The sequence below is a fragment of the Pseudomonas sp. NFACC10-1 genome, assembly GCF_900119195.1.
Lineage (GTDB): Bacteria > Pseudomonadota > Gammaproteobacteria > Pseudomonadales > Pseudomonadaceae > Aquipseudomonas > Aquipseudomonas cerasi.
The window spans coordinates 115,344-224,930 of record NZ_FPJB01000004.1 but is presented as its reverse complement, the minus strand read 5'-3'; the positions used below and the strand labels follow the sequence as shown (position 1 = coordinate 224,930).

121 protein-coding genes, 2 tRNA genes and 2 pseudogenes (1 of these 125 cut by a window edge) are annotated in these 109,587 nt (G+C 59.1%); 89 read left to right on the top strand and 36 right to left on the bottom strand.

Features of this window, described 5'->3' with window-relative positions; genetic code table 11:
• From BT119_RS13325 to BT119_RS13305, 5 genes are all read left to right on the top strand, one after another.
• Window positions 1-602, top strand: partial view of an efflux RND transporter periplasmic adaptor subunit gene (locus tag BT119_RS13325; RefSeq protein ID WP_072365996.1) — the 3' portion only. It extends 601 nt beyond the left edge of the window; 602 of the gene's 1,203 nt are visible here — the last part of the coding sequence; the start codon falls outside the window, past its left edge; the stop codon is at window positions 600-602.
• Window positions 603-604: 2 nt separating this feature from the next.
• On the top strand, window positions 605-3,751 hold the full coding sequence (locus BT119_RS13320) for an efflux RND transporter permease subunit (protein ID WP_072365994.1): 3,147 nt from the start codon (window positions 605-607) through the stop codon (window positions 3,749-3,751).
• Window positions 3,751-5,157, top strand: a complete 1,407-nt coding sequence (locus BT119_RS13315) for an efflux transporter outer membrane subunit (protein ID WP_072365992.1) — start codon at window positions 3,751-3,753, stop codon at window positions 5,155-5,157. Before BT119_RS13320 ends, BT119_RS13315 begins: the two co-directional genes overlap by 1 nt.
• Window positions 5,158-5,274: 117 nt before the next feature.
• Window positions 5,275-7,014 (top strand): tannase/feruloyl esterase family alpha/beta hydrolase, encoded by a 1,740-nt coding sequence (locus BT119_RS13310; protein ID WP_072365990.1) that lies wholly within the window; start codon window positions 5,275-5,277, stop codon window positions 7,012-7,014.
• 200 nt (window positions 7,015-7,214) lie between these two features.
• Window positions 7,215-7,288: transfer RNA gene (locus BT119_RS13305), tRNA-Cys, on the top strand.
• Between the two features lie 99 nt (window positions 7,289-7,387).
• Here the strand turns inward: BT119_RS13305 and BT119_RS13300 are convergent.
• Both BT119_RS13300 and BT119_RS13295 read right to left on the bottom strand, forming a co-directional pair.
• Window positions 7,388-8,437 (bottom strand): phage integrase, encoded by a 1,050-nt coding sequence (locus BT119_RS13300; protein WP_072365988.1) that lies wholly within the window; start codon window positions 8,435-8,437, stop codon window positions 7,388-7,390.
• A gap of 1 nt (window position 8,438) precedes the next feature.
• Entirely contained in the window at window positions 8,439-8,681 is a 243-nt protein-coding gene (locus tag BT119_RS13295) for a DUF4224 domain-containing protein (protein ID WP_072365986.1), read from the bottom strand.
• A 113-nt stretch (window positions 8,682-8,794) separates the two neighbouring features.
• On the opposite strand from BT119_RS13295, the gene BT119_RS13290 reads away from it, so the two are divergent.
• The gene (locus tag BT119_RS13290) at window positions 8,795-9,007 is read left to right on the top strand and encodes a hypothetical protein (protein WP_054077488.1); all 213 of its coding nucleotides are present in this window, start codon (window positions 8,795-8,797) and stop codon (window positions 9,005-9,007) included.
• On the opposite strand, the gene BT119_RS13285 is transcribed toward BT119_RS13290, so the two are convergent.
• The 3 genes from BT119_RS13285 to BT119_RS13275 all read right to left on the bottom strand — a co-directional run bounded on the left by BT119_RS13285 (window position 8,994) and on the right by BT119_RS13275 (window position 11,017).
• Window positions 8,994-9,311 (bottom strand): hypothetical protein, encoded by a 318-nt coding sequence (locus BT119_RS13285; RefSeq protein WP_072365984.1) that lies wholly within the window; start codon window positions 9,309-9,311, stop codon window positions 8,994-8,996. The two genes, BT119_RS13290 and BT119_RS13285, sit on opposite strands and share 14 nt — an antisense overlap.
• Before the next feature lie 68 nt (window positions 9,312-9,379).
• Window positions 9,380-10,201 (bottom strand): hypothetical protein, encoded by an 822-nt coding sequence (locus BT119_RS27205; RefSeq protein WP_072365982.1) that lies wholly within the window; start codon window positions 10,199-10,201, stop codon window positions 9,380-9,382.
• Between the two features lie 33 nt (window positions 10,202-10,234).
• Window positions 10,235-11,017 carry a DUF2786 domain-containing protein gene (locus BT119_RS13275; protein ID WP_072365979.1) on the bottom strand — a complete coding sequence of 261 codons (783 nt, stop codon included), beginning with the start codon at window positions 11,015-11,017 and terminating at the stop codon, window positions 10,235-10,237.
• Between the two features lie 284 nt (window positions 11,018-11,301).
• On the opposite strand from BT119_RS13275, the pseudogene BT119_RS27840 reads away from it, so the two are divergent.
• The 5 genes and pseudogenes from BT119_RS27840 to BT119_RS13255 form a co-directional block, all read left to right on the top strand.
• Window positions 11,302-12,072, top strand: a pseudogene (locus BT119_RS27840) (MCP four helix bundle domain-containing protein); the annotation flags it as partial.
• Window positions 12,049-12,930: a methyl-accepting chemotaxis protein gene (locus BT119_RS27835; RefSeq protein ID WP_371857174.1), complete on the top strand. Its 882-nt coding sequence runs from the start codon at window positions 12,049-12,051 to the stop codon at window positions 12,928-12,930. The pseudogene BT119_RS27840 and the gene BT119_RS27835, both read left to right, overlap by 24 nt.
• Window positions 12,931-13,149: 219 nt before the next feature.
• Window positions 13,150-13,338 (top strand): hypothetical protein, encoded by a 189-nt coding sequence (locus BT119_RS13265; protein ID WP_046832831.1) that lies wholly within the window; start codon window positions 13,150-13,152, stop codon window positions 13,336-13,338.
• A 125-nt stretch (window positions 13,339-13,463) separates the two neighbouring features.
• Window positions 13,464-13,697 (top strand): PLD nuclease N-terminal domain-containing protein, encoded by a 234-nt coding sequence (locus BT119_RS13260; RefSeq protein ID WP_054077494.1) that lies wholly within the window; start codon window positions 13,464-13,466, stop codon window positions 13,695-13,697.
• Window positions 13,698-13,947: 250 nt separating this feature from the next.
• Entirely contained in the window at window positions 13,948-14,211 is a 264-nt protein-coding gene (locus tag BT119_RS13255) for a DUF1652 domain-containing protein (RefSeq protein WP_057405239.1), read from the top strand.
• Window positions 14,212-14,262: 51 nt separating this feature from the next.
• On the opposite strand, the gene BT119_RS13250 is transcribed toward BT119_RS13255, so the two are convergent.
• Entirely contained in the window at window positions 14,263-14,433 is a 171-nt protein-coding gene (locus BT119_RS13250) for a hypothetical protein (protein ID WP_371857172.1), read from the bottom strand.
• Between BT119_RS13250 and BT119_RS13245 the strand changes: the two genes are divergently transcribed.
• The gene (locus BT119_RS13245; RefSeq protein WP_072365975.1) at window positions 14,432-14,752 is read left to right on the top strand and encodes a hypothetical protein; all 321 of its coding nucleotides are present in this window, start codon (window positions 14,432-14,434) and stop codon (window positions 14,750-14,752) included. The two genes, BT119_RS13250 and BT119_RS13245, sit on opposite strands and share 2 nt — an antisense overlap.
• A 104-nt stretch (window positions 14,753-14,856) precedes the next feature.
• Here the strand turns inward: BT119_RS13245 and BT119_RS13240 are convergent, their stop codons facing one another.
• From BT119_RS13240 to BT119_RS13220, 5 genes are all read right to left on the bottom strand, one after another.
• Window positions 14,857-15,669, bottom strand: coding sequence for a YfdQ family protein (locus tag BT119_RS13240; protein WP_072365973.1), 813 nt, complete (start codon window positions 15,667-15,669; stop codon window positions 14,857-14,859).
• A 40-nt stretch (window positions 15,670-15,709) separates the two neighbouring features.
• Complete coding sequence (locus BT119_RS13235) at window positions 15,710-16,063, bottom strand: hypothetical protein (protein ID WP_016567829.1); 354 nt, start codon at window positions 16,061-16,063, stop codon at window positions 15,710-15,712.
• Between the two features lie 88 nt (window positions 16,064-16,151).
• Window positions 16,152-16,742, bottom strand: coding sequence for a hypothetical protein (locus BT119_RS13230; RefSeq protein WP_072365971.1), 591 nt, complete (start codon window positions 16,740-16,742; stop codon window positions 16,152-16,154).
• Complete coding sequence (locus BT119_RS13225) at window positions 16,742-17,080, bottom strand: hypothetical protein (protein WP_072365968.1); 339 nt, start codon at window positions 17,078-17,080, stop codon at window positions 16,742-16,744. The genes BT119_RS13230 and BT119_RS13225 overlap by 1 nt, the downstream gene beginning before the upstream one ends.
• 438 nt (window positions 17,081-17,518) lie before the next feature.
• Entirely contained in the window at window positions 17,519-17,920 is a 402-nt protein-coding gene (locus BT119_RS13220; protein ID WP_072365966.1) for a response regulator transcription factor, read from the bottom strand.
• 787 nt (window positions 17,921-18,707) lie between these two features.
• Here BT119_RS13220 and BT119_RS13215 point away from each other — a divergent pair.
• Complete coding sequence (locus BT119_RS13215; protein WP_072365963.1) at window positions 18,708-18,974, top strand: DUF1654 domain-containing protein; 267 nt, start codon at window positions 18,708-18,710, stop codon at window positions 18,972-18,974.
• 32 nt (window positions 18,975-19,006) lie between these two features.
• Here the strand turns inward: BT119_RS13215 and BT119_RS13210 are convergent, their stop codons facing one another.
• The 3 genes from BT119_RS13210 to BT119_RS13200 form a co-directional block, all read right to left on the bottom strand.
• On the bottom strand, window positions 19,007-19,885 hold the full coding sequence (locus BT119_RS13210) for a DNA adenine methylase (protein ID WP_072365961.1): 879 nt from the start codon (window positions 19,883-19,885) through the stop codon (window positions 19,007-19,009).
• Window positions 19,886-19,893: 8 nt separating this feature from the next.
• The gene (locus BT119_RS13205; RefSeq protein WP_139271360.1) at window positions 19,894-21,597 is read right to left on the bottom strand and encodes an AAA family ATPase; all 1,704 of its coding nucleotides are present in this window, start codon (window positions 21,595-21,597) and stop codon (window positions 19,894-19,896) included.
• A gap of 80 nt (window positions 21,598-21,677) precedes the next feature.
• Entirely contained in the window at window positions 21,678-22,538 is an 861-nt protein-coding gene (locus BT119_RS13200; RefSeq protein ID WP_072365957.1) for a S24 family peptidase, read from the bottom strand.
• A 97-nt stretch (window positions 22,539-22,635) separates the two neighbouring features.
• Between BT119_RS13200 and BT119_RS13195 the strand changes: the two genes are divergently transcribed.
• Entirely contained in the window at window positions 22,636-22,884 is a 249-nt protein-coding gene (locus BT119_RS13195; protein ID WP_072365955.1) for a transcriptional regulator, read from the top strand.
• Between the two features lie 360 nt (window positions 22,885-23,244).
• Here BT119_RS13195 and BT119_RS13190 read toward each other — a convergent pair whose 3' ends face one another.
• The gene (locus BT119_RS13190; RefSeq protein ID WP_072365953.1) at window positions 23,245-23,481 is read right to left on the bottom strand and encodes a hypothetical protein; all 237 of its coding nucleotides are present in this window, start codon (window positions 23,479-23,481) and stop codon (window positions 23,245-23,247) included.
• Window positions 23,482-23,680: 199 nt separating this feature from the next.
• Between BT119_RS13190 and BT119_RS13185 the strand changes: the two genes are divergently transcribed.
• The 11 genes from BT119_RS13185 to BT119_RS13135 all read left to right on the top strand — a co-directional run bounded on the left by BT119_RS13185 (window position 23,681) and on the right by BT119_RS13135 (window position 29,213).
• Window positions 23,681-24,454, top strand: coding sequence for a helix-turn-helix domain-containing protein (locus BT119_RS13185; protein WP_072365951.1), 774 nt, complete (start codon window positions 23,681-23,683; stop codon window positions 24,452-24,454).
• A complete protein-coding gene (locus BT119_RS13180) occupies window positions 24,451-25,122 on the top strand; it encodes a replication protein P (protein WP_072365949.1) in 672 nt (223 codons plus the stop codon). The genes BT119_RS13185 and BT119_RS13180 overlap by 4 nt, the downstream gene beginning before the upstream one ends.
• Complete coding sequence (locus tag BT119_RS13175; protein WP_072365947.1) at window positions 25,119-25,415, top strand: DUF1364 domain-containing protein; 297 nt, start codon at window positions 25,119-25,121, stop codon at window positions 25,413-25,415. The genes BT119_RS13180 and BT119_RS13175 overlap by 4 nt, the downstream gene beginning before the upstream one ends.
• Window positions 25,412-25,843 carry a VRR-NUC domain-containing protein gene (locus BT119_RS13170; protein ID WP_072365945.1) on the top strand — a complete coding sequence of 144 codons (432 nt, stop codon included), beginning with the start codon at window positions 25,412-25,414 and terminating at the stop codon, window positions 25,841-25,843. Before BT119_RS13175 ends, BT119_RS13170 begins: the two co-directional genes overlap by 4 nt.
• Complete coding sequence (locus BT119_RS13165; protein ID WP_072365943.1) at window positions 25,840-26,157, top strand: hypothetical protein; 318 nt, start codon at window positions 25,840-25,842, stop codon at window positions 26,155-26,157. The genes BT119_RS13170 and BT119_RS13165 overlap by 4 nt, the downstream gene beginning before the upstream one ends.
• The gene (locus BT119_RS13160; RefSeq protein WP_072365941.1) at window positions 26,154-27,431 is read left to right on the top strand and encodes a tyrosine-type recombinase/integrase; all 1,278 of its coding nucleotides are present in this window, start codon (window positions 26,154-26,156) and stop codon (window positions 27,429-27,431) included. The genes BT119_RS13165 and BT119_RS13160 overlap by 4 nt, the downstream gene beginning before the upstream one ends.
• 2 nt (window positions 27,432-27,433) lie before the next feature.
• Window positions 27,434-27,649: a hypothetical protein gene (locus BT119_RS13155; protein ID WP_033833054.1), complete on the top strand. Its 216-nt coding sequence runs from the start codon at window positions 27,434-27,436 to the stop codon at window positions 27,647-27,649.
• 56 nt (window positions 27,650-27,705) lie between these two features.
• Window positions 27,706-27,972, top strand: a complete 267-nt coding sequence (locus BT119_RS13150) for a hypothetical protein (RefSeq protein ID WP_371857171.1) — start codon at window positions 27,706-27,708, stop codon at window positions 27,970-27,972.
• A 2-nt stretch (window positions 27,973-27,974) separates the two neighbouring features.
• The gene (locus tag BT119_RS13145) at window positions 27,975-28,361 is read left to right on the top strand and encodes an antiterminator Q family protein (RefSeq protein ID WP_005753633.1); all 387 of its coding nucleotides are present in this window, start codon (window positions 27,975-27,977) and stop codon (window positions 28,359-28,361) included.
• 124 nt (window positions 28,362-28,485) lie between these two features.
• Complete coding sequence (locus tag BT119_RS13140) at window positions 28,486-28,857, top strand: DUF3450 domain-containing protein (RefSeq protein ID WP_046235173.1); 372 nt, start codon at window positions 28,486-28,488, stop codon at window positions 28,855-28,857.
• Window positions 28,857-29,213 carry a hypothetical protein gene (locus tag BT119_RS13135; protein WP_046832810.1) on the top strand — a complete coding sequence of 119 codons (357 nt, stop codon included), beginning with the start codon at window positions 28,857-28,859 and terminating at the stop codon, window positions 29,211-29,213. The genes BT119_RS13140 and BT119_RS13135 overlap by 1 nt, the downstream gene beginning before the upstream one ends.
• A gap of 22 nt (window positions 29,214-29,235) precedes the next feature.
• Here BT119_RS13135 and BT119_RS13130 read toward each other — a convergent pair whose 3' ends face one another.
• Window positions 29,236-29,577, bottom strand: coding sequence for a hypothetical protein (locus tag BT119_RS13130; protein WP_072365939.1), 342 nt, complete (start codon window positions 29,575-29,577; stop codon window positions 29,236-29,238).
• 224 nt (window positions 29,578-29,801) lie between these two features.
• On the opposite strand from BT119_RS13130, the gene BT119_RS13125 reads away from it, so the two are divergent.
• The 4 genes from BT119_RS13125 to BT119_RS13110 all read left to right on the top strand — a co-directional run bounded on the left by BT119_RS13125 (window position 29,802) and on the right by BT119_RS13110 (window position 32,754).
• The gene (locus tag BT119_RS13125) at window positions 29,802-29,981 is read left to right on the top strand and encodes a hypothetical protein (protein ID WP_072365937.1); all 180 of its coding nucleotides are present in this window, start codon (window positions 29,802-29,804) and stop codon (window positions 29,979-29,981) included.
• Window positions 29,972-30,367: an HNH endonuclease gene (locus tag BT119_RS13120; protein WP_072365935.1), complete on the top strand. Its 396-nt coding sequence runs from the start codon at window positions 29,972-29,974 to the stop codon at window positions 30,365-30,367. The genes BT119_RS13125 and BT119_RS13120 overlap by 10 nt, the downstream gene beginning before the upstream one ends.
• Window positions 30,368-30,534: 167 nt before the next feature.
• A complete protein-coding gene (locus BT119_RS13115; protein ID WP_053275509.1) occupies window positions 30,535-31,020 on the top strand; it encodes a phage terminase small subunit P27 family in 486 nt (161 codons plus the stop codon).
• Window positions 31,021-32,754: a terminase large subunit gene (locus BT119_RS13110; RefSeq protein ID WP_072365933.1), complete on the top strand. Its 1,734-nt coding sequence runs from the start codon at window positions 31,021-31,023 to the stop codon at window positions 32,752-32,754.
• Between the two features lie 47 nt (window positions 32,755-32,801).
• Here the strand turns inward: BT119_RS13110 and BT119_RS27505 are convergent, their stop codons facing one another.
• Window positions 32,802-33,074 (bottom strand): hypothetical protein, encoded by a 273-nt coding sequence (locus tag BT119_RS27505; RefSeq protein ID WP_256573023.1) that lies wholly within the window; start codon window positions 33,072-33,074, stop codon window positions 32,802-32,804.
• Between BT119_RS27505 and BT119_RS13105 the strand changes: the two genes are divergently transcribed.
• The 13 genes from BT119_RS13105 to BT119_RS13045 all read left to right on the top strand — a co-directional run bounded on the left by BT119_RS13105 (window position 33,073) and on the right by BT119_RS13045 (window position 42,221).
• Entirely contained in the window at window positions 33,073-34,218 is a 1,146-nt protein-coding gene (locus tag BT119_RS13105) for a phage portal protein (protein ID WP_083553792.1), read from the top strand. The two genes, BT119_RS27505 and BT119_RS13105, sit on opposite strands and share 2 nt — an antisense overlap.
• A 3-nt stretch (window positions 34,219-34,221) precedes the next feature.
• Window positions 34,222-35,085 (top strand): head maturation protease, ClpP-related, encoded by an 864-nt coding sequence (locus BT119_RS13100; RefSeq protein WP_003370668.1) that lies wholly within the window; start codon window positions 34,222-34,224, stop codon window positions 35,083-35,085.
• On the top strand, window positions 35,082-36,275 hold the full coding sequence (locus BT119_RS13095; protein WP_072365929.1) for a phage major capsid protein: 1,194 nt from the start codon (window positions 35,082-35,084) through the stop codon (window positions 36,273-36,275). Before BT119_RS13100 ends, BT119_RS13095 begins: the two co-directional genes overlap by 4 nt.
• 50 nt (window positions 36,276-36,325) lie before the next feature.
• Window positions 36,326-36,532 (top strand): hypothetical protein, encoded by a 207-nt coding sequence (locus BT119_RS13090; protein WP_072365927.1) that lies wholly within the window; start codon window positions 36,326-36,328, stop codon window positions 36,530-36,532.
• The gene (locus tag BT119_RS13085) at window positions 36,529-36,861 is read left to right on the top strand and encodes a head-tail connector protein (RefSeq protein ID WP_058417216.1); all 333 of its coding nucleotides are present in this window, start codon (window positions 36,529-36,531) and stop codon (window positions 36,859-36,861) included. Before BT119_RS13090 ends, BT119_RS13085 begins: the two co-directional genes overlap by 4 nt.
• Entirely contained in the window at window positions 36,858-37,196 is a 339-nt protein-coding gene (locus tag BT119_RS13080; protein WP_058417217.1) for a phage head closure protein, read from the top strand. Before BT119_RS13085 ends, BT119_RS13080 begins: the two co-directional genes overlap by 4 nt.
• Window positions 37,189-37,674, top strand: a complete 486-nt coding sequence (locus BT119_RS13075; RefSeq protein WP_072365924.1) for an HK97-gp10 family putative phage morphogenesis protein — start codon at window positions 37,189-37,191, stop codon at window positions 37,672-37,674. The genes BT119_RS13080 and BT119_RS13075 overlap by 8 nt, the downstream gene beginning before the upstream one ends.
• Complete coding sequence (locus BT119_RS13070) at window positions 37,674-38,042, top strand: DUF3168 domain-containing protein (protein ID WP_046832800.1); 369 nt, start codon at window positions 37,674-37,676, stop codon at window positions 38,040-38,042. The genes BT119_RS13075 and BT119_RS13070 overlap by 1 nt, the downstream gene beginning before the upstream one ends.
• A gap of 63 nt (window positions 38,043-38,105) precedes the next feature.
• Complete coding sequence (locus BT119_RS13065) at window positions 38,106-38,606, top strand: phage tail tube protein (protein WP_072365922.1); 501 nt, start codon at window positions 38,106-38,108, stop codon at window positions 38,604-38,606.
• Window positions 38,607-38,615: 9 nt separating this feature from the next.
• Entirely contained in the window at window positions 38,616-39,053 is a 438-nt protein-coding gene (locus tag BT119_RS13060) for a phage tail assembly chaperone family protein, TAC (protein ID WP_054986373.1), read from the top strand.
• 80 nt (window positions 39,054-39,133) lie between these two features.
• Complete coding sequence (locus BT119_RS27500) at window positions 39,134-39,256, top strand: hypothetical protein (RefSeq protein ID WP_256573022.1); 123 nt, start codon at window positions 39,134-39,136, stop codon at window positions 39,254-39,256.
• A 47-nt stretch (window positions 39,257-39,303) separates the two neighbouring features.
• Window positions 39,304-41,877 (top strand): phage tail tape measure protein, encoded by a 2,574-nt coding sequence (locus BT119_RS13050; protein ID WP_072365918.1) that lies wholly within the window; start codon window positions 39,304-39,306, stop codon window positions 41,875-41,877.
• A complete protein-coding gene (locus BT119_RS13045) occupies window positions 41,877-42,221 on the top strand; it encodes a phage tail protein (protein ID WP_072365916.1) in 345 nt (114 codons plus the stop codon). The genes BT119_RS13050 and BT119_RS13045 overlap by 1 nt, the downstream gene beginning before the upstream one ends.
• Window positions 42,222-42,355: 134 nt before the next feature.
• On the opposite strand, the gene BT119_RS13040 is transcribed toward BT119_RS13045, so the two are convergent.
• Window positions 42,356-42,586 (bottom strand): hypothetical protein, encoded by a 231-nt coding sequence (locus tag BT119_RS13040; RefSeq protein WP_005747036.1) that lies wholly within the window; start codon window positions 42,584-42,586, stop codon window positions 42,356-42,358.
• Window positions 42,587-42,667: 81 nt separating this feature from the next.
• Window positions 42,668-42,922 carry a protein L gene (locus BT119_RS13035; protein ID WP_072365915.1) on the bottom strand — a complete coding sequence of 85 codons (255 nt, stop codon included), beginning with the start codon at window positions 42,920-42,922 and terminating at the stop codon, window positions 42,668-42,670.
• Between the two features lie 157 nt (window positions 42,923-43,079).
• Between BT119_RS13035 and BT119_RS13030 the strand changes: the two genes are divergently transcribed.
• Genes BT119_RS13030 through BT119_RS12980 form a run of 11 tightly spaced genes read left to right on the top strand, consistent with a single transcriptional unit; the run spans window position 43,080 to window position 54,461 of the window.
• Window positions 43,080-43,778, top strand: a complete 699-nt coding sequence (locus BT119_RS13030) for a phage minor tail protein L (protein ID WP_072365913.1) — start codon at window positions 43,080-43,082, stop codon at window positions 43,776-43,778.
• 2 nt (window positions 43,779-43,780) lie between these two features.
• Entirely contained in the window at window positions 43,781-44,563 is a 783-nt protein-coding gene (locus tag BT119_RS13025) for a C40 family peptidase (protein WP_083553787.1), read from the top strand.
• Window positions 44,560-45,147 (top strand): tail assembly protein, encoded by a 588-nt coding sequence (locus tag BT119_RS13020; protein ID WP_072365911.1) that lies wholly within the window; start codon window positions 44,560-44,562, stop codon window positions 45,145-45,147. The genes BT119_RS13025 and BT119_RS13020 overlap by 4 nt, the downstream gene beginning before the upstream one ends.
• Before the next feature lie 55 nt (window positions 45,148-45,202).
• Window positions 45,203-50,566, top strand: coding sequence for a TipJ family phage tail tip protein (locus BT119_RS13015; protein ID WP_218190028.1), 5,364 nt, complete (start codon window positions 45,203-45,205; stop codon window positions 50,564-50,566).
• Window positions 50,566-50,910: a hypothetical protein gene (locus BT119_RS13010; protein WP_072365909.1), complete on the top strand. Its 345-nt coding sequence runs from the start codon at window positions 50,566-50,568 to the stop codon at window positions 50,908-50,910. The genes BT119_RS13015 and BT119_RS13010 overlap by 1 nt, the downstream gene beginning before the upstream one ends.
• Window positions 50,907-51,587, top strand: coding sequence for a hypothetical protein (locus BT119_RS13005; RefSeq protein ID WP_072365907.1), 681 nt, complete (start codon window positions 50,907-50,909; stop codon window positions 51,585-51,587). The genes BT119_RS13010 and BT119_RS13005 overlap by 4 nt, the downstream gene beginning before the upstream one ends.
• 35 nt (window positions 51,588-51,622) lie before the next feature.
• Window positions 51,623-51,853, top strand: a complete 231-nt coding sequence (locus tag BT119_RS13000; RefSeq protein WP_072365905.1) for a hypothetical protein — start codon at window positions 51,623-51,625, stop codon at window positions 51,851-51,853.
• 58 nt (window positions 51,854-51,911) lie between these two features.
• Window positions 51,912-52,457, top strand: coding sequence for a glycoside hydrolase family 19 protein (locus BT119_RS12995; protein ID WP_072365903.1), 546 nt, complete (start codon window positions 51,912-51,914; stop codon window positions 52,455-52,457).
• Window positions 52,454-52,984 (top strand): DUF2514 domain-containing protein, encoded by a 531-nt coding sequence (locus BT119_RS12990; RefSeq protein ID WP_072365901.1) that lies wholly within the window; start codon window positions 52,454-52,456, stop codon window positions 52,982-52,984. Before BT119_RS12995 ends, BT119_RS12990 begins: the two co-directional genes overlap by 4 nt.
• A 56-nt stretch (window positions 52,985-53,040) precedes the next feature.
• The gene (locus BT119_RS12985; RefSeq protein ID WP_019741277.1) at window positions 53,041-53,220 is read left to right on the top strand and encodes a hypothetical protein; all 180 of its coding nucleotides are present in this window, start codon (window positions 53,041-53,043) and stop codon (window positions 53,218-53,220) included.
• Entirely contained in the window at window positions 53,217-54,461 is a 1,245-nt protein-coding gene (locus BT119_RS12980) for an SGNH/GDSL hydrolase family protein (protein ID WP_072365899.1), read from the top strand. The genes BT119_RS12985 and BT119_RS12980 overlap by 4 nt, the downstream gene beginning before the upstream one ends.
• A gap of 84 nt (window positions 54,462-54,545) precedes the next feature.
• On the opposite strand, the gene BT119_RS12975 is transcribed toward BT119_RS12980, so the two are convergent.
• On the bottom strand, window positions 54,546-55,352 hold the full coding sequence (locus BT119_RS12975; RefSeq protein WP_072365897.1) for a c-type cytochrome: 807 nt from the start codon (window positions 55,350-55,352) through the stop codon (window positions 54,546-54,548).
• A 153-nt stretch (window positions 55,353-55,505) separates the two neighbouring features.
• Window positions 55,506-56,144 carry a hypothetical protein gene (locus BT119_RS12970; RefSeq protein ID WP_072365895.1) on the bottom strand — a complete coding sequence of 213 codons (639 nt, stop codon included), beginning with the start codon at window positions 56,142-56,144 and terminating at the stop codon, window positions 55,506-55,508.
• Window positions 56,145-56,762: 618 nt separating this feature from the next.
• Here BT119_RS12970 and BT119_RS12965 point away from each other — a divergent pair.
• The gene (locus tag BT119_RS12965) at window positions 56,763-57,053 is read left to right on the top strand and encodes a hypothetical protein (RefSeq protein ID WP_032609754.1); all 291 of its coding nucleotides are present in this window, start codon (window positions 56,763-56,765) and stop codon (window positions 57,051-57,053) included.
• A gap of 152 nt (window positions 57,054-57,205) precedes the next feature.
• Here the strand turns inward: BT119_RS12965 and BT119_RS26315 are convergent.
• Window positions 57,206-57,582 (bottom strand): annotated as a pseudogene (locus BT119_RS26315) (YceK/YidQ family lipoprotein).
• A 179-nt stretch (window positions 57,583-57,761) separates the two neighbouring features.
• Between BT119_RS26315 and BT119_RS12955 the strand changes: the two are divergent.
• The 5 genes from BT119_RS12955 to BT119_RS27830 all read left to right on the top strand — a co-directional run bounded on the left by BT119_RS12955 (window position 57,762) and on the right by BT119_RS27830 (window position 61,388).
• On the top strand, window positions 57,762-58,400 hold the full coding sequence (locus BT119_RS12955) for a cysteine hydrolase family protein (protein WP_003370729.1): 639 nt from the start codon (window positions 57,762-57,764) through the stop codon (window positions 58,398-58,400).
• 226 nt (window positions 58,401-58,626) lie between these two features.
• Complete coding sequence (locus BT119_RS12950) at window positions 58,627-59,640, top strand: isopenicillin N synthase family dioxygenase (RefSeq protein WP_044308000.1); 1,014 nt, start codon at window positions 58,627-58,629, stop codon at window positions 59,638-59,640.
• Window position 59,641: 1 nt separating this feature from the next.
• Complete coding sequence (locus BT119_RS12945; protein WP_003370733.1) at window positions 59,642-60,028, top strand: VOC family protein; 387 nt, start codon at window positions 59,642-59,644, stop codon at window positions 60,026-60,028.
• 149 nt (window positions 60,029-60,177) lie between these two features.
• Complete coding sequence (locus BT119_RS12940) at window positions 60,178-60,936, top strand: lytic polysaccharide monooxygenase auxiliary activity family 9 protein (protein WP_060707867.1); 759 nt, start codon at window positions 60,178-60,180, stop codon at window positions 60,934-60,936.
• A 263-nt stretch (window positions 60,937-61,199) separates the two neighbouring features.
• On the top strand, window positions 61,200-61,388 hold the full coding sequence (locus tag BT119_RS27830) for a hypothetical protein (protein ID WP_003370737.1): 189 nt from the start codon (window positions 61,200-61,202) through the stop codon (window positions 61,386-61,388).
• 290 nt (window positions 61,389-61,678) lie between these two features.
• On the opposite strand, the gene BT119_RS12930 is transcribed toward BT119_RS27830, so the two are convergent.
• From BT119_RS12930 to BT119_RS12905, 6 genes are all read right to left on the bottom strand, one after another.
• Window positions 61,679-61,764, bottom strand: a tRNA-Leu gene (locus tag BT119_RS12930).
• A 165-nt stretch (window positions 61,765-61,929) separates the two neighbouring features.
• Window positions 61,930-63,000: a DNA topoisomerase IB gene (locus BT119_RS12925; RefSeq protein ID WP_058396871.1), complete on the bottom strand. Its 1,071-nt coding sequence runs from the start codon at window positions 62,998-63,000 to the stop codon at window positions 61,930-61,932.
• Window positions 63,001-63,089: 89 nt separating this feature from the next.
• Complete coding sequence (gene modC, locus BT119_RS12920; RefSeq protein WP_058396872.1) at window positions 63,090-64,178, bottom strand: molybdenum ABC transporter ATP-binding protein; 1,089 nt, start codon at window positions 64,176-64,178, stop codon at window positions 63,090-63,092.
• A 3-nt stretch (window positions 64,179-64,181) separates the two neighbouring features.
• Window positions 64,182-64,862 carry a molybdate ABC transporter permease subunit gene (modB, locus tag BT119_RS12915; protein WP_003435467.1) on the bottom strand — a complete coding sequence of 227 codons (681 nt, stop codon included), beginning with the start codon at window positions 64,860-64,862 and terminating at the stop codon, window positions 64,182-64,184.
• On the bottom strand, window positions 64,863-65,630 hold the full coding sequence (gene modA, locus BT119_RS12910) for a molybdate ABC transporter substrate-binding protein (protein ID WP_072365894.1): 768 nt from the start codon (window positions 65,628-65,630) through the stop codon (window positions 64,863-64,865).
• 101 nt (window positions 65,631-65,731) lie between these two features.
• Window positions 65,732-66,811: an NAD(P)H-dependent flavin oxidoreductase gene (locus BT119_RS12905; RefSeq protein ID WP_058396874.1), complete on the bottom strand. Its 1,080-nt coding sequence runs from the start codon at window positions 66,809-66,811 to the stop codon at window positions 65,732-65,734.
• A 135-nt stretch (window positions 66,812-66,946) separates the two neighbouring features.
• Here BT119_RS12905 and BT119_RS12900 point away from each other — a divergent pair, with 135 nt between their 5' ends.
• Together BT119_RS12900 and BT119_RS12895 are read left to right on the top strand one after the other, a co-directional pair.
• Entirely contained in the window at window positions 66,947-67,606 is a 660-nt protein-coding gene (locus BT119_RS12900) for an acrylate utilization transcriptional regulator AcuR (RefSeq protein WP_044308005.1), read from the top strand.
• A 49-nt stretch (window positions 67,607-67,655) separates the two neighbouring features.
• Window positions 67,656-68,639 (top strand): acrylyl-CoA reductase (NADPH), encoded by a 984-nt coding sequence (locus BT119_RS12895; protein ID WP_072365892.1) that lies wholly within the window; start codon window positions 67,656-67,658, stop codon window positions 68,637-68,639.
• Between the two features lie 5 nt (window positions 68,640-68,644).
• Here the strand turns inward: BT119_RS12895 and BT119_RS12890 are convergent, their stop codons facing one another.
• A complete protein-coding gene (locus BT119_RS12890) occupies window positions 68,645-69,109 on the bottom strand; it encodes an antitoxin Xre/MbcA/ParS toxin-binding domain-containing protein (RefSeq protein ID WP_046719350.1) in 465 nt (154 codons plus the stop codon).
• 212 nt (window positions 69,110-69,321) lie between these two features.
• Here BT119_RS12890 and xerC point away from each other — a divergent pair, with 212 nt between their 5' ends.
• The 11 genes from xerC to BT119_RS12835 all read left to right on the top strand — a co-directional run bounded on the left by xerC (window position 69,322) and on the right by BT119_RS12835 (window position 82,984).
• On the top strand, window positions 69,322-70,287 hold the full coding sequence (gene xerC, locus BT119_RS12885; protein WP_046719351.1) for a site-specific integrase: 966 nt from the start codon (window positions 69,322-69,324) through the stop codon (window positions 70,285-70,287).
• 333 nt (window positions 70,288-70,620) lie between these two features.
• On the top strand, window positions 70,621-71,013 hold the full coding sequence (locus tag BT119_RS12880; RefSeq protein WP_046719352.1) for a cupin domain-containing protein: 393 nt from the start codon (window positions 70,621-70,623) through the stop codon (window positions 71,011-71,013).
• Window positions 71,006-72,505, top strand: a complete 1,500-nt coding sequence (locus BT119_RS12875; RefSeq protein WP_072365890.1) for a methionine--tRNA ligase — start codon at window positions 71,006-71,008, stop codon at window positions 72,503-72,505. Before BT119_RS12880 ends, BT119_RS12875 begins: the two co-directional genes overlap by 8 nt.
• Before the next feature lie 14 nt (window positions 72,506-72,519).
• Window positions 72,520-73,674, top strand: a complete 1,155-nt coding sequence (locus BT119_RS12870) for an NAD(P)/FAD-dependent oxidoreductase (RefSeq protein ID WP_003435440.1) — start codon at window positions 72,520-72,522, stop codon at window positions 73,672-73,674.
• Window positions 73,671-74,651 carry an ABC transporter substrate-binding protein gene (locus BT119_RS12865; protein WP_072365888.1) on the top strand — a complete coding sequence of 327 codons (981 nt, stop codon included), beginning with the start codon at window positions 73,671-73,673 and terminating at the stop codon, window positions 74,649-74,651. The genes BT119_RS12870 and BT119_RS12865 overlap by 4 nt, the downstream gene beginning before the upstream one ends.
• 44 nt (window positions 74,652-74,695) lie before the next feature.
• Window positions 74,696-76,015 carry a lysine N(6)-hydroxylase/L-ornithine N(5)-oxygenase family protein gene (locus BT119_RS12860; RefSeq protein WP_003370765.1) on the top strand — a complete coding sequence of 440 codons (1,320 nt, stop codon included), beginning with the start codon at window positions 74,696-74,698 and terminating at the stop codon, window positions 76,013-76,015.
• Between the two features lie 5 nt (window positions 76,016-76,020).
• Window positions 76,021-78,204, top strand: coding sequence for a 2,3-diaminopropionate biosynthesis protein SbnB (sbnB, locus tag BT119_RS12855; protein WP_072365886.1), 2,184 nt, complete (start codon window positions 76,021-76,023; stop codon window positions 78,202-78,204).
• Window positions 78,204-79,952, top strand: coding sequence for an FAD/NAD(P)-binding protein (locus BT119_RS12850; protein ID WP_175550576.1), 1,749 nt, complete (start codon window positions 78,204-78,206; stop codon window positions 79,950-79,952). The genes sbnB and BT119_RS12850 overlap by 1 nt, the downstream gene beginning before the upstream one ends.
• A 15-nt stretch (window positions 79,953-79,967) precedes the next feature.
• Window positions 79,968-80,612, top strand: a complete 645-nt coding sequence (locus BT119_RS12845; RefSeq protein WP_003346380.1) for a LysE family transporter — start codon at window positions 79,968-79,970, stop codon at window positions 80,610-80,612.
• 24 nt (window positions 80,613-80,636) lie between these two features.
• Window positions 80,637-81,791: an iron-containing alcohol dehydrogenase gene (locus tag BT119_RS12840; protein WP_072365884.1), complete on the top strand. Its 1,155-nt coding sequence runs from the start codon at window positions 80,637-80,639 to the stop codon at window positions 81,789-81,791.
• The gene (locus BT119_RS12835) at window positions 81,788-82,984 is read left to right on the top strand and encodes a serine hydrolase domain-containing protein (RefSeq protein WP_083553786.1); all 1,197 of its coding nucleotides are present in this window, start codon (window positions 81,788-81,790) and stop codon (window positions 82,982-82,984) included. Before BT119_RS12840 ends, BT119_RS12835 begins: the two co-directional genes overlap by 4 nt.
• On the opposite strand, the gene ftrA is transcribed toward BT119_RS12835, so the two are convergent.
• Window positions 82,944-83,897, bottom strand: a complete 954-nt coding sequence (gene ftrA / locus BT119_RS12830; RefSeq protein WP_003370777.1) for a transcriptional regulator FtrA — start codon at window positions 83,895-83,897, stop codon at window positions 82,944-82,946. The two genes, BT119_RS12835 and ftrA, sit on opposite strands and share 41 nt — an antisense overlap.
• Before the next feature lie 142 nt (window positions 83,898-84,039).
• On the opposite strand from ftrA, the gene BT119_RS12825 reads away from it, so the two are divergent.
• From BT119_RS12825 to treS, 4 genes are all read left to right on the top strand, one after another.
• Window positions 84,040-84,645, top strand: a complete 606-nt coding sequence (locus BT119_RS12825) for a DJ-1/PfpI family protein (RefSeq protein ID WP_072365882.1) — start codon at window positions 84,040-84,042, stop codon at window positions 84,643-84,645.
• 229 nt (window positions 84,646-84,874) lie between these two features.
• Window positions 84,875-85,174: a helix-turn-helix domain-containing protein gene (locus tag BT119_RS12820; protein ID WP_003370783.1), complete on the top strand. Its 300-nt coding sequence runs from the start codon at window positions 84,875-84,877 to the stop codon at window positions 85,172-85,174.
• Complete coding sequence (locus BT119_RS12815) at window positions 85,171-85,740, top strand: substrate-binding domain-containing protein (protein ID WP_231989862.1); 570 nt, start codon at window positions 85,171-85,173, stop codon at window positions 85,738-85,740. The genes BT119_RS12820 and BT119_RS12815 overlap by 4 nt, the downstream gene beginning before the upstream one ends.
• A 164-nt stretch (window positions 85,741-85,904) precedes the next feature.
• Window positions 85,905-87,968 carry a maltose alpha-D-glucosyltransferase gene (gene treS, locus BT119_RS12810; RefSeq protein WP_072365878.1) on the top strand — a complete coding sequence of 688 codons (2,064 nt, stop codon included), beginning with the start codon at window positions 85,905-85,907 and terminating at the stop codon, window positions 87,966-87,968.
• Between the two features lie 50 nt (window positions 87,969-88,018).
• Here the strand turns inward: treS and BT119_RS12805 are convergent, their stop codons facing one another.
• Window positions 88,019-89,782: a sigma-54-dependent Fis family transcriptional regulator gene (locus BT119_RS12805; RefSeq protein WP_072365876.1), complete on the bottom strand. Its 1,764-nt coding sequence runs from the start codon at window positions 89,780-89,782 to the stop codon at window positions 88,019-88,021.
• Window positions 89,783-90,062: 280 nt separating this feature from the next.
• On the opposite strand from BT119_RS12805, the gene BT119_RS12800 reads away from it, so the two are divergent.
• From BT119_RS12800 to BT119_RS12790, 3 genes are all read left to right on the top strand, one after another.
• A complete protein-coding gene (locus BT119_RS12800) occupies window positions 90,063-91,544 on the top strand; it encodes a benzaldehyde dehydrogenase (protein ID WP_003435421.1) in 1,482 nt (493 codons plus the stop codon).
• Between the two features lie 86 nt (window positions 91,545-91,630).
• On the top strand, window positions 91,631-92,398 hold the full coding sequence (locus BT119_RS12795; RefSeq protein WP_058416880.1) for a coniferyl-alcohol dehydrogenase: 768 nt from the start codon (window positions 91,631-91,633) through the stop codon (window positions 92,396-92,398).
• A gap of 85 nt (window positions 92,399-92,483) precedes the next feature.
• On the top strand, window positions 92,484-93,431 hold the full coding sequence (locus BT119_RS12790; protein WP_003435410.1) for a SphA family protein: 948 nt from the start codon (window positions 92,484-92,486) through the stop codon (window positions 93,429-93,431).
• Between the two features lie 512 nt (window positions 93,432-93,943).
• Here BT119_RS12790 and mhpT read toward each other — a convergent pair.
• Window positions 93,944-95,164 (bottom strand): 3-(3-hydroxy-phenyl)propionate transporter MhpT, encoded by a 1,221-nt coding sequence (gene mhpT / locus BT119_RS12775; RefSeq protein WP_058396885.1) that lies wholly within the window; start codon window positions 95,162-95,164, stop codon window positions 93,944-93,946.
• Between the two features lie 327 nt (window positions 95,165-95,491).
• Between mhpT and BT119_RS12770 the strand changes: the two genes are divergently transcribed.
• Entirely contained in the window at window positions 95,492-96,814 is a 1,323-nt protein-coding gene (locus BT119_RS12770) for an OprD family porin (RefSeq protein ID WP_058396886.1), read from the top strand.
• A gap of 41 nt (window positions 96,815-96,855) precedes the next feature.
• Here BT119_RS12770 and BT119_RS12765 read toward each other — a convergent pair whose 3' ends face one another.
• The gene (locus BT119_RS12765) at window positions 96,856-97,344 is read right to left on the bottom strand and encodes a MarR family winged helix-turn-helix transcriptional regulator (RefSeq protein ID WP_003370802.1); all 489 of its coding nucleotides are present in this window, start codon (window positions 97,342-97,344) and stop codon (window positions 96,856-96,858) included.
• Between the two features lie 211 nt (window positions 97,345-97,555).
• Between BT119_RS12765 and BT119_RS12760 the strand changes: the two genes are divergently transcribed.
• The 5 genes from BT119_RS12760 to BT119_RS12740 all read left to right on the top strand — a co-directional run bounded on the left by BT119_RS12760 (window position 97,556) and on the right by BT119_RS12740 (window position 103,677).
• On the top strand, window positions 97,556-98,386 hold the full coding sequence (locus BT119_RS12760; RefSeq protein ID WP_003401024.1) for a p-hydroxycinnamoyl CoA hydratase/lyase: 831 nt from the start codon (window positions 97,556-97,558) through the stop codon (window positions 98,384-98,386).
• A 65-nt stretch (window positions 98,387-98,451) separates the two neighbouring features.
• Window positions 98,452-99,900: an aldehyde dehydrogenase gene (locus BT119_RS12755; protein WP_044308021.1), complete on the top strand. Its 1,449-nt coding sequence runs from the start codon at window positions 98,452-98,454 to the stop codon at window positions 99,898-99,900.
• 169 nt (window positions 99,901-100,069) lie between these two features.
• Window positions 100,070-101,956: a feruloyl-CoA synthase gene (locus BT119_RS12750; protein WP_175550575.1), complete on the top strand. Its 1,887-nt coding sequence runs from the start codon at window positions 100,070-100,072 to the stop codon at window positions 101,954-101,956.
• On the top strand, window positions 101,953-103,203 hold the full coding sequence (locus BT119_RS12745) for a thiolase family protein (RefSeq protein WP_003435397.1): 1,251 nt from the start codon (window positions 101,953-101,955) through the stop codon (window positions 103,201-103,203). Before BT119_RS12750 ends, BT119_RS12745 begins: the two co-directional genes overlap by 4 nt.
• A gap of 132 nt (window positions 103,204-103,335) precedes the next feature.
• Window positions 103,336-103,677, top strand: a complete 342-nt coding sequence (locus BT119_RS12740) for a hypothetical protein (protein ID WP_003370812.1) — start codon at window positions 103,336-103,338, stop codon at window positions 103,675-103,677.
• Window positions 103,678-103,696: 19 nt separating this feature from the next.
• Here the strand turns inward: BT119_RS12740 and BT119_RS12735 are convergent, their stop codons facing one another.
• Window positions 103,697-104,101 (bottom strand): RidA family protein, encoded by a 405-nt coding sequence (locus tag BT119_RS12735; RefSeq protein WP_003370814.1) that lies wholly within the window; start codon window positions 104,099-104,101, stop codon window positions 103,697-103,699.
• A 156-nt stretch (window positions 104,102-104,257) separates the two neighbouring features.
• On the opposite strand from BT119_RS12735, the gene BT119_RS12730 reads away from it, so the two are divergent.
• Window positions 104,258-105,193: a LysR family transcriptional regulator gene (locus BT119_RS12730; RefSeq protein ID WP_072365870.1), complete on the top strand. Its 936-nt coding sequence runs from the start codon at window positions 104,258-104,260 to the stop codon at window positions 105,191-105,193.
• Between the two features lie 12 nt (window positions 105,194-105,205).
• Here the strand turns inward: BT119_RS12730 and BT119_RS12725 are convergent, their stop codons facing one another.
• Window positions 105,206-106,123: a LysR family transcriptional regulator gene (locus BT119_RS12725; RefSeq protein ID WP_003410683.1), complete on the bottom strand. Its 918-nt coding sequence runs from the start codon at window positions 106,121-106,123 to the stop codon at window positions 105,206-105,208.
• Window positions 106,124-106,279: 156 nt separating this feature from the next.
• On the opposite strand from BT119_RS12725, the gene BT119_RS12720 reads away from it, so the two are divergent.
• The 3 genes from BT119_RS12720 to BT119_RS12710 all read left to right on the top strand — a co-directional run bounded on the left by BT119_RS12720 (window position 106,280) and on the right by BT119_RS12710 (window position 108,965).
• Window positions 106,280-107,035 (top strand): 5-oxoprolinase subunit PxpA, encoded by a 756-nt coding sequence (locus tag BT119_RS12720; RefSeq protein ID WP_003370817.1) that lies wholly within the window; start codon window positions 106,280-106,282, stop codon window positions 107,033-107,035.
• Window positions 107,036-107,121: 86 nt separating this feature from the next.
• A complete protein-coding gene (locus BT119_RS12715) occupies window positions 107,122-107,994 on the top strand; it encodes a 5-oxoprolinase subunit B family protein (RefSeq protein WP_003435393.1) in 873 nt (290 codons plus the stop codon).
• A complete protein-coding gene (locus BT119_RS12710; protein ID WP_003435392.1) occupies window positions 107,991-108,965 on the top strand; it encodes a 5-oxoprolinase subunit C family protein in 975 nt (324 codons plus the stop codon). The genes BT119_RS12715 and BT119_RS12710 overlap by 4 nt, the downstream gene beginning before the upstream one ends.
• Window positions 108,966-108,970: 5 nt before the next feature.
• On the opposite strand, the gene BT119_RS12705 is transcribed toward BT119_RS12710, so the two are convergent.
• Window positions 108,971-109,552 (bottom strand): TetR/AcrR family transcriptional regulator, encoded by a 582-nt coding sequence (locus BT119_RS12705; RefSeq protein WP_072365868.1) that lies wholly within the window; start codon window positions 109,550-109,552, stop codon window positions 108,971-108,973.
• Between the last annotated feature and the right edge of the window lie 35 nt (window positions 109,553-109,587).

The following is a 109,587-nucleotide window of genomic DNA, read 5'->3' as shown; positions in this document are numbered from 1 at the left end:
AGGACACTGCGCTGACCACGGTTCAGCAACTGGACCCGATTTACGTCGACGTTACCCAGTCCACCACCGAGTTGCTGCGTCTCAAGCGCGACCTGGCCAGCGGCAAGCTGCAAACCAACAGCGACGGGGAAGCCCGAATCACCCTCAAGCTGGATGACGGCAGCACCTACAACCAGGAAGGCCGCCTGCAATTCAGCGGCGTAAGCGTCAATGAAGGCACCGGCACGGTGACGCTGCGTGCCAGCTTTGCCAATCCGGAGCGGCTGTTGCTGCCCGGCATGTACGTGGTGGCGGTGCTGGAGCAGGCGCAGGATCAGAATGCGATCCTGATTCCGCAGAAGGCCGTCACCCGCAGTGCCAGTGGCCAGACCACGGTGTTGCTGGTGGTTGACGGCAAGATCGAGCAGCGGGTGATCAGCGTCGACCGCACGGTGGGCAACCAGTGGTGGGTGAGCAGCGGGCTCAAGGCCAATGATCAGGTCGTGGTCGAAGGCGGACAGAAAACCCCGGTAGGCACCGAGGTTACCGTGCAGAGCGCTGACAACGCCGATTCGCCAGCGTCTGGTACTGCGGCCACTACCGCTGCCGTGAAGGAGGGCTGAATATGGCTCGTTTCTTCATCGATCGGCCCATCTTCGCCTGGGTCATTGCCATCTGCATCATGTTTGCAGGTGGGCTGTCCATCAGCCAGCTGCCACTTGAGCAATACCCCAATATCGCGCCGCCGACGGTAAAGATCTCCGCCACTTACACTGGTGCATCGGCCAAGACCGTCGAAGACTCTGTCACGCAGGTCATCGAGCAGCAGATGAAGGGGCTGGACCGGCTGACTTATATGTCCGCCTCCAGCAGCTCTGCGGGCAGTGCGAGCATCAGCCTGACCTTCGCCGCCGGCACCGACCCTGATGTGGCGCAGATGCAGGTGCAGAACAAGCTGCAGCAGGCTGAATCGCGCCTGCCGCAAAGCGTGCAGAGCGAAGGCTTGACGGTGACCAAGGGCAGTTCCGACTTCCTTATGCTGGTCGCCCTGGCCTCCGATAACGAAAGCGTCACCGGCACGCAGATCGGTGATTACATTTCCAGCACGCTGCTCGATCAACTGAGCCGTGTGGATGGCGTCGGCGACGTTCAGACCCTGGGGTCGGGGTACGCGATGCGGATCTGGCTGGACCCGGCGAAGATGGAAAAGTACTCACTGATGCCCTCGGACATCAGCTCGGCCCTGGAGGCGCAGAACACCGAGGTCTCGGCAGGCCAGTTGGGGGCCTTGCCCGCGGTGGAAGGTCAGCAACTGAATGCGACCATCAGTGCCCGCAGCAAGCTGCAGACGCCCGAGCAGTTCGAGAACGTGGTCGTCAAATCTTCCAGTGACGGCGCGGTCGTGCTCTTGCGCGATGTGGCGCGGGTGGAGCTGGGCAGCGAAAGCTATGACATCAACTCGGCGCTCAATGGCAGGCCTGCGGCGGCAATGGGTATTCAGCTGGCGTCAGGCGCAAACGCGCTGAGCGTTGGTGAAGCGATCAAGGCCAAACTCAAGGAGCTCGAACCGTTCTACCCCGCGCAAATGCAACTGAAAACAGTCATTGCCTATGACACCACGCCATTCGTGAGCCTGTCGATCAAGGAGGTGGTGAAGTCGCTGGGTGAGGCGATCGCGCTGGTGGTGCTGATCATGTTTCTGTTCATGCAGAACCTGCGTGCCACGCTGATTCCGGCGATTACCGTGCCGGTGGTGCTGCTGGGCACGTTCGGCGTGCTGGCGCTGTTCGGCTATTCGATCAACACGCTGACCATGTTTGCGATGGTCCTGGCCATCGGCCTGCTGGTAGACGATGCCATTGTGGTGGTGGAAAACGTCGAGCGGGTGATGGGCGAAGAGCACCTGAGCCCGCTGGAGGCGACCCGCAAATCAATGGATGAAATTACCAGCGCGCTGATCGGTATCGCGCTGGTGCTGAGCGCCGTGTTCATTCCGATGGCCTTTTTCAGCGGTTCCACCGGGATTATCTACCGGCAGTTTTCGGTGACCATCGTTTCGGCCATGCTGCTCTCGGTACTGGTTGCAATGACCCTGACGCCAGCGTTGTGCGCAACGATGCTCAAAGCCTCGGATGCGCAACTGCACGCACAGCGCGGTGGCTTTTTCGGCTGGTTCAACCGCATGTTCGACCGCAGCGCTGATCGCTATCAGCGAGGCGTGGGCGGAGTCATCGAACATCGCGGACGGGGCCTGCTGGTATATGCGCTGGTGCTGGTGGTCATGGCGGTGGGTTACGTCAGTCTGCCCACCTCGTTCCTGCCGGATGAAGACCAGGGCGCGCTGATGGCGCAGATCCAGCTGCCGGTGGGCGCTACCGACAGCCGTACGCAGGCGGTGATGCGGCAGTTCGAGGCTTACATGCTCAAACAGCCGGAAGTCGAGGCGTTGATCAGTATTTCCGGGCTGGGGATGGGCGGTAACAGTCAGAACACCGCCAGGGCGTTCATCAAGCTCAAGGACTGGAGCGAGCGTTCCGGCAAGGAGCAGGGCGCAGCGCAGGTGGCACAGCGCGCGACGCTGGCCCTGGCGAGCATCGGTGACGCCAGCGTGTTTGTCATGCAGCCGCCTGCGGTACGTGGCCTGGGGCAGAGTTCGGGGTTCGATGTGCAACTCAAGGACCTCGGCGGAGTGGGGCATGAGGCACTGGTGGCGGCACGCGAGCAGTTTATCGAGCTGGCGAGAAAGGACTCGAGCATGCTGGGCGTGCGCAGCAACGGCCTGGACGACACTCCGCAGCTGAAAGTGACCATCGACGATCGCAAGGCCGGAGCGCTGAGCCTGTCCACCAGCGACATCAACTCGACCCTGTCCACTGCGCTGGGCGGCAGCTACATCAATGACTTCCTCAATCAGGGGCGAGTGAAGAAAGTCTATGTGCAGGGCGAGGCTGCTTCGCGTATGCAATCAGCCGATCTGGACCATTGGTTCGTGCGCAACAGCAATGACGAAATGGTCCCGTTCTCGTCGTTCGCCAGCAGCAGCTGGAGTTATGGTTCGCCGTTGCTGGAGCGTTACAACGGCAGCTCGTCACTTGAATTGGTGGGCGATCCTGCGCCAGGTGTCAGCTCGGGTACCGCGATGGATGCGGTTGAGGCCATCATCAAGCAACTGCCCGAAGGCATCGGGTACGAGTGGACCGGGCAGTCCTATCAACTGCGCCTGTCCGGCTCCCAGGCGCCGATGCTCTATGCCATTTCAGTGCTGTTCGTGTTTCTCTGTCTGGCAGCCTTGTACGAGAGCTGGTCGGTGCCGTTCTCGGTCATGCTCGTGGTACCGCTGGGCGTGGTCGGCGCGGTACTGGCGACACGGATCAGTGGCTTGAGCAATGACGTGTACTTTCAGGTGGGCTTGCTGACCACCGTGGGCCTGGCGGCGAAAAACGCGATTCTGATCGTCGAGTTCGCCAAACATCTTCAGGAACAGGGCAAAAGCCTGCATGAAGCGACCCTTCTTGCCGCCCGGCAACGACTGCGTCCGATTCTGATGACTTCGCTGGCGTTCATGTTCGGTGTGCTGCCGCTGGCCCTCAGCAGCGGTGCCGGCTCGGCTGGGCGTAATGCGATCGGCACGGGCGTACTGGGCGGCATGTTCAGCGCCACCGTGCTGGGGATTTTCCTGGTGCCGCTGTTCTTCGTGGAAGTGCGTCGCCGCTTCAGTCGTTCGTCAGGCACTGCTCCGGCGGCTCAACCCACATCTACAGGTGAAGCATGATGCGTCTTTTCTGGCCTTCGCTGGCTGTCACGGCGCTGCTTGCGGGCTGCGTCAACCTGGCCCCGGATTACCAGCGCCCTGAAGCGCCGGTTTCAAGCCAATGGCTGCCAGCGACGGCTGCCCAACCGGCTGCGTCGGGCAGCGTGCCCACGGATATCGAATGGCAGAATTTTTTCATCGGTAACCGCCTGGTGCGCCTGCAGAACCTGGCGCTGGTGAATAACCGCGACCTGCGCCTGGCCAGCCTCAATGTCGAGAAAGCGCAGGCGCAATATCGCATCGAGCGGGCGGCGAGCCTGCCGACCATTGATGCCAGTGGCAGCGGCACGCATACACGCACGCCGTCATCCACCTCGATGACCGGCAAGTCGTCGATCAGCCACGAGTACAGCGCGCAGTTGGGCTTGAGCAGCTATGAGCTGGATGTGTTCGGGCGTATCCAGAACCTTCAGGACGAAGCGCTTGAGGATTACCTGGCGTTGACCGAAACACGGCGCAGTACGCAAATCAGCCTGATCGCAGAAGTGGCGACCGGCTGGCTGACCCTGGCCGCCGACAACCAGCTTCTGAAACTTGCCGAAGACACGCTGGCCAGTCAGCAGAAAAGCTACGACCTGACCAGAAACAGTCATGCGCTGGGCGGTTCTTCCGGGCTGGAAGTGGCCCAGGCGCAGACAACGGTCGAATCGGCGAGGGGCGATGTGGCGCAATATAAAAGCCAGATTCTTCAGGACCGCAACGCCTTGCGCCTGCTGGTCGGCAGCGATCTGCCGGAGGAGCTGCTGCCCGATGCCGACATGCAGTCGGTGGCGCAATTGGTGCAGGTGCCGGATGGCCTGCCTTCCAGCCTCCTGCAGCGTCGCCCGGACGTGCTGAGTGCCGAACACACACTCAAAGCCGCGAACATTGATATCGGTGCCGCGCGTGCGGCGTTCTTCCCCAGTATCACCCTGACTGCCAGTGCAGGCTCTTCCAGCACCAGCCTGTCAGGTCTGTTCAAGTCCGGAACCGGCGCGTGGAGCTTTGCGCCAAGTATCAGCGTGCCGATTTTCGACGGCGGCGCCAATCGGGCCACGCTTGACTCGGCCAAGATCGAGAACCAGATCCAGCTTCAGACCTATCAGCAGACGATCCAGACCGCATTCAAGGAAGTGGCCGATGCCTTGGCGGTGCGCAGCACGCTGGATGAGCGGCTTGCCGCGCAGCAGGCATACACCGATGCCAGCCGCAGAAGCTACGAACTGGCCGACGCCCTATACCGCGGCGGATCGCAGAGTTATCTGGAGGCGCTCGAGTCGCAACGCTCGCTGTACAGTGCCGAGCAGGACCTGATTTCCCTGCGCCTGACAGAGCAGAGCAACTGCGTCACGCTCTACAAGGTCATGGGCGGCGGATGGAATCGGTGATGGTTTTTTCCACTAGCCTTTGAATAATCGCCAGGCTTGAACGTTTTACCCTTGCCCACAGTGCGGCCATTTGCAGGTTCGCACTGTGGTTTTGATCCTTCATGAACAGGAGTTCTCATGAAACCCTCCCAGCCGAAGTACGCCCACGCCTTGTTGCTGCTGGTCACTTCACTCAGCATTCAGACGCCGGCTCTGGCCCGTATGGCATCCGCGGCGACCGCCGACAATACAGCCCGGCTTGCAGTGGTCAAACCGGTCAGCAGCTGTGCTGCACTGAGCAGCTTGGAACTCAGTGACATCGGCGGGCAGGGCAGTCGTGTGCTGGCGGCCAGTGAATCGACCCGTGATGGTGTTGCGGTGTGTGCCGTGGAAGGCCAGCTGGCGCCGGAGATCAATTTCAGGCTTGAGCTGCCAGCCGGGACCTGGGAGCAGCGCTACCTGCAAGTCGGCTGCGGCGGATTGTGTGGCAACGTCAACTCGACCGTGCGTGCCGCTGATGGCTGCACATCCCTGAATGCCGGCGCCTTTGCGGTGGCCTCCACTGACATGGGCCATCGGGCGGCAGACGAGCATTTTGGCGATGATCCGCAAAAACGCGCCGATTTCGCCCATCGTGGTGTGCACCTCACCGCGCTGGCCTCAAAGAAACTGATCGCCGCGTTCTATGGTCGCAAAGCAGAATACGCCTACTTCAGTGGCTGCTCGGACGGCGGTCGCGAGGCGTTGATCGAAGCACAGCGTTACCCGGACGATTTCGACGGCATCATTGCCGGAGCCCCGGCGCTCAACTTTCAAGTGCAGAAAACCCTGTATCACGGCTGGATGGCGCGCTCCAACCGAGGGGCAGACGGCAAGCCTATCCTGCTCGCCTCACGACTGCCATTGCTGCACAAGGCCGTACTTGACCAATGCGATGTGCTGGACGGACAGATTGACGGCCTGATAGCGGATCCGCGTATCTGCCACTTCGATCCCGCCGCGCTGCAATGCAAGGCGTCGGCCGACCCCGCCACGTGCCTGAGCGCAGAGGAGGTGGCCACGGTCAGACGCTTTTACGAAGGCCCGAAGGACGCTGCCAGTGGTGAGCGACTGACCCTGGGCGGCCCGCAGCCGGGTTCGGAATTGGCTTGGGCCGGCGTGTTCGTGCCGGTTAGCGCCGATCAGACGGTATACAGTGAAAAGGCCGCGCTGGAGGCTATTCGCAACGTCGTGTTCGAGAAGAACCCACCGGCAAGTTTCGATTTGAATGCGCTGAACTTCGACGAGAAAACCTTTGATCAACTGCGCCCGTTGCATGCGCTGTACGACGCCACCAACCCCGATCTCTCGCCATTCGCCAGCCACGGCGGCAAGCTGATCCTGTGGCACGGCTGGGCCGACCCGAACGTCTCACCGCTCAACACCCTGGCGTACCACGAGGCGCTTGAAGCACAGATGGGCAAGAGCCGCACCGAGGCATTCTCGAGGCTGTACATGCTGCCCGGCGTTTATCACTGCGGCGGCGGGGAAGGGCCAAGCCTGGTCGATCTGCTGACGCCGATCATGGCCTGGGTCGAAAAAAGCCGGGCCCCGGACGCCATCGTTGTCCGACAGGCAGGCCCCGACAAGGCCGGCAACAGGCAGAGGCCGCTGGCACAGTCGCTGCCGGCGTCCATGGTCAAGGAAAACGTGGGCAATCGCGGACGTACCCGCAAGGTGTTCCCGTACCCGTTCATGGCCGAGTACGACCACAAGGGCTACGCGAAAAACGCAAACAGCTACCAGCGCGCCCAGCCGCTGACCACGGAAAAAACACCGCAATGGATGGGCAGCGGGTTCTTCAAACCGTATACGCCTCTGGAACGCCAGGCGCAGTAGCGGTTGCACTGGTACAGCGTGGGCGAATTATTTTCTCCTCGTTCTTGACATGGCATGCGAACCAGTACAGAATTGCGTCCATTCCTGAGCGAGGAATTGAAAAAAACCCTTTAGATTCAATGGGTTGGAAGCCAAAGAAATACAGGTTTCCCGCGAAATCAAAACACGTTTGATGTTCAAGTGAAGCATCTTTCGTTTGAGGCCGAGTAGCAAAATGGTTATGCAGCGGATTGCAAATCCGCCTACGCCGGTTCGATTCCGACCTCGGCCTCCACTATTCAAAGCCCCGCAGATTAAAGTCTGCGGGGTTTTTTATTGGCCGCTGGAAAGCGAGGAGTTCCGAAACTTTAAGGGGTGGAGTTCCGAAACTCTCTCATTTTGAGGGCTGCGCGACGGCGCCGATCCGGCGGTAAACGCGCTTCGTTATCTCCTGTTTGGAGTGGCCCAGCAACAGGCTGGCGTCTGCGATATCGGAGATCTCGGACGCGGCTTTCGGCCTGATATCCTTGAATTGGAATTCCCTTATTTTCTCTGCATCGTCAGCCCTGCCATTGGCAACGGCAGAAAGGCGCGCTGCTTCCCGAGCTTCATCCCATCGGTTACGCAGCATCTGCTGAGAAACGCGCATGCCGGTCCTGCTCAAAATGAAGTGATGGGATACGTGCTTCGCGTTTCTGAGCATTATTGCGCCTATCAGCAGGCCCAGGCTGTTTGGAACGCCGCTGTTCTGCATCTGAATGCGCAGACGCTTCCCGGTCTTTCCTTGCTGGACATTGAGGTAGTCGCCCTCAATATCGCCTCGGTTCATCGCGATAACGTCAGCAGGGCGCTGACCGGTTAGGTAAGCCAGGTCCATCGCATCCTTTAGCTCCTGCGGGGCTTGCCCGTACACAGCAGCCCAGACCATGTCATTCGCGTAATAATCGCGCACCTTTTCCTTGTTCTTGCGCACCCCGGCGCAGGGGTTCTCGCGATCTGTGAATCCCCATTCACGCGCCATGTTGTAAACATGAGATAGCAGCGCAATTTCTCGGTTTGCTCTGGTCTTGGCCGTCCGCGCGTCTCGATACTGGGCGACCATTGACGGGGTGATCGCGTCAATCGGCGCACTCTCGAAACCCTTACGCAGGTGTTTCAATTCAGCCTTGTTGTCTTTCTGTGTTCGCGCAGCTTTCTTCGGGATTATGTCCCGCTCGTACCGGTCAAAAATTCCCTTCATGATCTTCAAGTCATCTGGCTTGGCCTTTGCTTCCAGCTCAGCCCATTTCAGTCTCGCCTTATCCAAGTCGCCGCCCAACGGCAGCTCTTTTCCGTTAGCGTCCCGATAGTAGTAACCCACCCAGACAGTTCCGTTTTTGCGGGGGCGCTTGCGCCGTACCATCCCTGGCGGTAAATCCCTGTTCTCAGTATTCCGGGGGCGCATTTCAGTTCACTCTGGAAAAGTCCGGTGTCCAAGCTGGGCGCGCCGGGGGAGGGTTGTGGTCACCGGCAGGCGCCGGTGCCATGCCGAGTTTCATGCGTGCGAACATCCGACCTACCAGAGGTCGCCCGCCACGGCTTTCTACAAAAATCCAATTGCGGTCGTTGAGCCATTTTCGCTGATGCGCTCTGTGTTTGTAGCCGGTCAGGTCGGCCAACTCTTGGTCTGTAAGTATTTCTGCTTCCACGGTAAAGGCTCCAAGCCGCGCTGGGCGGCGGAATGGGTGATCAGGCAAGTTCTGCAGTTCACTGCTATGGTCCACGCAGCCAGCAGGAGCTGGTGCAGCACCAAGGAGAGGTCATGGAATGCACCACAGCCACGAACGAGGTTTACGGGCCGTATAACGCCAAGCTGGGTAGGCGCGGCGCTGACGGCAACATATGGTCGGGCAGGACCGTCATTTTCAGAATCATCGATGACCGGGTCTACTCAATGCACGAGCAGTACCTGGGCAGGCTCAAGTACGGCATGGCGATGACTGACAGGGGAGAGCTGATCTTTATGGTGCGGTAGGCTCACGTCTTGCCCACTGCACATATGGGCCATCTTCGGTATCGAAAATTCCGAGCAGGAACCAGTCGTAGGCCGGTGGTTTTTCAGGCTCCCAGCCGAGGCAGTTGGCTGCTTCTTCCTCCCAGTAGGGGTGCGACTCAAGGTCGGAGTCCATGTGCCAGCCGACCACCATCAGATGCTGACCATCAAGCCAGGCTTTGTAGGCGGCATGGTCTTCATCGAAATCAGGAATGTCTGGGTGATACCAGTAGCCGTCCTCGTCGCGAGTGACTTCGACGGGGCCTATCAACTTTTCTTTGGGCATGACTTCGTCCTTGCCGCACACGCGGCTGACATTGAATTGATTGAGAGGGGGTGGTTACTGCGGGGTGTTCAGCTTTCTTTTGAGCCTGGCCGGACGCCGTCACCGTTTACGTCTTCGCAAAGTTGAGCATCGCACTCCGGGCAGTCGGTGAGCCCGCAATTCTCTGCCTCCTGACACTGCTTGCATCCTGGAGTGGGTCCGTACTCGACAGGACCGTCCTCCACTGGCGTGGACTGGGCAGCGTCAAACATCGGCTTGTACTCAAACCCCTGCGCTTCCCATTCCTCGACAACGTCCCACTCTTGAGTGAAATGGTTTATCGCGTTGCCGCGAGTCTGCACCCAGCCATAAGGCTCATGGTTTTCCTGTTTACCGCAATTCGTACAGTGCAGATTGAATTCGCCGTCGTCAGTCCATTCGTGATCGCATTCCAGCTCATCACACCGCTCCTTGAACTGGTCGCGCTCTTTTTCAGTTCCGGTTAACTCATTGCGAAGTCGTTCGATCTTTTTGATGGCGTTGTCACGGTAAGTCGTAACCTCGCGCACGTTGTCTTTAAGCCGCTCAGTCTCGGCCTGTAGCGGGGCGAGGTGGGCGCTGATCCGGCTAACGGCGCGATCAATTCCCGCTTGGATAAACGGTGGTGGCGGCTCGCTTGCCGGAGGGCTCGTGCTCGTCACTGCCGCTATCATGCCCATCAACGCTTCGGTCACGATCCGTTGCAGATCGAGACCAGCCGGAACGCCGTCTAGTGCTGGCGGTTGAGGGGCTGCTGCGAATGCTGCATACCAGCACTGGAGTGCGCCGTTACCTTTCTTGCGCTCGGTCGTTATTGCGTCCAGCATTTCCTGCGTGGGCTCAATCGACAACACCTTGCATTCGTTGCTCATGATCTTTCCCCTGTGTATATGGGTAGTCCTAGGTCAGGCGCTGGCAGATAGGGCGGGTGCATGCTCGGCGCCATTGGCCAAGCCTGCATGCAAGTCGACCTTGGTGCCGGCCAGCATTCCGGCGATCTGGGCGTTGAGGTCGAGCTCTGCCTCTCTGACCTTCCTGGCTTTGCCGATCTGCTTGTCTGCGAGGTAGCTCTCGATGAGCGCTTGGTGCTGGGCTTCTACTGCTACCAGCCCCTGTCCTGCGCTTTGGTGTTCTGGTGCTGTCGGTTCTTCACCACGCGGCACAAGCTCTTGCAACTTGCTCTCAACCGCGAACACCCAGGCAATAGCGAAGTGATCGCCGGCAGTGGGGGCGGAATAGCAGCTCCGGTACTTGCCGGCACGCACCCCGGAAACGTATGCGTTCCGAGCCTGCGTCAGCTTCGCAAGAAGAGTTTCGTAGGCGTAGAGAGCGATGTGCTGGGCAGGGCTCACCCCCACAAACTTCGCACGCTCGACGCGATTCTTTTTGGTCTCGCACCAATGGGTGTAACGCAGGGCTTTGACGTTGAACACCTTGGCCACAACGGCGCTCAGTTGTTGGTCCCATAACGGGCGGCGCGCAGCGCGCGACATCGAGGATTGAGCCTCGCCAACGTCGCTGACCTTCACGTCCGTTTCGCTGAGGTGGTATTCACGCATAAGGGCCTGCGCCTGGCGCATCGCTGTGGCCGCTTCGTTCTCGTTCGAGCTTTGCGAAAGCGCCAGACAATGCTTGATCTTGCGGATAGCCCGCTCGAGCTTTTTCGGGTCAATGGTATTTTCGGACATAGTTCATCCTCGCCGGGGTGGCGTGAGTGGTGGAAGTAGGGTTCGGATGGAGTTGACTTGCTGTCTATCAGACCAAAACACCTTTGCTCAATTGACGTAATGGTGCGGAGCGTGGGATGAATCGATGAATTTAGGGCCTTTTGATTAGGGGACACATACAGTTACAACAGCCTTGCCTCTTTAAACCCTTTGTTTGCAGGGCTTTCCGTCTGCACCCGACGAACGGCGGTCGTGGTGAACGTCAGGTTTGACGACATAGGGGAACATGACCTGGAGTTCTCGATATGATGCTGCGTAAACTTAATCTTGCCCCCCGATCCGCTGTCTGTTTTGGATTGTTCTGTCTGATGATTCTTGCATTGGGAATTATCTCGCTTAGGCAGGTATCAAGCTTGAATGCTTCAGAGAAGTTTGTTGAAACGAACGTGGTACCAAGCATCTCGCTCGTGGGATCGATGGACCGTGAGTTCGTGAGTATCAGAGGTAGCAATTCCAGACTGCGCAATCCTATTGAACCTGCTGATCGCAAAGCCGCTGCATTGGAAGATGTCAAAAAATCAAAACAGGCAGTACAGGATTTAATTTCGAAACTGCAACCACTAATAGTGACACCAAAGGGCAAGCAAATTTTCGGCGAACTATCCCAAGCCTATTCTGAATACCAAGTCCTTCAAGACCAATATTTGGTCCTGATCGCTGCAGGAAATGTTGACGACGCCGTTAAGCTATCCAGCGGGGCAATGAAGCAGTCTGCTGATGCCGTAGAACGCCTCATGAAGAGCCTAATTGAGCTGAACAACGCTAAAGCGAAAAAGGCTGGCGATGAAGCTACGGCTATTTATGCGGATACGAAGCTGATTGTTGGAGGTTTCATCGCAGCGAGCACGCTTGCAGCAATCGTTCTTGCTCTGATGTACACGCGCAGCATCACACACCCAATTAGCCAGTCGTTGACCATCGCCGAACGCATTGCCAAGAATGATTTGACCGAAGTCATTGAGCCTCAAGGACATGATGAAGTCGCTCGGCTCATGATGGCTTTGCAAGCGATGCAAGGCGGGCTGCGTAACACGCTTTCCTCCATCTCCGATTCTTCCAATCAGCTCGCTTCAACGGCTGAAGAAATGCATGCGGTTACAGAGGACGCAAATAAAGGAATGCTGCGGCAGAACAATGAAGTCGAGATGGCCGCAACGGCTGTAACCGAAATGAGCGCTGCCGTTGAAGAAGTCGCTCGAAATGCTTCGGCAGCATCTGAGGCTGCTACTCGTTCAAACTCTTCAGCAGTGTCTGGGCGCGCACGTGTAGATCAAACCGTCGAGGCTATCAGTTTGATGGTTGGTAGCGTCGAAGACGCTACCAAGGAAGTGCAAGGGCTCGCCGTTATGGCTGCTGATATCAGTAAGGTCCTGGACGTTATTCGCGCAATCGCTGAACAGACCAATCTCCTTGCACTCAACGCCGCAATCGAAGCTGCTCGAGCCGGTGAGGCTGGTCGGGGATTCGCGGTGGTGGCGGACGAGGTGAGAGCGTTGGCCCATCGTACCCAGCAGTCGACGAGCGAGATTGAACAGATGATCAGCTCGATACAGAAGGGTACTGGAGCTGCTGTGTCCGCGATGAGCCACACGAACGCCCAAGCTCAAAAAACCCTCGATACTGCCCATGGTGCCGGATCTGCGTTGGTCGAAATCACCGAGTCGATCGACAACATCACAGAGCGGAATGTTCTGATTGCAACGGCCTCGGAGGAGCAGGCCCAAGTTGCCAGAGAGGTGGATCGCAGCTTGGTAAGCATTCGCGACCTCTCTAACCAGGCATCCGACGGGTCAAGTCAGACAGCAATCGCGACATCTGAATTGACCAAGCTTGCTGTCGAACTGAATAGGCTTGTCAGCCAGTTCCGCATGTAGGTCTGAGTTCGAACCAAACCACTCGGCTGCGCTAGCTCGCAGTGATGAGTGAGCCGTTGACACATGTGTGCACCCTGTCGTCTGGCAGCGTGCACATCATGTCGATGCAGTCGCCTACCAGTATCTGGTGGAGCTGGCTCATAAGCTATTCCAAAGGGTGGCGTGAGTCGTTGAAGTGGGGTATGAAAGGTTTTCCAGATAGACAGGCAGGGCGTTGATATGACTTTGAACAGTGATATAGAAGCGCTTGAGGCAATAGCGGAAGAGGCTGAGGAGCTGTTAACCAGGCTGGAGCTATTGGAAGGTCATCAAAAGTCGGAGCTACTCGCCGGCATTCGGCAAATAATCGCGATGGCGCGCTACCGCAAAGCGCCGGGCAGGGCAGAAGGCGTTCATCCCGACATGTGAGGATGGAGAAGAGTACAAAAGCGTTCAAAAAAACTTTGATTCGTCTCTGGACCCTCTATCACTTCAACTGAACCCTCACGGCCAGCGGCTGCCAACCATGAACATCAATATTTGGAGCACATGTCATGGAAGCCATAATCAGCCTACTCTGGTTGCCGTTCTCACTACTCATCCTGTTCGCGAACATTGTCGTGATCATCGGCATTTGTAGGAGCCAGAGAAGTGTGGGAGAGAAGGCGGCTTGGAGCATAGGCATCATGCTATTCCCAGTTCTGGGTCTGATCGTCTGGGGTGTAGCAGGGCCGCGCGGTATAAAGCCGGGCACCGGGCCATCTTCGGATCAGCACAGCAAAGGGTAAAAGGAACTGCAGACATCACACCGTCACTTGCTCGCCGGTTTACGTCGTTGAGGGCGTCACGGCGTACGCTCGTGCGGTGCTGAAATTCCCGCCGCTGCTATCACGGCTCATGTCTTTTTGGTCTTGGTCCCCGGACCGGTGTGGGTCACATGAAGCTTGCTGCGTTGCAGGGATCAAATTTTGGGAACTAGTGATAATCGATCTGACCTAAACTTTACGGTGCCTTAATACCGGAAAAGGAGGTGGAGGTATGGTTTCTAGTCTGGAATTACGGCATATCATTGAATCGGCTTTTCTGCCCATGAAGTGCGTCTGTACGATTGAGCCGGACGGTTCAATTTTCATTCAGATCTTCGACCAAAGCACAGGTAAGGAGGAGTTGACGGTTACGGGAATTGCCCCGTCATGTCTTGGCTCGAGCCGCGCGATTGCGTCTTTGGTCACGGAGCTAAAAGAAGATATGCGCCGTCGTAGCCTTGCACCCGAGCGCTGGAATAAAGCGCACAAGGCTTAGAAAACTGAAGCCCGCGTTTTGGCTCGCGCGCCTCAGTATGGGGTGGCGTGCTTACCCGGTACGCGGCGCAGTCTTCGACGTTCTGACCGCCCAGCTTTTGCCCCTGAAGCGAATGCCGTAGGGCGGGTCAGTGACAACGCTGTCTACGGAATCGACGGGCAGGCTGCGCATCACCTCCAGGCAGTCGCCCAGGTGCAGTTCATATTCCGTGGGTGGCTCCATGCATGCGCCGCCCTCCGTGTGCGGTGGTGGCAAATCGGTTGGGGATGCGGTATTACGGGTGACCGGCATGGAGCCGGATCAAAAGGAGTTGCAGGTGTCGAATGAAAACAAGCGAGAAGTCGCTCTAGAGCAGGCAGCAGTTGCGCTACTTAGCGAGATGGCTAAGCATGGAATCGACCTATCTCGATTAGGAGGCTTGGCAAAATCCGGGATTATGGGAAACGCGATGTACACATGGGTATCCGATACTGAGATCAAATCCCAAGCGTGCGAAGCTATCGACTATCTGATAGGGCGAGTCGAAATAAAGCAGGGCTGATAACTTCATTCCCCGGATATTGCCGAATCATCAGCAAACTTTTGCGTCGCAACTCCAGTGCCACGATTAGGATACGGTTTTCGTGGCGCTGGGGGATTCATCTTTTAGGCTGAAAAGCTACCCAGCGCCAGCTGCGCAGCATCGCCCACCTTCGCTTCCAGCACCGACTTGAACTCTTGCGCAATCTCTTCGCGCTGCACGTCCTCGCCGACCCAGCGCAGCTTCAGCACCGGCTGTGCGCCGCTGGTGATGACCGAGATTCGCAGGATGATTTCTCGCAGTTGCAGGCCTTCAAACGGAATAGCCGAGAAGATCAGCGACGTGGGTAAGGTTTCCTTGCTGATCGCCTCGATGGCATCCATTGCGCTGCGGCTGGCGCGTGTCTCGCTGACGGTGTGATCGCTTTCCGACGATGCCTTGACCGTGATCGTGCGCACGGCGGCGATGGCTTTGGCCAGCGGGATGTTCTGCAGTTCATCGCCGACCGCCGACAGGGTGCTGTGCCAGTCTTCAATCCAGTCGCTCATATCCTTCTGCGACATGGACCGGCCACTGATCGCCTGCACGGCCTGATAGGCAGCGGTGGGCTTGAGCTTCAGCACAGCGCGATCATCTGCGTGGCCTGGCACTTCTTCGTTGCCCAGGTTGAACAGCACCGAACAGGTCATTTCGTCCTGATTGATGAAGCCCTTTGCGTCGGCGACTGCGCGGTTGGAAACGTATTTGGCGAAGTCCGCCAGGGCGTTGGTGGAGAACGTGCCCCGGAAGCGACTTCGGCCTGCGCCGAATTGCTCAAGGTTCACGACCTTCGCGCCTTCCGGCAGCACGATGGTTGGCGTGACGGTGTTCAGCTCTTTGCCTTCCGCGATCAGCGCGGTATCAGTGATCAGTTGAATTGCTTCTTTCGTGAGGGACATTTGTCAGCTCTCTTTTGGGAGGAAGGGTGGTTGCGATTGATCAGGTGCGAGGCTTGACCGGTGCTTGGTCGCGCTCGAATAGCTGGCCAGGGTGCGGAGCCTCAGCGAACAGCGTTACCTGGCCGCCGGTGCCGACGTTCATCGGGGTATCCAGCGCGGTGTTCTCGCTACGGGTGCCGCGCTTGGTCGGCACCTTGTAGTCGAGCTTGTGTTTGATTTTCACCATGTGGGAATCGCCGATCTGGCTCATGTCTAGGGTGATGACCAGCTTCCCGGCCTTGCCGTGCTCAACAACGCCCGAGGCGACTTCGGAAATTGCGTAACCGATCTGGCTGGCGAACGCGCCGCCATTCAGCTCGTTCAGGAATTCGGTTGTATCGGTAGGCGTAGACATTGGAGTTTCTCCGGGGGCTTGATTCCACTGGGTGGGATGTTGAGTTGAAGAGGGCGGCGGCGATGGTTGGCGCGGGACTGCATGCGCTTCACTTGCGATAGATCCTGTTCACCGGGTAATCAATGTTGAAGTCTGCGATGAGTCGTTCCATCAGCGTGCTGCTGATGCCGATCAGGTTCTTGGCGGCGTACCGAGACAGCCCGCGGTCCCTCGCTTCCTTGATGCGCAGAACGTTCAACGCATCCGCGACGGGGTCTATGCGCTGGACCTTCACACGCGAAAGGTGTGGGCTTGGATCGAAGCGCTTGTACTCGAACCGGTGCTCGGCGGCGATCTTACGCAGCATGTGGTGGCTGACCCCGGTGGTACGGCTCACGTCGGTGACGGTGGTTGTCTGTGCCATGTGGCGGATCTGCGCGACCACCTCATCGCTGACGTGGCCCCGTGGGAGATTCGTCTTAGGGGGCGGTGGAGTTGATGCGCGCATCGCTTCCTTGGTCCGGCGGCGAGGTGCTGGCTTTGCTGCTGGCCCCATGCGTCCGTCTGGCCTGGGCTTGTATGCGAAACCCTGCAGCGTGGCGATCACGCCGCCGCTCTTCAGGAACTCAGCCACTTCGGCCTCAAGGACGGCGGACCGCTCTTTGTTGCGCTGAATCGTGCTCAGCTCTGGACTGATCATCAGCTTGCACCGTACAGCGCGAACAGCGCCAAGCCGGTGGCGATCGCAGCAGTCCAGCGCAGCATGTGAGTGGCGAACGACAGCTGACGTACAGGCTGGGCTTCCAGTTGCTCAGCGATTTTGCACGCCGCGCAGTGGCCGCGATGAACGCCGCGCACAGTACCGGTTGAACGCTCGACGATGCCGAACTCGTTATTGCCATTTGGCACGACCGTGAAGCGCGGCAGAGCTGCCGGGTTCTTGCGGCCGACCTTGTCGTAAAACTCGGCAGTGGAAAGGGTGCAGCGCTGACGCAGGCCTTCGAGGATTGCACGACGCTGGCTGATTGTCTGATGCATATGAGGCTCCTTGACCGCATTGGCCAGATGCCAGGCGCGGGTGACCAAACCCAGCCGTGAGACTGGCCTGGCACCTGCCGATGCGGTCGTAACGATTTGGGGGAGGGTGATGCAGGGGGCCGATTTAACGGTTTGAACTCATCCGCATCGGAGATTGATCGGAACACCAGGGCGCTACCCCTGCTTGATTCCCGCCGCGTTTCAGGTATTGGCCGACAGATTCGGCTCAGGACTTTTCCGGGGCTTTGCGATCCTAGCGCTGCAGCCCGCTTGGGCACGCTCCGATCAATCTCCGATGCGGACTGGTCTGCGTTGAAGCGTTCCAGGCGATCGGGAAGGTCTCCAACCTTCAGACGGGGACTCTGATTATTTACATTGCCGTAGGCCCGTGAAGCGGCAATTTCTGTCTGGCTTTCGCCATGTTCCTTGGTGCTGCTATCAGCAGATCGCCGCCACTGGCCTCAGCTTGTCCGAGCCCTTACGGCTGATCTTCTGTTCGTACCCGCCCCGGCGTGACTCAGGGGCTCTGCGCTCGCGCCTCATCGATTCATCGCCCAGCACCGCGTGCAGAACGATGATCGACATGAACAACAGGCAGAGCGGGGAAATGATCTGTCGGCGCATGGCCTCGGCGATCATCGCTGTCTGGCGATTCACGCCGAGTTTGAACATTGCGACCGACAGCCGCTTCACAACCGTGCCCGGCGCGATGCCGAACGTGCGGGCGATTTCCTTGGCTGTGCAGCCCTGGGCGGCTGACAACAAATACTGCAACTCTCGCGGCGCAAGACCACGGCCGAGGTGGCCTCTCCATGCCCCGCATACGATGGTGGTATCCATTACGTCTACTCGGTGGTTGTCATCCCAAAGCACCCGGTAAGCCAGGTGCTTTGGTGATGATGTGCACCGCGACCCGCTGCTGGCGTCGGTCGCGGCTTGCTGCGTTAGCGATGTTGGTCAGTTGCCCGCTGTTGATTGCAGGGCTAACCGGTCGTTTTCATAGGTTGGCGGTGAGCTTCCTCCCCAGGGCGTCAATCAACATCTGTATCTGTTCGCCGTGGATCACAGGTCCCTACAACATGCACGCTGCAGCTCGTTTGCCCGGTTAGATGGGCAGGGTGCATGAGGTCCAGCACCCCTTAACGCCGAAGCTCAGGGTGCTAATTCGAATCGGTGTCTCTCCCTTCTGCCGCCGGGATTCGCGGGGCGCATTGCTTGCCGGGTCATTCACTCGGTCAAGGCGTTTCACCATCGTCAGCCGTACAGGGTTTTCCCTGTCGTGGGCAGCCCTTCGGGGCTGTCTGATCGCCGGTCGCCGGTAGAGGCAATGCGGTCTGTTGTTTGTTGCGCAGGCTGTTAAAGAACTGGTCGATCCGCTAAGCCTGTTGAGGGGTTGTGTTGCGTTTCGATGGATAAACAATAAGCCAATGCCTAATTTTTGTAAATAGGTAATGCCTAACTATTTTCGCGTACGTCTCGAGCGGAAAATGGAGCCGGTTAGGTTTTACTTTTTTGGATCAGCTGGGATAAGCTTTTAAAGTCTGGATGGACATACAGTATTTGCTGAGGGGGATTTGTGGCGCGGCAGAGCAATAGGAAAGAATCACTATCCAAGCCACTGAGCGGCATGGAGCGGCTATCGCTACGCGTGTCGTCGATGATCAATCATCCGATCGCGCAGCAGAGGCGGACGGTCAGGATTCATCGTCTAGATACTGACGGGGAGAGGGAGTGGCAGGAGATGCTCGGCGCTCTGGCGGAGGCGGGGGGAGTCGCCCTGAAGCATCATGAGCAAGATGCTTCGATCACTTTGCGCTGGGGGCCATCAGCAGATGATGAGCGACAAACACTCGTTGTGGACCAGCTCAATTCGGAGGAGGCCGCGCCGTTCTGACAGAAAATGCCCGCGAAGGTGGCGGGCTTCAATCATGCGGCTTTGGCTGCCCTTGGGATCTTAGCGTCTGGCACGGTAATCCCTTCTTTGAAGAACATCACCTCGTCGCCAACGTAGCGAGCCTGCGCGGTGTAATGAAGGCCGTAGTTGAGCACTTCATTTTCTCTGTACATCTCGCAAATCTCTGGGGCGCTGTCATAGGAGACGACCCAAGGGCGCTGGAACTCTGGCGATTGAAGGAGCCCTGCAATCTGCAGGTGGTCTTCATGCTTATAGAAATTTCGGTACAGGCCGCGCCCTTTCACATAGTAAGGCGGATCCAGGTAGATCAATGACATTTCTGGTAGAAGGCCTGAGGCACGATTAAGGAGCTGAAAAGCATCCTCGCAGTAAACGCTGATCGACTTAGCATTAAGAGCAATGCGCTCCAGTCTCGCCGAGATCATTTCCTTACTGAACCTGGCGTCTAGCTTGTAGGTTCCAGCCTGCGCCTTACCGCCGATTACGCCACCTTTTAAGATTCCTGACCGGTTGGTGCGATTCACGAATAGAGTGGCAAACCCGCGCTCTGCTATCGTTAATTCTTGATCTTGCCCAAGCATGACCGAGCGCCAGTGATGCCACTGATCCATAGTGATCGGGGTGTCGTGGAGCAGTTTGACCAATCCATCCGGATCGGACGTTGCGGCCAGCCAGAACGCGTAAACAGCGGGGTCTAAATCGTTGATGTGGATGTGGGATGCGTGTCCTTCAAAAAGAAGCTCCAGTGCCACCCCAGCACCACCGGCGAACGGTTCGAGATAATGCCCTCCGGCCAGCCTATTAGCACGCATAACCTCCGATATGAAAGGTGCAAATCTAGCCTTCCCTCCGGGGTAGCGCAAAGGGCTGTAAAGTTTTTTAGAATACATTCGAAAATTCATCCCTGAAGATGGATTGGAGGCAACCCGATTCTAGCATTAATCAGGTTCAATGTATCCATTAATGAAACAGTGAATTGATCTTTGTCAAGGTTATGCGTTACATAATGAGTTACGTATTTATTGAATTCCCCCGAGCATGATTTAGACCATGCCTTACATGCAGATATTTTAGTTGTGACTTCATTTAGGACGTCAGCTTCAGATAAAGATATACCCATGCTGGAAAAATCACCAAGAAACGCATCTCTTTCTTTTTTGAATTTTTCAAAGAATAGATCGTTATTTGGTCTTGTCATGATGTAATATATCATGCGTCTTTCCAGTGCGAGTCCATCTGTGTCGGGCAGGCGGAGGCAGAAGTCCTGGATTTTTAGGTTGCTCATGAATTTATCAGAAACGTCCGCATCTAACACAACAAGACTGTGTTCGAAAAGGACCGGGAATCGTGAGCACGCGTCTGCTAATGGTTTTACCTCAGTATATGCGATGCCAGGCTTTGAGCTATTAATATCCAGTGACTGATGAAACTCTAGAGTGTCAAGAATCTCGCGCTTCCTGATAATTCTTTTTAGAAAATGTATGGCGGTCTCATCTTCGCAAAATATTTTAAGCTTTCTGATTTTTGCCAGCTCTATAGGGCTAGTAAAGGTAAGCTCTTTGTAAGCAAGATCGTAAGATGGGTTGTGCAATATAGGGTAGTTGGAGCCGACAGCTTTCGACTTGCTAACAAAATTTACAGCAATTTGACCTCTTTCAAGCAATTCTGAGTGTTTCAGATAAATGTCGGATATGAGACCCAAGGAGTGAGTCGTGACTATGACTTGAGTTTTGAAGTCTCCGGCCCATCTCAAAAGGTAGTCAAACAAGCGCAGCTGCGCCACCGGGTGTAGCGTAGCTTCAAATTCGTCGATACATAATATTCCACCACCAGTTTTCTGGCCCACTTCAAAGTCACGCTGAAATCCTATTAGTCGGTTGAATATGGATCCTAGGTTATCTTCACCGGAAGATATCGACTCCCAGTCATAGCCTAAATCACCTCCGCTAGGCGCCCAGGTTGACTTTATCTTTGGTCTATAAACGCCTACAAAAGAACCATAGCTAGAGCTTGGAAATACCTGTTCGTAGAATTTCTTTAATTGCTCTTTTTCGCCCGCTGATAGTAATGGTATTGGCGTCGCCTTACGCTGAGCTGCGAGATCAACAATGGGATATAGACGTTTTAAATTCAGAAAAGATGTGTTGTACGAAAGATTGCCATCGCCTTGCTCCGAGCCAGATACTACTATCCTATGACGATTTGTCTTGTCTGCCGTAAAATAAATTTGAACTGGCGACCTAATGTAACGACCATCGGTCATTTCGGAGATGATTGCATACTCATAATCTTCCAAGTCATACGTCTTTGAAAGATTAAAAACTTCAGATAGAGTCGTCTTCAATCTCTTTCCCAAGCCATCTTCAGCACTGCTGGAAAATGGGTGGGCTATCAACGCCATCAACGACGTCTTCATAGTTCCATTACGGCCTGACAAAACCGTGAGTTTTGAACCTAGAACTATCTTCTGATTCTCGAGCGAGCGGAATCGTTGAATATCAATTCCCCTAACTCTAACAATTGGAATTGTTTTGTTATCGGTTATCCCTAGTTCTGCTTTTGTTTCCCCTTGAGGGAGAGGACTTGCCTTGGATGTACTCACTGTAATACCGATAATAGGTTGAAGGGTTTGTGATGTGCCATAAAAAAATTTCGCTGCGCAGAACTCTGCAGCCTTTATTACTAGACCGGGTTCCCGTTCCAGACAAACAGTACTCGCGCCTGGATGTATGTCTCTTCGATGAAGATATCCTCGGACTTGTGCTTGCGGTTATCTGAGATCATTTTGAGCTTATCTTTGCCCTTCATCTGCAGACGTTTTATGTACTGGAAGCCCTGATATGAGAAGTAATAAATCCCGTCACCGACGAATTCCTTTACGCTAATGTCCACCAGGCATGGGTCGCCATGCTTAATTGTAGGAGTCATTGACTGCCCCCACCCGGTGATCACCTTTAGGTGGTAATGCTCTTTGAACTCAACCCCCATTGAGCGGAGCTGGGAGGGGCTAACCCGCACGTCCTGCAATAACTCAGGGTAGTCGTGAGCCACCTCACCACCACCTAAGGCACCCCGCACATCGTAGTGGGCAATCCAAACCTCATCGCCGACCCTGCCGGGCCTGTAAGCGTCACTCGCCAAAACGCTGACCGTTCTCTCCGGCTCGTTGCCCTCAGCAATCGCCAGAATCCTTTGCAGGCGATCCTCGCCCAGGCTTTTGCCCGACAGCATCTCGCGAACCTTATCTGCAGCAGATAGTGCAGGCGCATTTTCATTCACTGCATAAACGGACTGCTCTGAAAGGTCGCCGGAAACGCTCGAGTAGGAGAAGCCTGGGCGCAACCCCCAGTGCTCCGGCCCGACCACGTCCGAAAAATAGGCGATAACGTCCATCAGCTTCGACTTATCGATCCGGCCGTTATTCACCCAGCCCTGGACCGACGGGGGCTTCACTGAGAAGTCGTCTGCAAGTTTCTTCTTTGATACGCCCTTGGCGATCCGCGCGGCCTCGATGGCGGCGCCTAAATCCGGTCCGGTAAGCATTGCCTAATTTAGCCTATTGGTGAGTTGGTTAGGCAATGGCTTGTACTGAGATAAGGTAATGCCTTATATTCACGGCAGAATCTCCAGGAGACAACACATGAAATCAGCAGAAGCAGCCAAAGAAGCTTCCCGCTTGCTTGGCAGCCAAGCGGAAATGGCGCGTCGCCTGCGGGTTACGGCGCCCACCGTCAACCAATGGTGTTCGGGGGAGCGTGCTGTTCCTGCTAAGCGCGCCCTGCAAATCGAGGCATTGACCGACGGTGCAGTAGCTCGTGCTGATCTTTGCCCATCTTTTCCTTGGGGCCAGATTGGTTCTGGGCCAAGACAAAACCTTTCAGTCGCTTAACCCATTTATAAGCGAAAGGTGCAACACATGTAAGACGAGCTAGGCCACTTGAACGGCAAGGAAATAATTATCCGCTCAGGCGGGAGGGGCAGGTAGTACAGCGGATGGGCTGTTAATTCATCCAGTACGAAGTTTTAGAAACAAAAAGGCCCGAGTAGGGCGGGGAGAGGGCGATGAGTAAGAGAGTAGGTCCAGCGCACGCTGGCGTGGAGGAACGAACCCAAGTGTCCCCTGGTAAGAACCAGCCATCTGGCTCGGCATGTGATGCAAAAGTAAAAGCAGCACAGCCGGTTTGGGTGCTGGACAGCCGCGGCGGCATTCACTTCGCCACCGCAATTGTCAGTAAGCCTGAAACTTAGATCAGTGAGTGGGCTTATTCATCAGCTCGATTATTTCGAGGTGATCAGCCTCCACGCAGCTGATTGGCAGCTCAAAAGCAGCTCGATCGCCTACGCCTTGCATCTTGTGCTTCAAGGTTTTGATCGCTTTATCCAAGGCTTCGATGTTGAAGCCTGGCGTTTGAGTAGCTGCGATTTTCAGCCCGGCCAGAGCGACCATTACACCTGCTTCGAAATCTGAAATTACCGGTTTTGACATGTTCGGTCTCCGTGACCTTCTTGTGTGGAAGCAGAAAGCTACCACGGATGCACCGGACACCTACAGAGCTTGAAATTCAGGCAAAAAAAAGCCGGTGGCTAGACCGGCTTCTTCACAACATTACGAGACAGATTATGCACATCAGACCTGAGCAAGGCAACACAGGCAAAATTGGAGTATCACTGTGAGCGTTCAAGCAATGTCGTGGGCGCTACAGATCCCGCGCGTGACCCTTTCCGATTCCAGCGCTAGGCACGTCCTGCTGTGCTTGGCCAACTACGCCGGTACTGACGGACGCGGGGCGTTCCCTTCGGCCACCACTCTGAGCGAAGACACTGGCCTTTCTGAGCGCACAGTTCGTTCCAAGCTTGAGCTGTTGAGGGCGTCCGAACTGATCGTCCCAGGCAATCAAGCGCTGGCCGCTGTGTATATCGAGCGGCACGACCGCCGACCAGTTGTTTATGACCTGCCGATACAGCGGGGTGCAAATCCTGCACCCCGGATAGAGCGGGGTGCAGATGACGCCACGGGGTGCAAATTACAGCAGAACGGGGTGCAGAATTCGACCGAACGGGGTGCGAAATCTGCACCCAATACATCACTTAACCATCCATTAACCGAACAGCAGCAGCCGCGCGAGATTTCGGAAGTGATCGACGAACAGGACAAGCAGGCCCTGGAATCGACCGACGATCGCCAGCGCTTCGCCATGTTTGCCGACTGGGCACCAGAAGTCCGTTACTTGATCACCCAGGCTCAGATCGCCGGAGTCAAACCAACCGATATCTCTGACGCGCTGATCCGCAGTTTCATCGGCTGGTTTGTGGCCAAGCAGAACACCGTAGACACATCCGCCGGTTGGTGTAACCGCTTGGTGGGCTGGTACGTAAAAGAGCGTGCAAAAGGCTCGCTCTTAGCCGATGAGGAAGTGGCAGTCGGTGGCGACTGGGCTTCAAAGGGGGTGATCCTGTGAGTGGGCCTGTTCGAGCTGGTTACCTGGTACGGAATCGGAGAACCGATCCGACCTACACCCCACCGCCTGCGGTCTCTGTCGAGATCGACCCGGCCACCCGCCAAGTAATCGACGAATTGTTTCTGCGGCTGCGTGGAGCTTGCGGCGCATGGAGACAGTCTTGGCCGACCGAGGAGGTGATGAACGCCGCAAAACTGGAGTGGCTGGCGGAATTCATGCGCTCCGGGATCAACTCAATGGATCAACTGCGCCACGGTATGCGAATGGTCAGCGCGAGCAAATCAGCATTCGTGCCCGCGCCTGGCGTGTTCGTGAGCTGGTGTTTTGCTCCAGAGGGTCTTGGCCTACCCAGCGTCGAGGTCGCGTATTCCCAAGCTCTGCGTAACTCACACCCAGGCATGGAAGGGCGCGGCAAGTGGTTTCACCCGGCGATCTACCACGCCACTGCCGCCTCCGGCTTTCTCAGCCTGCAAACGCTTCCCCGCGACCTGGGGATGACTCGCTTTGAGCAGAAATACCTCGAGCAGTGCCGCAAGATCTGGCGTGGTGAAGAATTGCCCCCCGTGCCGGTAGCTCAGCTCGCAGCACCGGGCAAATCAATCACCCCCGAAGTGGGGAACAAGGCGTTGGCCGCGCTCCGTGCCAAGCGCAGCGGAGACGTGCAATGAGCAAACTCACCAACGCAGCGCGTGACCGCGAGTGCCAGATCCGTTACCCAGGATGCTCGAGCGAATCCTCGACCACCGTGCTCGCCCATTACCGACTGGCTGGTACTTGCGGCATGGGCATCAAGCCAAACGACCTGCAGGCCGCTTGGGCGTGTGCTTACTGCCACGACATCGCCGATGGCCGCCTGCGCGCCCCGGCGGTGTTGAGCCGAAACGAAGTCCGCCTGTTTCACGCCGAGGGCGTCATGCGGACCCAGGACGTGCTCATTCGTGAAAGGAAGGTGAAGGTGTGAAGTCCGCCGAAATGAAGTTGTTCAAACCTAAGCGAACCCGCGCCAAGCCTGTCGACCGTGAGGGCCTGGAGCAGGCCGCATTGCTGCGCGAGCTCAAGCTACGTATGCCTCTGGTGGCTGCGCTGATCTATCACGTTCCCAACGGTAGCCACCGGCACAAGCTGGTTGCGATCAAGCTGAAAGAGCAGGGCGTGCGCGCCGGTGTGCCCGATCTGGTGCTGCCCATGGCTCGTGGTGGGTACTTCGGTCTGTACATCGAGTTCAAAGCCACGCCGCCGCACGACGCTGCTGTATCGGGCAGCCAGTACGAGTGGATACGCCAACTCGGCGAGCAAGGCTATCTGGCGATCATCTGCCGTGGTCACTTCGACGCGATGGAGCAGATCCGCGCGTACCTACGACTTCCTCAGACCACGGTGGCAGCATGAACCATCAATTCAAGCCGGGCGATCCGGCGCTGATCGTGGGATCTAGCAGCAACCTGTCTCCGAATATTGGAATGGCAGTTGAGCTGGTTCAGCATCTGCGTATGAATGATAAGTTCAGCCTTCCAGATGGCAGACCGCTTCTAAATCGAGGTCCTGCTTGCTGGTTGGTTCAGGCCCCTGGGCTGGCGGCAGCTCTTCACCACGGGGGCTGGGCAGACATTGGCGGTATAGCACTGGTTATGGAGCATCACCTCGTCCCGCTGCGCGGTGACTTCGCCCCAGAGCAGCAGAAAGCGCAGGCGGTGCCGGTATGACGGCTGCCGTGCGCATCACCGATGCTGAAATCAAGCGCCAGGCCGCTGGCACCGAGCGTGACCTGCGCGACGTGGAGAACCGTGGCCTGTACCTGCGCTTTACGCGGGACCGCGCCCGGGCTTCGTGGTATTTGGTCAAAAAGGGCGAATGGAACCACATAGGTAGCTTCCCCGATCTGTCAGCCAAGCAGGTCGTTGCGGCATTGCCTGCCATCCGCTTGCGCCTTGATGCCGGTGCCGGTTCGAACCTGTCGAAGTGGGTCACGACGGGCGAGCTGCTGGACTGGTACGCAGACCGCATGGCGCGCGACCGCAGCCTGTCCGCGAAGCGCAAGAAGACCGGCGCGTCGCTAATCAAGTGCCACCTCAAGCCGCGTCTTGGAGACCTGCCGCTGACCGGTATCGACAAGGCCAGCCTGGACGATCAGTTCATGTGGCCAGCGCAGGAGACCATCGGCATCGATTACGTGCGCTCGGCGTTCCAGCTGCTGGCCCTGGCATTCCGGCAGGCTTTCAAACTCCGGTTGATCGCGGCCAACCCGATGAAGGACATCAAGTTCAGTGACTTCTCGAAAGCCAAGGTCGGCATCAAGCCTTCCCGGCTGCGCGGCACGCAGCTGCAGGACCTTATCGCGCACCTGCTGACCGTGCTTGAGGACGAACCGGCGGACGGCCTCCTGGCGCTGATGATGCTCTGCCACGGCACCCGCATCGGCGAGACGCGGCAGGCGCGGTGGGCACACATCAGCCTGGCAGAGCGGGAATGGTTCATTCCTGCCGAGAACACCAAGACCGGCGTCGAGCACCACCTACCGCTGACAGACCAGGTACGCAACCTGCTGATCAGCTATCGGGACATTCAGTTGGCCGGCGGGTACAGAGGACAGTTCCTGTTCCCGTCCCGCAGCGGCAACGCACTGAGCGAGGGCCAGGCCAGCGCAGTGTTCACCCGGCTGGGTCAGGGCGAGTGGACGAGTCACGATCTGCGCAAGGTCGCGCGTACTGGCTGGGCAGACATCGGCATCGACCATCTGATCGGTGAGCTGCTGATCAACCACGCGATGGGTCACAACGTGAAGGTGTACATCCAGTCGGACGTGATGAGCCGCAAGCGTGATGCCCTTGAGAAGTGGCACGCGCATCTAGATTCAAAGGGCCTGAACCGCATTCAGACATTGACCGGCTTTAGATCGGGAGATTCTGGTAACGGGCTACAGGACACGGAACATAAGGGCTGCGACCCTATTCAAGAATCAACCATAGGCGAGGTTTAAAAATGGCCGAATTAATCGCAAACGTGTTGTTTACAGGCCAGGTCGCCACGCTGGTTGAGGGTGAGAGCGCCGCCGACGGTAGCCCTATTTATGAATGCAGCGGCCGCCGTTATTCGGCCCCCTTGCGGATTGGCGTTATGGACAAGCACGGCAATCCAGTCCACGGCCAAAACCTTTGGGTGGCATTGAGGGCTATAGCGCCGGAGGCAGATCAGTGAAGAAGAGTCACGGGCCTGACCTGCGTCGTCGAGTGATCCCACTAAAGACCTGCGATATGTGTCGTGGTCGCGCAGTCATCAAAGGCGTTTTCCACGATCTGGACTGCATCGCCTGCAATGCATCGGGTTGGGTACGGCAAGACAACGGCGAAGCGTTGGAGGCTCAGGAATTGATTACGCAACTGAGCTTCAATCTTCAGAAAGCCATGAAACAGCTTGCCCAGTTCGTTGACCTTAATCAGACCGTCGATGCTGCTGCCGCCAGGCATTACCAACAGAACAACCGTCTGGGTGCAGGCGGAACGCATTACACAGGGGATTGACCATGAAAAAGCGTACATACGTCGACAAGCCATTGGGCGACACCGAATACCTGCTGGAAAACTGGGGTTCTTGGCGGATGTCTGGCATGGGCGTGCCGCGCTATGTCTCCCCGCTGGCAGCCTTGATGAACCAGTGCGCCCCAGAGGCGACTGCAATGAGTTATGTCATCACCGACGACACTGCAATGCTTGTGGATGCAGCTATCGCAAGGCTGATCGCGCGCAACCAGCAGATGGGCGACTTCATCTGGTGGTACTTCGGCTCCAAGTGGACGATGGTCCGGATCGCCGAGACTCATAAGATGTCGGAACGGTCAGCACGCGAAATCATCCGTCAAGGGGTGGCATGGCTTGACGGTGCTTTGGGGAATTTTTGCGAAGCAGCGTAAAAAGTTCTTTCAGGCCTGATAAACACCTGTTTTGATGGCACGGTGTTTAGCTGTTCCAGCGCGGCACCCACCCAATTCCAAAGGCTCGCCATATCGGCGGGCCTTTTTCATTTCTGGAGTAACGATGGACCCGACCGACCTCGGCCCAGGCACCGCCACCTGGCTGGGCGGCACGGGCACCATTCTGCTTGGTGGCTTCCTCTGGTTGAGGAAATTCCTCTCCAGGGATGCGACCGATCGCGCCATGGACAACGCCGATATCGGCACCGTCCGCAGGCTGAACGAACTGCTCGACTCTGAGCGCCTGGCTCGCAAAGAAGCCGAGGCCCGAGCCGACCAGTTCGCCAAAGAACGTAACGAGCTGGCCGCCGCTGTTGGCCGTATGGAAGGGAAGATTGAAGCCCTGACCGGCCAGGTTTCCCAGCTCACTGACAAGGTGACCAGCCAAAGCGCTGAGATAGCCCGTCTGCGTTCACAGCTTGGAGGTATCAACTGATGGAAAGATGCGTTAGAGACTTCATCGCCCGGCGGTGGTGGCGTCGCCTGGAAGTGTGGGTGATTGCCTCGCTGTTGGTAACTGGATCGTTCGCGCTGGGCTTCGGTGCCTCGCAATGGTCACTTGCCAGTTGGTATAGCGCCCAAGTCTCCGAAGTGCGCCGTGGTTATGACGAGGCCACCGTGCAACGCGACATGCGCCTGAACAAGCTGGCCAAGACCGCGACCGATGCAGCTGTTAAGGTTGAGGGCGCAGCGGGGAAGGCGACAGAAGCTGCCGACACCGCGAGTAAGGCAGCTGACAAGGTACATGAGGTGCTGGAGCGCCAGACAACGGACTTAACCCCAAATGACTAATCAACTCTATTGGACAGATTAGTCACTCCTCACTGAACAGACGTGCGCGTATGACCATTACAGGGTAGCGAAGCCATCCACCCTCCTCGAAAGGCTGTCTTCGCATTTTGGTAATTTCAAACGTGTGATAGTTATGGTGGCCGTCGTAAAATACTAAGGAGACCATATAGGTGCCAGCCCACAGTTTGAACGGAGCCAGCTTAAAGCTAAGAGTACCGCTACCACTTACGGCACCACCGGTGTTGTCAGCCCCAACATACGACACGGTTTCACCTTCAGTGTAAGTGAACTCGACGTCTTCAAACTCTATATCTTCGTCTTGCCCGGTAATGCAAAACTTGGCGTTTCCTTTTCCTTGAATCATGTCAGTTTACCTGGACGAAGTAGAAGTCTAGAGATACGCGTGTTTCATTGGAAACTCAACAGTTACAGGCGTTGTAATAGCGTCTAGTGACATTACCGTATTTCAATTCGCGCTGTAGGTACGAGATGTCCCGCACGCGTTGAGCAAGGTAGATCCCAAAGTTATGGCTTGTTTCGGCTGCGCTGCGCGGCGTGATTGGATTAAAAAGTGGACCAAGGTGGCATATGAACGAGCACAGCAACTCCTTGCTAAGCCAGATCCTGGCCGAGCAGCTGAAGCAGACCCAACTGCTACAGCGGATGGCAGAGCAGCAGACGCTGCTGGTCAACGCACTGAGTGAAGAAGAGCCGGAAGACCCCGATACCCAGCACCGCACCTACCTGGACGGAACACTATGCCGTTGAGGCCGCAGAAGCCATGCAATGCCCAGGGCTGCAACACATTGACCCGCAACCCTCGGTACTGTGAGGCCCATAAGGATGTAGGCAAGCAGTTCGAAGTGAAGCAGCGGGAGAAGCAACGCGAGACCAGCAGCCAGCGCGGCTACAGCTACAAGTGGCAACAGGCGCGCAAGGGCTTCTTGGCTAAGCATCCGCTATGCGTAGAGTGCGAGCGCGTTGGACGTGTCAAAGCGTCGACAGACGTTGATCACATCGTTCCTCACAAGGGTGACATGGACCTGTTCTGGGATCGATCCAACTGGCAGGCCATGTGTCATCCATGCCACAGCACTAAGACAGCGGCAGAGGACGGCGGATGGGGCAACACCCAGGCTGCCCCGCGCCGCTGACCGAAACGAGAACGATTCCCGTCAAGATTCACGAAAATGCACCGACATGGTGCGCGCACTAGTCTGGTGCGGTAGGGGAGGGTCAAAAGTCTGGGCCCTTTCGCTTCTAGACCGCGCCCTCAATCGTTTTTTTACACCCGCGAAATTAAAAATTCTGGAGTTGCGCGATGGGAGGTACCGCCACGGTCGCCGGCCGTGGTCGCAAACCCAAGCCGACCGCCAAGAAAGCACTAGCCGGAAATCCCGGCAAACGCGCGCTGAATAAGGCCGAGCCCGCTTTTTCGAAGATCACAAATGTTGATCCGCCCGAATGGCTCAGCGACCGCGCTTCGCAGATGTGGAAGATGATTGTTCCCGAGCTTCTGCGCGAAAACGTGGTCGCGATAACTGATTTACACAACGTCGAAGCGTTCTGCGTTGCATACGACAACTGGCGAATGGCGCAGGAGTCAGTCCAGGCCCACGGCATCGTGGTTACTGGTGCCACCGGCGGACCGATGAAAAACCCGGCACTGACCGCCGCGAACGAAACGATGCGGCAAATGGTTACGTTCGGGGCGATGCTCGGCCTTGACCCGGCCAACCGCACACGTCTTATCGGAGGAAACAAGGAAAAAGAGACCAACGAATTCGAAGAACTATTGAGATCCTGAATGGCCAAGTCCGCCCACCCCAACGTTGATAAAGCGATGGTTTGGGGTAGGTCTCTGCTACGTGGAAAGGTGCCAGCTTGTCGGTACATCCATCAGGCAGTGCAGCGCCATTTCGATGACATGGCAGCCAGCCGCAAGCGCGGGTTCAGGTTCAAGTTCGATCCGGCGAAGGCTGAGAAAAAGCTCAAGCTGATCCAGCTGCTGCCGCATACCAAGGGCGAATGGGCTTTCAAGCGTCAACGGATCACGCTCGAGGGGTGGCAGCTGTTTGGGCTGGCCGTAACGTTTGGTTGGGTCAAAAAGAGGGGGGGGCACCGCAGGTTCCGTGAAAGCTACTGGGAAGTGCCGCGCAAAAATGGCAAGTCAGTCGTAGCCGGTGGCGTAGGCATCGGCATGTTCGTTGCTGATGATGAGTACGGCGCCGAAGTTTATTCCGGAGCGACTACCGAGAAGCAGGCATGGGAAGTGTTCAGGCCCGCGAAGCTGATGGTGACGAAGTCGCCCAATCTGATTAAGGCGGCGGGCATCGAGGTCAATGCCTCGAACATGAACATCCCGTCCGACTTCAGCAGGTTCGAACCGCTTATCGGCAACCCGGGCGACGGTGCGTCACCCAGCTGCGCCATTGTCGATGAATACCACGAACACCCAACGTCTGCTCAGTACGACACGATGCTCACCGGCATGGGGGCAAGGCGTCAGCCGCTGATGTTCATCATCACCACGGCCGGCGCTGACATCGAGGGGCCTTGTTACGACAAGCGCCGCCAGGTGATCGAAATGCTTGCCGGCACGGTACCCGACGACGAGCTGTTCGGCTGGATCTGGACGCTTGATGAGGGCGACGACTGGACCGATCCCAAGATGCTGGCCAAGGCCAATCCGAACCACGGCGTATCCGTGTTTCAGGAGTACCTGGAAAGCCAGTTGGCCCGCGCGATCCGCTCGGCTCGGTTCACCAACACCTTCAAAACGAAGCACCTCAACCTTTGGGTGAGCGCCAAGTCTGGCTTCTTCAACATGCAGGACTGGAAGGCTTGCGAGGACACCTCCCTTACGCTCGATCAATTCGAGGGGCAAGAGTGGATCGCCGGTTTCGACCTTGCGCGAAAGCTGGACATGAACTCGAGGGCGCGCCTGTTTTGGAAGGTGATCGACGGAAAGACTCACTACTACAGCGTGGCTCCCAAGTTTTGGGTGCCATACGACACCGCTTATGACAGCGACAACAAGCGGATGTCCGAGCGTTTCCAGGCCTGGCTGAACTCGAAACACCTTGAGGTCACCGATGGTGCCGAGATCGATTACCGCGAAATTCTAGAAGACACCAAAGAGGCGAACAAACACGCACCGCTGCGCGAGTCGCCGATTGACCCACACGGTGCTACTGGGTTGAGCCATGACCTCGACGACGAGGGGTTCAACCCGATCACCATCACCCAGAACTACACCAACATGTCTGACGCCATGAAAGAGCTGGAAGCGGCTATCACCGCTGGAAGGTTCCACCATGACGGCAATCCGATAATGACCTGGTGTATCGGCAACGTGATCGGCAAAAACATGCCCGGTAACAACGACGTAGTACGGCCCATCAAACAGGGCGATGACAACAAGATCGATGGCGCTGTTGCACTGATCATGTCGGTCGGGCGGGCGATGATGCAAGTCGTTGTCGGCGATGGCGGCGTGGACCGATTCATGGATTCAATCCGGGACCCAATATTCGAATGAACACAGCATCAATCATTTACCTGCTGACTGCAGTGCTGGGCTTTGCCCTAGCGGTGGCAGGCGTTTACGTACTGCTTGGCGTGGGTTGGGCGCTTCTTGCCGCTGCTTCGTCGTGCTTCGTAGCGGCAGCATTCATTCGAAGGGGACTGACCGGTGGCTAAGTCTTTCAAATCCGTTTTGAGCGGTGCAATCAACGCGCCTCGGTCATCAATAATCGATTGGGTGGGCAGGTCGCTCTCCGGCAGCGCTTCCGGAATTTGGGCGCAAACCGTGGGCAGCACATCCGCCAATGGCAAAACCGTGACGATCAACAAAGCCATGCGCCTGGCCGCTTGCTGGTCTTGCGTGCGCCTCATCTCCGAAACGATCGCAACGCTGCCGCTCGGCCTATACCGGCGCATGCCTAATGGCGGTCGTGAGGTGGCCGGTGACAATGACCTGCATTGGATTCTTAACACCAACCCGAACAGCCGCATGACTGCTGTGCAGTTTTGGGAGGCCGTAGTGGCTTCGATGCTGCTTCGGGGTAACGCTTTTGTCGAGATCATCCGTATAAGCGGCCGGATCGTAGCGCTTGAATTCCTGTTGCCCAACCGCATGGATTTGGATGTCGCGGACAACGGCGAGATTCTGTACCGGTACCGGGAAAAAAACGGGCAGCTCCGCGATATTGCTGGCAGCAACATGATGCATATCCCTGCGTTCTCTCTGGATGGGCAAATCGGGCTCTCACCCATCGCCTACGGCGCCGACGTATTCGGCGCGGCAATGTCGGCAGAGGACGTTGCGAGCTCCACGTTCAAAAACGGCATGCACCAAACCGTGGCCTTTGAGGTTGATGCAACGCTGAACAAGCAGCAGCGCGACGATTTTCGCGACTATGTCCAACGCATCAGCGGGGCGATGAATGCCGGTAAATCACCGGTGCTGGAAAAGGGTGTATCCGCCAAGGTGATTGGTATCAATCCGGTGGACGCTCAGCTGCTGGAATCTCGAGAGTACAGCGCCGAAGAGATCTGTCGCTTTTACATGGTGGACCCGACGCTGGTCGGTTACAGCGATAAGGCATCGAATTGGGGGACCGGCCTTGAGCAGAAGTTGCTTCGATTCCTGACCTTCACGCTGCGCAGCTACATGCGCCGCATCGAGGAAGGCATCAGTCGCAGTTTGCTGGCTCCTGCGCAGCGCCGTCAGATTTACCCCGAGTTTTCCATTGAAGGCTTGATGCGTGCTGATAGCGCCGCACGGGCAACGCTGTATTCGGGGATGGTGCAAAACGGCATCTACACCCGCGACGAATGCCGCATGAAAGAGAACCTGCCCAAGATGGGCGGCAATGCCGGTGTACTAACTGTGCAAACCAACCTTTCGCCGATCGACAAACTGGGTCAGGGCGATGACGGGCAAGCCGCAAGGGCAGCTCTACAGAACTGGCTGGATCAGCCGGCAAACTCGAAGGAATAAATCATGCAACCAAAATCCAAGGCTGGCAGTTTTAACTGCGAGCTGAGCCCGCGCGCGCTCGACAGATGGAATCCCGCCATCAAGGCGGCCGTGGAGTCCACCAGCGATACCATCACCATCTACGGCGTTATTGGCCAGGACTGGTACGGGGAAGGCGTTACCGTCTCGCGTATCGACGCGGCCCTTCGCTCAATCGGCGACAAGCCAGCCACCGTGTACATCAATTCGCCAGGTGGCGACATGTTCGAGGGCCTGGCCATCTACAACCGGCTGCGCGAGCACAGCCAGCCGATCACAACCAAGGTCCTGGGCCTGGCCGCATCGGCTGCTTCGGTGATTTACATGGCCGGCGCAAAGCGGGAAGTGGCCAGCAGCGGGTTTCTCATGATCCACAACTGCTGGACGCTTGCAGTCGGCAACCGCCATGACTTGCGCGATGTAGCGAACACGATGGAAGAGTTCGACGCTGCGATGGCCGACCTTTACGCGGAAGGCAGCGGCCAGGCCGTTGCTGACATTGCCGAGATGATGGATGACGAGACGTTCATACGCGGCCGACGAGCAGTTGAGCTCGGCTTTGCAACGGCCGTTCTCTCTTCTGATGAAATCACCGAGCGTGAAGACGAGCAGGCCCAGCAGAGTAACGCGCTGAAAGCCATGGACATTGCTCTGGCAAAGGCCGGAATGGCCCGAAGCGAACGCCGCGAACTCTTCGCCAATTTCAAGTCCAGCACGCCGCGCGCTGCTGGCGGGGGTACGCAATACGCTGCCTCGTCCGATAAGCCACGCGCTGTCGCGCCAGACCTCACCGCCTCCCTGAGCGCGGCATCCGACATCCTCAAATCTTTCCAAGGACCATCGCAATGAGCGACTTCGAAAAGCAATACACCGAGCTGAATGCCAGCCTTAAGACCATTGGCGACCAGATCAAATCCCAGGCGGAGACCAGCAACAAGGAAATCGCCCGTCACGGTGAGATGAACGCCGAGACTCGTGCCAAGGTTGACGAGTTGCTGATGAAACAGGGCGAACTGCAGGCTCGCGTTCTGGAAGCTGAGCAAAAGCTTGTCAATGCCAACCGTGACACTCAGCGCATCGAGAGCCCGAAGTCCGCTGGCGAGTTGATTGTTACCAGCGAACACATGGAAGGCGTCAATTCGTCTTTCCGTGGCTCCCGTCGCGTTTCCGTACCCCGCGCCGCTATCACCACCACATCCGCCGGTGGCTTGGCGGCCACGGAGCGCCTGGACACTGTCGCGCTGCCGGGCATGCGTCGGGCCACCATTCGAGATTTGATTGCACCCGGCGAGACTGAGGCGGGCTCCCTTGAGTATGTCCGCGAAACAGGCTTCACAAACAATGCCGCGACCGTAACGGAGGGCTCCGCAAAACCGTATTCCGAAATCGAAACCGCCTTGATCACGGCGTCGGTTCGTACCATCGCCCATCTGTTCAAAGCCTCGCGTCAGATTCTGGATGACGCAAAGGCTTTGCAGAGCTACATCGACGCGCGCGCTCGTTATGGGTTGCTGCTCGCTGAAGAGGCTCAGTTGCTGTACGGCAGCGGAGCAGGTGCAAATCTGCAAGGGCTCGTTCCAGTTGCAAACCAATACGCGTCTCCAGCTGGCTGGACCGTAACCGGCGAACAGCGCATCGACCGGATTCGCCTAGCCCTTCTTCAATCCGAGCTGGCAGAGTTCCCTTCGGATGGCATCGTGCTCAACCCAACTGACTGGGCGCTGATCGAGTTGATCAAAGACAGCCAGGGCCGCTATCTGATCGGTCAGCCGCAGGAAGGCACTGCGGCTCGTCTGTGGAATCGCCCGGTAGTCGCGACCCAAGCCATGAAGCCAAACGACTTCCTGGTGGGAGCCTTCAAACTTGGTGCGCAGATCTTCGACCGGATGGAAGTTGAAGTTTTGATTTCTACCGAGAACGACAAGGACTTCGAAAACAACATGGTCACGCTTCGCGCCGAAGAGCGTCTGGCGTTTTCCATCTACCGTACCGAAGCCTTCGTCACTGGCAAGCTCACGGCTGCCGCCGCTGCGGCCTAAGCTGCCCAACCCCTAAAGTGGCCGGCACCGTCGGCCCACCGAGGTGAGACATGTCAGATGTATTGATCAAGCCGCTGCGGGCTTACGAGGACCGCGGCATCATCCGTGATACCGACAACGAGCCTTATGCCGCGCCTGTATGGCTGGCCAAGGAGCTGGAGCAACTCAAGCTTTGCAAGATCGTAGGCGAGGCTGAAGCGCCTCTGGATTTGGCAAAGCCCGAGGCAGATCCGAAAAAAAAGGTCGAAAAAAAATGACCGTGGCCGCTGCTGATCTGCTCCCAATAGAGCTGATTCGCAAGCAATTGCGTGTGGACTATGATGACGAAGACGACCTCATAGCCCTATATGCCGAATCGGCTTTGGCGTGGGCTCTCTGGTATTGTGACAACCCAGACCTCGCAGATGTGAGCGATTTTCCCGCCAGCTTCAAGGCGGCATTACTTTTGTTGATCGGCCACTCCTTTGCAAATCGGGAGGCGGTTGTGATCGGAACAATAACTGCCGAATTGCCAATGGGCGTTGAACCACTGCTTTGGTCTTGTCGGAGCTGGTCGGGTCCCCCTGACCATGTGGTGCTCTCATGAGAGCTGGACGACTTCGACATCGCATTACGTTTCAGGCGCTGGGCCGCATGCAGGACCCTAAAACCGGTGAGGAGCTGGAGAGCTGGCAAACGGTGTGGGACAAAGTCCCCGCAGCGGTCGAGCCGCTGAGCGCCAGGGACTTTATTGCTGCCCAAGCCAGCCAGTCAGAGGCCACCGCGCGGATAGTGATCCGATACCGAGCCGGCGTCCTGCCGACGATGCGGATCCTTTACCGAGGGGATGTCTACGACATCAAAGGCCCGGCGCTGCCCGATCCCGATTCAGGTCTGGACTATCTCACCATCTTGGTGGCCGAGGGGGTCAACGATGGCTGACTCAGTGGATTTCCAGCTGGTGGGGATTGACTCTCTCGTTGGAAAACTCGAATCGATCACTCAGGACATGAAGCGTAAGGGCGGGCGGTCGGCGCTACGTAAGGCTGCCCAGCTGGTGGCCAACAAGATGAAAGAAGGCGCGCAGCGGATAGACGACCCTGAAACAGGCCGATCTATCGCGGACAACGTCGCTCTTCGCTGGAACGGGAAATTGTTCAAGTCGAGCGGGGACCTCGGTTTCCGGGTTGGTGTTCTGCAAGGCGCTGTCCTCAAGAAGGGCGGCGACAAATCTGCGAACGCTGCGACGCCTCATTGGCGCCTCATCGAATTCGGTACTTCCAAAATGCGTGCAGATCCATTCGCGCGAAAGGCGTTGGCCGACAACATAACCGAGGCAACCAATACATTCATCACTGAATACGAGAAGGCCATTGACCGCGCGATTAAACGAGCGGCCAAGGCTTCAGGGGGGGCGTGATGTCATATGCACCCATATTCGCCGTATGCGCTGCTGACGCCGGGGTAACGGCACTACTGGGCGTCAGCCCCACCAGGCTTTATCCGTTCGATGATGCGCCCGAAGGCGTGGCGAAGCCGTATGCAGTCTGGCAACTCATCACCGGCAGTCCAGAAAACTACCTCGCCGGCCGTCCTGATGCTGACAGCTTCACGCTGCAGGTCGACGTGTATGCCGCTACAGGCGCGCAGGCAAGGGCAGTGACTGACGCAATCAGTCACGCCATTGAGCTGCAAGCTTACGTGGTCCGCTGGGGTGGCGAGAGCAAAGACGCCGAAACAAAGTTGTACCGGTCGAGTTTCGATGTCGACTGGATAGTGCTCCGGTAGCCCCAACCAACTTTACAGCCCGCCATGAGCGGGTTTTTTTATGCCCGACATTTGGAGAACACAATGGCGATTTTGACTCAAGGCACCCAGATGTATGCGCTGGTGCCTACAACCGCAGACCCGACAAAGCTGGAGGTCATTGAGGTGGAATGCATTACAGCGTTCAACCCGGGCGGCAACCCAGCAGACCAAGTTGAAATTACGTGCCTGAGTGACAAGGTAAGGCGATACCTGCGCGGCTTGCGCACGCCTGGACAGGCTTCGTTCTCAGTAGACGCTGATCCGAAAAACGCCTCACACGTCCGGCTTTACCAGCTTTCCGAGGATGACTCGGTCGAAAATACGTCGTGGGTCATTGGCTGGGCTGACGGCTTCGATATCAAGCCCACCTTAAATGCGGCTGGCGATGATTTCGAGCTGCCACCGACACGCACTTGGTTCGTGCTCGACGGCTATGTCGCCGACTTCCCATTCGACTTCGCAGGAAACACAGTCGTTAAGACTGCGGGCACCATCCAGCGCTCCGGCGGCTCCGCCTGGATTCGCAAGTCGGCTAACGCATAAGGCATCGCGATGAAATTAAGTCTTGAAAGCTTGCGCGGCGTGGGTGCGTTCACCGGTCGCCCGGTCGAGAAAGAAATCAAATGGCAGCAGGGCGAAAAAGAATTCGTCGCCACGGTCTACGTCAGGCCGCTGGGGTTTCAAACGGCGATCAACGATGCACTATCCGCCGCTGGCAAGGTGCAGGTTCACGCGGGCCGAATTGCCGCAAGTATCTGCGACGAAGAGGGAAAGCCCGTCTTCACGGTTGAAGACATCACCGGAGAAGCTGATCCAACGCGTGGCTCGCTCGACCCCAGCCTGACTTTCGCGTTGCTGACAGTCATCGCCCAGGTCAACAACCTGGGAAAGACGGCGCCCTCTCCGACGACGAAGAGTTCTGGCACGAGCTCGTCCTCGCCGGCATCGGCGGGCGTACGATCGCGGAAGCCAAGGAAAGCCTCAGCCTGAACGAGTTCAGGTCCTGGCTGAAGTACCGGGCGCTACGTGGCTCTCTGAACATCGGCATGCGGGTGGAACGAGGATCGGCATTGCTCGCAATGATGTACGCCAACGTGAATTACAAGGACGGTCCGTACAAGATTTTCGACTTCATGCAGCATGAGGTCGAGCCGGCCATCAGTCTCGAGCAGGCTATGGAAAGCTGGGCATAAAACTTAAAAGGCCCGCACAGCGGGCTTTACCTTTGGAGGCGAGTTGAATGAGCAAGTCACTGGGCACGCTCACGTTGGATTTGGTGGCCAGGATCGGTTCCTTCACTGGCCCTCTTGACAGGGCGAGCCAAGAGGCAAAGAAACGCAACGCGGAAATCGCCAAGTCTTTTGAAAACCTGGCCAAGGGTGTGGGCGTTGCCATCGCAGCTGTCCCTGCCGCTCTGACAGGGCTGGTCGCCTACACGGCCGGCAGCGCTAAGGAAATCTCCAACCTTGCAGCGCTGGCTGGTCTTGGAACAACCGAGTTCCAAAAATACGCAGCAGGCGCGAAAACTGTTGGCGTTGAGCAGGACAAGCTCGCGGACATCTTCAAGGATACCAACGACAAGCTGGGCGACTTTTTCAACACCGGCGGCGGCGAGCTGAAAGATTTCTTCGAGGTCATCGCGCCGAAGGTAGGTGTGACAGCGGAAAGTTTCAAAAAACTCAACAGCGCCGAAGCTCTTCAGTTGTATGTTTCGACCCTTGAGAAAGCGAATGTCTCACAGGCTGAAATGACCTTCTATATGGAAGGCATTGCCGACGAGGCTAGTGCTCTCGTTCCCTTATTGCGCAACGGTGGGAAAGAATTCAAGCAGCTTGGCGATGCTGCGGAGTCCGCCGGCGCTATTCTCAGCGTTCAAACCATAGCCGTCTCGAAACAGTTTTCGAGCGAGCTTATGGGGCTCATGCAGAACTTGCAGGGGACAAAAAACAAGATCGCTGATGATTTCATGCCAGTGGTTCAGCAATTGACAAAAGACCTTAACGACAGCGTCAAAGCGGGTGGCGGTGTAACAAAGGTCGTGGGGGAGATGGGCGAAAAGCTCGTTACCGCAACTGCATTTGTCGTTAGTGCTGGCGATGGAGTTACGAGAGTATTCAAGATCGTTTCGGATACCCTTGTAGGTATGTACGCGACGGCAGTTGGCTACACGTCTTCGATGATGGCGGATGTCGCGGCGGGTTTGGCAAAGTTCACCATCGGTGATGTGTCCAAACAGTTCATAGCAGACAGTGTGCGCCTGCGCGATGAGGCTAAAGTGAACTTTGGCGCTGCCGCTGAGGCGGCAGCTGGGATCAAGGCAAGTCTCGAAACGCCTCTCGCGGGCGATACGATTAAGAAATACATCACGGATGCGCGGGCTGCTGCAGGCGAGTACCAGCGCCTATTTGGTGGTACCGGCTTCAGTGATCAGGGTGGAAAGGGCAGCGGAGTCGACCCTAAAGCTCTGGAAGCGGCCAAGCAGGCTGCAAAGGACGCCGCGTCGGCGGCGAAGAAACTGAGCGATACCGTCAAGGGTTCTGAGACCGACCTGCAGCGTCAGATCGCGCTGATCAATACCAGCAAGGACGCGCAGAAAAACGCTACGGAAGTGGACAAGATTCGCTTCGAAGTTGCATCGGGCAAGCTAGTCGGGATCAACGCTGTTCAGCAGAAGCGCCTCGAGGGCCTGGCATCGGAGCTGGATGCTCTCCAAAAACTCAAGGTTGCGAACGAGGAAGAGGCCAAGGCCGTCAGCTTCCTTGCGACCCTCAAGGATGATAACGCTGCCACTCGCGGCGGCTTCGATATGGAGCTTGCTGGCGCAGGGATGGGCGACAAGGCCCGGGACCGCCTGAAGCAGGATATGGCCATTCAGGAGGATTACGCGCGCAAGGCTGCGGACCTCCAGGCGCAGCGCAACTCCGGCGATATCAGCGCCGAGCTGTACGCCAAAGAGACAGGCATGCTCTCCGAGGCGCTAGCCGAACGAATGGTCATCCAGCAGGATTATTACAATCGGATTGACGAGGCCCAGTCCAACTGGATGGCGGGCGTGAGTGATGCCTGGCAGAACTACGTTGATGCGGCCGAAGACTACTCGGCGATCGCGGCCGATTTCGTCTCCGGCAGCCTGAATGATTTGACCGGCGGCCTGGGCAACGTTTTCTCCGACGTGGTCACCGGTGCAAAGGACGCTGGAGACGCTATCGCTGACTTCGCGGGGAACATGGCGAAGTCGGTTATCAACGCTCTTAGCGACATGGCAGCGCAGTGGCTGGTATATCAAGGCATTCAACTGCTCGTTGGTAAAAGCGGGCAATCGGCGGCGGCCACCGGCTTGATCGCCAACGCGCAGGCAGCGTCTGCGCAGGCTGCGCTGAACGCTTACGCATCTACTGCTGGCATTCCATTGATCGGCCCGGAGCTTGCGCCTGCCGCAGCCCTCGCTGCTACGGCGGCAACCACCCCAATGGTCGCCGCAGTATCTGCATCGGCGCTCGCCGGTATGGCCCACAACGGCCTGGACAACATCCCGAAGGAAGGCACCTGGCTGCTCGATGGCGGTGAGCGCGTGCTCAACCCGAACCAAAACCGCGACCTGACGAAGTACCTGGCTGATAAGGCCGGGAGTGGTACTGGCGGGGCGCCGTCTTTCACCATCAACGCGCCTGTCACGGTCGAGGCACAGCCCGGCATGAGCGCTGCTGAAGCTGCAAGTCAGGGCAAGGCGATAGGCGACAGTGCTGCGGCGCAGATCCGCCAAGTGCTCCAGCAAGAAATGAGGCAGGGCGGCCTGCTCTGGAGACGCGCGTAATGGCTGAGACATTCGATTTTGATGTACAGGTCGGCGCGTCCGGCGATGTGAAGCAACGCACATGGTCGAACGACTTTGGTGACGGCTACACCCAGGCTGGCGGCGTCGGTATCAACACCAAGTCGCAGGCTTGGGACGTGACGGTGACCGGACGGTTCGCCGCTGGCCAGAAGCTCCAGCAGGTTCGGGACTTTCTGGACCGGCATGAGGGGTTCAAGTCATTCCTCTGGACACCGCCAGGCAGCGGGCAGGGCCGGTACGCCGCCAACGGCTACAAGTTGTCGACCCTCGGCAACGGCCTTCACTCGTTGTCCACGAACTTCAAACAAACATTCAAACCATGAAACAACATGATGCGGCAGAGCCGCAGGAGGATGAGATGGCGCTACAGACAGCGGTGACAGAGGCTGGATTGACGGTGGTAGTTGGCTTGGGCATTGGATTGGTGCCGCCCACAGCAGCGGCACCGCCCATTCGATTAGGAAATGCGTGATTGAAATAACGTGAGTATTTCTGAGTACTGGGCTTGATTGCCGTTTTGGACCTGTACCAGCTTCAGAGTTTCCAGCTCCGCTTTCAAAGCATTCTTGTCAAACGAATCCAATTTAGAGATGGATGTGATGATTGCCAGAAGCGCATTGATAGTTACCGCAGACACCGAGTTTGTCGCTTGCTCAAGCGCGACTATGCGCTGATCAATAGTTTGCATATTTGACCTCTTGGTCATAAACCCGCCGATACTGGCGTATTCCTGGCCCAAAGGGTCGTATGCAGCGGGCCAGGGAAGGAGTTACCCCTTTGTTTGAGTTTCGACGATCAAGCGCCATTCGACTTTCGCTTTATTGGCGTGCTGGTGCTTATTTTGAGGAGGGAATATGTCGTCCTTGTTTGAAGTGATTTCATCTCCACAGCCTTCGCATCGGTAGATTCCTGACACCGGAACTTTGCTGGCAATTTGGTATAGCGTGTCCCACACCACGCCACCCAACACAGACTTCGGCGTCTTTTTTAGATACTGCACTGTCTCTTCTACTACGTGTGCCATTTTCATTCCTTTCATGGTTTGTGAAGGCGCAACGCTACTACGACTGGATCCAATCCCGTTACTGGCTTTTTGGCCATGCTGTATGGGCGGACAGGCCCTAATTAAATATTTCAAACCCTGACCCCGCCGAGCGCGGGGTTTCTCGTAGGTAACCACCATGATTTACAGCTCGGACATCCAGAAGCTGGAGCCCGGCAACCAGATTCGTCTGTACGAACTGGATGCGACGAGGCTGGGAGCCACGCTCTGGCGCTTCCACGGGCATGAGCATGAGGGCGACATCATCTGGCAGGGCCAGTTGTATTCGCCTATTCAGATCGAGGTCACCGGCTTAGATATCCGTGGTGATGGCCGCCCAGCCACACCCAAGCTCAGGCTGGCCAACGAGCTGTCGGGCATTCCGCGAGCTGTTTCTGCTCTCTGCCTGCAGTTCAAGGATCTGGCCGGGGCGAGCTTTAAGGTGATCGAAACCTTCAAGCACTTCCTGGATGCCGCGAACTTCGACGGCGGCAATCCGGATGCTGCTGATCAGAGCCGCACCAGCCTGTGGAGAATCGAGCAGAAGACCGAAGAGAACTTTTCGGCGGTCGGCTTCGAGCTTTCCAGCCCCATCGACATGGAAGGCCAGCAACTGCCGTCCCAGCAGATCACCAAGTTGTGCCGCTGGGCGATGCGCGGTCAATACCGGCAGGAGGCTTGCGCCTACACAGGCACCGCGTATTTCGACAAGAAGAACGAACCCACCGACAACCCTGCGCTTGACCGCTGCGGGGGCTGGTGGAGCAGCTGCAAGTTGCGCGGCAATACCCGCCGGTTCGGCGGCTCAATGGGCGCAAGCCTGATCGCCAAGGGATAACCATGCGAATCAATCAAAAGCTTCAGGACGCCATGCGGGCGCACGCCGAGCAGTCACACCCGGCCGAGGCCTGCGGGCTGCTGATCAAGACCGAGGCCGGTCGTGAGTACGTACCGTGCGGCAACGTGGCCACCAACCCGCTGCAGCACTTCCTGATCGACAAGCACGACGCGGCGGCGGCAGAAGACAGGGGCGAGGTGCTGGCCATCGTGCACAGCCACCCCGACCGAGCCGCAACGCCGAGCATGACCGATCTGGTCAGCTGTGAGCTGCATGAATTGCCCTGGGCGATTGTGGGCTGGCCTGGCGGTGATATTCAGTGGTTCAAGCCGAGCGGCTTCCAAGCCCCTTTGCTGGGCCGGGACTTCTCGCATGGCCTGCTCGATTGCTGGTCGGCCTGCCGCGACTGGTACGCGCGCGAGGCCTCACTGCCGCTGCCGAACTTCGAACGCAAGGAACTGTGGTGGGAAGATCCGGACAGCCCCAGCCATTACGAAGAGAACTACGAGGCCTGCGGCTTCGTCCGGGTCGAACAGCCCCAGCGCGGCGACCTGCTGGTGTTTCAGATCCCGACCGTGGGCAGGCCTTGTCACTTCCCGAACCACGCCGCGATCTACCTCGGGGCCGATGCCAGCCTGCACAGCGAGGACGCGCCGGCACTGGGCGGGTCTGGTCCGTTCATCTATCACCACATGCCCGGTCGCCTGGCTGCCCGTGAGGTCTACGGCTGGTCGATGGCCAACCGCGTGAAACTGATCCTGCGCCACAAGGAATACACCCCATGACCATGCGCACCATCGTGCTCTACGGCGTTCTGCGCAAGCAGTTCGGCCGGGAGTACCGCATCGATGTACACAGCGTGCGCGATGCCGTGAATGCCCTTTGCGCGATGAAGCCTGGCTTCGAGAAGTTTCTGCGGACCGGCGAAGAGCGTGGCTTGGTGTTCAGCGTCTTCTGCGGCAAGCGCAACGCCGTCGAGGCCGAGTTCGATATGCAGGGCAGCGACAACACCGATATCCGCATCGTGCCGCTGATCCAAGGCAGCAAGCAGGCTGGCCTGTTCCAGGTGGTGCTGGGCGTCGCGCTGGTTGTGGGCGGCCTTGTCTCCGGTGGTACGAGTACAGCGCTCGGCCTGGGCCTGCTCGGCGCAGGTGCTGCGACGGGGCTTGGCGGCGTGGTGCAGATGCTTTCGCCGACGACCACCGCCAGCGTCGGCAGCAACAATGACGCCGGAAACAACCCCAGCTATGGCTTTGGGGGCGCGGTGACCACCGTTGCCCAGGGCAACCCTTATCCCGTGCTCTACGGCGAACGAGAGATCGGCGGTGCCGTCGAATCGGGCGGCATCTACACCCAAGACCAACTTTAAATATCGCAAAACACCCAACCCGCTCCGGCGGGTTTTTTATTGCCTGGAGATCCGCATGGGCGCAGCACGCAAACTCGTCGTTCAAGGTTCCAAAGGGGGCGAGTCGACCCAGAAGCAGCCGACGATTGCAGCGAACAGCACGGCTTCGATCGCTACCGCCCGGATCGTCTATCTGTGGAGCTGGGGCCCCATCGTAGGCCCGGTCGACGGCCTGCGCTCCGTGAAGCTCGACGGAACCCCGTTGGTGGCCGAAGACGGCACTGTCAACTTCCCGGGCGTGAAGTGGCAGTTCCGCAATGGCGAGCTGAACCAGCAGCGTCTTGAGGGCATTGCCGAGTCCAGTAACGAAGTTGACGTAAACCAGCAGCTGCTCAGCACCACGCCCTACCTGCGCACCGTGAATAACCCGGTTCTGGATGCGCTGCGCATCCGGCTCAGCTGGCCACAACTCCAGTCGCAGGACCAGAGCGGCAACATCAACGGCGTGCGAATCGATTACGCGATCGACCTGGCCACTGATGGCGGGCCATTCGTTCAGATGCTGGCGGACTTCGTAGACCGCAAGAACGTCACCAAGTACGAACGCAGTCACCGCATCAACCTGCCTGCGGGCAGCCGTTGGACTATGCGCGTTCGCCGGATCACACCCGAAGCCAACAGCTCGCTGATTCAGGACAGCATGTTCATCGAGGCGGTGGCCGAGGTCGTAGACAGCGATCAGGAATTTCCGCTCACCGCCGTGGGCTGCGTGGAATACGACGCCCAGCAGTTCGGCGGCGATATCGCCAAGATTGCGGTGCTGATGCGCGGGCGCATCGTGCGTGTGCCGACCAACTATGACCCGGAGACACGGACCTATGCCACGTCTGGCGCGGGTACCAGCAACGGGATATGGGACGGTACGTTCAAAGAGGCTTACACGAACAACCCCGCATGGGTGTGCTACGACATTGCGCTCAACCCGTATTACGGCCTCGGGCACCGGATCGATGCCACGATGGTGGATCGCTGGAACTTGTACCGCATTGCGCAGTATTGCGACCAGATGGTGCCAAACGGCATGGGCGGCACGCACCCCCGGATGACTTGCAATATCTACCTGCAAAAGCAGGCGGATGCCTACGCGGTGCTGCAGGACCTGTCGGCCATCTTCCACGGTATGAGCACCTGGGATGGCAGTCAGATCACGTTCAACGCCGACATGCCAGGCGACCCGGTCTACACCTACAACCCGTCGCAGATCCTGAACAATGGTGAAATCCAGTATTCGGGCACCCGGGCGCGCGACCGCCACAACTTGGCAATGGTGACGTGGGACAACCCGGACCAGAGTTTTACGACGGACAAAGAGCCTGTCTTTGATGATGTGGCGATGGCTGAATCTGGATCGCTCAACGAACTTTCGGTAGACGCCTACGGATGCACTTCACTCGGGCAGGCGCAGCGCGCTGGCCAGTACGCGCTGATCACCGAACAGACGCAGACCAGGCCCGCGACCTTCCGCGTCGGCCTGGACGGCGGCATTCCGAAGACAGGGCAGATCATTGCCGTGGCTGACCCCATGCTGGCCGGTCGTGCGAACGGCGGGCGGATCAGCGCGGTGGCGGGGCGCGTCATCACCGTTGACCGCGACATCGATCTGTCGACCGGTGCCAAGCTGCGGGTTAACCTGCCCAGCGGCAAGACCGAGGCGCGGGTTATCACCTCGCTCACAGGCCGGCGGGTAACTGTGGCTGCCAGCTTCAGTGAACTGCCAGAAGCCGAATGTGGCTGGATACTTGAATACGAGGACCTGAAAACCATGCAGTTTCTGGTGCGCAACATCACGCGCCCAGAATGGCACCAGTACCAGCTCGAGTGCATCCAGCACGAACCGAGCAAGTTTGACGCTATCGACTTCGGCGCCGTCGTGGATATCCGGCCAATCAGCGGCATTCCAGTGGGCGTGCAGGCTGCGCCCGCTGGCGTGTTTGTCACACAGCACGTCGTGGTCGAGCAGGGTATTGCAGTCGTCAATATGACGATCAGCTGGGAAGCTGCGCCAGGCGCGGTTGCATATGACGTGGAATGGCGCTGGGGCTCGCGTGAGTGGGTCAAGGTGCCGCGCACGGGCGAACAATCGGTTGAGGTAGCCGGCATATACTCCGGCCAGTACATGGCCAGGGTACGCGCGGTCAGTGCGCTGAACGTTTCGTCGTTGCCTACCACGTCGCAATTGACCAATCTGGAAGGAAAGGTGGGGCTGCCTCCTGCAGTCACCAGCCTGACCGCCGAAAGCTTGCTGTTTGGGATCGGACTCAAGTGGTCTTTCCCGCCAGGCGCAGAAGACGCCCAGCGCACTGAAATCTGGTACGCGCTGGCGAACGATCTGAAAGCAGCCACGAAGCTGGCCGACCTGGCTTACCCGCAGGCTGAGTACGTCATGCAGGGGCTGCGCGCCGGGCAGACGTTCTTTTTCTGGGCGCGCCTGGTTGATCGCACCGGCAACATCGGTCCGTGGTTTCCACTGGTCGATGGCGTCATGGGGTCCGCCAGCGCCGATGCGACTGCAATTCTTGAGCAGATCGCCGGTGAAATCACTGAAAGCGCGTTCGGCAAAGATCTGCTTTCCAAGCTGGAAAAAATCGAGGGTAACGGACCTGGCTCGGTTAACGAGCGCCTAACGATCATCAGAACAGCGCTGAACGAGCAGATTGCTGACGTTGACGGTGCGCTGGCGGATGTCCGGGCAGAGCTGCAACAGCAGATCGAAAACATAGCCGACCTTGCCGATTCCATGCCTTACAAACCGGGAGATACTTACTCGGTCGGGCAGGGCGCGCTGGGCTCGGACGGCATCATTTACCAGGCCACGCAGAACGTACCGGTCAACACTCCGCCGCCGAACTCCACGTACTGGCTGAACGTTGGGCAGGCGGTGGCCACAGCTGTGGGTCTGGCTTCGCGGGTGCAGACCGTAGAAACAAAGGTCACGTCCATTGAGGGTGTCAATACCGCGCAGTCGCAACAGCTAACAGGCTTGCAGACCTCTCTGGACGACAAGGCCTCCGCCAGCAGCGTGCAGACCATCGGCAACCGGGTTACCGATGCAGAAGGGAAGCTCACTAGCCAGGGCTCGGCCATTACCGGCATCAACAATGAGTTGGCCGGCAAAGCCAGTAGCGCTACGGTACAGGCGCTGGGCAATACCGTCACTCAGCAGGGCCAGGCCATCACTGCCCAAGGCCAGGCCATAACGAGCGTGACCGCAAGCCTCGCCACGGTCGGCGGGGCCAACCTGATGTACAACCCATCGTTCGAGAAGAAAGGCACCGGGGGTGCCAGCTTGATCGCCGACGGCTGGAACATTGGTGGGCCTGCGACTCTGACCAGCACTAGCTATGTGCAATCCACCCTTGATCCAAAGGGCGTTGCGCAGCGAGCAGACGTAACCAATCTTTCTGCATCTCGATTTTTGGACGTGGTGCCGACTGATGAAAAAAGGCCTTCGGCGGGCGCAGGCCAGCCGTTCGCGTTTTCGGCTTATCTGCGCGCAACGCCAGGGCTCGCGATGCAAATCTACCTGCAGCCACTTAATGCGGCGGGCGCGGTGATCACGACGGCCAATGCCCCTTCACTGATAGCAACCGGTGACTGGCAGCGGCACAGCCTGATTATTCCAGCTCTCCCCGCCAACACGGTGGTGGTGCACTGCATCATCCGACTGCTGAGCGTCAACTCGACTACCACAGGGTTTATTGAGGTGGATCGGGTCCAGGCGCAAATGTCGTCGGTAGTCAGCGGGTGGCAGGACAGCCCGGATGTGTTGCGTGTCGATCTAGCTGGGCAAGCCGCGGCAACCTCGGCGCTGACTGGCCGGGTTAGCCAGACCGAAACCGGCCTGACCAGCGTGAGCGGACAGGTGACGAACCTGAGCAACAGTATCGGCACTGCAGGAAGCCAGAACCTCTTTTTCAACCCTGCCTTTGCCAAGGAAAGTGCATCTGCTGGCGTGGCCGAGGGCTGGCTGATTGATGTTGGCCCAGGGGGTGGGACGCATGCCGCCTCGTTGGTGGCCTCATGGCTGGTCGGGTCCGAGAAGTCCCAAAGGCTGGATGTCACCGGCTTGAACCTCTCTACCAGCTATCGCAGCATCAGGGTTTCGGGCTCGAACTACTGGCCTAAGGTCACTGCAGGTAACTCTGTTGTCGCGTCTTGCTACGTGCGTGCAACAGCAGGGCTGGTTTTCAAAATCTTCCTTCAGGGCGTCAATGCAGCAGGCACAGATGCGGTAACCGTATCTGGCCCCTTGATTGTGGCTACGGGCGGGACCCAGCGAATCGTCTACGACTATCCAAATCTCCCGGCTGGTACCGCATCAGTGCAGGCCTACTTCCGGCTGTATGGTTCGGACACTGTTGGAGCTGGGTTTGTTGAGTACACCAGAGCACAGCTTGAGGTGGGTACGATCGTTACCGGGTGGAGAGATAACACCGGCGTTCTCGCATCGGATCAGTCAGCCACGTCCGTGGCGGTTTCCGGGCTGAATTCAACGGTTAGTCAGCAGGGCGCTGCGATAAGCAGCGTGAGCGGGCGCACGACCAGCCTAGAAAATACCATCAACAGCACCACCAACGGGCTTGCGACTAAAGCCTCTGCTTCAGCCTTGAGTTCGACTCAATCAACTGTAAGCCAGCAAGGGCAAACGATTACCGCCCAGTCAACTCAAATTCAAGGACTGAACGCGAGCTTGGGTGACACAAACGCGAATGTCAGTAGCGTCAATCAGGCGCTTGCGAACGTGAACAGCGTTCTAGCGTCCAGAATTGATGGGCTCAACTCAACTGTGGGCAATGTAAACGCTGCCCTTCAGAGTGAGTCGAGCACCAGGGCGAATGAGACTGGCGCTCTTTCTAGACGCGTTGACGATGTACAGGCGACGGCGGGCAACGCCAATTCTTACGCGCAGCAGGCGATCAACACTGCTGCATCCGTAGATGGGAAAGTGTCAGGTTCCTACACCGTCAAGCTGGGAGTTACGGCAAACGGAATTCAGTACGCATCAGGCTTTGGGCTGGGGCTCGACAACTCTTCAGGGACTACTCAGTCAAGATTTGTAGTGAGCGCTGACTCGTTTGCGATTTTGAACGCTAACCCGAATAACGGGACAGTGTTCTCGCCTTTCGCTGTTACTGGCGGGCAGGTTTTCATTAACGAAGCGTTTATCAAAAACGGATCGATTGATAATGCCAAGATCGGAGATCAGATATTTTCCAGTAACTATCAGCCTCAACGGGCGGGCTGGCTTCTTAAGAAGGATGGAGTTTTCGAGATTAACAGCACGATACCGGGAGCGGGCAGGGTGCTCATTAACGGGAATGGAGTTTACATATACGACGAAAATAACGTTTTGCGCGTTCAGTTAGGGAACCTTGGATAATGGCATTCGGACTCAGAACCTATGGTGCTGACGGTGCACTGCAAATCAATGAAAACTCTTTCACTATGCGCGTCGTGTTCACCACTGTAGTGGATAATTCAGGCTGGACAGCGGACGGCGCGTTTAGCGGTTCAGGCTACAAACAGTGGGCGGCGGATGGAAAAGCCGGTAACGCCACCGCTTGCCTTATACCAATTGGTTCATTCAATGAAAACACCACTCAGTATGAGGCAGAGATGCTTGATGGAGTGGTGCGAGTCTATAACTACAACCGGGGGTTTCCTGCAGGCAAGGTGCTGGCAAACGCTTCAAGCATGCGCCTTCTTGTCGTGAGGTTTTCATGAGCTTCGGTCTTCGGTTCATGAACAACAGCAACGTCGTGACGCTGGATAGCGAGTTCGCAAGGCTGGCTATTGCTGCGTCCGGCACATACTCACCTAACGCCGAGAGCGGACTCACAGCCATCGTCACATTCCCGGCAGCCATCACTACACAAGAACCACCGTTGATTTTTGCCCGGCCAAATACTTCGGCATCTGGCCGGGCCGTAATCTCGTCAGTGATCATCTATGGCTCGCCGGGTAACTGGACAGGCTTTCAGATTCGAACTCGAAGCACTGAGTTTTTACAGCCCAATGGTCGCTGGTTTGCGGGGGTGTTCAAGTCAACGCCTGTTGCCAAATTCGGGATGAGACTTTTCAATGCTCAGGGAGGACTTATATTTGATACAGGCATTCCATGCGCTCAGTTTACAAGATCGTTTCAGAGCTGGAGTTATGAGTTCAATCAGCAGCTTACAATTGGTTCTACGAACTTCTACTCTGTACCTTTCGACTTTCCAGAAAATGAATATATCATGATCAACAGTTTCTCCATGAACATGGTGGCTGCAAACATGCCGGGTAGAACGCTGGGCTGTATGTGGGATTTCTCTGCACGCAAGCTTTATGCATTGACAACTGGCTCCAGCAACCCTTTTGCCTTTTATCTTCCGGCGCTGTTCGCCAAGATGCAGGCCTAACTTTTTACAACCACAATCCAATGCGGAGATTCACCATGCCTTTCATCGCAGTCAACAGCAGCAACGGTTTTGACATGGCCAACAACACCCGGTACGCCACCGAGGCCGAGGCTGACAGCCGTGCGCGCGAAATCCTGAACCAGTTTCCTACCGCCCAGGTGTTCACCGCTCAGCTGCTCAAGGACTACAGCGCCAAAGTCACCGTGACTGCCAAGGAACCTGCCGAGCCTGTCAGTGATTCGCCGGCCGATACCGTTTCGCCGTAATCGAGTCGCAGTACCCAGGCCCGCCACGAGCGGGTTTTTTTTCGTCTGGAGAAAACCGATGCCAATCACAGCGCAGCAGCTGCTGCAGATCCTCCCGAACGCCGGTCAGAGAACCGGCGTTTTTGCACCTGTCCTGAATACCGCTATGAGCAAGTACCAGATCGTTACCCCGCTGCGCATCGCTGCGTTCATCGCCCAGGTCGGCCATGAGTCCGGTCAGCTGCGTTACGTCCGCGAGTTGGGCGGCAGCGGCTACCTGTCGAAGTACGACATCGGCAAGCTTGCTGAGCGCCTTGGCAACACGCCCGAGGCGGACGGCGACGGCCAATTTTACCGTGGCCGTGGGCTGATTCAGGTGACTGGGCGTGCCAACTACGAGGCTTGCGGTGAGGCACTGGGCCTGGACTTGGTCAACCATCCCGAATTGCTCGAGCTGCCGCAGCACGCTGCGATGTCGGCGGCGTGGTTCTGGCACCGGGCCGCGCTCAACACGCTGGCCGACAAGGGCGATTTCCTGACTATCACCAAGCGCATCAACGGCGGCACGAACGGCCTGGCTGATCGGCAGGCGCTTTATGCGCGGGCGCTTGAGGTGCTGGCGTGAAGGCCCTGCCGTGGAAGGCAGTCGGCCTGCTGCTGATCCTGCTGGCGCTGGCTGTTGCGTTGTACGGGGCATACCGGCACGGCGTGACCGTCACCGATCTGGCCTGGAAGGCGAAGTGGGCCGAGGAAGTCAGCGCCCAATCCGAAGCGGTGGCCACCACGGCCACCGATTACCGAACCGAAGAGCAACGCCGCCAGAAAGCGGCCAACCAGGTGGCAAACGATGCAAGGCAAAACCAGACCGCTGCGCTTACTGATGGCTCTGTCGATGATGCTTCTGGTGAGCTCATGCGCATCGAGGCCGGGAAGATGGCAGCAAGCGCAAGTTGCGTGCCCAGCGATACCGGAGCTTCCGAGCGAGGCAAGGCAGCCACACGCGCCGCCATGGTGCTCTCCGACTTGCTCGGCAGGGCTGACGCGCGAGCGAGAGAGCTGGCTAAGGCTTATGACCAGTCCCGAATAGCCGGGCTGGCGTGTAACCGCTTTGTCGAAGAGCTATCCAACACCACCAATTTAGCCAGGCCGTAGGCCGCCGGGGAAGCACTGTGCAGACAGCAACGAAGCAAGAAACCTACGACCGCACGATGAAAGTGACGTTGGCAGTGAAGGCGAACGGCGGGTCGGTGACGGTCCAGATCCAGGCCGGTGATAACTGGATCACCACCGACACATTCTGGAAAGACGGTGGCTATCAGCTGAGCATTCCGCCCGCGACCATCCGCTACGTGCCCGCTGCTGGCGCTTCATTTGAGGTCTACGCATGAGCCTTCTGGTCAACCCAATCCCACGTCGCCAACCGATCCGGCGCGGCCTAGGTCTGCTCGGCGATAGCTTCTCGGGCAACTGCCACACCATCGCGGCGACGGCGTTTGGCACCGAGGCCTATGGCTATGCGGGCTGGATCGCGGCGCGTACCGGCCTGTTCCCGAGCTACGTAGACAACCAAGGCAAGCTCGGCGACCACACCGGGCAGTTTCTGGCCAGGCTGCCGGCCTGCATTGCGTCGTCCACTGCCGACCTTTGGCTGCTGCTGTCGCGCACCAACGACAGCACCACGGCAGGTATGAGCCTGGCCGACACGAAAGCCAACGTGATGAAGATCGTCACCGCGTTCATGAACACGCCCGGCAAGTACCTGATCGTCGGCACCGGCACGCCGCGCTTCGGCAACAGGGTGCTGACCGGGCAGGCGCTGTCCGATGCGATCGCTTACAAAGACTGGGTGTTGAACTACGTCAGCCAGTTCGTGCTGGTGGTGAACATCTGGGACGGCTTCACCGAGGCCATGACAGTGGAAGGCCTGCACCCGAATCTCTTGGGTGCCGAGTTCATCAGTTCGCGGGTGGTGCCGATCATCACCGCCAACTTCGAATTTCCCGGAATTCCGCTGCCCACGGACGCTGGCGACGTTTACTCGGCCATCCGCCCGTTCGGTTGCCTCAATGCCAACCCGCTGCTGGCGGGCACTGGCGGCGCGCTACCGGCGGGCGTGAACGCTGTGGCCGGGTCAGTGCTGGCGGACGGCTACAAAGCCGTCGGGTCTGGCCTGACCGGGATCACGACGCGGTGGTACAAGGAACCCTCCGCCTATGGTGAGGCGCAGTGCATCGAGCTGCGTGGCAACATGGCGGCGGCGGGCGGCTACATCTACATGCAACCCACGGCCAACGTGGTAGAGACCAACCTGGCGGCCGGCGACGTTATCGAAATGGTGTCGGCGGCGGAAATCATGGGGTCGTCGCGCGGCATCCTGGCCTGGGAGGCTGAGTTGACCATCACCAAGACGGTCAACGGCGCGTCGTCCACGTTCTACTATCGGTCAATGGACAAGTACCAAGAGCCGTTCACCATGCCGGCCAGCTTTTCCGGGGCGTTGGAAACACAGCGCGGCACGATTGACATGAGCGAAACCGTGATCACCTCACGCATGGGCCTGTACCTGGCTGCAGGCGTACCGCAGGACTCAACGGTCAAGGCCGCGCAGTTTGGGATACGCAAGGTGTGAAGGGTGGCATCTACTCTGCCTGATACGCACTACCGTTATCAAAACGTATTTCAGCTCGTGCTGTCGTGCCATCGTTGAATAGGATCAAGGCTTTATCTTGCGTCCCGCCATATGGTGCAAATACGCTATCAGCATCTGCAGGTCAGCATCCGGCAATACCGCTTCCGAAAACGCGGGCATCTTCGCCTGAGGCCACTGACGCAAATCCTGAGGGTTTCGAATGTAGAGCTTGAGTAAATCCATTCCCAAATATTCGGTCGGGTTGTAGGGAATGTTTAGATCCGGCCCAAACTGCGCATCGCCCGCCCCGTTCAATCGATGACAAGCCAAACAGTTTTTCTGAAATAGCGCGAACCCTTTATTGACCGGGTCATCAGTCTTGAGCACAGGGTCTGGTAACAGAGCGGGGAAACGCTCGGCAACCGAAGTCATGCTCTTAATGCTGGCCACTTGAAACGGCCATTGCTCCGGGCTGATATTTCCAACCTGAGGATCTGTCCATACTAGGTAGAAAGGCCCTGCACTAGGTTTGCCAGCGGCCAGCGGTGGCCATGGATGGGCAGGATCTTCAATCGCCAACCAAGCCCGTGCGCCTTTGTCGTTGAGTAATGGCGCCGCGGCCAGCTCTGCGGCAAACCCGTCCAGAGCGACTGCCTGCAGGTGGTCACTGGGCTTGATGCCTGTCAGTAGCGCACTCAAGGGCACGGCGTAATAAGTCATGTCCTTCTTGTAGGCCACATCACTTTTAACTGTAATGACTTGCAGTTGAGGATGGGTTAGTAAATCTTCTGTTTGCCAAGTGCGACTGATCTGCCCCAACTGCATGTCCAGTTGAGCCGCGGAAAGCTGCCCGCTCAGCAACAGAGCACCGAATAGAATAAGGGCTTTCAAAGGATCTCTCCCTTACCATCAACTGCGGTAAGTCTGGCACAGCCAAACGGACGTGAATAGCTGGCTGACTCAGGATGGCTATTTTTTATGAGTTCAATAGACATCCGCTGTCGGCTTCCTGAACCGTAATCGCCTGTCTGAGGAGGCGATTTACTATTTTTTCGGCGCGCTTCGCTGGCTGTTGAGCGACTGTGGCAGTTTATTCGCGCACTGCGGGTCTTCGGTAAAGCCTCGTCCATCGCAGTGTGTGCAATCGTCACGCACTGCGAATCCATCCAAGCAGTGAAGGCATCTGATAAATATCGAGTAGCTATGACGCTCCCATAGCGAAACGTAAGCCTTGAAGTCGCCTTGGTCGAGAGCTATCGCTGAGGCGTCGACGAGCGCTCGATATTGATCCTCATCGCTCAGGCGTTGATAGCTCACGCCGTTGATCTGCCTGGATTGCTCAACCAGCGTCAGCGTCTGGCCGGTTTCGGTGTAGATGTAGCGACCCTCAAGCACGCCGTACTTTTTGTAATCCCTCATGATGAGGTCGTTTTTCTCGTCGAGAAAAGCGAAGTGGGCGGCATTGTAGGGTGACTGGTCGGCCTCATGAAGCACGTATCGGGAGTTCAGCAGGCTGCCGACTACGACGCCGCCCTTGTTGTAGGCCAGATAGTCCGACGCCTGATGCCGCCATTCGTGGTTGCCTTCCTCGGTGAAGTGGCAGAAGGCAGCGCTGGCCAGTTCGAAGAGCTCAAAGCGCTCCAATGGATCGACCAGCCCGCCAGCCTGCATGTCTTCGGCCATGCGCGCCAGAAACCGGTATGTGATTGCAGGGTTCGTCCATTGCCTCCTGTCGTTGAGCCTTTTGTGCCATTCGGCCAAGGCGTCTGAGCTATTGCTCTCGTTCATGGGGGGGATTCTCAAATGCTGTATGTGCATACAGTAGTTGAGTGATTTGGATTTGGGGAGTGGTGTTCGTCGGCAGGACGCCGGGAAGGGGGAAAATCAGTTCCGAAATAAAAAGTAGAGTCCGCATTCCACGGGGCCTCCAGAGGACTTTTTTTGCTTCTATTTCGGAACCAAATATCGCCACAGGCCGCAGCCTGATTGTGTTTCATGGCCGGATTGCAAATCCGCCTACGCCGGTTCGATTCCGACCTCGGCCTCCACTATTCAAAGCCCCGCAGATTAACGTCTGCGGGGTTTTTTATTGGGCGCAGATTTGTATTTTTCCATCTGATCAGGACAACTCCGGGACACTGAAATCATTCATAGGCACCGCGCTCAGCCAGCAAACAAAAGGGCTGGCTCATACACGATTGGAAAGTGGCGTGAGTTGCTTGAGTGGTCTATTAATTTCATGTGTGTCTTAACGAGGGCTCAGCCTTGGTCGGTAGAATTTCTGATTCCGAACTTCATGAAATGCGGATTCGCAAGTTGCAGAACGACATCGCCGACTCAGAGCGCCTCGGGATGCCGGTGAAATTCATGCACCTGTCCGCGTTGACATCCACCAGTCGGGAGCATCATATCGAACGACATGGCGCGTTGTTCACGGGGCAGCAGATGCTCGATTGGTGGGCAGAAGGGGATAATCGGGTGCGCTGCCGATGCGCATGCACCCCGATACTTCTGGACAGGCAGGGAAGGCCAATGACGCCTGACCTGATAGCCAATGCCAAAATGGAGTTGAAGAACTTCAAGGATTCCTGAGCTTTCGTTTGATGCTTTTTGCGCAATTGAGGCGTTTCTGCAGATCCGATTCCCACCTGTGCTCCCACCATTCAAAACGCCGCAGATTAACGTCTGCGGGTTTTTTATCGGGCGCGATGAAAGTGATGGATTCCGAAAGCCGAGCTCAGCCGCTATTTAAAGCGGCTTGCGTTGATATAACCGTATTGGTTTTGCTGATAAATCGTGTAAGGCAGGAGCAATGTATCGACGATGCCTGATAAGCCCATGTCCAGTAAAACCCACTCGGGCGCATTGGTCTTCTGATAAGCGCTACTCTGTTTGGGCTCGGCGTTCAGTTCACAGAAATCGAGCATGACCCGCTGTAAACGCGCGGAATGGAGGAGCAATTTGATTTCCAGTCAGTGAGCTTTTCACCTGCGACGGAATCGGGTCTGAACGTAGTGTTGATCGTTCCGCACCCCGTCAAGGCAAGTGCCAGCAGTAGCATGCCATGGGTTTTCAGATGAAACCTGCCTGACGGTTTTTGCTTTACGAACCCCGGCTTCATAATAACGCTCCTTGTATTTTCGATGCGTTTAGGACGGAAACTCAGTCGCGCGAGGCACATACTCTGCACTGCCGCGTGACCGGTGCGCAGTTCTTCCATACAGATGCCCTGAAGACATACAGCACGATTATTGCTTGGCAAGGCTATCCAGCCTGTCAGGCTCAATCGAGGTAAGTCCCATGAGCAAACCCCTTGTCCGCTGGCCGATCATTCCGCGCAGAACGGCGGTCATCGTTGTAGACATGCAAAAGGTCTTTTGTGAGCCCACCGGGGCGTTGTACGTAAAAAGTACTGCGGGCATCGTCCAGCCCATTCAGATGCTGCTGCAAACCGCACGGGCTGCGCAGGTGACGGTGGTTTATCTTCGCCATATCGTGCGCGGCGATGGTTCTGATACCGGACGCATGCGTGATCTTTATCCGAATGTGGACCAGATACTGGCACGGCATGATCCGGACGTTGAGGTCATCGAAGCGCTAGCGCCTCGGTCGGGTGATGTGATTGTCGACAAGCTGTTTTACAGCGGCTTTCATAACACGGACCTGGACACCGTGCTGCGTGCGCGGGATGTCGACACCATCATCGTCTGCGGTACGGTCACCAATGTGTGTTGTGAAACCACGATCAGGGACGGGGTGCATCGAGAATACAAAGTCATCGCCCTGAGCGACGCCAACGCTGCAATGGACTACCCGGATGTCGGGTTCGGCGCTGTTTCAGCCGAAGAGGTACAGCGAATATCGCTGACGACGATTGCCTATGAGTTTGGCGAAGTGACAACGACTGCCGACGTCATCCAGCGCATTGAAAACGCCTGAAAACAGCGGGTCGAATGTGCGCAATTCTGGCCCGTTTTTCAGACCTGTGCATTCAAACCATGCGTTCTGTTTCAGACCGTTTGATCCGGTTTTAACGGTCGAACCAGCTAACTGCTTGTATGAGCGATGAATTCTTCCAGTGGCATGCTTTCTGCTCTTGCCTCGCTGACCTTCACCCTTGTTGGTGAGCCTTTCCAGCAGCGTGTCAGCGAGAGGAAACAGCCGTATGACTCTGCAATATGTGCCCATTATCAACCTGGCCCCCTATTTCTCAGAAGACCCGGACGGTAAGGCTGCCGTAGCCAAGGCAGTCAATCAGGCGTGCAGGGACATCGGGTTTCTGGTCATTACCGAGCATCAGATTCCCGGAGAGCTTATCGACAGGGTCTCGCGTTTGACCCGCCAATTCTTTGATTTGCCGCTGTCGGAAAAGCGCAAGGTAGATCGGCCCAGCCCGGAGATGGTGCGGGGTTACAGTGCGGTGGCCGAGGAGAGCCTTTCCTATTCTCTGGAGGAAAGTGCGCCGGGGGATCTCAAGGAGTCTTTCTCAATCGGGCCGAGCGATGTGCCGGATGAAGATTATTATCACAATGCCCAAGCCGGCTCGCACTTCGCACCGAATGTCTGGCCTGCGCAAAACCTGCTGCCCGGATTCAAGGAGGCTTATCAGGCCTATTTCGATGCCATGAGCGAATTGGCCCAATCGCTGATGCGCCTGTTTGCCTTGGCATTGGAGCTGGATGAATGTTTTTTCGATGACAAGATCGACCGGCATATCAGCATGTTCCGCAGCCTGAGTTATCCGGACATCAAGACCGAAGTCGAGGCTGGTCAATTACGTGCGAGTGCGCATACCGACTACGGCAGCCTGACCATCGTGCGCCCCGATAACGCGCTGGGCGGCTTGCAAGTACGTAATCGTCAAGGCGAGTGGGTCGATGTGCCGTATGTCGAGAATGGTTTTGTGGTCAACATTGGCGACCTGATGATGCAGTGGACCAACGACCAGTGGATTTCCACGCTGCATCGAGTGGTCAACCCGCCGATGACCAGCGAGCAGGACAACCGTCGACAGTCTTTGGTGTTCTTCCATCAACCCAACTACGACACGTTAATTCAATGCCTGCCAGGCTGCCTGCCGTCTGGCGCCACGCCTCGGCATGCGCCGGTGACATCAGGCGATCATTTGCTGTCCAAGTTCGTCAAGCAGACCACTTTTGGCGGTAGCAAGGTGGCCTGATATGAACTCACTGTCTTACGTCAACGTGTTCGCGCAGGACATCGTCCGCCTGAGCACGTTCTACTCGAACCTGTTCGGCTTTCGCGAAATCGAGGCCATCAGGTCACCCATCTTTCGCGGGCTGGACACCGGCAAGTCCTGCATTGGTTTCAACGCACTGGATGCGTACGAGCTGCTTGGCCTGGAAGCATTTGCAGGCAGCACGGGGTGCAGGTTTTTGCTGAACATCGACGTGTCCGACCAAGCCGAGGTGGACCGACTGGTGCCGCTGGCAGTGGCGCAGGGCGCGAAACTGATCAAGGAACCGTACCTGACCTATTACAACTGGTATCAGGCCGTGCTGCTGGACCCTGAGCAGAACGTCTTTCGCATAAACGTGATGCTCTGAAACGCTGCTGCCGAGTATGGAGTGGCGAGCGGGCCGGCTTGGTTAGCTTCCCGCACCCTTGGTTCAGGGTTTTACGGAAAAATCTACTCGCTGAACTGCTAGCTATTCCGTTCATGAAAGCAGGTCTTCAATTGTGCAACAGGCAAAGGATGCCTGATTCAATAATTGAGGATATGGACATGAGTACATCTGATAGCGCACAACCCAGACACGGCATGGTAACCAGTCCCGAATCCCGTGGTTCTTATGCCATATCCAAAGGGCTGTTGCTGGAGTGGGAGGTGGTCGCTATGGAAGGAGGCAAAAACTTTCCAGACGAGACATTTGGTCTTGCGCACGACTTCCCTGGCGTCGATGAGCCTATTAATCTCGATCCGCCTGCGTCAGCGCCGCCGCTTGCCAACCCGCCACCAGACGGACTCATACTGAGCGGGGGGCAAGATGATCGGCGTAAATGCTTGAACCTGACGGATGTCGGGATCATTGAGGAAATAACGCAAAAAGGTCATGGTACGGCTGAAAAGTGGCCTCGGTTGAGCGTTGCGGGTGGAGACGAGTTTGAAGTTAGATGGGCGTACCATGCCGTACATGTCACACGCGGCTACCGGTGGTTTATTACCAAAGACGGCTGGGATGAAAGCAAACCCATTAGCCGGGAGGCCTTCCAGGGAAAGAACTACGTCAGTGATAACCACTTCAAAGCGGACGGTCAAGACGGGTTGATGTGGAGCGATATCTCGCCGTTGAGTCCTTTTGATAAACACCGGGATGAGCTTCAGCCCGCAGAGATTACAAAAGCAACATTACCCAGCGATAAACACGGACATCATGTCATTCTTCTTGCTTGGATCGTCGCCGAAACCGATAAAGCATTTTATCAGGCGTTTGATGTTGATTTTGGTGAGTAAGGCTCATTCGGCCAGCAGTGTAAGCTCTGCGCCTTGATGACTCCTGGATCCGCTCTGTTTAAGATGTGGCCGCGTTCGGAGAGTGAGGCGACGGATGTGAAGGGTAGGGTGCAAGCGTCCAGCGACGTATTACCCCCGCTTATACTACAAGGCCTGCGCAGAGAAGAAATTGATGATCAGAAGGCCCGGCCTCAGCGCCGGGCTTTTTTTGCATCATGAAAAGGCTTAAAACAACCCACGTTTTTTTATGTGGAGTTTCAAGTGTGGGTCGACTTTTAGAACGATTGCTTGCCCTTGCTTTGTTTATGCCGCTGATGTTCGCAGGTGCATGGCTGGGATTCGAGATTCCTGGAATAGATCACGACACACGGACAATATTTTTCCTCGGCTGGATGATCGCGATGGCATTTGTTGTCGATCGAATCTGCACAAGTGTATTTAGGGAAAAGTAGACATTAGAGCCGGGATCTACATGACCGTGCCTGGTATCTGCTATTGCCTCGAAATCTCGCTGAATGGAACCATGGTGGCGATGAACTTTTTTGGTGTACTTGACGTACGTGGAGTGACCCCTAATCGCGGTGAGGGCGTGCAGTGCTTGAGTGCTTCAGATTTGGAGAGTGGTGTTCGTCGGCAGAGCGCCGGAAAAGGAGTTTTTTGGAGTTGCGGACCACGACTATTTTTCCGCACCAAAACAAAAAGGGCCTACCCGGCAAAATGCCCAGTAAGCCCTTCATATATGTGGTGCCCCGAGCCGGGGTCGAACCGGCACGTCCAAAGGACGAGGGATTTTAAGTCCCTTGCGTCTACCAATTTCGCCATCGGGGCGGTAGCGCCAAGAGCAGGGAATATATACACCCGGCCCCCATGAAGCAAGCTTCAAAGCGTCTCGAAGGGTGCAAGACGCTGCTTTTTTGTCTGTCAGAAATGCTTGGCAAATCATGAGGCTACGAAATTTTATTGCAGCAAAGGCTGATGCCGTGGTCGGGCGGCTCAGGCTTTGCTGTCTTTCACCACCGCATCGTTAACCACGGCCTCGACCTTGTCAGCCAGTATTCGCAGGTAGCTTGCCAGGGCGACTTCTTCCAGGCGCAGGCCTTTGCGTTGTCGGGAGCGGGGGAGTTTGGCCAGGTTGCCGAGCAGGAAGCCCTCCAGAACCGCAGGGTGGATGTAGCATTTTCGGCAGATGGCGGGGGTATTGCCCAGTTGTTTCGAGACTGCCTTGACCATGTCGACGATGTGCCGTTTGGCGTCGGCTTCTGGCTCCCAGTGCAGTTTTTGCAGCGTTGCCAGCGCCAGCGCGCTGGCCGCCCAGGTTCGGTAGTCCTTGGCCGTGAAGTCCGAGCCGGTGAGGCTTTGCAGGTAGGCATTGATATCGGATGAGGTCACTGCGTGGCGCACGCCGTCTTCGTCCAGGTACTGGAAGAGGTTTTGTCCGGGCAGCTCCATGCAGCGCTTGATCACGTTGGCCAGACGTCGATCCTTGACGCTGACCTTGTGCTCGACGCCGCTCTTGCCGCGGAATTCGAAGAGGATCTGACCGCCTTTGACCTCGACGTGTTTATTGCGCAGGGTGGTCAGGCCGTACGAACGGTTTTCCTTGGCGTACTGGCTGTTGCCGATGCGGATCAGAGTGGCGTCCAGCAATGAAATGACCGTCGCCATGACTTTTTCCCGGCCCATGCCCGGCTGGGCGAGCTGTGCTTCGATCTGCTTGCGCACTTTGGGCAGCGCATGGCCGAACTCGATCAGCCGCGAGTATTTGTCCTGATCACGTATTTCGCGCCAGCGCGGGTGGTAGCGATACTGTTTGCGCCCGCGGGCGTCGCGGCCAGTGGCTTGCAGGTGACCCAACGGGTCGGCACAGATCCACACGTCGGTGTAGGCGGGCGGCACTGCCAGAGCGTTGATGCGCTTGATCTCCGACTCGTCCTTGATGCGCTGACCGTTAGTGTCGAAGTACGCGAATTTGCCGCGCAGTACCTTGCGTGTAAGGCCCGGTTGAGTGTCGTCTACGTAATGCAGTTCACTGGCGGGCTGGCTGATGGCAGTCGAGTCAGGCATGGCTAAGTTCCAAAGGCAGTTAAAAACACTGACCTCGGCCTTTTACGGTGGTGCCGTCTATTTGCTGCGTGGCAGTTTTTTTCGAAAGGTCAGGCCAGCACCGCGACCGCCTTGATCTGCGCCCAGAGCGACTGGCCTCTGTGCAGGTTCAGTTGGTCGCTGGAATAGCGAGTGATGCGCGCGAGCAGCGGCGTGCCGCCCGCGTCCAGCTTGACCAGGACGTGCGCCGAATTGTCGGCCAGCGCTTCCTCGATCACCGTGACCGGCAAGCGGTTGAGGATGCTGCTCTGGTAATCGGGTTGCAGGTTGAGGCTGACGTCCCGGGCCTGGACCTTGATGCGCAGCAGGGTGCCGACCTGCATCTGCACGTGGGCGACGCGCATGCTCAGTTTGCTGTCGGGCAGCGTCACGGTGAGCAACTGGTAATGGTGATCATAGGCGCTGACCGTGCCTTCGATGACCACCCCCGCATCACTGCCCATCGCCAGAGGCAGGTCCAGCCGCGCCAGGGTTTCGTGGATCGGACCGCTGGCCAGCACGTTGCCTGCGTCGAGCAGTACCAAGTGGTCCGCCAGGCGTGCGACTTCATCCTGAGCGTGGCTGACGTACAGCATGGGGATGTCCAGCTCCCGGTGCAGGCGCTCCAGGTACGGCAGAATTTCACTTTTGCGCCGGGTGTCCAGCGCCGCCAGCGGCTCATCGAGCAGCATCAGCCGCGGGCTGGTCAGCAGCGCGCGTGCGATGCCTACGCGCTGGCGCTCGCCACCGGACAGCTTGTCCGGGCTGCGTTCTAGCAGGTGATCGATGCCGAGCAATTCGCTGGCCTGCAGCAGTTGAATGCGGCGCTGCTGGCGCGGGATACGTTTCATCCCGAACTCCAGATTGTCCCGTACCGACAGATGCGGGAACAGGCTGGCTTCCTGAAACACGTAGCCGATCGCCCGCTTGTGCGGAGCCAGGAAAATACCTTTTTCAGTGTCCTGCCAGACTTCATCGTGAACGCGGATGAAGCCCTGATCGGCTTTTTCCAGGCCGGCGATGCAGCGCAGGCAAGTCGTCTTGCCCGAGCCGGAAGGCCCGAACAGCGCGGTAATGCCCGAACCCGGCAGTCTCAGGTCGGTACGGACGGTGAAATCCGGGTAGGCCATTTGCAGGCGGACTTCTATCGGCGACGCCATGACTCAGCTCCATGCCGTTTTGGATTTGCCGCTGGAATACAACGCCAGCAGCACCAGAAAGGAAAAGACCAGCATCGCGCCGGCCAGCCAGTGCGCTTGCAGGTACTCCATGGATTCGACGTGATCGAAGATTTGCACTGACACCACACGGGTTTTCTCGGGAATGTTGCCGCCGATCATCAGCACCACACCGAACTCGCCGACCGTGTGCGCGAACCCGAGGATCGCCGCGGTGATAAACCCCGGCTTTGCCAGTGGCAGAATCACGTGGAAAAAAGTGTCCCAAGGGCCGGCCCGCAAGGTGGATGCGACCTCCAGAGGGCGGGTGCCGATCGCTGCAAACGCGTTCTGCAGCGGCTGCACGACGAAAGGCATCGAGTACAGAACCGAGCCAATCACCAGCCCGGCAAAGCTGAAAGTCAGGGTGCCCATCCCCAAGCTTTGGGTAAGCTGACCCACCGCACCGTTAGGCCCGAGCAGCAGCAACAGGTAAAAACCGATAACGGTTGGCGGCAGCACCAGGGGCAGGGCGACCACTGCGCCAATCGGCCCCTTCAGCCATGAATCAGTGCGCGCCAGCCACAGCGCGATGGGCGTGCCGATAATCAGCAGGATAACGGTGGTCAGCGACGCCAGTTTCAGCGTCAGCCAGATCGCCGCGATGTCGGCACTCCCCAGCGGCATTTACAGCTGGTATCCGAAGGACTTGATGATCGCGGCGGCTTTCGGGCCCTTGAGGTACTCGACCAGCGCCTTGGCAGCGGCGCTGTCCTTGCCTTTGTTAAGGATGACCGCGTCCTGCTTGATCGGGTCATGCAGGTCATCCGGTACGATCCAGGCCGAGCCGCTGGTCAACTTGCCATCCTTGTAGACCTGCGACAGGGCCACGAAACCCAGCTCGGCATTGCCGGTGGACACGAACTGGTAGGCCTGGGTAATGCTCTGACCTTCGACGATCTTGGCTTTGGTGGCTTCGGTCAGGCCCAGTTTGCTCAGCACCTGGGTTGCTGCCAGGCCGTAGGGAGCGGTTTTGGGGTTGGCGATGGACAAGTGTTGATACTGATTGGCCTTGAGCACCTGGCCCTTGCTGTCGACATAACCATCCTTGGCTGACCACAGCGCCAGCGTTCCTACCGCGTAGGTGAAACGCGACCCCTTGATGGTGTCGCCTTCCTGCTCGAGTTTTGCGGGTGTCGTGTCGTCAGCCGAGAGGAACACCTCGAACGGCGCGCCATTTTTGATCTGCGTATAGATCTGACCGGTAGCGCCAAACGCAGCGACCAGCTTGTGGCCGGTGTCCTTCTCGAAGTCAGTGGCTATCGCCTGGATCGGCGCGGTGAAATTGGCCGCCACGGCGACCTGCACTTCGTCGGCAGACGCATGGGCTGCAGCAGAGGCGGCCAAGGCCAGCACGGAGAACTTGAGAATGGCGCGCAGCGTGGTCGTTCGCATGAAACAGCTCCTTGATGATGAAAACGCACGCCATCGAGATAAGGGCGTTTCGCTATATAGATAAATATATAGCGTCAGCCTATTGTTCTGAAAGCACTGTTTTATTGCGGAGACAGAATTTTCAGCGCGTTTTCAGCCAGTTGCCGCGTCAGTTCGGTGGCCCCCAGCTGATGTTTGATACCGACTGCCTGGCCTGCCCAGAGGTTCACAAAGTCACTGCTGCCCAGTTTTTCCGCCTGCGCGCGCAGCGGCATCAAGGCACCGCCCGCCAACGGAAATGCCGGGGCTAGCGGGCTGATGGGGCCTGCCTCGCGCATGATCCGGTTGACGATGCCTCGCGCCGGGCGCCCGGTGAAGAGGTTGGTCAGAGCGGTCTGGCTGCCCGAGGCATCGTATAGCGCCTGGCGGTGCAGGGCGCTGACGCTGGCTTCCGGGCAGAATAGATACGCGGTTCCGACCTGTACCGCCGAAGCGCCCAGGACAAATGCTGCTGCGACCCCGCGACCGTCTGCAATGCCACCTGCCGCGATGACCGGGATACTTGTCGCGTCAGCGATTTGCGGCACCAGCGCAAAGGTGCCGACCTGTGTGTGCAGTTGATCGCTGAGAAACAGCCCCCGATGGCCGCCTGCTTCATAGCCCATGGCAATGACCGCATCGCAGCCGTGTCGCTCCAGCCAGACCGCTTCCTCGACTGTGGTGGCTGACGAGATGATCTTCGCACCGGTGGCCCGGACCCGATCCAGTAACGATGGCTGCGGAAGGCCGAAATGGAAACTCACCACTTCCGGCCTCAATCGTTCGATCAGCGTGCAACTGTCACTGTCGAAAGGCGCGCGGTTGGAGACAGGTGTTGGCGCATCGAAATCGGCACCCAGTTCCTCGTAATACGGCTTGAGCGACTGCTTCCAGCGTTCAGCACGCTCGGCATCGTCGGCCGGAGGCTGATGGCAGAAGAAATTCAGGTTCAGCGGGGCGTTGCCGGTCTGCTGTCTGAACGTCGCGACTTCCTGATCGATTTTCTCAGGGGTGAACATGGCGCAGGGCAATGCCCCCAAGCCGCCAGCCTGAGCCACAGCAATGGCCATCTGCGATCCGCTGGCGCCCGCCATGGGGGCTTGCAACAGGGGCAGTTCGATGGCGAACAGGTCAATGATGCGGCTATCTGGCCATTGGCTCATGGGATTCTCCGGCAGGCATTCGGCAAACGCTCATTGAGCGCGAGAATGGTGTGAATGGCAAACGCAACGGCGAGCGTCGACAAGCCGACAGGGCCATTCGGTTGACATAAAAAACGATCGGTCTACTATTCAGGCATGACTCAGCCAACTATCCCACTACCCACTCCCTCACTCGCCAGGCCCCGGCGTCCCGGCCGGCCGCCGAAGGTTGATCGCGATAACCTCGAGACCCGCGAGGCGCTGTTGCGCCGCGGTCTGGAAGTGCTCACCGAACAGAGCTTTTCGGCCACGGGGCTGGATTACATCCTCAAGGAAGTCGGCATTCCCAAAGGCTCCTTCTATCACTATTTCCCCAGTAAGGAAGCCTTCGGCCGGGCGGTGCTGGATGAGTACGCGCGCTATTTCGCACAGCGGCTGGACCGCTGGCTGCTGGATGAGGCGCTTTCGCCACTGGAACGACTGGTCGGCTTTGTGCAGAGCGCCAAGGGCGGTATGGCGCGACACGACTACCGACGCGGTTGCATGGTCGGCAATCTGGGCCAGGAAATCAGTCTCTTGCCGGACGGATTTCGAGAGGTACTGGAACAGACGCTGCTGGACTGGCAGTCAAAGCTGGCGGGCTGTCTGAGGTCTGCGCAATCAATGGGCGAATTGGCTGCAGACGCTGATTGCGATGAGCTGGCCGCGTTTTTCTGGATCGGCTGGGAAGGCGCAGTGCTGCGCGCCCGGCTGGTCAAAAGCGCTACACCATTGAACACGTTCATTGCCGGCTACCTTCGTGGTTTGCCGCAATGATTTCTCTTCAGGGCTATTTAAAGACGATCAGTCTAAATTGGAGGCGCATATGTTCAAGGGCATCTTGATCGACAAGGATGAGGCGGGCTACCACGTCAATCTGACCGACATCGACGAAGCGCGGCTGCCCACGGGCGACGTGACGATCGACGTGTCGCACAGCACGCTCAATTACAAGGACGCGCTGGCGATCACGGGTAAGAGCCCGATCGTGCGCAGCTTTCCGATGGTGCCGGGTATTGACCTGGCCGGTACGGTTGAAGCCAGCGATACCCCTGAGTTCAAGGTCGGGGACAAGGTTCTGCTCAATGGCTGGGGTGTCGGTGAAGGGCATTGGGGCGGCCTGGCGCAGAAGGCCCGGCTCAAGAGCGAATGGCTCATTCCTTTGCCCGAGGCCTTCACGCCGGCGCAGGCGATGGCCATCGGCACGGCGGGCTACACCGCGATGCTCAGTGTCCTGGCATTGGAAAAGCACGGCTTGACCCCGGACCACGGTGATGTGCTGGTCACCGGCGCCAATGGTGGGGTCGGCAGCTTTGCCATCGCCATCCTCGCCAGGCTCGGCTATCGGGTCGTTGCCTCCACCGGGCGGGCTTCGGAAAGCGAGTACCTGCAGCAACTCGGCGCGGCACAGATCATTGACCGGCAAACCCTCTCGCAGCCTGGGCGACCGCTGGCCAAGGAGCAATGGGCGGCGGCAGTCGACTCTGTCGGCAGCCATACACTGGCCAATGTGTGCGCCGGTATTCGTTATCGCGGCGTGGTGGCGGCCTGTGGTCTGGCGCAGGGCATGGAGTTTCCGGGTTCGGTTGCGCCGTTCATTCTGCGCGGTGTCACGCTGGCGGGTATCGACAGCGTGACCCGCCCGCGCGCGGACCGGCTGGAAGCCTGGTCGAGGCTCGCGAGCGACCTGGACATGTCGTTGCTGCCGCTGATCAGCCGTGAAGTCGGCCTGAGCGAGGTGATCGACCTCGCGCCGCAATTGATTGCAGGGCAGGTTCGTGGGCGGATCGTGGTGGATACTGCACGCTGAGTGAATCACGGCGCGTCAGCACTGGCACACTCGAGTGCGACCAGTGCGCGATGCACTTGCGTCGTGCCGAGCCCGGTTTCGCATAATTGCAACGGCGTGCGACCGCCGAGTGACGTGTTGCGCGTAACCAGCCATTGGCCGGCACGCTCGGGCGTTGCAAACACCTGCAGAGCGTGGCTGGCAATCATCGCCACACGGTCCAGGCGTTCGGAGGCCACCAGGTCCAGTGACTGCTGCTGGCGCTGGCGCCGTTCGAGGGTTGAAATCGATGCGTTGAACAGCGCTTCCATTTGCCGGGGACCAAGGGCCAGCGCGTCCCGCACTGCACGGATCCAGCGCGGCGCAAAACCCGCCTGAATGTTCGTCAGGCGTTCGGCTTCGCTGCGCTGACTGAGCTGGTAAGTCAGCAACCAGAAACTGGCCGCCGCTTCACGACGACCACTTGTTTTGCTGGTAGAGGACGGAATCAAGGTACGCGCCGACCTTCGGTGGCGGAAAGGACGGCAAAGGCTATCTCAAGCGACACGTTGTTCAAACACCACGATGTTACCGGGCGTTGCCTGACGGCGCTGCAGCGCAGGTGTCGCGCCAGAGCCCCCGTGCTAAAGTCGGTCGCCTGAATACGAATGAAAAGCGCCGTGGCTGTTGGCACGCGCTTGCACCAGAAAAGGCGTCGCTCCCTATGCCGCACGACCCTCACACCGACCAGGACGCACGTATTGTCAGCCAGCCTTCGCTGCCCGACGTCAACAAGCCGCTGCGCCTCTACCTCGACCGCCTGGCACCTTCAAGCCGCCTGACCATGACCTACGTTCTGCAGGATGCGGCAGACCGGCTGGGCATGGCTGACGTCGATATTCATGATATTCCCTGGCACACCCTGCAACCTGGCCACGTTACCGCGCTGGTCGCAACGCTGCGTCAGGATGACTATGCGCCCAATACCACCTCGCTGTATGTGAACGCTATTCGCGGGGTGATGAACGAAGCCTGGCGGCACGACCTGATCAGCCACGATCAGTTGTTGAAAATCCGCTCGATCAAACCGGTCAGCGGCACGCGATTGGTCAAGGGCCGCAACATCCGTCGCACGCTAATTCGCGAGCTGATGGAAGCCTGTGCTGCCGACCCCAGGCCGCAAGGGCGTCGCGATGCCGCGATCATTGCCATTCTGTATGGCTCGGGGATGCGCAAGTCCGAGTCGGTCAACCTCGACCTTTCCCAGATCGATTTCGCCGAGCGCAGCCTGCGGGTGCTGGGCAAAGGCAACAAGCAACTGATCAAGTACGCCCCCGAATGGGCCTTCAAGGCGCTGAACGACTGGCTGGCGTTGCGCCGGTCGTGCCTCCCGCCGGGGCAGGGCGATGACCTGTTCCTGTTCAACCGGATCCGCCGTGGCAGCCATATCACCCGCGACAGAATCACCAAACATGCCATTTACTTCATCGCCAAGCAGCGCGGGCGGCAAGTGGGCGTGAACATCATGCCCCACGATTTTCGACGTTCGTTCATCACCAGGGTGATCGAAGAGTTCGATCTGTCGATTGCCCAGAAGCTCGCGCACCACACGCACATCTCGACCACCGCCAGTTACGACATGCGCAGTGACAACGAGCGGCGCAACGTTGTGGACGGGTTCGACCTTTGAGCAAAAAAAAGCCACCTCGCGTAAACGGGGTGGCTTAAAAGATCTAACCAAAGGAGTGATGAAGCAGAGCAGAGATTCACCGGCATCGCGACGCGGATTCGCGGGGCCGGGAGAAATGTTCGTTCATCGCCGGCAACGTTAACACCGCCGCTCCCGATTCAGTTATCAGCGTTATCGATAGCCGTCATTGTCAAAAAAAATAGGACGGTGGGCCTGCCTGCGGATCGCCATCCAAAAAGTGGATAGTTCGACCCTGAGGTATCCGGCAATCGGATAGCCAACAATTGGCAACAATTTCATGCTTTGCCGCACTTGAAACGTACGGGACTGAGCATGGAAAAGTTCGATATACACCGTAAAACCCGATTCGACTCGTTGGTACAGGAGTACGGTCTGGATGGCAGCCGCCTGCTGCCGTGGGAAGGCTATCCGATGCCGTTTGCTGGCGGCTGGTGCGTGGTCCGTCCGGGCACCTGCAGCGAAGCACACACACAAATCGATCAGGAAATCTTCATCGCCATCAAGGGCAGTGCGCGTCTGGTTGTCGGTGACAGGGAGATGGATTTCAGCGTCGGCGATATCGCCGCCATTCCGAAACACACCAACCATTACGTCATCAACGACTCCGCCGAGGACTTCCACTTTTATGTGGTCTGGTGGGACATGAACTACGTCAACGCGTTCGTGGCGCAGCACAGCGAGACCACGGGGTGCCTCGATGAGTAAGTTCATCGTCACCATCACGCCACCGACCCCCAACGGCGATTTGCACATAGGCCATATCGCCGGGCCGTTTCTGGCCGCTGATGTGTTTACCCGGGTGCAGCGCCAGCGCGGCCACGAGTGTGTGCTGGTGTCCTACTCCGACGACTACCAGTCCTACATGCTGCGCAAAGGACTGGAGCAGGGCGTCGACCCGGTCGAGCTGGCCAGGTGCAATTCCGACCTTATCGAAGCTTCTCTGACGGCCATCAACATACAGCCCGACAACTGGATGCGCCCGCACGACAATGCGTGGTTCGCCGAAGCGGTGGGTGAGGTGTTCAGTGCGTTGCGTGATGTCGGCGCAATCGAATGTCGGGATTCCAGCGAGCCGTATTGCCCTGATTGCGACGTCTGGGGCTACGAGGCCTTTGCCCGGGGCAACTGCAATTACTGCGGTGCCGAGTCCGACGCCAGTCAGTGCGAGAACTGTGCTCAGGCCCCTGACGCCGAGCTGATGACGGACTTGCGCTGCAAGCTCTGCGGTCAGCCCTCGCAATGGAAAACCGTCCATCGCGCGTTTCTGAAACTGGCCGGGTTCAAGCCGCAGTTGCGTGACCGCCTGCTGGGCCAGTCATGGCGCAAGCCGCTCGACAGCTGGTTGCGCGACAGCCTGGAGCACTTGCATGACTGGGGCGTCACGCGTCCGGGCGACGGCGGGCTCGACCTGCAGGCCGACGGCTCGTGCCGGGTGCACACCTGGTTCATGGGGCTGGCAGGCTATATGGCGGCATTTCGGGAGTACGCCGACCGCGTCGGGCGTCCGGAGCTGTTTCGTCAGTACTGGCAGTCGGGGCAGGGCACGCTGGTGCACTTTCTCGGCTTTGACTGTGTGTTCAGCCACGCCATCGTCTACCCGGCACAACTGTCGGCGCTGCGCGACATCAAGGTCCGCCAGCGCTTCATGCCCAATCAGTTTCTCAAGCTGGACGGCCTGAACCTGTCGACCAGTCGCAACCACGCGATCTGGGTCGGTGACCTGGCCCGTGAAGCCTGCGCCGACAGTGCGCGCCTGTATCTGGCGAGTATCGCGCCGGAAGAAAGCGAAGGTGATTTCCGCCTGGCGCAGTTCCTCGCATGGCGGACAGAGGTGTTCAGCGAGTTTTTCCCGGCCTTGCTGGACGCTGGAAGTAATCGTGACGACCACTGGTGGAGCGGCCTCTGCGGGGCCGACGCCGGACTCCTGGAAGCGCTGCGCTTGCAATGGAGCAAAGCCTCGGAGCCTGCGCAGTTTTCGATGAAACGCATGGCCCAGGTGCTGCTGGACGTAATCGCCATTACTCGCGCGCGTTTGGCCGAAGGTCGTCCGGTCAGCCATCTGGCGGCATTCATCGCGGTGCTTGGCAAGGCGCTGATTCCGGACATGTCAGCGCAGATCATCAGCGCGTTCGGACTGCCCGAGGCCCGCGTCCACGCCACGCTGATGAACGGCCCGGCCGCTGAATACTCCATCTGAACGGATTCACGACAATGCTCATCGATTATGAGATAGCGGTCATTGGCGCCGGGATCACCGGCGCCAGTATCGCGGCGAAGCTGTGCAGCGCCGGTGTGTCGGTCGCGCTGATCGACAAGGGCGCAGCCGGCAGCCTGGGCGCAAGCGGCTATTCCGGCGGCCTGGTTCGCCTGTATGACAGCGATCCGCTGCTGATGGAGCTGGCGGCCTATTCCATCAGCCTGATGGACGACGGGGTTTTTGCGAGCACTTACGCCACTGCGTTGCGGCGTACCGGGGTGATTTACCGGGCGGCTACGGACCAGCTGGATAACCTGCACCGCGCCATCGACCAGTACGGCAGCGAACGCTACCCGATGCGCCTGCTGTCAGGTCACGAGCTCGATGGCCAGCGCTACCCGCACTGTCCGATGCTGGAACGCGTCAACCTGTTCGAGCCGCGCGCCTGCGTCGGCAATGTGCGCCAGGCCGTTGCTGCGCTGTGTCAGTCGGTGCGCCAGCAGGGCTTGCTGCTGGAGCACCGCGAGATCAAGTCCATCGACTGCCGTGCGCCCGACCTTGTGCACATCGACCTGGGCAGCGCCACGCTGCGTTGCCGGGCCGTGGTGGTCGCTGCCGGTGCCTGGAGCCAGCACCTGGTGCCGCACTCGGGGCTGGAAGCACGCTCGATTCCCCTGGCCCGGGTGTTGACCGAAGGCGACTGGTCAATGCCGGTGATTGATGCGGTGAGCCAGAGCTACGGCATACCGCTGACTCGGCATATCGTGCAGACCGGCTGTGGCGCGCGTGACAGCGGCCTGTGGCTCGAGCACCTTGCGCAGCCTGACGCACGGCATGCCGAGGACGCCTGCAAGCGCGTCGCCCAGTTGTGCGCCTCGGTCGGCAAGCCGCACGTGCTCGATGTGTTGCCCGGTTTCGACAGCTACAGCACCGACGGTCGGCCGATGCTGGGGTTCTGTGCCGAGCGCAGCCCGGTGTATCTGGCCGCAGGCATGTCCGGGCTGGGCTTCAAGTTTGCGCCCGGCGTGGCGCACATTGCTGTCGAGCAACTGCGCAGGCACCTGGCCGGAACGGAGCGCGCTTGCCCTGGCTGGTCGGCATTGTCGCCAGGCAGGTCGATGCCGGGCTTTTCAGTCCAAGGCCTCGCGCTGGCGAGCGTGCAGTCATGACGTCCTCGATCGAATCGCGCCTGCCGGGCTTGCGAGTCGGGGTCAGCGCTCTGTTCGACCCCGACGACACGCCGCATGCACGGACCTTCTTGAGGGCGCTGGCGGTGGCGCGCAATGGCATGCCGGGGCTCGAGCAGGTGCAGTGGCACTTTCTCGACGACGCTGCCGATGCCGTTCGCGGTGCCGATGTGGCCCGGCAAATGATCGACTGGAAGGCAGATCTGGTCATCGGTCATTTCTCTTCGGATGCCGCCGTCGCTGCCGCGCCGCTGTATCAGTATGCCGGCATTGCCCTGCTGACCCCCGCGGCGACGATCGATTGCCTGACCCTGGAGCATCACAACGTCTTTCGTTTCTGCCCCTCGGACCGGCAACTGGCGGCGGAGCTGGTCCGCTGGCTGGCGACTCGTCAGTGGCCGCGCGTGCATGTTCAGGCCGACGACAGTGCTCACGGTCGGGCCTTGTGCGTCGCCATCAGCGCGGCACTGGCCAGTGCCGATTTGCAACGTGTCGACGAGCTCGACCAGGCCGATGTCGAGGTGTTTGCCGGACGCCTCAAACCCAGTCGCGAGCACTGGCAAGCGCGGCGGCAAGCGGGCAGTACTCGACCGCTGGTGCTGACCGACGACGCTGCCTCGCCGTATCTGGGGCGCGCCGCAGCGCACGACAGCAACACCTTCGTGATCGGCTTCGGAGCCCCCGGCAGCGCCGAACATCGCTGTCAGGCCCAGGCACTGCACCGGTCGCTGTTCGCTGCCGAACCGCAGACCTACTTTCGCGAAAGCCTGCTGATGCTTTACGTGCTGGCCGAGGTGGCTCGCAGCGCTCTTCGCGCCGCACAACTGCCTGACGCACTTCGGCACAGCACCTTCAACACACCGCTGGGCGCGGTCAGCTTCGATCAGGGTGAGCTGCGCAACGCGACGACCTGCCTCTGGACGCCAGGCCCCACCGGGCTGAGCCGCATCACCTCATAGCACCCAGAACACCGCTTTACACCAACTCTAAGGACAGGAACTTCATGGGTAACTCGACACCACACACCTTGCATTCGGACGCCGTCTGTATCGGCTTCGGTCCGGCCGGTATCGCGCTGGCCTGCGCGTTTGCCGATGCGCGGGAGGCCAATGACCCGCTGGGCGCGCTGTCCGTTCGCTATCTGGAGGCCGCGCAGGACAGCCAATGGCATCGCGAACTGCTGCTGGCCGGAACGGACATCAACCATCACGTATTTCGCGATCTGGTGACCCCGCGTAATCCACGCAGCCGCTTCTCGTTCGCCATGTACCTCAAGGAACACGGGCGAATGTTCGATTTCGGCCTGCTGGGCCGCCCGGCCAGTCGCCATGAATGGTCGGACTATCTGGCCTGGGTCGCCGCACAGGTGGACAGTCAGACCTGCTTCAACACGCCGGTCACAGGCATTGACCCGGTGCTGCGTTACGGACGCCTGCATGAACTACGCGTATGCACGCCGGATACCAGCTTCACGACGCGCAATGTCGTGCTGTCCAGCGGCAGTGCGCCGCGTATTCCGCACGCGTTCGAGGCGCTGATCGGCCCGACGCTGTTTCACACGTCGCAGTTTCTGAGCCGCCTGCAAGCCTTTGGCGAGCAGTTGCCCAAGCGCTGGCTGGTGCTCGGTTCGGGGCAGAGCGCCAGTGAATCGGTGCTGGAACTGGTCAGCCGCGACCCCAACATCGAGGTGCATTCAGTGCATCGCTCGGCTGGTTTCAAACTCACCCAGTTGGGCCAGTTCCCCAACCGGGTATTCGCTCCGGATCACGTCGATTATTTCCATAGCCTGGACCCCGCGGCGCGGCAGCGTTTTCTCGACTGGAGCCGCTCGACCAATTACGCAGGGATTGATCCGGACGAAAGCCAGAAGCTGTTTTCGTTGATCTACGAAGACGCCATCGCTGGTCGCAAGCGCCTGCAGACCTACGCCTACAGCGTGATCAGCGCCATCGAGCCCGTCGCCGAGGGCTACCGGGTCGAGCTGACCGACACGTTCAGCCAGCGCACTCAGGTGCTGGAGGTCGACGCCGTGGTGCTCGGCACCGGGTATCAGCACTACCTGATACCGCCGTTGTTGAGTGGTTTGCAGCCATGGCTGCAGGCCGATGTCGACGGGGGGCTGCTCATCGATCGGGATTATCGGGTCGCCACTCAAGGCGAGTGCGACGTGAATATCTGGGTCAACGGTCTTTCCGAACGCAGTCACGGAATCAGTGACAGTCAGTCGTTTTCACTGATGGCGTTGCGCGCCGAGCGTATCGCCACGGCCCTTCAGGAGGTTGTAGCACCGGCCGCCGAACCCTTGCTGGCACAGTGGAAGTGAAGCCCATGTACAACTCTCTTTGCGAAATCGTTCACGATCAGACCTTCCTCAAGGTGACTGGCCTGGGGGCCGATTTTTTCCTGAAAATGGAATCACTCAACCCGGCAGGCTCGATCAAGCTCAAGACTGCCGTGGGGTTGATCAATGACCTTCAGGCGCGAGGGCTGCTGGGCCCGGACACGATTCTGATCGAGTCCTCATCGGGCAATCTCGGGGTGGCGCTGGCGATGATCTGCGCTGAACGGGGCATCCCGTTTACCTGCGTGGTCGACCCCAACAGCTCCAGCCACAACATCCGCATGATGCGCAGTTATGGCGCCGAGGTCATCCAGGTCGAAATCCCGGACGCCAACGGCGGCTTCCTCGGGACGCGTATCGAGCTGATTCGTGAAAAAGTGGCCAGCGACCCGCGCTATGTCTGGCTCAATCAATACGAGAATGCGGCCAACCCGCGTGCTCATGCGCTAACCACAGCGCGTTCGATCAGCCAGTATTTCGGCCATGTGGATTATGTGTTCGTCGGTGCCGGGACTACTGGCACGCTGATGGGCTGTGTCCAGCATTTTCAGCGGCATCACCCGACCACCAGAATCATTGCCGTCGACAGCGTCGGTTCGGTGACCTTTGGCACTCCGGCCAGCCGTCGTTTCATACCGGGACTGGGCACCAGCCAGCATCCGCCAATCTTCAAGGCTGATGGTATTTACGCGCTGGAAATGGTCCCGGAATCCCGTACCGTCGCCATGTGCAGAATCCTGGCGCGCAGCAAGGGCCTGCTGGTCGGCGGGTCCACCGCAACGGTGATCGCTGCGGTGCATGCCTGGCGCGAGCGCATCGAGCCCGGTTCAGTGGTCGTGGCGTTATCGCCGGACTGGGGCGAGCGCTACCTGGATACTCTTTACGATGATCAGTGGGTCGAGCAGCGTTTTGGCCATGAAGTGCTGAGCATGACCTTGGCGGATCTTTCCTCATCAGAGGCTGTAACATCTCCGGGAAGCGTGAAAACGCCTTCGCGAGCAAGCTCGCTCCCACAGAATAGGTGTGTAAAGGTCGTGCGCGCGCACGCGACGCGTTGTGGGACCGAGTTTGCTCGCGAAGACGGCGGTTCAGTCGCAGCGCCTTCGGGTGCAAGCGCGCTTGCGCGGGAGCAGAGTTCAACCTTCTGGCTGGCCGCCGAGCGGCTGAAGCAGTCGGCTTTCCATGTGGTCGACGGTGAGGTGGTTGCACGCCTGCTGGCGGCAGACCCGCTGGCCTGTATCGATGACGTGCAGGCGGCGTATCTGGCCCATGAGGCTGGTCAGACCATCAATCCCGACAGTTACTTTCTGCGCTTTGCGCAGGCACCGGCCAATCGCATCATTGCCTTGCCCGCCAGCCTGTCGGGCGAGCAGCCAATCAGTGGCATCAAATGGATTTCCAGCTTTCCGGGCAATATCGACACGGGCCTGCAGCGCGCCTCGGCAGTGCTGATCCTCAACGATCCGCTGACCGGCTATGCCTTTGCCTGTCTGGAAGCCTCGCGCATCAGCGCCATGCGCACGGCAGCCTCGGCGGTGCTTGGGGCGCGCTGGATGAACCGCCAGCAGCGTCATGTCGGACGAATGTCGTTCATCGGTGCCGGTTTCATTGCCCGCACCATCCTCGACATGTTCGTCAGCGATGGCTGGACGATGGAGGCCGTCAGCGTCTTCGATCAGCACCATGACTCGGCGCTGGCGCTGGTCGGGCATGCTGCCAGTCGCCATGGACTGCACAGCGAGCCGAGTGACCTGGTGACGTGCCTGCAAGCCGATGTGGTGGTGTTCGCCACTACCGCGCCAAGCCCTTATGTACTGGAACCGGTGTTTCAGCCGGGGCAACTGGTGCTGAACATCTCGTTGCGCGATCTGGGTCCGGAGGTCATTGCACAGGCCAACAACATCCTCGATGACGTCGAACACTGCCTCAAGGCTCAGACCTCGCCTGACCTTGCCGTGCAGCAGTATCAGCATCGCTCGTTCATTACCGGGACGCTGGCACAGCTGATGACCGGGCAAGTGGAGCTGAGTCCGGATAAGGCTTCGATCTTTTCGCCGTTCGGGCTCGGCGTGCTGGACCTCGCCGTGGGGCAGCGGGTGTATCGCCAGGCGGTGGCCGAGTGCAGCGCTTTGCCGGTGCCGCAGTTCTTCTTTGAATCGGCGCGCTGGTGATGGCCATGCACACGCATACCGTCGCCATTATCGGCATGGGCTCACGCGGGTTGAGCATTCTGGAGCAGTTGATCGGCATGAGTCGCCAAGACGTGCAGCAACCGCTGCGTATCGAGGTGTTCGATCCGCAGCCGCCGGGCAGCGGGCTGCACCTTGCGCAGCAGCCGGATTACCTGATGCTCAACACCATGGCTGGTCAATTGTCAGCGTTTTCTTCGGCATTCCCGGCGTGCGAACCGCCAGGCCCGACCTTTTTGCAATGGTGCAGCCGTGAGGATGTACGCCTGGACGCGCGCGGTCATGTCAGCCTGGACGGGCAGGGCAGAGCGGTGGCATTTGGCGACTTCGTGCCGCGTGCATTGCTCGGGCGCTATTTGCAGGACAGTTACCGTTTCCTGCTGCAACGCTGCCCGGCGCATGTGCAGGTGCGTCACCACACCGAGCAGGTGCTGAGCGGCCAGCCAAGGTCAAAAACGCCGGGTTTCCGGCTGCGCACCGGCAGCCTGGTAATGGACGTCGACGGCGTATTCCTCACCAGCGGACACGCACCTGAAAACCCCGCGCAGCAGGACGTCGGCGATTGCGTGGTCATCGAAGGCCTGGGACTCACGGCCATGGACACGCTGGCCCATCTGACTGAGGGGCGCGGCGGGCGCTACGTGCGCGATGGTGGCTTTGCCGGCTGGCGCTACCTGCCGTCCGGACGCGAGCCCAGGGTGCTGATGCATTCGCGTAGCGGATTGCCGTTTCATGCCAGGCCGCAATGGCATGCCTGCCGTCACGCCCCGTTGCCAAGGCTGTTTTTTACGGCCGATGCCATAGCCCGTTTGCGCGAGCAGAGGGAAGGCGGGCGGCTCGACTTTCGCGCCGATGTGCTGCCCCTGATCAAGGATGAGATGCGTGCCGTGTTTTATCAGGCCAGGGTCCGGATGGAGGCGCCTGGGCGATTGGACTCTGTTCAGCGCCTGCTGCGCGAGTCCATCACCAGATCGGCAGTGTTTGCCCGTCTGGCAGAGCAATGGGGTGCATTCGATCCTGAGCACTGGCTGAGCACTCAGACCTGGTCTGGCGCCGAAGACTCGTATGGACCGTGGTTTGTCGACTGGATCAAACGTGACCTGGCCCTGAGTCGGCTGGGCACCGCGCACAGCCCGATCTGTCAGGCGCTGGAGGTCTGGCGCGATTATCGCGACCTGTTGCGTCTGGTCGCTGATCGCAACGGCCTGACTGAATCCTCGACGCGGGAGTTCTATGGCGTATGGGCGGGGCTGAGCAATCGTCTGGTCGGTGGGCCGCAGAAGGAACGCCATGAGGACCTGCTGGCGCTGATCGAAGCCGGGGTCGTGACGCTCTTGCCGCCGATGAGTGACGTGCAGGAGCCGCATAACTGCCTGTCTGCCCGCGTTGCCCACAGCGGCGTGTCGGGCAGTCGTCGGGGGTTGATCAACGATCTGCGCGAGCGCGGGCTGATTCGCGCCGCCCATGCCTGGCCTGCCGATGGCATCGACACCGACGTAGCGGGCCGCGCAATCGGTCGCGACGGTGAGGTGCAGCAGCGGCTATGGGTTCTCGGGCCCGCCGTGGAAGGCTGCACGTTCTACAACCACTACGTACCGACACCTGACCCGAGCTGTCGCGCGCTGATCGAGGCGCGCCGGGCGGTCGAGTCCTGCCTGGATACGCTGACAAACACAACTTCAAGTGGCATCACATTTCAGTTGAATAAAGCCATTCAAGCCATTAATTAAAAAGGAATTATTGCCATGTACGAAATCACTTTGCTGACCGCTCTCGCTGGCGCGTTCATCGTGCTGATCATCAGCCCCGGTCCGAATTTTCTGGTGATCACCCAGCTCTCGTTCAGCCAGTCGCGGCAGCAGGGTATCTGTGCCGGGCTGGGCGTGGCCTCGGGCAGCATTCTCTGGGCCTTGCTGGCCGCCACCGGGTTGGGGCTGGTATTTCAACAGTTGCCATGGCTGCAACCGACCCTGCAATTGCTCGGCGGTGCCTACCTCACCTGGCTCGGCAGCAAAAGCCTGCGCAGTGCCGGCAGCCAGCCCAAACCCAGGGACATCGCTGCGCTGGGCATTGGCAGTCTGAGCCGTGCCTATCGGTTCGGTCTGCTGACCAACCTGACCAATCCCAAGGCACTGGCGTTCTACACCAGCGTGTTCACCACCGTGACCACGCCAGGCATGCCGATGTGGGTGCGCACTGCGGGTGTGTCGATCATCGCGGTACTGGCGATTTCCTGGTTCGTGCTGCTCGCCACGCTGTTTTCGATACCTGCGGTACAGGCGCGCTATCAACGCATGAAGAAGGCCATCGACATCGTCACCGGCCTGTTCATGATCGCTTTCGGCCTGCGCCTGCTGATCGGTTTGCTGCCTGCTGGCTTCATCCACTGAAATCATCTGTAAAGGAATACCTGAATGCATCGCAACGACTGGCACTACCCGACTTCCATCCGCGCAGGCGCAGGACGCGTCAACGAACTGGCCGACGCCTGCAGGGTGACCGGCATACAACGTCCGCTGCTGATCACCGACAGCTTTCTGGGCAGCACCGACATGATCGCCAGCGCCGTAGAGGACTGCCGTAGTCAGTTGGGCCACTGCGGCCTGTTTGACCGGGTCAAGGGCAACCCGACCGGCACCAACGTCGCCGAGGGGCTGCACGCTTACAGAACCGGTGGCTACGACGGTGTGATTGCGTTTGGCGGCGGCTCGGCGCTGGACGCTGCCAAGGCAGTCGCGCTGATGTCGGGCCAGACCCGCCCGTTATGGGATTTCGAAGACATCAACGACAACCACCTGCGCGCCGATCCGGCTGGCATTGCGCCGGTGATTGCGCTGCCGACGACGGCCGGGACCGGCTCTGAAGTCGGGCGTGCGTCAGTGATTACCGATGAACAGGCGCAGGTCAAACGCACCATCCTGCACATTCGCATGATGCCGCGCATCGCGATTCTGGATGCCACGCTGACACTCGACCTGCCCAGGCACCTGACCGCCGCCACCGGCGCCGATGCCTTGACCCACTGCATGGAGTCCTGGTGTTCGCCGGCCTGGCACCCCATGGCCGAAGCGGTTTCGGTCAAGGGCATGCAGATGATCAAGGCGTTTCTACCGCGTGTCGTCGCCGACGGGCAGGACCTTGAGGCGCGGCAGCAGATGCTGGTGGCCTCCAGCCTTGGCGCCGCTGCATTTCAGCGCGGTCTGGGCGGCGTACACGCGATCGCCCAGAGCCTTGGGGCGCTCTACGATCAGCATCACGGCTTGCTCAACGCAATCCTGCTGCCCTATGTGCTGGAGGCCAATCGTTCGGTGCTGCAGACGCAAATGGACGATCTGGCGGTTTACCTGCGGTTGCCGTCGCCCGGCTTCTCCGGGGTGATGGGCTGGCTGCTGACGCTGCGCGAGCAGATTGGCATTCCACATACGCTGAGCGAGATCGGCATCGATGATCGCGAAGCCGAGCGGGTCGGGCGGATGGCTTTCGTCGATGGCTGCTCGCACACCAACCCGATTCGCCATTCGGCGCAGGTCTACGCGCAGATTTTCAGCCGCGCTGTGAGGGGCGAGTGAACCATGGCCGCCCTGACGAGGCGGGCATACAGCGTCTTGACCAGGTTTGGCGGGGATTCGTCGAGCCGGGCCGGATCGTCGGCGGGGTGCTGTTGCTGGCTCGCCAGGGCCGTCTGGAATACGCCAGTGCACGCGGTTGGGCGGATCGCGAGCAGCAGATTCCGGTCACCCGCCACACGCGTTTTCGCCTGGCCTCACTGACCAAGCTGTTGACCTCGGTTGCGGTGTTGCGGCTCTGCGAACGGGGTGTGTTGGATCTGCAGGCTTCGGTGACTCATTGGTTGCCAGCCTTTCGACCGCATCTGGCCAATGGCCGCGAACCGTCCATCACGCTGCAGCACCTGCTGTCGCATACGTCGGGTTTGAGCTACGGCTTTGAGCAGGCGCCCGAGAATGCCTATCAGCGGGCCGGGGTGTCGGACGGGCTGGACCGGGTCCCGTTCGACCTGCAGGAAAATCTGACACGTTTGGCGAGTGTGCCCTTGCTCTTCGAGCCCGGCAGCGCCTGGGGATATTCGCTGGCCACTGATGTGCTGGGTGCAGTGGTCGAACAGGCCACTGGCCTGAAGTTGTCAGAAGCCATCGATAAATGGGTCACCGTACCGTTGCGCATGCACGCGACCTCATTCAGGCACCTGCCGGAACATCCGCTGGCCAGCGCGTACAAGGACGGGCTCAGCGGCCCGCAGCGTATCGCCGACGAGGATGAGGTGCTGCTCGCCAGCGGCAAGGCGCGGCTGTCCGCAGCTCGCGTCTTTGACACCGGTGCGTATGAGTCGGGCGGTGCGGGAATGCTGGGCACGGCTGATGACTATCTTCGGCTGCTCGAATGCCTGCGTCTCGGCGGCGCGCCGCTATTGAGTGAAGCCAGTACCGCACGCTTGCTGGGCAATGCGATTGGCCAGACGAGCATCGCCAGCCGCGGACCCGGCTGGAGGTTCGGGTTGGGGCCGATGATTCTCACCGATCCAGTGCTCGCCGGGCAGCGGCAGGGCGCAGGGACCTGGTCATGGTGCGGCCTGTATGGCAGCCATTACTGGGTCGATCCGCATGCTGCGCTGAGCATGGTGGTCCTGACCAATACAGCGGTTGGCGGCGCGTGGGGCGAATTTGCCGACGCGATCGTCGATGCGCTTTACCCCGCGCCTGCGGTCAGGCCCGGGCGAATTGCTTGCGGTAGCTGCTCGGGCTGATGCCCACCAGATTGCGGAAGTGCCGGCGAAACGACTCTTCGGAGCCGAAGCCGGCGCGGTCCACCACTTCGTTCAGGCGTAATTTCGACGATTCCAGCAGTTCCTTGGCGTAGGCAATGCGCTCACCGAGCAACCAGTCGTAAGGCGTGAGCCCGGTGCTTTCCATGAAGCTGCGGTGCAAGGTACGGGTACTGAGCGCCGCCCTTGAGGCCATCTCCTTGATGGTATGCGGGCGCTGCAAGTCGCTGCGAATCCAGTCCATCAGGTTGGAAATCGGCCCGTCGCTGGCCGATACCAGTTGCCGGGATGCGTATTGCGATTGTCCGCCTTCGCGATGAGGCGGGATGACCATGCGCTGCGCGACCATGTTGGCGACGCGCGAGCCGTGATCGTTGCGCACCAGGTGCAGCATCATGTCCAGCCCGGCGGCCGAGCCTGCTGCGGTGACGATGCTGCCCTGATCCACATAGAGTTCGTTGGGCTGAATGGTCAGGCCAGGGTACATGGTGGCCAGCAGGTCGGTGTAGCGCCAGTGGGTCGTGACCTTGTGCCCGTCGAGCAGACCCGCCGCCGCCAGGACGAAGGCCCCGGTACAGATCGAGCAGATTCGCGCGCCGCGTGCATGAGCCGCCTGGAGCTGTTCGATGAGCCGTTGCGGAACCGCGGATTCCACCCCGCGCCAGCCCGGCACGATGATGGTGTCGGCGTTTTCCAGCAGCACCTCGCCGGGTGTCGGCACGATAGTGATGCCCCCGGCAGCGGTGATCGGTCCGTCGTCGACCGGGAACGTCGCGAACTCGTACCAACTGACGCCCAGCTCGGGTCTTTTCAGCGCAAAGACTTCCACCGTGCAGCCAAATTCGAAGGTGCACAGCTGGTTATAGATGAGTGCGACAACGAGATGATTTTTCATGGCGCGATGTTACCGGATATTGGCATTTCAGCCAGTAGTTTGGCGTGATGCTACTGAGTAATCTGCTCTGTGTCACCGCTGAAACCCGCTTAACCCTCACTATGACGCAAGTGGTCTGCCATGCAGACCCTGGAGCCAACTCGTGCCACTCAATATCGGTATCTACGTTTATGACGACGTCGAGGTTCTCGACTTCGCTGGCCCCTATGAAGTGTTCACCACCGCAACCCGCATGCACGCTCGCAACAGCCGTGATGACCGGCAGTGGTTCAACGTATTCACCATCGGCCGCAGCACCGCGCCGGTGCGTGCCCGCGCCGGCCTCAAGGTCGATCCGGATTTCTCGATCAACGACCATCCGGCCGTCGACTGCCTGATCGTTCCGGGTGGCGTCGTGACCGCCGAACTGGAAAAACCCGACGTGATTCACTGGATCAGCGATCAGTCGGAGCCTGGCCGCTTGGTCGCTGCCGTGTGCACCGGCGCCTTCCTGCTGGCCAGGACCGGCAAGCTGGCCGGCAAGCAAGTGACCACGCATTGGGAAGACATCGACGACCTCAAGGAAATGTTCCCGTCGGTGGACGTGCTCAGCACGCTGCGCTGGGTCGATGAGGGCTCGTTCGTGACATCGGCAGGTATTTCTGCCGGTATCGACATGAGCCTGCACTTGGTCGAGCGCCTGCACAGCCGTGAACTGGCCGAACGCACGGCGCTGCAAATGGATTTCGACTGGACCGAGAACGACTGAGTCATCCAGTCGCGCTGCGGATACCCCTGAAGAGGCTATGTGCCCGAAATGTGCATAGCCAGCGCTTCAACGCGATAGCCAGCGTTCGCTTTACCCCCGCTTGAGACATTCATTCGAATGGCCGATAACCCGGCCATATCGGTGTTTCGGCGGGGGTTTCCTGTATTCCCGAGCCTTTGGCTCAGCGGCAGGGCCGCACCCACCTTTGCAAAACCAGAGTGCAGGACACATGAAAACCCACTTCTTCAAAGTCGTTCAAACCGTTGCACAGCACGGTTCGTTCTCGGAGGCCGCCGCCATTCTGGGCTGCAGCCAGTCGAACATCAGCTATGCCATCAAGGAGGTCGAAGATTTTTTCGAAAAACGCCTGTTCATTCGCAGCCGCACAGGCTGCACGCTCACCCCTGAAGGCAAGGTCATCAGCCAGACCCTGGGAAATATCATGGCCACGCTCGAACAACTAAAAAAAATGGGGTCAGTGGTAGCGTCACCATTCATTATCACTCGCACATCCGCGAGACCGGCCTGAGTGCCTCGCTGGACTTTCTCGCCCATCATTACCCCGATATCCATCTGAACGTGCTGCACCGCAGCGAACAGAATCCGTCGCTGGACGCATTGATAAAGGGCGTGGCCGATATCCTCATCCTGCCGGCTACTGTGCTGGACGAGCATTATCTCGAACACCATTGCTGGTCGGACCATTACGTACTGGTAGCGGCGCGAAGCAAGCAGGGCGCGGCGCAGTGTTTCGCCGAACTTGCGCAGGTGTCGCGCTATGTGGCCTGGCGGCATCCTGGGGTGGAGCGCCTGCACCAGCAACTGGCATCGGCACAGCTGCGGCTCAGCCAACGCGGCGAGCTCAGTTGCCTGGACACGCTGCTGGACCTGGTCGCCAAGCGCCATTGCATCTCGATTGTGCCCAGCGCGCTGTTGAGCGGGCGGCTTCGCGAGCTGGAATCTATCCCGCTGCCGCTGACCGTGAGACGCCAGATCAGCGTCGTGGCGCGGCCTGCTTCATTGTTGTCCAACGCCGCCAATGCCGTGGTTCAGGCACTCAAGAAACCACCGGCCTCGAACACTCGGCCTGATTGACGGAGGTGTCGCAAAACGTTGTCACAGTGCCCTTAACGAGCGTTTGACCGCGACATGAATGCAACGAATCGGGCCGGCAAGGCTCATATCCGTAAGCAATACATTCAGGACGCTCCGCATGCGGGGCGTCTCAGGTCGCCGATTCGAGAGGAAGACTGAACGCTATGACGATACCGGACAAGCAATACGTGGACTGGCTGGTCGAGCAATCGATGCTTAACGCCGCAAGACAGCGCGCCAAGACCTATTCGGGGCAGGGCAGGCTCTGGCAGCGTCCTTTCGCCCTTGCGCGTCCCAGAGACGCCTCCGCTATCGCCTCGGTCTGGTTTACCGCCTACCCGGCCTCCATCGTCACCCGTGAAGGTGGCTCGGTGCTTGAAGCACTGGGTGATGAAACGCAGTGGCATGCACTGTCGGAAATCGGCATTCAGGGCATTCATAACGGCCCGCTCAAGCTCTCCGGCGGACTGAAGGGGCGTGAGCGCACGCCGAGCATCGATGGCAACTTCGACCGCATCAGTTTCGGCATCGACCCGGACCTGGGTACCGAAGCACAACTGTTGAGCCTGTCGCGCATTGCCGCAGCGCACAACGCGGTGATCATCGATGACATCATTCCGTCGCACACCGGCAAGGGCGCAGACTTCCGCCTGGCCGAGATGGCGTACGAGGATTATCCCGGTTTGTTCCACATGGTCGAGATCCGTGAGGAAGACTGGCAGCTGTTGCCTGAAGTGCCAGCCGGCCGCGATGCGGTCAACCTGATGCCCGATGTGGTGGATCAGCTGCGCGACAAGCACTACATCGTCGGCCAGCTGCAACGGGTGATCTTCTTCGAGCCTGGGGTCAAGGAAACCGACTGGAGCGCCACCGACGTGGTACACGGCGTCGACGGCAAGGCCCGCCGCTGGGTCTACCTGCATTACTTCAAGGACGGCCAGCCCTCCTTGAACTGGCTGGACCCCAGCTTTGCCGCGCAGCAGATGATCATCGGTGACGCGCTGCATGCCATCGATGTCATGGGCGCCCGGGTGTTACGTCTGGACGCCAACGGCTTCCTTGGCGTCGAACGTCGCGCCGAAGGCACCGCCTGGTCGGAAAGCCATCCGCTGTCGATCACCGGCAACCAGCTTCTGGCTGGTGCGATCCGCAAGGCGGGCGGCTTCAGCTTCCAGGAGCTGAACCTGACCATCGATGACATTTCCTCCATGGGGCAGGGTGGCGCGGATCTGTCCTACGACTTCATTACCCGGCCGGCCTATCAGCACGCGCTGCTGACCGGCACCACCGAATTCCTGCGCCTGATGCTGCGTCAGGTGCATGCCTATGGCATCGATCCGGCATCGTTGATCCATGCCCTGCAGAACCACGACGAGCTGACCCTGGAACTGGTGCACTTCTGGACGCTGCACGCTCACGACACCTTCCATTACCAGGGCCAGACGTTCCCGGGCAACATCCTGCGCGAGCACATCCGTGAGGAAATGTACGAGAAACTGTCCGGCGAACACGCGCCATACAACCTCAAGTTCGTCACCAACGGCGTCTCTTGCACCACAGCGAGCATCATCACTGCTGCGCTGGGCATTCGTGACCTGAGCACCATTACCGATGCCGACATTCAGCAGATCCAGCACATTCACCTGCTTCTGGTGATGTACAACGCCATGCAGCCGGGCGTATTTGCCCTGTCGGGCTGGGACCTCGTCGGTGCGTTGACGCTGCCGGCCGAGCAGGTTGACCACCTGATGCAGGATGGCGACACGCGCTGGGTTCATCGTGGCGCCTACGATCTGGTCGATCTGGACCCCGAAGCCGAGTTTTCTGCGGGTGACATGCCGCGTCCCAAGACGCTTTACGGCAGCCTGGTCAGTCAGCTTCAGCGACCTGATTCGTTTGCCTCGCAGCTCAAGAAGATTCTTGCTGTGCGCCGTGCCTATGACATCGCCGCAAGCCGTCAGATTCTGATTCCGGATGTCGAGCATCCGGGGCTGCTGGTCATGGTCCATGAACTGCCGGCTGGCAAGGGCACGCAGATCACTGCGCTCAATTTCAGCGCCGAGACGATCGTCGAAACGCTGCAACTGCCCGGTATTGCGCCAGGTCCGGTGGTCGACATCATCAACGAGCGTGTCGAAGGCGATTTGACCGAGCAGGGCGAGTTCACTATCACCCTGGACGCCTACGAAGGGCTGGCCCTGCGTGTGGTCAGCGCCTTGCCACTGTAAGGTGTAACGCGCAGCCGGATCGGCTGCGCGTTACCGCTGAGTCAGGCTGTTCAGGGCTGACGCTTTTTCAGGCGGTAGGCAAACTGGGCGCGACTCAGGCCCAGCAAGCGCGAGGCGGCCGCCAGGTTGCCTTCGCTCTTGTCCAGCGCCTCCTGGATCAGGCGCTGTTCAAGGTTGTCGATGGAGAACGCCTGATCCGACTGATGAAGGGAGTCCAGCAGGGAAGTAGCAGGTGCCTGCTGTGCGCTCGCAGCCGATGCCTGACGCAGCGCGCCATGGTGATTCAGCGAATAGGCGTCCCGTGGTAACGACTCGTTGCGGAAAATATGCACCAGATCGATGGCCTGGCCTTCATCGCTGGCGATCAGGCCGCGCTCGATCAGATTCTGCAATTCGCGCACGTTCCCGGCAAAGTCATAGCCCAGCAGGGTTTTCAATGCGCGCATGGTCAATCCGGCCGGCGTCCTGCCGTACTCCTGACAGAAGCGCTTGAGAAAGAAGTTGATCAGCAGCGGGATGTCATCGCGGCGCTCGCGCAATGGCGGCAGGGCGATCGGGTAAACGTTGAGGCGATAGAACAGGTCTTCACGGAAATCGCCATCGGCCACCGCCTTACGCAGGTCGACGTTGGTCGCCGCCACCACTCGCACGTTGACCTTGATACCGTGCGCACCCCCGACGCGCTCGATCTCCCGCTCCTGCAAGGCGCGCAGCAGCTTGCTTTGCCCGGCAAGGCTCAGGGAGGTGATCTCATCCAGGAACAGCGTGCCACCGTTGGCGCGTTCGAAACGCCCGGCTCTGGAGTGCGTGGCCCCGGTATAAGCCCCTCGCTCCACGCCGAACAGCTCGGCCTCGATGAGGTTGTCGGGGATGGCTGCGCAATTGAGTGCCACAAACGGGCCTTCGCGGTTGCGGCTGAGCTGGTGCAACTGGCGGGCGAACATCTCCTTGCCGACCCCGGACTCGCCGCTGATCAAGACGGTTGCCGGGGTCATCGCCACCCGTTGCAGCGCCTGCGTGGCCGCATTGAAGGCAGCGCTTGCGCCGACCAGCGGCTGGTTGCTGCCGGTCGGCGGGCTTGCTTCATAGCTCGCCGCAGGCACCGGTGCGCTGTGCACGGGTGCAGGGGGTTTGACTGCTCTCAGGTAGCTCAGGTCGCGTTCGACATCGCCCCATTGTTCCGAGGTCTTGCCGACCACGCGGCAGCTCGCATGCCCCATGCCACGGCATTCCACTTCGCGGAAAACCACCATCTGTCCGAACAGGCCGCTGACAAAACCGATGGCGTAGCCGATTTCGGTCCAGCACACCGGATCCTGGCCGATGCCGTACGCCGCGACATGCTCATCGGCTTCGCAGGAGTGATGCCAGAGAAACTCGCCCTCGTAAAACCCCGACTCGGCGTCGAATTTGAAGTGCACCGGCTCGACCTTGGTCATGCCTTCCAGGGTATGCAAGTGCGTACCGGCACGAAACGCCGACGAAGCGTCAGCCATTGGCCAGCGTTCGCGAATCAATCGGGCGTCCCGTGCGCCAGACAGATACCCGGCTCGGGTGAACATCCCGCGCGCCTGCTCCTGGCCCAGACGTTCGATGATTTCGCGGCGCAGGGTGCCGAACGATGAGGTGTGCAGCAGCAACATCCGCTGGTCGTTGAGCCAGATGCGCCCATCGTCAGGCGAGAAGAACAGGCAACTGGTCAACTCCTCGGGGGTTGGCGAATCACCTGAATGCATCTGACTGCTGTCGCCGCGAGGCGCGAAATGTTCGGTGGGAACGCTGTGATCGGGCAACTCACAGTGGGGATTATCCATCGTTGTACCTCGGCCGGGTGATGGTCGAAATGATCAAATCATGGCTTGATTAATAAACATAACTTCATCAAATGAACAAGCGGGTCCGCGTAGAGTTTCCGCCTGAGGGGGCTCGACGCTTCAGCGTGGTCGTCGAAAACCCTTGTTCTAAAGCGGTTGAGTGATGACATGATGGTCGGATGACAATCCCGGCACAGGCTTTGCTCTGACGTACGTACGGCGCATGCTTCCCGTGGCAAATGGGGCAGGCGATTACAACCATAAAAGCCGGAGTCTTAATATGTCAGCGTCTGATGGCACCCCTCTGTTGCAACGCGCGATTGAAGCCGAATGTGTTTTCAATGGCGACTGGATTCCTTCCTCGTCTCCCTCATTGCCCGTCATCGAGCCTGCGACCGGCGAGCTGTTGATGAACACAGCCATGGCCGATGCTGCGGACATCGCGGTTGCCTGCCGTGAGGCCGCGCTGGCTCAACCTGCCTGGGCGGCGCTGGGGCCGCGTGAAAAGGCTGACATATTTCTCCTCGCCGCCGATCACGCGGTTTGTGCGTTCGATGAACTGGCGCTGTATGTCGCCCGCGAGACCGGCGGCAGCCTGCAAAAGGGCCAGCACGAAGTGAACGAGACCATCGTGTTGTTGCGTCAGGCGGCGGGCATGCTGTCGCAGGCTCATGGTCATGGCCTGATACTGCCCAGTCAGGCCGGTCGTCTGTCCTACGCGCGGCGTGTCGCGCACGGTGTGGTGGGAGTGATTTCGCCATTCAATTTTCCCCTGGTGCTGTCCCTGCGCTCGGTCGCTCCGGCGCTGGCTGCCGGCAATGCCGTGGTGCTCAAACCCGATCCGCAGACACCCATCAGCGGCGGTTTCCTGATCGCCCGGCTGTTCGAGGAAGCCGGTCTGCCCAAAGGGCTGCTGCACGTGCTGCCGGGTTCTGCCGATGCCGGCGAAGCGCTGTGCCGCGACACCAATGTGCAGATGATCACCTTCACCGGCTCGACCGGGGCCGGACGCAAGGTTGCCGAAGCGGCGGGCCGCAACCTGAAGAAAGTGTCGCTGGAGCTGGGCGGCAAGAATCCGCTGGTGATTCTGGAAGACGCCGACCTTGATCTGGCCGCCAGCAATGCGGCGTTCGGTGCCTGGCTGCACCAGGGGCAGATCTGCATGGCCACCGGGTTGATCCTGGTGCACGAATCCATCGCTGCCGAGCTGACCCGCAAGCTGGCGGACAAGGCGCGGGCGCTGACGGTGGGTAATGCGGCACGCGGTGAGGCTGCTCTGGGGCCGCTGATCAACAAACGGCAGTTGCAGCACGTGCATCAGGTGGTCAGTGACAGCCTGCAGGCCGGTGCGCGACTGGAAACCGGTGGCGAGTATGAAGGCCTGTTCTATCGCCCGACGGTGCTCAGCGGCGTGAAACCCGGTATGCGCGCATTCGAGGAAGAGATTTTTGGCCCGGTGGCGGTTGTGGTCAGCTTTTCCACGGACGAGGAAGCCATCGAACTGGCCAACCGTTCCGAGTATGGCCTGGCAGCTGCGGTGATCTCCCCGGACATCGGCCGCGCGACGGCGATTGGCGACCGGCTCAGGTGCGGCATGTTGCATATCAACGATCAGACGGTGGCCGATGAGTGTGTCAATTCGTTCGGCGGGCGCGGTGCGTCGGGCAACGGCAGCAGCGCTGGCAGCCCCTCGGACTGGGATGAATACAGCCAATGGCAGTGGGTCACGGTGAAGAACCAGGCGCCGGCCTACCCATTCTGAGTCTGACTGACATTCCATGCTTCATTGCAACAGGTGATGTGATTCAACGGCAAGACGTGATCCAACAACAATAAGAGCGCGTGACTATGAACCTGACTAACAAAACACTGATCGTGACTGGTGTGTCATCCGGCATCGGCGCTGAGCTGGCACGTGTGGCACGCTTCCAGGGTGCCCGAGTGATCGGCATCGATCGTCATGAACCGCAATTGACCGTAGACAGTTTTTTCCAGGCGGACCTGGCCGATCCAAAGAATATCGATGCGTTGATCGAGCGCTTGCCCAAGCAGATCGACGGCCTGTGCAACATCGCCGGTGTACCTGGCACAGCGCCCGTTCAGGCGGTCGCCCAGGTCAATTACCTCGGGCTGCGCCACCTGACCCAACGCCTGTTGCCGCGCATTTCACCGGGCGGCAGTATCGTCAACATAGCTTCGATACTCGGCTCGCAGTGGCCGGAAAGGCTGGAGTTGCACAAGGCGTTGGCCGCCACTGAAAGCTACAGCGCAGGGCAGGAGTGGCTGGCGGCCAATCCGGTTGCCCATGAAACCTGCTATCAGTATTTCAAGGAAGCGTTGATCGTCTGGAGTTTCAAGCAGTCGCAGGAATGGTTTCGCGATCATTCTGTGCGCGTCAACTGCGTCGCACCGGGGCCGGTGTTCACACCGATTCTGGGAGACTTTGTCAGCATGGTTGGCCAGGAGCGGGTAGCCCGCGATGGCCTGCACATGAAACGTCCTGCGCTGGCCGATGAGGTGGCCGAGGTGATTGCGTTTCTGTGCTCCGACGCCTCGCGCTGGATCAACGGCGTCAACTTGCCCATAGATGGAGGGTTGGCCGCTTCCTACGTGTAATGGCTGTACGTGTTGCAACCCCGGCGACGCGTTCGTGGCGTCGGGGGCACTTGAAAACAACAACAATAAGTACAGGAATCACAAGATGCCCAAGTCTGTCTTGCGTACCGTTGCGACCGTATCATTCATCGCCTTGTCCTCGACTGCATACGCCTATGACTTGCCCGGCCTCAATCTGGGCAACACCAGCTTCTACGATGGATCCCCGGCGCCTGCGGGTCCGGGCTGGTATCTGGAGGAGTATCTGAACTATGCCAAGGCCAATCGTTTCAATGACGTGAATGGCGACAAACTGCAACTTCCCAAACAGGATGTGGATGTATTGGCGGTGACCACGCAGATCATCTACGTCGGTCAGCCAATGGCCAATGGTGCCATGCCGGGTATTACCGCAATCAACACGTCGCTGGCACATGTCGACGTGGATGACGGCCTGGGCAACACCGCCCTGAGTTCGCGTGCCGGTTTCGGTGATTTGGTCATCGGTCCGTTTCTGCAACTGCCGACGATCACCCATGCCGATGGCAGCCCGCTGCTGACCCAGCGTGTCGAGGCGGACATTGCGATTCCGGTCGGCGCTTATGATCGCAATCGCTCGATCAACCCGGGCAGTAATTTCTGGTCGTTCAACCCTTACTACGCCGCGACTTACTGGTTCTCGCCGAAATGGTCGGCCAGCGGGCGTTTCATGTATTTGTGGAACGGCAAGAATGATGACCCGCAAGCCGGATTCGGCAATGCTTCCGACACGCAGGCAGGGCAGGCTCTGCATGCCAACCTGACTCTGCAATACGCAGTCAACGAGCAACTTTCGCTGGGGCTCAACGGTTACTGGCTCAAGCAGTTCACCGACACTCAGGTGGACGGCCATGATGTCAGTGGTCGCAAGGAAAAGGTCTGGGCTATCGGCCCGGGCCTGCTGTATGCCTTCAACAAGGAGAACGTGCTGACGGTCAATAGCTACTTCGAACAGGGCGCGGAAAACCGCACCGAAGGCAACAAGCTGGTGCTGAATTTTCTGCACAAGCTTTAAGGCATTGGAATTTTTTGACTATCGTTCCTCACGCTCCGCATGGGAATGCAGTTCGTGACGCTCTGCGTCACACGAGGGTTCTGCGATGTCAGGTGGATTGAGGTTCGGCTCAGGTCACCTTTTCGCCCCTCGGCGAGTTGCTGATCCGGGGGTAGCCTAGCAGGACGCCAGGCTAGCCGCACCGGGCCATGGATGGCCCGTTGCGGCGACGCCCGGATCAGTGTCAGGGTGAAGGAACCCGACGAAGTCGGGCCGGAAACAGGAGCGAGGGGCTTTGGTTACTTTGGCCCCATCTCAGTGCCAGGACTCAGCCGTCACTAACGTCGCACTCTGCGTCGACAGTGCCATCGCGATCAAAAAAGCAGCCTGAGATCTAAAACAAATCTCACTTAACCCCCAGAACGATGTGAAACGGATTGCTCATTGTTATACATAAATCCGCTTTTGATTCTGGCCGGAGGCCGTGGGAGTGGACCGGGCGACGCTTCGCTTGTTCGCGAAGAGGGCCTTGATCAGCTCGACCCTGCAGCCTTGAGCTCACGCTGCTCGACGGCGGCAGACCTGGACAGCACTGTAATCGCCGCCAGTGCGGCAATCACCAGGCCTGGGGAGGTGGCCAGCAGTACGCCGGCGGTTCCAGCGCCAGCGCCCAGCAGTTGTCCGGCCGCCAGCGGGCCGGCAACCGAACCGAGACGGCCGATGGCTACTGCAGCACCTACACCGGTGGCGCGTACCGAGGTCGGGTAGGACGGCGGGGCCAGCGCATACAGCACCAACTGCGCGGCGATGACGAACACCCCGGCTGCAAACCCGGCAATGGCCATCGGTACGATACCGACCGACAGACCCACGCCTGCCAGCGCTGCTAGCAAGCCGGCATAGACGAACAGCACGACCTTGATGCCATTGCAGCGATCAAGCAACAACCCGCCCAACAGCGAGCCCAGTGCGCCGCCGATATTGAACAACATCTGCACCATGCCCGCCTGCGGTTTGCTGAAGCCCTGACCGATCAGCAGTGAAGGCAGCCAGTTGAGCAGCATGTACATCACGGTCAGGGTGAAGAAGTAGCCGAGCCACAACGCCAGCGTGGTGCGAGCCCGGCCTTCGCCGAACAACGCAGTGGCGCTTGAATGCCGAACGCTGTCAGCACTGGTCTGCTGTTTGAAAGCGCTGGACTCGGGCAGCAACAGGATCATCAGCGGAGCCACCAACAGCGGCACCAGACCACCGATGATGAACGTGGTTTGCCAGTGCTCGCTGGTGAACATGGCGACGACCGCCGCCAGGGCACCGCCCAGTGGAACACCTGCGTACATGACGCTGATAGCCAGGCCGCGGCGACGTTCGCTTGCAGCTTCTGCACACAGGGCAATCAGGTTGGGCAACGCCGCCCCCAGACCCAGGCCCGTCATGAAGCGCACCAGCAACAGGCCGGAAAAGCTTTCGACATACGCAGTGCTCAGCGAAAAGACCCCGAACAGCAGCACTGCGCTCACCAGAATCTTCTTGCGGCCGATGCGATCGGCAATCCACCCGCCAAAGAACGCCCCAGGCAGCAGCCCGATGATCCCGGCGCTGAACACCCAGCCCATCATTTTTGGATCAAGGGCGAAGGTCTGGCGCAACCCGGCGGCCGCCGTTCCGGCAGCCTGCAGGTCGAAACCCTCGATGAGCGCAACGATAAAACACAAGACAATGGTCAGCGTCGATCGACGTAATGGACTGTTCATGGCAAGCCTCATTGTTGTTTTTGTTGTGGAGAAAAGCCTGTTCCCGAGCGCCAATCGAGGCGTTGTGACAGGTCGTTATCAAGGTAACAAAAATAACTAAAAAGTGAATCTGACTGGAAGAGTGATAAAAAGAAGTGTTTAGTCTTTCAAAAACATTGAGTTAGCAGCGGAATATCAACAAGCTGATAAAGTAGTTAATAATATTAATGTTCGATTATCGGTCATTTTGGATTGACGCGGCGGTGGAATCTTTCAATTCTCTACTCACGGGCCCGCAGTTAGCGCCGGACCGACTCCAAAAACAACAACAATAAGTGGACACCGAACATGTCAAAGCTCGCTCATGATGCAGCAAGCGCTGTGTCAGCTCCCTTTTTACGTGGAAAACGTTGTGGCCTTGCACTGGGCCTGCTGGGTATCAGTGCCATTCCCGACCCTGCACAGGCGCAGGGCTTTCTGGATGACAGCCATGGCACCCTGACGCTGCGCAACTATTATATGGACCGCGATTACAAGGATGATGGCGCCAAGACTGCGACTCGGGAGTGGGCGCAGGGCTTCATCATGAATGCGGAGTCCGGCTTTACCCAAGGGCCGGTGGGTTTCGGTCTCGATGCGCGAGCGCTGGTCGGGGTGAAACTGGATTCCTCGCCAGACCGCAGCGGCACCGAGCTGTTGCCAGTATCCGCCAGCGATGGCCGGGCGGCTGACGAGTATTCGCGGCTGGCCCTGACCGGCAAGCTGAAATTTCACGAAACCACGGTCAAGACCGGCGACGTGTCGATTTTCCTGCCGTTCGCTTTCGCCAGCCCCTCGCGACTGTTGCCGCAGACCTTTCGTGGCACCACGCTGACCTCCAAGGACATCGATGACCTGACCCTCAATGCGGGCTACATCGACCGGGTCAACAAACGTGACTCCACCAACTACCAGCCTATCAGCCTCGCTTCACCGAACCGCCGTTTCAATGGGGCGGCAACCTCGTCGCACATGGCTTACGCCGGAGGCGATTATCAGGTCAACAAGGACCTGAGCCTGCGGGCGTACCACGCCGAGGTAGACGATCTCTACACCCAGAACACCCTGGCCCTGTTGCACAAGCTGGCGATTGGCGACGGCGTGCTGACCACCGATCTGCGCAGCTTTTTCAGCCGCGATACCGGCAGTGCGAAGGCCGGCGAAGTAGACAACCAGAACCTTTCCGCGTTGCTTGGCTACAAGTGGGGAGGGCACAGCGTGAGCCTTGGCTACATGCATTCCAGTGGCGACACGGCAACGCCTTATGTCTCGGGCACCGAACTGATGGGGTTGAGCGAGATGACCATGAGCTCGGACTTCCTCAACGCCAAGGAGCGCACCTGGCAAGCCATCTACGACTATGACTTCACGGCCGTCGGGCTGGTCGGGCTGCGCAGTCGTCTGCGTTACGTGCGCGGCGACAACATCGAGCTGGCCGCTTTCAATGCCGATGATCGCAAGGAGCGTGAGTTTCAGATGGAACTGGGCTACGTCGTGCAAAGCGGTCCGCTGAAGAACGTCGGGCTGCTGGCGCGCAAGTCGATCTATCGCAACGACTTCCCGGCGGGTGCAGCCTTTCGTGACGAGAACCAGACACGCTTTATCGTGCAATACAGCTTGCCGCTCTGGTAATCATCCCGCATCGACGGCAGGGAAGCCGTCGATGAGCGCTTTTACGATTGATACACCTTTTTCAGCAACCTGAGCAGGTCCTGACGTTCCTTTTTATCCAGCGCGGCGGTGGATTCCAGGTCGCTGTCCACGGCGATCTGTTTCAATTCGCGCAGCAGTGTTTCGCCGCTTTTGCTGAGAAAAATGCCGTATGAGCGTTTGTCCGGCTTGCAACGCACCCGGACGGCCAGCGCACGCTCTTCGAGCTTGTTCAGTAATGGAACGACCTGCGGCGGTTCGATCGCCAGCGCCTTGGCCAGGTCTGCCTGCATGAGACCCGGGTTCTGCTCGATGATCGCCAGCGCCGAGAACTGCGCCGGGCGCAGGTCGTGTGCGGAAAGACGTCCGATCAGGTTCTGGAACAGCTTGAGTTGTGCGCGGCGCATGGCATAACCGATCAGATCATCCAGCGCAGAATCCGTTGGCAAACGTGCCTCGGCAGCCTGTACGGGAGCCTGGCAAACGTCGGCGATGTCAGATGGCTTGGCCATTGAAAATGCGGTCCTTATGGTTTGATGGGTCAATCAGCCGGTCAGTTTGCCGAGGTTGGCGAACGATAGCTATGGGGCATACGTGACTGTGACCAGCCTGTTCGGGCGGAGTGCCGAGATTTTGATTAATGTGAATAATAGTTAATTGACATAACTATATTTGCGGTTTAGCTTTGAGTCATCTTCAAGCCAAGAACAAGAGAGCATCGCCATGAGCAAATATGAAGGCCGCTGGTCAACCATCAAGGTCGAGATCGAGCAAGGTATCGCGTGGGTCATCCTCAATCGGCCGGAAAAACGCAACGCCATGAGCCCGACCCTGAACCGCGAAATGATCGATGTGCTGGAAACCCTGGAGCAGGATCCCGATGCGGGCGTTCTGGTGCTGACCGGTGCCGGCGAGGCGTGGACCGCTGGCATGGACCTCAAGGAGTATTTCCGCGAGGTGGACGCCGGACCGGAAATTCTGCAGGAAAAAATCCGTCGCGAAGCCTCCCAGTGGCAGTGGAAGATGTTGCGCATGTACGCCAAGCCAACCATCGCGATGGTCAACGGCTGGTGCTTCGGTGGAGGTTTCAGCCCGCTGGTGGCCTGTGATCTGGCGATCTGCGCCGATGAAGCGACCTTCGGCCTGTCGGAAATCAACTGGGGCATTCCGCCCGGCAACCTGGTGAGCAAGGCCATGGCCGACACTGTGGGCCACCGCCAGTCGCTGTACTACATTATGACCGGCAAAACCTTCAACGGTCAGAAAGCCGCTGAAATGGGCCTCGTCAATGAAAGCGTACCGCTGGCACAACTGCGTCAGGTGACCATCGATCTGGCCAATAATCTGCTGGAAAAGAATCCGGTGGTACTGCGCGCCGCCAAGCACGGCTTCAAACGCTGCCGCGAACTGACCTGGGAGCAGAACGAAGACTATCTGTACGCCAAGCTGGACCAGTCACGTCTGCTGGACAAGGAAGGCGGGCGCGAGCAGGGCATGAAGCAGTTCCTCGATGACAAGAGCATCAAGCCTGGTCTGGAAGCGTACAAACGCTAGTCTGATATCCAGACGTTTCGAGCCAAGTCTGTAGTTCCTGATAAAGACAATAAAGAGGAATCACCATGCTGGACGTGCCCCTGCTGATCGGCGGACAGTCGTGCCCCGCGCGTGACGGACGTACATTTGAACGCTGCAACCCGGTGACTGGCGAGGTGGTTTCGCGGGTAGCGGCGGCGACTCTGGAAGATGCCGATGCGGCAGTCGCAGCCGCTCAGGCTGCGTTCCCCTCATGGGCGGCGATGGTGCCCGGCGAGCGTCGGGCGCGTCTGCTCGAGGCTGCTACGCAGTTGCAGGCCCGCAGCGGCGAATTCATCGCTGCTGCCGGCGAAACCGGAGCAATGGCCAACTGGTACGGCTTCAACGTACAGCTGGCCGCCAACATGCTGCGCGAAGCGGCATCCATGACGACGCAGATCACCGGCGATGTCATTCCTTCCAATGTTCCCGGCAATTTTGCCATGGCGCTGCGCCAGCCCTGCGGTGTGGTCCTCGGTATCGCGCCGTGGAATGCGCCGGTGATTCTCGCCACACGGGCCATCGCCATGCCACTCGCCTGCGGCAACACCGTGGTGCTCAAGGCCTCGGAGCTCAGTCCCGCCGTGCATCGGCTGATCGGCCAGGTGCTGCAGGATGCCGGGTTGGGTGACGGCGTGGTGAACGTGATCAGTAACGCGCCGGCCGATGCGCCGGCGATTGTCGAGCGCCTGATTGCCAACCCGGCAGTGCGGCGGGTCAATTTCACCGGTTCCACTCATGTAGGCCGCATCGTCGGTGAGCTGTCGGCGCGGTATCTGAAACCGGCACTGCTGGAGTTGGGTGGCAAGGCACCGTTTCTGGTGCTTGACGACGCGGATCTAGACGCGGCAGTAGAGGCCGCCGCCTTTGGCGCCTACTTCAATCAGGGCCAGATCTGCATGTCCACCGAACGGCTGATCGTCGACCATAAGGTCGCCGATGCCTTCGTTGCCAAGCTGACGGCCAAGATCAAAACGTTGCGCGCCGGTAATCCGGATGACAGCGAATCAGTTCTCGGGTCGCTGGTCGACGTGGGTGCCGGGACGCGCATCAAGGGCCTGATTGACGACGCTGTGGCGCTTGGCGCAACGCTGGTGGCGGGCGGGCAACTGCAGGGCAGCATTCTGCAACCGACGCTGCTCGACGGCGTGACAGATGCCATGCGCCTGTACCGCGAAGAGTCCTTCGGCCCGGTGGCCGTGGTGCTGCGCGGCGACGGTGACGAGGCGCTGTTGCGGCTGGCCAACGATTCGGATTTCGGTCTCTCGGCGGCGATTTTCAGTCGTGACACCAGCCGCGCCCTGGCGCTTGCGCAACGGGTGGAGTCCGGGATCTGCCATATCAACGGACCCACCGTGCACGACGAGGCGCAAATGCCCTTCGGTGGGGTGAAGTCCAGCGGCTATGGCAGTTTCGGCGGCAAGGCTTCGATCGAGCACTTTACCCAGTTGCGCTGGGTGACGCTGCAAAACGGGCCCAGGCACTATCCGATCTGAGCCATCCGATTCGAACGCTTCCAGGCTGGCGGCAGCGGTCTTTTGTACAAGACTGTGTCGCCGGTAAGTCAGGCATAACAATAACAAGGCTGCAGCCTGGTGCTGCAACGCTCGGCCCGGACCGCTGCATGGCGTTTGGTGCCTGCGTACCTTGATGGAGAGAACGCACGTGAGTTCCGATATCAGATCATCAACGTTGCAGAGTGAAGATAATCCACCGCGCTACCGTCAGGTCTCCATCGGCCACCCGCCCATCGAGGTGCGGGAAGAGCAGGGCGTTCTGCACATGCGAGCCCTGGAACCTCTGGCGCGGTTACCCGACCGGCTGCTCGACCGACTGGTGCACTGGGCGCGGTTGCGTCCACAACAGACCTTCATTGCCGCGCGCGACAGCCGGAGCGGCTGGCGCAAGGTCAGTTATGCCGAGATGCTGACTGACGTGCGCGCTATCGCACAGAGCCTGCTGGCGTACGGCCTTTCCGCCGATCGGCCGCTGGCGTTGCTGTCAGGTAACGACATCGAGCACTTGCAGCTTGCTCTGGGGGCCATGTACGCCGGCATTCCGTACTGCCCGGTATCACCGGCGTATTCGGTCATGTCTCAGGATTTCGCCAAGTTACGCCACGTCTGCGACGTATTGCAGCCAGGATTGGTATTTGTCAGCGATGCCGCGCCGTTTCAGCGTGCCATCGATGCGATCATTCCTGCGGAAACGCCCGTCATCACTGTACGCGGACAGCTCAATGGCAGGCCTCAGCTGAGCTTCTCCAGCCTGCTCGAAGAGCCGGGTGGCAGCGAGGCCGAGGCCGCGTTCCTGGCCAGCGGCCCCAACACCATCGCCAAGTTTCTGTTCACTTCGGGCTCGACCAAACTGCCCAAGGCGGTGGTGACTACCCAGCGCATGCTGTGTGCCAATCAACAAATGCTGTTGCAGACGTTCCCGGTGTTCGGCGAAGAGCCGCCCGTGCTGGTCGACTGGCTGCCCTGGAACCACACCTTCGGCGGCAGTCACAACATCGGTATTGTGCTGTACAACGGTGGCACGTTCTATCTGGACAACGGCAAGCCAACTGCACAAGGCTTCGCTGAGACGCTGCGCAACCTCAAGGAAATTTCGCCTACCGCTTACCTGACTGTGCCCAAGGGCTGGGAAGAGCTGGTCAACGCACTGGAGCAGGACGCCGAGCTGCGCGAGCGATTCTTCTCGCGCATCAAGCTGTTCTTCTTCGCCGCTGCCGGCCTGTCGCAAAGCATCTGGGATCGTCTTGACCGGGTGGCCGAGCAGCATTGCGGCGAGCGGATTCGCATGATGGCCGGACTGGGTATGACCGAGGCCGCGCCGTCCTGCACGTTCACCACCGGGCCCTTGTCGATGGCCGGATATATCGGCCTGCCCGCACCGGGATGCGAAGTGTGCCTGGTGCCGGTGGATGGCAAGCTCGAAGGGCGTTTTCGTGGCCCGCACATCATGCCGGGCTATTGGCGCTCGCCGCAGCAGACGGCCGAAGTGTTCGACGAGAACGGCTTCTATTGCTCCGGCGATGCGATCAAGCTTGCCGATCCTGCGGCCCCGGAGCTGGGCCTGATGTTCGACGGGCGACTGGCCGAGGATTTCAAGCTGTCGTCGGGCGTGTTCGTCAGTGTCGGCCCGATGCGCAACCGCGCGGTGCTGGAAGGCTCGCCGTACGTGCAGGATGTGGTCATCACCGCGCCTGACCGCGAATGCCTTGGGGCGCTGGTGTTTCCCAGGGTGCACGAGTGCCGGCAACTGGCCGGGCTGGATGCACAGGCCAGCGATGCGCAGGTCCTGGCCAGTGCGCCGGTGCGTGAGTGGTTCGCCGGCTGGCTGGCGCGCCTGAACCAGGGCGCGAACGGCAACGCCAGCCGGCTGGAGTGGATCGTGCTGCTTGATGAGCCCGCGTCTATCGATCGCGGCGAAATCACCGACAAGGGGTCGATCAACCAGCGCGCCGTCCTGCAGTGGCGCGCAGACAAGGTCGAAGCGCTGTACCGTGATCAGGACCCCGACAAGCTCAGTGCCGGGCCCAAGGCATGAGTGGCGGCGGGCAGTATTCGGCATTCAGCGACGTGGCCATCGTCGATGCCGTGCGCACACCCTGGGTGGATCTGGGCGGTGCTCTGGCGCCTGTTTCGCCCATCGATCTGGGTATCAAGGTCGGCCGCGAGGTCCTGGCGCGGGCCGTCATTCAGGCGGATCAGGTCGACAGCGTACTGGCCGGCTCGATGGCGCAGGCCAGTTTCGATGCGTACCTGCTGCCCCGGCACATCGGCCTGTACAGCGGCGTCGCGCAGAGCGTTCCGGCGTTGGGTGTGCAACGCATCTGCGCGACCGGTTTCGAACTGTTGCGCCAGGCCGCCTTGCACGTGGGCGAAGGTGGGCAGATGGCGCTGTGCGTCGCCGCCGAGTCCATGTCGCGCAACCCGATCGCGGCCTATACCCACCGCAATGGCTTCTCGCTCGGTGCCGCCGTGCAGTTCAAGGATTTTCTCTGGGAAGCGCTGTATGACCCGGCACCGGCGATGGACATGATCTCCACCGCAGACAACCTCGCCAAGCGTCATGGGTTGAGTCGTGAGGCGGTAGACAGCTATGCCTTGCTCAGCCATGAGCGGGCGCTGCAATCACAGATTTCCGGCAAATGGACCGAGGAAATCGTCCCGGTCAGCCGCGAGCGCTTTGCGCTGGAAGGCTATCAGCCGCGTGGCATCGAGTTGCCGCGTGGGGTTGAAGTGGTCACGCAGGACAGCCATCCGCGTGCGACCCATCTGGCAGCGCTATCGCGTTTGCGCGCCATTCACGCGAACGGTGTGCAGACCGCAGGCAATAGCTGTGCGGTGGTCGATGGCGCGGCGGCGGCCCTGGTGGGGCGTGCTTCACAGTCAACGAGACCGGTGTTGGCGCATCTGCTGGCCAGCGCGGTGACGGGTGTCGCGCCAGAGTTCATGGGCATTGGCCCCGCACCTGCGATCCGCTTGCTGTTACAGCGCAGCGGGCTGGCGCTGAGCGATATCGGTCGGCTTGAAATCAATGAAGCGCAGGCCGCTCAGGTTCTGGCAGTGGCACAAACGCTGGAGCTGGACCACGAGCGGCTCAACTGCCTGGGTGGATCACTGGGCCTGGGTCACCCATTGGCTGCCACCGGGCTGCGTCTGGTCATGACTCTGGCCCGGCAACTGCGCGACGCAGGCCTGCGTTACGGTATCGCGGCAGCCTGCGTCGGCGGCGGGCAAGGCATGGCGCTGCTGATCGAGAATCCCCACTGTGCGTCCAGCCGTGTCTAGCCAGGCAAATACCCGCAAATGCGACATTTTCCTGCTTTAAACGCTACGCCTCAAGCAGGTCATCCTTTAGCGCTTGACCGAATCGTGGCGAACGGTGAATCTCGCACCTCTCGACCCCACGGAACCCCGTCTATGCGTGCCCTCGCTGAGCTTTCTTTCGATTTCGTCTGGCATTTGATGTTCACGGATGACAAGCAGCTCGACCAGGATCTGGCGGTGCGCTCGCTGGAAAATCTTTCCGATTGTTTTTCGTCGATGTCCGACGAAGAGAAAAGGGCGTTCATCGCGGTGGCCCACGAACGCAAGGCGCGCCTTTTCGCAGTGCCCGATGCCGACGGCTACTCGCCGATACGTCTGGCCACCGAAGAGCAGGCGCAGTTTCTCGATCATGTCGTTTCCGGGCAGTTCTTCCAGCAGTTCGAAGAGCCCCTGGCGGCGGATGCAAGCGACCGTGTGGTGCCGATTCGCCGCTGAGCGGACCCACGCTGCCCGGTTATTGCTCGACGGCTTCCGGCAGCCTGGCGATGACCTTGATTTCAAAATCGAAGCCATACAGCCAGGTCACGCCGACGCCGGTCAGGGTCGGGTGCGGCGCTTCGCCCCAAAACTCGGGAATTAGCTTCCATATCCGCTCGAACCTTGTCTCGGGATCGACAATGAACACCGTCACGTCGACCACATCGTCGAAGGTGCAACCGGCCGCCAGCAGGATGGCGTTCAGGTTGGTGAACGCCAGGCGCACCTGTTTTTCCAGATCAGGCTCGGGTGAGCCGTCTTCGCGACTGCCGACTTGTCCGGACACGAACAGAAAACCATTGGAGCGTATGGCGGGCGAATAGCGATTGCGCTCGTAAAGCGCCTGGCGGCCAGCCGGGAAAACGACGTCACGTTGGGTCATGGGGATCTCCATCAGAACTTGAGTACGAAGGCTGAAGTCAGCGTTGAAGCCACAGTAGGGACTTGCGTCAGCGCGATAAACGAGCAACCGTACTCAGCACTGTTTGGGAAACCCAAACAATCGACAGGCTGATGGGACAAGACAGGCGGGGCGAGGATGGACCGTTTCGACGCAATGCAAGCGTTTGCTCGCGTGGTGGAAACCGGCAGTTTCACCAAGGCTGCCAGCACGCTGCACATGAGCAAGACCAGCGTGACGCAACTGGTACAACAACTGGAGGCACGCTTGCGGGTCAAGCTGCTCAACCGCACCACGCGGCGGGTTAACGTGACTGCCGACGGTGCGGTATTTTACGAGCGCGTGGTCAGGCTGCTGGCCGATATGGATGACGCCGAGACCAGCCTGTCCAGTGCAACTTCGCTGCCCAGAGGGCGTTTGCGCGTGGACGTACCCAGCCCGCTGGCCAGCATGCTGCTGATGCCCGCCTTGCCAGGGTTTCATGCGCGTTATCCGGACATTCAGATCGATATGGGCGTCAGCGACCGTATGGTCGACCTGATCGGCGAGAACGTCGACTGCGTGGTGCGGGGAGGTGAAATAGCCGATCAGTCGCTGATGGCGAGGCGGGTGGGCGACCTGCAACTGGGCGTTTACGCTGCGCCGGACTATCTGCAGCGCATGGGCACGCCTGTTCATCCGCAAGAGCTTGAAGACTCGGCCCATCGCATCGTCGGCTATCTGTGGGCGCGCACCGGCAAGGCGCTGCCCTACGCCATGCACCGCGCTGGGGAAAAGGTCCATGTGCAGGGGCGCTATACGCTGGCGGTGGATGATGGCAATGCCTACGTTGCCGCAGGGCTGGCCGGAATGGGCATTCTCTGGCTGCCGGACTACATGGCCAGGCCATATCGGGAGCGCGGAGCCCTTGTTCCGCTGTTCGAAGACTGGCAGCTGGACAGCATGCCGATGTACGTGGCCTTCCCGCCGAACCGTCACATCAGCATCAAGGTCCGCGTGTTTATCGAATGGATCACCGAGCTGATGGCCGAGCATGCGCCCGTCACTCGGCCACCGACACGCCCTGCGCAATAGCGTGCCGCGGGTTCAACGCCGTGCCGACAGTTGCTGCGGGGCCAGAAATGCGTCATGAAAATAGTTGCGGAAGGCCTGCATGGCCGGGCTCAATTCACGTTCGCGGTGCCAGGCCAGGCCGACGCTCATGGGCGTTACTGTGTCGGTGACGGTGATCGTTTCGATACGCTTGCCTTCCAGCGACCAGGGGCGATGCACCAGATCGGAAAGGATCGCCACGCCGCTGCCGTTGGCGACCATGCTGCGTACTGCTTCCACCGAGCTGGTGCGGATTCTGACGTTGGGCTGCTGCCCGGCCAGTTCCCAGTAGCGCATGGCGCTTTGTTCGGCTTCGTCGACGGTCAACAGGATATAGGGCTCCTGCGCGACGTCGGCGAGGCTGACAGAGGCGCGTTGGCACAGCGGGTGATGGCTGGACAGCCACAGGCGGCGCTCGGAGTTGAACAACGTTTCCGAGATGATATCCGGGTGAGTGATGTTGGCCGTCAGCACCACCGCCATGTCGAAGCGACCTTGTAGCAGGCCTTGTTCGATGGCTTGTCTTTCCTGCTCATGTACCTCGATGGCGACGTCCGGGTGCCAGTGCTCCAGGCGCTGCAAATGATGCGGCAGGAAGTAGCCGATGACCGTGTAGCTGGCGGCCAGACGCAATACGCCGCTGGCGCGGATATCGGGCAGCGGACTGTTCAGCGCATCATCGACGCTGCGCAGAATGACATAAGCCCTGTTGAGAAAATGACGGCCTGCTTCAGTCAGGCTCATGCCTTGCGCCGAGCGCTGAAACAGCAGGGTGCCGAGCATGCCCTCCAGCTCCTTGATCGCCGTGGTGACCGCCGACTGGGAAATGTTCAGGTGAATGGCCGCCTGCGAGATTTGCCCGATCTCGGCAGTTGCCACGAAATAACGGACTTGGCGCAAGGTCAGGGACATAAGCACTCCAGACAGACGTTCGATGTAGCGGGGTATCTGTTTTTCAGAAGATGGCGTATCTGTTAATAGATCTACCCAAGGGGTGCGGGTGAATTTAACGTGCTTTGCATGAAGCCGGATAGCCCCTTTTCCGGACAGCCCACAGGAGCAACAGCCATGCAGGTGGATTTCAACTCGGACATGGGTGAAAGCTTTGGCGCTTGGACCATTGGTGACGGCGTCGATACTGAATTGATGACCTTTATCAGCTCGGCCAATATTGCGACCGGCTTTCACGCGGGCGACCCTGGCACCATGCGCCGCACGATCGAGCAGGCGAAACGTCTGGGCGTTGCCATCGGCGCACACCCGGGGTTCCGTGATCTGGTCGGCTTTGGCCGCCGGCATATCAACTCGACGCCCCAGGAACTGGTCGACGACATGCTCTACCAACTGGGCGCCCTGCGCGAGCTGGCGCGGGTTCAGGGTGTGGCCTTGCAGCATTTCAAACCCCACGGAGCCTTGTACATGCACTTGGCCAGGGACGAAGCCGCAGCCCGCCTGCTGGTGGAAAACCTGCAGCGCCTGGAGCCCGATTTGCTGCTTTACTGCATGCCCGGTTCGGTGATCTGCAAGATCGCCGAGGAGCTGGGCCAGCCGGTGATCCGCGAGTTCTACGCCGATCGCGATTACGACCTCAGCGGCTCCATCGTTTTCACCCGTCACGTACGGGCCCTGGACCCGACCGAAGTCGCAGCCCGCGTGGTGCGCGCTTGCCTGCAAGGTCTGGTGCGTACTGTCGAAGGTGAGGACCTGAGCATCGAATTCGATTCGATCTGTCTGCACAGCGATACGCCCGGCGCGCTGGACCTTGCAGAAGCGACACGCCTGGCGCTGGACGCTGCAGGCGTCAAGGTGCGTGCACCGCGTTGAGTCAACGGCATCGTGCGCGTAGACGCACGAGCTGTGTTACTGATTTTTGCCTGCCGTTCTACAACGATTTCAAGAAAGGAACAGACATGGCTGATCCGATTCGCTACAGCTTTGGCGCTGATGAACATCTGTTCGCCGAAGTCAGTGACAGTATGTCGCTGGAAGCATTTTTTACGGGGCTTGCGGTGACCCGTGCGGTCGAGCGTCTGGCGCTCGATGGTGTGCTGGACGTGTGTCTGGCCAACGCGTCATTTCAGATTCGTTTTGACCCGGACCGTATCGCACCGCATGCCTTGCTCGAGGCGGTAAGGGCGGCCGAGGCCGGTGCAGTCGCCGAACGTACCCTGCAGACCCGGATCATCGAGATCCCGGTGCTGTACAACGATCCGTGGACCCACGAAACCCTGATGCGCTTTCGTGACCGCCATCAGGACCCCGGTTCCACCGACCTGGAATACGCAGCACGCATCAATAATCTGGCGGATGTCGATGCCTTCATCGCGGCGCACAGCGGCGCGCCGTGGTTCGTTTCGATGGTCGGTTTTGTCGCCGGTCTGCCGTTCATGTTCCAGATGGTGGAACGCGAACGCCAGCTGCAAGTGCCCAAATACCTGCGTCCGCGCACTGATACCCCCAAGCTCACACTCGGTCACGGCGGCTGCTTCGGCTGTATCTATTCGGTACGCGGGGCGGGCGGTTATCAGATGTTTGGCGTCACTCCGGCGCCGATCTATGACCCGCAGCAGGGGTTGGCCTATCTGAAAGAGCACATGGTGTTTTTCCGGCCTGGCGACATCGTCCAGTTCAAACCGCTTGACCGGCAAGCTTATGACGAGGCTGTCGCAGAGGTGGAAGCCGGACGCTTCGATCTGCGCATCCGCCCGGTCGAGTTTTCACTGGATGCCTTTCTCGCCGATCCGGTGGGCTATCCCAAGTCGTTGCAGGAGGTGCTGGCATGATCAAGGTGCTCAAACCCGGTCTGGCCACCTCGGTTCAGGACCTCGGCCGCGAGGGCTATTACCACCTGGGCATACCGCCCTCCGGTGCGCTCGACCAGTACGCCCTCAGCGCCGCCAATCAGCTGGTCGGCAATCCGCCCGGCGCGGCGGGGCTTGAATGCACACTGCTGGGGCCGGAACTGGAGTTCCAGTGCGACACGTTGGCCGCGGTCTGCGGCGCGCACATGGCGGCGCGCCTCGACGGCGTGGAAATGCACCACGACACCGCCTTTGCGGTGAAGGCCGGGCAAGTGCTGCGCTTCGACTTCCCGAAGGACGGCGCGCGTACCTATCTGGCCGTCGCGGGCGGTATTGATGTGCCGCTGGTACTGGGCAGTCGTTCGACTTACACGCTGGGTGCGCTTGGCGGTTTTCAGGGGCGCCGACTGGCCGCTGATGACCTGCTGCCGATAGGCACGCCCAGCGGCAAGGGACGTGCCGGGGCCAGCCTGCCGATGGCCTTGCGCCAGTCTCTGGGCGGGGAAGTGTATCTGCGGGTCGTGCCGGGCCTGTATTACGAGCGTCTGACCGAATTTGCCGCCACCAGTTTTTTCTCCGAGCCCTGGAGCGTAGGGTCGGAAGCCGACCGCATCGGTTATCGCTTCAAGGGGGGCAGGGCGCTGACCTTCCAGCCCAGGGAGCAGCCCTTCGGCGCCGGTTCCGATCCGTCCAATATCGTCGACAGCTGCTACCCGATCGGTTCAATTCAGGTGCCTGCCGGGCTGGAACCGATTGTCTTGCACCGTGATGCCGTATCGGGCGGGGGCTACGCGATGATCGGCACGGTGATCAGCGCGGACCTGGATCTGATCGGTCAGATGCAACCCAATCAGACCGCCCGATTCGTGGCTGTAACGCTGGAGGAAGCGCTGGTGGCGCGCAAGTCATACAAGAAGAAGCTGGCGTGCCTGAGCAAACTGTTTCCTTCCTGAGACGGTCAGTCGGTTTGCCCGGACTCCAGGTGTGCCCGCATCTTCGCGCGGCACACCTCGAGTATTTCGTCCGCCAGCGGCGAGTCATCCGGGCAGCTGCGTGATAGCAGCAGCGCCCCCAGCGCATGGGCAAAGCGGTCGATGGTGTTTGCCCGCGCCTGTTTCCATTCTTCGCCGCCGGGTGCTGCCTGGTCGGGAGCAAGCGCTGCCAGCAGGTTCTCGATGCCGTCGGCGAAGGTTGCTTTGACCGGGTCCGACTGGCGCGCTGCATCGCCGCTCAGCGCGGCCATGGGGCAGCCCGTGCCAAGGTTGTCACGGTGCTCTCGGGACAGGTAATAATCGATGAACTGCGCTGGATCGATGCCGGTCGATTGCGCCACGGTCTGCGAGATGGCGCACGCCGCCGACTCGGCCATCAGGTCGGACTTTGAACCGAAATGCTTATAGAACCCGCCGTGGGTAAAGCCTGCCGCAGCCATCAGGTCGGCGACCCCGACACCGTCATAGCCATGCTCGCGAAACTGCACGGAGGCCGTCTCGACGATATGTGCCCGGTTGGCCTGGGCCTGGGCCTTGGTGACTCTCATAGGGGTCGCCTCTTTGCCTGTCTGATTGTGGCTTT

Bases quoted from the DNA above. Each gene is read 5' to 3' on its own strand.
- BT119_RS13200 (WP_072365957.1), bottom strand. From the start codon at position 22,538: ATGCTTACCGGACCGGATTTAGGCGCCGCCATCGAGGCCGCGCGGATC.
- BT119_RS12945 (WP_003370733.1), top strand. From the start codon at position 59,642: ATGAACTCACTGTCTTACGTCAACGTGTTCGCGCAGGACATCGTCCGC.
- BT119_RS12970 (WP_072365895.1), bottom strand. From the start codon at position 56,144: ATGGCCGAAGACATGCAGGCTGGCGGGCTGGTCGATCCATTGGAGCGC.
- BT119_RS13290 (WP_054077488.1), top strand. From the start codon at position 8,795: ATGGAATGCACCACAGCCACGAACGAGGTTTACGGGCCGTATAACGCC.
- BT119_RS12905 (WP_058396874.1), bottom strand. From the start codon at position 66,811: ATGAGCCAATGGCCAGATAGCCGCATCATTGACCTGTTCGCCATCGAA.
- BT119_RS13085 (WP_058417216.1), top strand. From the start codon at position 36,529: ATGACCGTGGCCGCTGCTGATCTGCTCCCAATAGAGCTGATTCGCAAG.
- BT119_RS13265 (WP_046832831.1), top strand. From the start codon at position 13,150: ATGACTTTGAACAGTGATATAGAAGCGCTTGAGGCAATAGCGGAAGAG.
- BT119_RS13230 (WP_072365971.1), bottom strand. From the start codon at position 16,742: ATGATCAGTCCAGAGCTGAGCACGATTCAGCGCAACAAAGAGCGGTCC.
- BT119_RS12740 (WP_003370812.1), top strand. From the start codon at position 103,336: ATGCGTGCCCTCGCTGAGCTTTCTTTCGATTTCGTCTGGCATTTGATG.
- BT119_RS13240 (WP_072365973.1), bottom strand. From the start codon at position 15,669: ATGTCCCTCACGAAAGAAGCAATTCAACTGATCACTGATACCGCGCTG.
- BT119_RS13225 (WP_072365968.1), bottom strand. From the start codon at position 17,080: ATGCATCAGACAATCAGCCAGCGTCGTGCAATCCTCGAAGGCCTGCGT.
- BT119_RS13020 (WP_072365911.1), top strand. From the start codon at position 44,560: ATGACCATGCGCACCATCGTGCTCTACGGCGTTCTGCGCAAGCAGTTC.
- BT119_RS13120 (WP_072365935.1), top strand. From the start codon at position 29,972: ATGCCGTTGAGGCCGCAGAAGCCATGCAATGCCCAGGGCTGCAACACA.
- BT119_RS13000 (WP_072365905.1), top strand. From the start codon at position 51,623: ATGCCTTTCATCGCAGTCAACAGCAGCAACGGTTTTGACATGGCCAAC.
- BT119_RS12820 (WP_003370783.1), top strand. From the start codon at position 84,875: ATGAAAACCCACTTCTTCAAAGTCGTTCAAACCGTTGCACAGCACGGT.
- BT119_RS12985 (WP_019741277.1), top strand. From the start codon at position 53,041: ATGAAAGTGACGTTGGCAGTGAAGGCGAACGGCGGGTCGGTGACGGTC.
- BT119_RS13210 (WP_072365961.1), bottom strand. From the start codon at position 19,885: ATGTATTCTAAAAAACTTTACAGCCCTTTGCGCTACCCCGGAGGGAAG.
- BT119_RS12715 (WP_003435393.1), top strand. From the start codon at position 107,122: ATGGCTGATCCGATTCGCTACAGCTTTGGCGCTGATGAACATCTGTTC.
- BT119_RS12950 (WP_044308000.1), top strand. From the start codon at position 58,627: ATGACTCTGCAATATGTGCCCATTATCAACCTGGCCCCCTATTTCTCA.
- BT119_RS12745 (WP_003435397.1), top strand. From the start codon at position 101,953: ATGAGTGGCGGCGGGCAGTATTCGGCATTCAGCGACGTGGCCATCGTC.
- BT119_RS12865 (WP_072365888.1), top strand. From the start codon at position 73,671: ATGACGTCCTCGATCGAATCGCGCCTGCCGGGCTTGCGAGTCGGGGTC.
- BT119_RS12995 (WP_072365903.1), top strand. From the start codon at position 51,912: ATGCCAATCACAGCGCAGCAGCTGCTGCAGATCCTCCCGAACGCCGGT.
- BT119_RS13155 (WP_033833054.1), top strand. From the start codon at position 27,434: ATGGCCGAATTAATCGCAAACGTGTTGTTTACAGGCCAGGTCGCCACG.
- BT119_RS13065 (WP_072365922.1), top strand. From the start codon at position 38,106: ATGGCGATTTTGACTCAAGGCACCCAGATGTATGCGCTGGTGCCTACA.
- treS (WP_072365878.1), top strand. From the start codon at position 85,905: ATGACGATACCGGACAAGCAATACGTGGACTGGCTGGTCGAGCAATCG.
- BT119_RS12720 (WP_003370817.1), top strand. From the start codon at position 106,280: ATGCAGGTGGATTTCAACTCGGACATGGGTGAAAGCTTTGGCGCTTGG.
- BT119_RS12940 (WP_060707867.1), top strand. From the start codon at position 60,178: ATGCCTGATTCAATAATTGAGGATATGGACATGAGTACATCTGATAGC.
- BT119_RS13175 (WP_072365947.1), top strand. From the start codon at position 25,119: ATGAGCAAACTCACCAACGCAGCGCGTGACCGCGAGTGCCAGATCCGT.
- BT119_RS12965 (WP_032609754.1), top strand. From the start codon at position 56,763: ATGCGGATTCGCAAGTTGCAGAACGACATCGCCGACTCAGAGCGCCTC.
- BT119_RS12925 (WP_058396871.1), bottom strand. From the start codon at position 63,000: ATGCCTGACTCGACTGCCATCAGCCAGCCCGCCAGTGAACTGCATTAC.
- BT119_RS13060 (WP_054986373.1), top strand. From the start codon at position 38,616: ATGAAATTAAGTCTTGAAAGCTTGCGCGGCGTGGGTGCGTTCACCGGT.
- BT119_RS27205 (WP_072365982.1), bottom strand. From the start codon at position 10,201: ATGAGCAACGAATGCAAGGTGTTGTCGATTGAGCCCACGCAGGAAATG.
- BT119_RS13255 (WP_057405239.1), top strand. From the start codon at position 13,948: ATGGTTTCTAGTCTGGAATTACGGCATATCATTGAATCGGCTTTTCTG.
- BT119_RS13125 (WP_072365937.1), top strand. From the start codon at position 29,802: ATGAACGAGCACAGCAACTCCTTGCTAAGCCAGATCCTGGCCGAGCAG.
- BT119_RS13030 (WP_072365913.1), top strand. From the start codon at position 43,080: ATGATTTACAGCTCGGACATCCAGAAGCTGGAGCCCGGCAACCAGATT.
- BT119_RS12725 (WP_003410683.1), bottom strand. From the start codon at position 106,123: ATGTCCCTGACCTTGCGCCAAGTCCGTTATTTCGTGGCAACTGCCGAG.
- BT119_RS13220 (WP_072365966.1), bottom strand. From the start codon at position 17,920: ATGGATACCACCATCGTATGCGGGGCATGGAGAGGCCACCTCGGCCGT.
- BT119_RS13015 (WP_218190028.1), top strand. From the start codon at position 45,203: ATGGGCGCAGCACGCAAACTCGTCGTTCAAGGTTCCAAAGGGGGCGAG.
- BT119_RS13215 (WP_072365963.1), top strand. From the start codon at position 18,708: ATGGAGCGGCTATCGCTACGCGTGTCGTCGATGATCAATCATCCGATC.
- BT119_RS12875 (WP_072365890.1), top strand. From the start codon at position 71,006: ATGAGTAAGTTCATCGTCACCATCACGCCACCGACCCCCAACGGCGAT.
- BT119_RS12870 (WP_003435440.1), top strand. From the start codon at position 72,520: ATGCTCATCGATTATGAGATAGCGGTCATTGGCGCCGGGATCACCGGC.
- BT119_RS13160 (WP_072365941.1), top strand. From the start codon at position 26,154: ATGACGGCTGCCGTGCGCATCACCGATGCTGAAATCAAGCGCCAGGCC.
- BT119_RS13315 (WP_072365992.1), top strand. From the start codon at position 3,751: ATGCGTCTTTTCTGGCCTTCGCTGGCTGTCACGGCGCTGCTTGCGGGC.
- BT119_RS13105 (WP_083553792.1), top strand. From the start codon at position 33,073: ATGCGCCTGGCCGCTTGCTGGTCTTGCGTGCGCCTCATCTCCGAAACG.
- BT119_RS13045 (WP_072365916.1), top strand. From the start codon at position 41,877: ATGGCTGAGACATTCGATTTTGATGTACAGGTCGGCGCGTCCGGCGAT.
- BT119_RS12980 (WP_072365899.1), top strand. From the start codon at position 53,217: ATGAGCCTTCTGGTCAACCCAATCCCACGTCGCCAACCGATCCGGCGC.
- modB (WP_003435467.1), bottom strand. From the start codon at position 64,862: ATGCCGCTGGGGAGTGCCGACATCGCGGCGATCTGGCTGACGCTGAAA.
- BT119_RS13150 (WP_371857171.1), top strand. From the start codon at position 27,706: ATGTGTCGTGGTCGCGCAGTCATCAAAGGCGTTTTCCACGATCTGGAC.
- BT119_RS12730 (WP_072365870.1), top strand. From the start codon at position 104,258: ATGGACCGTTTCGACGCAATGCAAGCGTTTGCTCGCGTGGTGGAAACC.
- BT119_RS13080 (WP_058417217.1), top strand. From the start codon at position 36,858: ATGAGAGCTGGACGACTTCGACATCGCATTACGTTTCAGGCGCTGGGC.
- BT119_RS12860 (WP_003370765.1), top strand. From the start codon at position 74,696: ATGGGTAACTCGACACCACACACCTTGCATTCGGACGCCGTCTGTATC.
- BT119_RS13025 (WP_083553787.1), top strand. From the start codon at position 43,781: ATGCGAATCAATCAAAAGCTTCAGGACGCCATGCGGGCGCACGCCGAG.
- BT119_RS13250 (WP_371857172.1), bottom strand. From the start codon at position 14,433: ATGGAGCCACCCACGGAATATGAACTGCACCTGGGCGACTGCCTGGAG.
- BT119_RS27505 (WP_256573023.1), bottom strand. From the start codon at position 33,074: ATGGCTTTGTTGATCGTCACGGTTTTGCCATTGGCGGATGTGCTGCCC.
- BT119_RS12735 (WP_003370814.1), bottom strand. From the start codon at position 104,101: ATGACCCAACGTGACGTCGTTTTCCCGGCTGGCCGCCAGGCGCTTTAC.
- BT119_RS12760 (WP_003401024.1), top strand. From the start codon at position 97,556: ATGAGCAAATATGAAGGCCGCTGGTCAACCATCAAGGTCGAGATCGAG.
- BT119_RS12765 (WP_003370802.1), bottom strand. From the start codon at position 97,344: ATGGCCAAGCCATCTGACATCGCCGACGTTTGCCAGGCTCCCGTACAG.
- BT119_RS13035 (WP_072365915.1), bottom strand. From the start codon at position 42,922: ATGGCACACGTAGTAGAAGAGACAGTGCAGTATCTAAAAAAGACGCCG.
- BT119_RS13245 (WP_072365975.1), top strand. From the start codon at position 14,432: ATGCATGCGCCGCCCTCCGTGTGCGGTGGTGGCAAATCGGTTGGGGAT.
- BT119_RS27835 (WP_371857174.1), top strand. From the start codon at position 12,049: ATGATGGCTTTGCAAGCGATGCAAGGCGGGCTGCGTAACACGCTTTCC.
- BT119_RS13010 (WP_072365909.1), top strand. From the start codon at position 50,566: ATGGCATTCGGACTCAGAACCTATGGTGCTGACGGTGCACTGCAAATC.
- BT119_RS13070 (WP_046832800.1), top strand. From the start codon at position 37,674: ATGTCATATGCACCCATATTCGCCGTATGCGCTGCTGACGCCGGGGTA.
- BT119_RS13300 (WP_072365988.1), bottom strand. From the start codon at position 8,437: ATGCGCCCCCGGAATACTGAGAACAGGGATTTACCGCCAGGGATGGTA.
- mhpT (WP_058396885.1), bottom strand. From the start codon at position 95,164: ATGAACAGTCCATTACGTCGATCGACGCTGACCATTGTCTTGTGTTTT.
- BT119_RS12805 (WP_072365876.1), bottom strand. From the start codon at position 89,782: ATGGATAATCCCCACTGTGAGTTGCCCGATCACAGCGTTCCCACCGAA.
- BT119_RS13285 (WP_072365984.1), bottom strand. From the start codon at position 9,311: ATGCCCAAAGAAAAGTTGATAGGCCCCGTCGAAGTCACTCGCGACGAG.
- BT119_RS13310 (WP_072365990.1), top strand. From the start codon at position 5,275: ATGAAACCCTCCCAGCCGAAGTACGCCCACGCCTTGTTGCTGCTGGTC.
- BT119_RS12755 (WP_044308021.1), top strand. From the start codon at position 98,452: ATGCTGGACGTGCCCCTGCTGATCGGCGGACAGTCGTGCCCCGCGCGT.
- BT119_RS12840 (WP_072365884.1), top strand. From the start codon at position 80,637: ATGCATCGCAACGACTGGCACTACCCGACTTCCATCCGCGCAGGCGCA.
- BT119_RS12770 (WP_058396886.1), top strand. From the start codon at position 95,492: ATGTCAAAGCTCGCTCATGATGCAGCAAGCGCTGTGTCAGCTCCCTTT.
- ftrA (WP_003370777.1), bottom strand. From the start codon at position 83,897: ATGAAAAATCATCTCGTTGTCGCACTCATCTATAACCAGCTGTGCACC.
- BT119_RS13165 (WP_072365943.1), top strand. From the start codon at position 25,840: ATGAACCATCAATTCAAGCCGGGCGATCCGGCGCTGATCGTGGGATCT.
- BT119_RS12845 (WP_003346380.1), top strand. From the start codon at position 79,968: ATGTACGAAATCACTTTGCTGACCGCTCTCGCTGGCGCGTTCATCGTG.
- BT119_RS12705 (WP_072365868.1), bottom strand. From the start codon at position 109,552: ATGAGAGTCACCAAGGCCCAGGCCCAGGCCAACCGGGCACATATCGTC.
- modC (WP_058396872.1), bottom strand. From the start codon at position 64,178: ATGGCGTCGCCGATAGAAGTCCGCCTGCAAATGGCCTACCCGGATTTC.
- BT119_RS13050 (WP_072365918.1), top strand. From the start codon at position 39,304: ATGAGCAAGTCACTGGGCACGCTCACGTTGGATTTGGTGGCCAGGATC.
- BT119_RS13075 (WP_072365924.1), top strand. From the start codon at position 37,189: ATGGCTGACTCAGTGGATTTCCAGCTGGTGGGGATTGACTCTCTCGTT.
- sbnB (WP_072365886.1), top strand. From the start codon at position 76,021: ATGTACAACTCTCTTTGCGAAATCGTTCACGATCAGACCTTCCTCAAG.
- BT119_RS13260 (WP_054077494.1), top strand. From the start codon at position 13,464: ATGGAAGCCATAATCAGCCTACTCTGGTTGCCGTTCTCACTACTCATC.
- BT119_RS12850 (WP_175550576.1), top strand. From the start codon at position 78,204: ATGGCCATGCACACGCATACCGTCGCCATTATCGGCATGGGCTCACGC.
- BT119_RS13130 (WP_072365939.1), bottom strand. From the start codon at position 29,577: ATGATTCAAGGAAAAGGAAACGCCAAGTTTTGCATTACCGGGCAAGAC.
- BT119_RS13320 (WP_072365994.1), top strand. From the start codon at position 605: ATGGCTCGTTTCTTCATCGATCGGCCCATCTTCGCCTGGGTCATTGCC.
- modA (WP_072365894.1), bottom strand. From the start codon at position 65,630: ATGCGAACGACCACGCTGCGCGCCATTCTCAAGTTCTCCGTGCTGGCC.
- xerC (WP_046719351.1), top strand. From the start codon at position 69,322: ATGCCGCACGACCCTCACACCGACCAGGACGCACGTATTGTCAGCCAG.
- BT119_RS12800 (WP_003435421.1), top strand. From the start codon at position 90,063: ATGTCAGCGTCTGATGGCACCCCTCTGTTGCAACGCGCGATTGAAGCC.
- BT119_RS12955 (WP_003370729.1), top strand. From the start codon at position 57,762: ATGAGCAAACCCCTTGTCCGCTGGCCGATCATTCCGCGCAGAACGGCG.
- BT119_RS13235 (WP_016567829.1), bottom strand. From the start codon at position 16,063: ATGTCTACGCCTACCGATACAACCGAATTCCTGAACGAGCTGAATGGC.
- BT119_RS13040 (WP_005747036.1), bottom strand. From the start codon at position 42,586: ATGCAAACTATTGATCAGCGCATAGTCGCGCTTGAGCAAGCGACAAAC.
- BT119_RS13275 (WP_072365979.1), bottom strand. From the start codon at position 11,017: ATGTCCGAAAATACCATTGACCCGAAAAAGCTCGAGCGGGCTATCCGC.
- BT119_RS12790 (WP_003435410.1), top strand. From the start codon at position 92,484: ATGCCCAAGTCTGTCTTGCGTACCGTTGCGACCGTATCATTCATCGCC.
- BT119_RS13115 (WP_053275509.1), top strand. From the start codon at position 30,535: ATGGGAGGTACCGCCACGGTCGCCGGCCGTGGTCGCAAACCCAAGCCG.
- BT119_RS13090 (WP_072365927.1), top strand. From the start codon at position 36,326: ATGTCAGATGTATTGATCAAGCCGCTGCGGGCTTACGAGGACCGCGGC.
- BT119_RS12895 (WP_072365892.1), top strand. From the start codon at position 67,656: ATGTTCAAGGGCATCTTGATCGACAAGGATGAGGCGGGCTACCACGTC.
- BT119_RS13095 (WP_072365929.1), top strand. From the start codon at position 35,082: ATGAGCGACTTCGAAAAGCAATACACCGAGCTGAATGCCAGCCTTAAG.
- BT119_RS13135 (WP_046832810.1), top strand. From the start codon at position 28,857: ATGGAAAGATGCGTTAGAGACTTCATCGCCCGGCGGTGGTGGCGTCGC.
- BT119_RS13140 (WP_046235173.1), top strand. From the start codon at position 28,486: ATGGACCCGACCGACCTCGGCCCAGGCACCGCCACCTGGCTGGGCGGC.
- BT119_RS12795 (WP_058416880.1), top strand. From the start codon at position 91,631: ATGAACCTGACTAACAAAACACTGATCGTGACTGGTGTGTCATCCGGC.
- BT119_RS13110 (WP_072365933.1), top strand. From the start codon at position 31,021: ATGGCCAAGTCCGCCCACCCCAACGTTGATAAAGCGATGGTTTGGGGT.
- BT119_RS13145 (WP_005753633.1), top strand. From the start codon at position 27,975: ATGAAAAAGCGTACATACGTCGACAAGCCATTGGGCGACACCGAATAC.
- BT119_RS13190 (WP_072365953.1), bottom strand. From the start codon at position 23,481: ATGTCAAAACCGGTAATTTCAGATTTCGAAGCAGGTGTAATGGTCGCT.
- BT119_RS13005 (WP_072365907.1), top strand. From the start codon at position 50,907: ATGAGCTTCGGTCTTCGGTTCATGAACAACAGCAACGTCGTGACGCTG.
- BT119_RS12880 (WP_046719352.1), top strand. From the start codon at position 70,621: ATGGAAAAGTTCGATATACACCGTAAAACCCGATTCGACTCGTTGGTA.
- BT119_RS13195 (WP_072365955.1), top strand. From the start codon at position 22,636: ATGAAATCAGCAGAAGCAGCCAAAGAAGCTTCCCGCTTGCTTGGCAGC.
- BT119_RS12900 (WP_044308005.1), top strand. From the start codon at position 66,947: ATGACTCAGCCAACTATCCCACTACCCACTCCCTCACTCGCCAGGCCC.
- BT119_RS13185 (WP_072365951.1), top strand. From the start codon at position 23,681: ATGTCGTGGGCGCTACAGATCCCGCGCGTGACCCTTTCCGATTCCAGC.
- BT119_RS12710 (WP_003435392.1), top strand. From the start codon at position 107,991: ATGATCAAGGTGCTCAAACCCGGTCTGGCCACCTCGGTTCAGGACCTC.
- BT119_RS13100 (WP_003370668.1), top strand. From the start codon at position 34,222: ATGCAACCAAAATCCAAGGCTGGCAGTTTTAACTGCGAGCTGAGCCCG.